The following is a 115,343-nucleotide window of genomic DNA, read 5'->3' on the forward strand; positions in this document are numbered from 1 at the left end:
TTTATACGAAGCTCTTTTCTCTTTAATCGCACCTTCGCGCAACGCATAAGAAATATCTAAGCCGCTGTCACGCATATTTAACCCTTGGTTTAACCCTTGCGCACCACAACCTACGATGACTACTTTTTTTCCGCGTAAAGCTTCTACCCCATTTGAAAATTCTTCAGATTCCATAAAGCGGCATTTGGCAAGTTGTGCCAACTGTTCTCTTAGGGATAGTGTATTAAAGTAATTTGACATTTTGATTTATTTTTAATGATATTGATTAGTTAATTTTATTAGCGCCGCTAAAAGGCTTTTACCTTTTGGGCTGTTTACTCGGCAAATTCTGCCAGCATTTTAGAGATTTTCATTTCGTCTTTAGTTACCGAAATTCTTCCGGAACGTACAAATTGCATAATTCCAAAAGCACTTAATTCGCGGTATAAAAGTTCGATCTCACTACGACGACCGGCTTTCTCCAGAACAAAAAACTCTTTGTTCACCGTCACAATACGCGCGCTACTTTCTTTTATGATATTTTGAATTTGGCGCTCTTCAAATAACAAGTCAGATTTGATTTTAAACAGACAAGTCTCTAAAAAAATCGTCTCTTCATCGGTATGATAGAAGGCTTTGATCACCTCTACCTGCTTTTCAAGCTGACCGATGATCTTTTTCATACGTTCTTCGGTAAGGTTGATCACGATGGTAAATCGCGACACGCCTTCGATCTCTGAAATCGAAGTGTTTAAACTCTCGATATTTATTTTTCTACGCTGAAATATCGCCGAAATACGGTTAAGCAAACCGATGTTATTTTCGGTATATATAGAAACGGTATATGTTTTTATCTCGCTCATAACTACTCAAGTCTAATATCTGAAACTGATGCTCCTGTTGGGATCATCGGGAATACGTTATCTTCTTTTTCTACAGTAACTTCAAGGAAATATGGTCCATCTGAAGCTAGCATCTCTTCGATAGCTCCTGCAAGATCTTCACGTTTTGAAACGCGTTTTGCATCTATATAATAGCCTTTGGCAATTGCTACAAAATCAGGGTTGATCAATTCGGTTGAAGCATAACGACGGTCAAAGAACAACTGCTGCCACTGGCGCACCATTCCGAGGAAATCATTATTCAACACCACGATCTTTACAGGAACTTTAGTTTGAAAAATGGTTCCTAGTTCTTGAATAGTCATCTGATAACCACCATCACCAATGATTGCAACTACAGGACGCTCTGGCGCTCCCATTTTTGCTCCAATTGCTGCCGGAAGTGCAAATCCCATCGTTCCTAAACCACCGGAAGTTACATTGCTTTTTGACTGGTTGAATTTGGCGTAACGACAAGCGATCATTTGATGTTGCCCCACATCTGAAACGATCACCGCATCTCCTTTTGAAACTTTATTGATTCCTTCAAGGACTTCACCCATCGTCAAACCTTCTTTCTCAGGAGTGATATCGTCTTTAATGATTTTATCAAATTCTACTTGATACAGCTCTTTAAAACGGTTGAGCCATTCGGTATGTTTTTTCTCTTCTAGAAGAGGAAGTAAAGCCGCCAGCGTTTCTTTACTGTTTCCAAGAACAGCAATATCAGCAGTAACGTTTTTATTCACCTCAGCAGGATCAATTTCAAAATGAATCACTTTTGCCTGCTTTGCATACGTATTTAAATCACCGGTAACACGATCATCAAAACGCATCCCGATAGCGATTAACACATCACACTCATTAGTCAATAAGTTAGGTGCATAATTTCCGTGCATCCCTACCATACCCACATTTAAAGGGTGATCTGTAGGAATCGCCGAAACTCCAAGTATCGTCCAGGCTGCAGGAACTCCAGATTTTTCAACTACTGCCTTAAACTCTTCTTCTGCTTTACCTAAAATAACACCTTGCCCCCAAACGATCATTGGCTTTTTAGCATTATTGATCGCTTCAGCTGCAGCTTGTAAAGCTTCAGGGTTTAGTTTTGGCACCGGTTTGTAACTACGAACCGCAGTACATTTTTTATACGCAAAATCAAACTCTTCAAACTGTGCATCTTTTGTAATATCGATAAGCACAGGTCCCGGACGGCCACTTTTTGCGATGTAAAACGCTTTAGCCATCACCTCCGGAATTTCAGAAGCTTTTGTGATCTGATAATTCCATTTTGTAACGGGTGTAGAAATACCAATAATATCAGTCTCTTGAAACGCATCACTACCTAATAAATGCGAAGCCACCTGCCCGGTAATACAAACCATCGGCGTAGAGTCTATTTGTGCATCAGCGATCCCGGTAATAAGGTTAGTTGCACCAGGTCCCGATGTTGCAATTGCGACGCCTACTCTTCCGCTTACACGTGCGTACCCTTGAGCGGCGTGCGTAGCACCTTGCTCGTGACGGGTCAAGACGTGATGAAGCTTGTCTTGATATTTGTACAACTCGTCATAAACGGGCATAATCGCCCCTCCGGGATAGCCATAAAGTGTATCTACACCTTCGGCAAGCAAGCATTTTATGATAGCTTCTTTTCCGGTTAAACGCTGCGTAGCTTCTACTGCAGTGTCTTGCAATTTGATTGTTTGTGTATTATCCATACCCTTCTACATTTCGTCTGTCACGCAACCTTTAGAAGCTGACGAGACTGTTTTCGCATATTTATATAACGCTCCGCGTTGGAATCTAAGTTCCGGAGCCGTCCATTTTTCTCTTCGTTTTGCCAATTCTTCATCGGTAATATCGATGTTGATAGTATTCTTTACAGCATCGATGGAAATGATATCTCCATTTTCAACAAGTGCGATATTTCCGCCCACTTGTGCTTCAGGAGAAACGTGCCCTACCACAAAACCGTGCGATCCCCCAGAGAATCTTCCGTCAGTAATCAGAGCCACGTCTTTACCTAAACCGGCACCCATAATTGAGGATGTAGGCTTAAGCATTTCCGGCATTCCGGGACCACCTTTAGGTCCTTCATAACGAATGATCACCACGTCTCCCTTTTTGACTTTACCAGATTTAATTCCGTCGTTAACTTCAAGTTCGCTATTGAATACGTTTGCAGTTCCCGTAAACGAAAGTCCTTCTTTACCGGTGATCTTTGCAACAGCACCTTCAGTAGCCAAGTTCCCGAATAAAATACGGATGTGACCACTGTCTTTAATCGGCTTGTCTAATGGTCTAATGATATCTTGACCATCAATAAGATTAGGAACATCTTTTAGGTTTTCAGCTAAAGACTTTCCGGTAACGGTTAAGCAATCCCCGTGAAGCATATCATTATCCAGCATATATTTTAATACACCCGGAATACCACCAACACCGTGTAAATCTTCCATAGAATATTTACCTGAAGGCTTAAGGTCTGCTAACAATGGTGTGTTATCACTGATTCGCTGAAAATCTTCAAGTGTAAAATCTACCTGCGCTGCTTTAGCGATAGCTAAGAAGTGTAACACCGCATTGGTAGAACCTCCTAAAACAGTTACTAAACGAATCGCATTCTCAAGCGATTGCTTCGTTACAATATCTGAAGGTTTAATGTCGTGTTCTAATAAGTACTTTAAGGCCTCACCTGCTTTTACACATTCCTGCTCTTTGATATTTGCATCTGTAACTGCTGGATTTGACGAGTTAAAAGGTAACGACATTCCTAACGCCTCAATAGCAGAAGCCATGGTATTTGCGGTGTACATTCCACCACAAGCCCCGGCACCCGGACACGCTTTATGCACCACTTCTTTAAACTCATTATCATCAATAGTTCCTGCTACTTTTTGACCATAAGCCTCAAATGCAGAGATGATATCTAGTTTTTTTCCGTTATGGCATCCGGAAGCGATGGTTCCTCCATAAACTAAGATTGAAGGGCGATTTAATCGCAATTGCGCAATTAAAGCTCCAGGCATATTTTTATCACAACCTACAACCGTCACAAGACCGTCATAGCTCATTGCCTGCACAACAGTTTCCATTGAATCAGCAATAATATCACGTGAGGGTAGCGAGAAGCGCATTCCCGGAGTTCCGTTAGAAATACCATCACTTACCCCGATCGTATTGAATACAAGCCCTACCAAGTCTGCATTAGCAGCTCCTTGTTTCACGTGCGTTGCCAAAGCATTCAAATGCATATTACACGGATTCCCCTCATAACCGGTACTTGCGATACCAATTAAAGGCTTTTTTAAATCGTCATCGGTCAAACCAATTGCGTGCAGCATCGCCTGAGCAGCAGGCAACGTAGGGTCTTGAGTTACAGTCTTACTGTATTTATTTAATTCCATTGTTATAATTCTAATTCGAAATTAGTTATTCCTGTTTTTTATCAGTTCTTTTCTTAAAAACCTTCGGATATACCAAAAAATCTTAAATAGTTTTCAATTATTTGATTAACAGCTATTTAAACTTAAAATACTACTATGTTCAAGTTTTAAAATTCAATTAGATTCCAAAAAAAAACCTTCCAGATTAACGGAAGGTCTCTATTTAGAATAGCACGTTCCGCATCAACTACAGTTAATGACACTAATAGAACGTACGAGAATTGTTGCTGTTTTCATATGGTAAAGCTATTTATTCTAATTGGGGCAGCCCTAGAAAGCGTCCTAAAATATCGGGTTTGAGGGCATTTTTAAAAATACCATATTTTGGCAAGGGTTTAAGATGTTTCCATTATCGAAACTTTATTGCTTTTGTATTTTTAGTGAAAATTTTAAAAGCACTTTTTAATGAAGTTTCGCAAATTAGGCAAAACCAACCTTAAAATTTCTGAAATCTCGCTAGGCACTTGGCAAGTGGGCGGTAAATGGGGCTCTGGTTTTGACGATAACAAAGCTGAGCATATAATTAATACGGCAATAGATCAAGGCATCAATTTTATTGACACTGCTGATGTTTATGAAAACGGAATGAGCGAAGCCGCAGTGGGCCGCGTGGTACGTAGCAGGTTTGAAGAGGTTTATGTCGCCACCAAATGCGGTAGACAAATCACACCTCACGTTGATGCAGGATATACCGTAAAAGTTTTACGCAAGTACGTTGAAGATAGTCTGAAAAACACCGGTTTAGAATGTCTAGATTTGATTCAGTTGCATTGTCCACCGACAGATACATTTTACCGTCCGGAAATTTTCAGACTTTTTGAAGACCTTAAGCAAGAAGGAAAAATCGCTAATCTTGGTGTAAGCGTAGAAAAAGTAGAAGAAGGTTTGAAAGCGATGCAATATGATAATGTCACTACCGTACAGATCATCTTTAATGTATTTAGACAGCGCCCTGCGGGATTATTCTTTCGCGAAGCGGAAAAAAATGATATTGGTATTATCGTAAGGGTTCCTTTAGCCAGCGGACTACTCACAGGTAAGTTTGATCAAAACTCCTCATTTGACAAAGAAGATCACCGAAACTTTAACCGAAACGGAGAAGCCTTTGATAAAGGAGAAACTTTCAGCGGAATTGATTTTGAAACCGGGCTGCAAGCCGTGGATGAATTGAAAAGCATTTTCCCTAAGGTTGAAAATCTTGCTCCTGTAGCGCTTCAATGGATTTTACAGCATCCACAAGTAAGCACTATTATTCCCGGAGCTTCTAAGGTTGAGCATTTGATGTCAAATCTTTCGCTTTATGAGCGACCTGATCTAACTTCAGAAGAAATTGAAAAAATGAATGCGGTTTATACTGAAAAGATAAAGCCGCTTGTTCATCAAAAATGGTAAAACCAAAAACTAATGACAACCCCAACTAAAAAAGGAAATCTTTACAAACTAAGTTTAGAACAACTTAGTGTATTAAAAGAAGAAAAGCGCGTTGATACCGCTCTTGAATTGGAATTCTCAAACCACGACGAACTCTTTGAAATTATTGAGCGTGTAAAAACAAAGCAGCTTTTTGCTACCGCTGAAGAATCAACAGAATTTGCACTTGGTCTTAAATTATTCACTGAAGTTATGCTGCGCAACAAGAAGCACCCTTTGTTTGAAGATTTGAGACCGCACATCGTAGATTTTATGAAAAAACTGAAGAGCTCTTAGTAAAGAGCTAAATTTAAAAAAAGCATCATAGCTTGAAATACAACAATAAAAAAGCGACCTGATTGGGTCGCTTTTTTAGTTACAATATTTTGCCGTATTTGGTTAGATCCGGAGTAAAACCTAAAGATTGATAAAGCTTTCTGGCCTTTTTATTATCGTCAAAGACATTCAACGTTAATAGACTGTAGCCACAATCTTTAGTCCATTCTTCTGCTTTTTGCATCAGCATTTTACCAATGCCTCTGCCGCGAGCTTCAGGTGCTACAATAATATCAGCAATATGGCCGTGAGGTTCTCTGTGATAATAGTCGGTGCCTATTTCCAAAAAAATAAAACCCAACCTCTGATGATCCTGAGCATCTTCAGCAATAAAAATAGCATTATCCTTGTTGCCCTCTTCTATTTCAGCTTTTAAGATACGTTGATCAATATCAAGCATTACTTCTGGATCGCGCCAATGTGGCAATTCTGGATCCATTAGACTTGGTAGAAGGTTTAATATGAAATCTGTATCACTTTTGGTGACGCGTCTAATCGTTACTTTAGGCATTATAAGGTTGGTTTAAAAGTTGGATTTTTTAGAAAATTAGTCAATTAAGCAGAAAGTTTGCTCGTAGCTTATGAATAGCTATTAAAATACACCGTCTTTTTATTTACAAACTCCTTGATACCATCTTCAGAGAGTTCGCGACCGTAACCCGAGATTTTGGTTCCGCCAAAAGGTAATCTGGGATCACTTTTAACTAATTCGTTTACAAAAACAGCTCCGTCATCAAAAAGTGGAATCAGTTTTTTAGCTTTTTCAAAGTCTTCAGTAAAAATAGAAACCCCTAATCCAAAATTTGAAGAATTTACCAAATAAACCGCTTCGTCTTCATTTTTAAATGTGGTAATCCCGATGACAGGACCAAAAGTTTCCTCCTTAAAAATAGGCATTGAAGGAGTAACATCAGTGACTACTGTAGGCTCAAAATACGCACCATCACGCTTTCCTCCTACTAATATAACCGCGCCTTGTTTTACACTTTTAGTTAACTGCTCGTGCAATTCTTCGGCAAGATCTTCCCGCGCCATTACTCCTATAAAAGTTTCTTCATCTGCAGGATCACCGCTTTTAAGCTTTCGCACTTCTTCTACAAATTTTTGGGTGAATTCTTCGGCGATGTTTTTATGTAAAAGCAAACGCTTCCCTGCAATACAGCTTTGCCCCGTATTTTGAAAACGCGCCTGAACTGCAATTTTTACCGCTTCTTCCATATTACAATCTTCAAAAACCACCAGAGCGTTACTTCCTCCCAATTCTAAAACCGATTTTTTAATTTCGCTTCCTGCAACTGATGCCACAGCGCTTCCTGCAGGTTTACTTCCAGTTAAAGTCACTGCTTTGACCTTTGGGTTCTTTATGATGCTTTCTACTTTAGCGCTAGCAATAGGAAGATTAGTAAAGCACCCTTTAGGAAAACCGGCACGCTCAAAAACCTTCTGAATGTTCTGAGCGCTCCCCATCACGTTACTCGCGTGCTTTAAAATACCTATATTTCCTGCCATTAAAGCCGGAGCGGCAAACCTAAAGACTTGCCAAAAGGGGTAATTCCAAGGCATTACCGCAAGCACCACGCCTAAGGGCTCATAGCTTACATAGCTCTCCACCGCATCGGTCTCAATGCTTTTAGGCGCGAGATGCTTAGGTGCATTTTCTGCATAATACTCACAAACCCACGCGCATTTTTCAACCTCAGCAATGGCTTGTTTAATAGGTTTTCCCATTTCTAAAGAAATGGTTTTAGCGTAAGCTTCTTTGTGTTCTTTTAGATCAGCAGCAGCCGCCTGCATTAAAGTAGCGCGCTCTTCAAAGGTTGTTTTTCGCCAGGAAAGAAAACGCTCGTGTGCGATTTCTATATGTTCAACAAGTTCGGCTTTAGTTAATTCTTTTACTTCAGATATAACCTCTTGGTTATAAGGATTTATGGACGTTATCATGATTTTTTGTCAGTATTTTCCTAAAATTAAAGAATGCTGAACAAATAATATGGCCGATTAAGAGCACTTTAACCCTAATTGTTTATAAGTCGTTTACAACTCTTTAAAGCGCATTACACAAGCTTCTTTAATATGTGTAATTTTAGAAAACTTCACGCTATGAATTCTAGAGATTCCCAATTACTAGCACTTAGACCAGAAATTTTATCCGCCCGAGTTGATGACACGATGAGTGCAGATGAGCAATTTCAAAACGGAACTTTGCGCCCTGTGGTCAAACTTCAAAATGAGCTTCTGCTTGAAGCTTTTCGCAACTATATTAAAAAGCACAAAAATGTTTTTTACACGCTGAATATAGACCGTAGAATGCAATACATAGAGAATGCCATTCAAAAGGATATCAAGTTCAGAAACAGCCTAAAAGGTATGGTTATCGGTCAATTTACTGTAGAAGAATATCAGAAGTATATTCAGAATTCTTCGGCGTTAAATAAACGAATGATGAATTTGGTAAAAGAGCGTATTCAAAGTAATATTCAGTTGTTAGAAAGAGAGTTGGTTTAATAATAGCGAATAGATCAAGATACCGCCAGCAAGGACGAAAATAAATATCTAATAAAAAATCCCTTTGATATTGTTACCAAAGGGATTTTTTAATTTATAGGTTTTGTAGCCTGCTTATTCCAACTGCAGTCTGCAAACTGAATTATACATTAAATAGGAAGTGCATAATGTCCCCATCTTTAACAATGTAGTTTTTACCTTCTACACCCATTTTACCGGCTTCTTTCACTTTAGTTTCACTTCCGTAGGAAACATAGTCTTCATAAGCGATTACTTCAGCTCTAATAAAGCCTTTTTCGAAATCGGTATGAATTACACCGGCTGCTTGAGGTGCTGTTGAACCAATTTTAGTAGTCCACGCACGCACTTCTTTTTTCCCGGCGGTAAAATAGGTTTGCTGATTAAGCAGTTTATAGGCAGTACGAATTAGTTTTGAAGAACCCGGCTCCTCAAGACCGATATCTTGTAAAAACATCTGACGCTCTTCATAGTCGTCTAGTTCGTTGATATCTGCTTCGGTACCTACGGCAAGCACAAGCACTTCTGCATTTTCCTCTTTAACAGCTTCACGAACCTGATCTACATATTTATTACCGCTTACTGCTGAATTTTCATCTACATTACACACATACATCACAGGTTTGTCTGTAATAAACTGAAGTGGTTTTACAAACTCTGCGTAATCTTCTTCAGAAAAATCTACTGCTCGCACTGACTTTCCTTGCTCTAGCGCTTCTTTAATCTGTGCAAGCACTGACTCTTCTTTTTGAGCTTCTTTATTTCCGGTACGCGCTGCTTTTTTAACTTTCTCAAGTTTCTTTTCAACGGTTTCCAGATCTTTAAGCTGAAGCTCTATATCTATAGTTTCTTTATCGCGAATTGGGTTTACACTCCCGTCAACGTGTACGATGTTATCATTATCAAAACAACGCAAAACGTGTAGAATTGCATCGGTTTCTCTAATATTTCCTAAAAACTGATTTCCTAAACCTTCACCCTTGCTTGCTCCTTTTACAAGACCTGCAATATCTACGATATCAACAGTCGCAGGCACCACGCGCTCGGGTTTTACCAATTCCTCTAACTTAGATAAACGCGGGTCTGGCACATTCACCACCCCAACGTTAGGCTCAATGGTACAAAACGGAAAGTTTGCACTTTGCGCTTTAGCATTAGATAAACAATTAAAAAGAGTTGATTTACCTACGTTAGGCAATCCTACAATACCTGCTTTCATGGTTCAGAATTTTGAGGCGCAAATATAGGAAGCTTATCTAAAACTTTACACCTTTAGTTTATAATCAAATTTGATTGTTTTGCAAGAGATCAGCGCTTTGAATTATCATGAATACATATACCAGTAAAAAACTATACCTCAGCGACATAGCACACCAATAAGTTTTATTTAAGCGCAAAAAAAAGTCTGGTAGTGACACCAGACTCTTTTAATGCTATAAAAAGTTTGTGCTAATTGTGATGCATAAAGGCTTGCTTACCTAAAAGTTCTTCTTCGGTTTCTACGTGATCTTCATCAGGCACACAGCAATCTACCGGGCAAACCGCAGCACATTGAGGCTCTTCGTGAAAGCCCATACATTCTGTACACTTATCAGGCGCGATGTAATATACCTCATCACTTATAGGCTCTTGAGTCTCATCTGCATCAACCTCTCTTCCGTTAGGCAATACAATTTTACCTTCAAGATCAGTTCCGTCAGAATAGCGCCAGTCATCTGCTCCTTCATAAATCGCTGTGTTTGGGCATTCCGGTTCACAAGCCCCACAGTTAATGCATTCATCAGTTATTATAATTGCCATAGTATAATCGTTTTCTAATCCTTAATTTTGCCAAAGGTAGGCTCTATTTTTTAAACCCTACTAAATTAGTAGAAATTAATGAGAAACCTTACAATCAACTTAAGGTTTTCGTTACAAATTTAAGTTGCAAAATTAAGGCGTGGTCCTTACTTCACCAAACCATTTATGGATTTAAACCAAAGAATTACCGCATTCTCAAACCTCAGTCTATTTTTAAAGAATTTTTTGTTAGATGCTACTAAATGCGAGGCTACGTTAAATGATTTTGAACACTTAAAAGAAGAATTACAGCGGGTAATACAAACCGCAAACAGACATAACGCTTGGTTTACTCCAGAGCATATAACCCAAGCGTTATCAAGCTGGTCTGCAGCGCTACAGAAAGATAATTTGACAACATGGCTCGATGCCTATGCTATTAATTCTTCTTCAGAAAAAAGGGTTGCGGTGATTATGGCAGGTAACTTACCGCTGGTTGGATTTCACGATTTTTTGAGCGTGCTGATCACCGGGCACCATCTAGTCGCAAAACTATCTAGCGACGATCAACTTCTGATGCCATTTCTGGCGAAAGTACTTATCAGTATCGAGCCTGATTTTGATTCAAAAATTACATTTACCAAAGAGAAACTCCCACAATTTGACGCGGTGATCGCTACCGGAAGCAACAATACCGCGCGATATTTTGAATACTATTTTAAAAACAAACCCAGCATTATACGCAAAAATCGAAATGCTGTCGCTGTATTAGCCGGTAATGAAACTAAGCAACAACTAGAAGCTTTAGGGGACGACATCTTTGGCTATTTTGGAATGGGATGTCGTAGTGTGGCTAAGCTCTACGTACCTCAAAACTATGATTTTGACACGTTTTTTAATGCGATGTTTAAACAGCAAGATGTGATCAATCATCATAAATATGCCAACAACTACGACTATAACAAAGCGGTGTATTTAATGAGCTTATTTCCTGTTTTAGACAATGGCTTTCTGGTATTAAAAGAAGACACAAATTTCTCATCCCCGATCTCTGTGGTATTTTACGAGCGCTATACTAACGTTGAAACTTTAAAGGCCGAGTTGCAATCCAAAGCTGATCAAATTCAGTGTATTGTTGCTGATGATTTTATTGATGAGAAGGTCGCTTTTGGACAGGCACAAAATCCAAAACTTTATGATTATGCAGACGGTGTTGATACCGTTGCATTTTTATTAAAATTATAAGAGAAATTCATCGATTATTTATTGATTTATCAAACCGCTTTGCAAGTGTTTTAAGCATCTTTGCATGTCTTTTTAAGCACGCAAAGACTTGCACATATAAAAGGTGGAATCTTATGCATTCTGTTTGAAAAGCCGTAATTTTCCAACTGAATAAAATTCAAAAAAGAGACCAAATATTCAATCTAATGAAAAAACATAATTTCAGTGCCGGGCCTTGTATTCTTCCACAGGAAGTTTTTAAACAAGCCTCTGAAGCCGTTTTAAATTTTAATAACCTCGATCTTTCTATTTTAGAAATCTCCCATAGAAGTAAGGATTTTGTTGATGTGATGGAAGAAGCACGTGAGCTTGCTCTTGAACTTTTGGGACTTGAAGGAAAAGGATATAAAGCTCTTTTTCTACAAGGTGGTGCAAGTATGCAGTTTGTAATGACCGCATACAACTTACTCGAGAACAAAGCAGGTTACATCAATACAGGAACGTGGAGTGATAAAGCGATCAAAGAAGCTAAGATCTTTGGCGAAGTCGTTGAGGTTGCAAGTTCAAAAGACAAGAATTACAATTACATCCCTAAAGGTTTTGATGTTCCTAAAGATCTAGATTATCTACATCTTACAACCAACAATACCATATTCGGAACCCAGATCAAAGATATTCCTACTACAGATGTACCGCTAGTGGCTGATATGAGTAGTGATATTTTCTCTCGTGAGATCGATTTTTCAAAGTTTGATCTTATATATGCTGGAGCTCAGAAAAATATGGGTCCTGCAGGTACTACACTCGTTGTCGTGAAGGAAGATATTTTAGGTAAAGTAACACGCCAGATTCCTAGTATGCTTAGCTATGCTACGCATGTATCTAAAGGAAGTATGTTTAACACGCCTCCGGTTTTTGCGGTTTATGTTTCGATGCTTACACTTCGTGCTATGAAGGCTAAAGGCGGTATCAGTGCTGCAGCTGAAGAAAACGAGAAAAAGGCTACGCTTTTATATTCTGAAATAGACCTTAACCCATTATTTAAAGGGTATGCAGCAAAAGAAGACCGCTCTCTGATGAACGCTACGTTTAATCTAACAGAAGACAATCTTAAAGAAACCTTTGATACGATGCTTAAAGAAGCAGGTATTAATGGTCTTAACGGTCACCGAAGCGTAGGTGGTTATCGTGCTTCTATGTACAATGCGTTACCGCTAAACAGCGTTGGTGTTCTGGTTGATGTAATGAGCGAATTAGAGCGCAAAGCTTAACCAAACCAATCCAAATAATATAAATTTTTAAAACATGAAAGTTTTAGCAAATGATGGTATTTCTCAAAGCGGAGTAGATGCTCTTAAAGCCGCCGGTTTTGAAGTAATTACCACAAAAGTTGCGCAAGAGCAACTTATCAATTACATAAATGAAAATAAAGTTGATGCGCTACTTGTACGCAGCGCAACTAAAGTTCGTCAAGATTTAATCGATGCGTGCCCAGACCTTAAATTAATTGGTCGTGGCGGTGTAGGTATGGATAATATTGATGTTCAATACGCAAAAGACAAAGGTCTTAGCGTGATCAACACACCGGCTGCTTCTTCTGCTTCGGTTGCAGAATTGGTTTTTGCGCATTTATATGGTGGTGTGCGTTTCCTTTTTGATGCTAACCGCAATATGCCGTTAGAGGGCGAGGAAAAATTTGGTGCACTTAAAAAAGCATATGCAAAAGGTGTTGAGCTGCGCGGAAAAACCTTAGGTGTTATCGGTTTTGGCCGAATCGGGCAAGCTACTGCTAAAGTTGCGCTTGGTGCCGGAATGAAAGTGATCTATTCTGACCCATATATGGAAAAAGCCGAAGTGAAATTAGACTTTTTCGATGGTCAGGAGGTTGCTTTTAAATTTGAAAGCGAAGCCAAAGAAGATGTTCTTGCAGAAGCTGACTTTATCACCCTACACGTTCCTGCTCAAAAGGAATATGTAATTGGCAAAGCCGAAATTGAAAAAATGAAAGACGGTGCTGCATTGGTTAATGCTGCGCGTGGCGGAGTAATTGATGAATTGGCCCTTATTGAAGCGCTAGATTCTGGTAAACTTGCATTTGCTGCTCTTGACGTTTTTGAGAGCGAGCCAAAGCCGGAAATCAAAATTTTGATGCATCCTAAAATTTCTTTGTCTCCGCACATTGGGGCAGCGACTAATGAAGCTCAGGATCGTATAGGTGTTGAACTTGCTGAACAGATTTCTTCGATCTTAAAAGCATAGTCGTTCAGACACATAGCCTATCAAAGCCGAATAGTTATTCGGCTTTTTTTATGGAAAAAAGTTAAAGAATTCAAAACATGTAACTAAATTTAAAGTATTAACAAAAACTCATTTACAATGTCAGGCTTACTAGATTTATTAAATAGCGACTTAGGAAAACAATTGATAAGCGGTGCCAGTGCTCAGACCGGAGCATCAGAAAGCAAAACCGCAGATGTGCTGAGTATGGCGATGCCCTTACTTTTAGGCGCGATGAAAAAGAATGCTTCTTCGCAAGAAGGCGCATCTGGACTTATGGGTGCTTTAAGCGGAAAACACGACGGGAGTATCCTTGATAATTTAGGAAGTATTCTTGGCGGCGGAAGCGTAGATCAGAATGTAATTCAGGATGGTGCAGGTATTTTGGGCCACGTTTTGGGCGGAAAACAACCCATGATCGAAAATGCTTTGAGTACAAAAACAGGTCTTGATGCCGGCACGGTAGCACAGATTCTGAAGATCGCTGCTCCTATCCTACTCGGCATTATTGGGAAACAAACTAAAGAAAACAATATTCAAGATCAGGATGGTCTTACAGGTATTTTAGGCAGTATGTTAGGCGGACAACCTAAAGAAAACCAAAGCCTGATTGAATCTCTTATAGACTCAGATGGTGACGGCAGCGTTCTAGACGATGTTGCAGATATGGTTTTAGGTTCAAATAAGAAAAAAGGCGGCCTTGGCGGAATGCTCGGCGGACTTTTCGGTAAATAGTTTCAGCTTAAGTCAATTAAGGAGCCGCTTTGAATAAGCGGCTTTTTTTATGCCGATAAATAGGAGTTGGATCAGATCTATAAAACACGCGTTGAGAGAAGTATCTTTCAGTTCACATTAAAATTAAACGTCAATATCTGGCAGGAGTTTTGTAGCTTTAAAAGAAAAGCTGGTATGAAAAATTTAATTTACGTTTTTATAGCCCTTCTTGTCATTTATGGCTGCGCATCTTCACAGGGAGAAAAAAAACTTGAAACAAACGATCCACTGAGCACTTCAAACGATACGGTACGCATTGCAAACGACAGCCTCGAATATGAGATCATTATTATTGAACCCGGTTACAATGCTTTTTTAAATTCTATCGCGCGACCAGAAGGCTATTATTCTCAAAATTATCTTGAAAATAAAAATCGGTTTATTGTTCCTGAGTACAACCAACGGGTATTGCAACCTTTTAGATACAATAACAATTTATACCCACAACAAATAGATTATAACAGCTCTGTAGATTACGGCTATGAGGTAAATTATAAACTATATTATTACTTCGTGTACTTCTGCCGTAAGTATAACCAGCGTTTTAGCGTACCAACACGTATTTAAGTTTTTACTATTTATCTTAGTTCTAAATAGTATATTTGACGCGTGAAAAAATTCAAGGAACACTGGGAAATCACCCAGAACTGGCAACTTATTTATCCTATTTTAGGCATTATTCTTTCATTAGCCTGCGGAATTCTGATCGCCCGAAGATTGGATTTCTTTCTTGAACCCGGAGCCTTACAGACGGTGTATTTGGTGATACTCACTTTGGTGCTTACGTATCTTATAATAAAACTAAGCTTGTATTGCTTCAAAAAACTCAAAAACCGCTGGATTTTAGACTACCGTTGGCAGTTTATTGCTGCATTCATTGTTTTTGCCATTACAGGATCTACCGCCGGCCGCATCTCTAGTCCAGTTATGCAAGCCTTAGGACTAGGAAGCGATTCGATCTCCGGATGGATTTACTGGCCGCTACGTATCATTATTATTTTTCCGCTGTATCAGGTTTTACTGCTTATCGTTGCCTGGATTTTTGGTATGTTTTCTTTTTTCTATGCGTTTGAAAAAAAGATGCTTTCCAGAATGGGATTAGGCTTTTTATTTAAAAATTAAGTCTAGAAAAGAGTCTTCCAAGAATTTCACTTTTCACTGCACAACTACTGCTTTTGCTCAGGCTGAGCAAAAAGATCAAGATACGCCTGACCTAAAAATTCTGTGATCATACTTGCGGTCAAGCCCTCATAAGCAGTATGGTTAATCGCAATATCTGCAGCCTTCCCGTGTAAATACACTCCAAAAATTGCCGCAGTTAAAGCATCATATCCCTGAGCCATCAATCCTGTAATACTCCCCGTTAAAACATCACCACTTCCACCGGTTGCGAGTCCAGGATTTCCGGTGTTATTTACGTAGTACTTTCCATCAAAAACGGTTATGGTATGCGCATCTTTAAGTACTAAAACACAATGGTATTTTATGCTGAATGCTTCGGCTTTTTTCAACTTTTCAAAATCATCTTCCCACGCACCTATTAAACGCTCTAGCTCCTTGGGATGCGGTGTAAGCACGCTATACTTCGGTAAAAACTCTAAGAATTCTTGATTTTCTGATAATATATTTAAGGCGTCAGCATCAACAACAAGTGGGGTTTTATTTGCCTTTAAAAATGTTTTTAAAGCTTGCTGAGTTATCTTTTCAGTTCCTAATCCGGGCCCGACTCCTATAACCGTAGGAGCAAGATCAAATTGAATTTCTTCTAGGTATTTCCCGTTATATCTGTCAGCTAAAACCATTGCCTCCGGCAAACTCGATTGTAAAATAGGCAAGCCCTGCTGTGTTGTGTAAGCAGTTACGAGACCTGCTCCTGCACTCAAAGCGCCTTTACAACTCAACACCGCAGCACCCGTTTTACCATAACTCCCGGCGATCAGCAATGCGTGACCGTAAGTGCCCTTATGACTAAATTTAGTACGCGGTTTATACATTTGTTGCGCTTCGGCTTTATCTATCAATTGAGCTTGTGTCTGCACCGAATTCATAAAATTTCGATCTAAACCGATATCAAGAACCGTCCAATTGTTGATGTATTTTCCGCTTTGCGGAAGAAAAAACGCAAGCTTAGGCGTCTGAAAAGACAAGACGATGGTAGGCTTGATCACCTCAGAATCCTTGATATAAACATCAACACCCATCCCCGATGGTACATCAATGGCTACCGTATAAGCTCCACTTTGGTTAATATTCACAAACAGCTGCTGTACCCATTTAGGTGCGGGCCGATTAATACCTATACCAAAAATGCAATCCACCACAAGGTCTTCTCTGTTTATCTGAGGCAGGTCGTCTTCTGATTTTAATACTTGAGGCCATTTTCGGGTTACTTTTTTAAGCTCTTCCAATGCCAATAGAAAATCTTTACTTCGGTTGTCGCTGTAATTCACCACATACACATCTACCGGATACTGATGCTCAACAAAATATCTTGCGATCACCAGACCGTCACCTCCATTATTTCCTATTCCGCAAAAGATTTTGACCGGTACCGGTTGGCCTTGCAGTCGTTGATGCATAAACTCAAATGCATAACCGCCGGCACGCTCCATCAGATTATAAGAAGGAATGTTTTCGGCATTCTCAGTTGCTTTATCTGCTTGATAAACTTGCTCTTTGCTTAATATTTTCATCGGGAATAATTTCGAGTTTAGAATATTCGTAAGGAAAAGCCTTTGATTTCTATTTAATTAGTGATTTCTTGATAAAAAAAGTTTTCCTTGAATTATCCTCAAAAATCAATAATCTGGCTTGTGATTATGAGTAAAAATAATACTTTTGAAAGCAACAGTTAAGCAGAAAATGAAAGCAATTAACACTATTACCACTTCTACCATCGCGACCACAGGTCTTGCGATTGCTTTCATTATTATTACCCCTTTGGGGTATTCTTTTAACATATAACTTCGGTACATCTCGTGTTTACACGACAAGCAACTTATTTTTATAAAAACTCATTTCAAACACTAAAGCCATGCGTGTTTTAAAATTTGGCGGTACTTCAGTAGGAAGCGTCGCAAACATAAATCAAGTCATCAACATCGTAAAAAACGGTGCTCAAGATCAACATATAGCCGTTGTAGTTTCTGCACTAGGCGGAATTACCGACTTACTTATGCAAGCCGGAACCGATGCCAGCAATAAGGACGATTACAACACTGCCTTTAAAGACATCGAAGCCAAGCATATTGAATTTACACGAACGCTTATTCCTGATAGCGATGAGGCCTTAGACGAGATCAAAAATTTACTCAAAAGCCTAGAGTCTCTTTTACAAGGCATTTACTTGATCAATGAACTTTCTCCAAAGACCGTTGATAAATTATTAGCCTACGGCGAAATTTTATCTTCTTCTATCATTGCGCGTGCGATGTATGCGCAAGGTTTAGATGCTGTGCGAAAAGACAGCCGAGACTTGATCACAACCAACGATAAACACACCAAAGCCGGAGTAAATTATAAAGTGACCAACAGTCAAATTGAATATTATTTCACCAAGGCTAAACAAAAGATCACCGTGCTACCCGGTTTTATTGCCAGTACAGCAAACGGTGATACTACAACTTTAGGTCGTGGTGGTTCTGATTTTACCGCTGCGATCGTTGCAGCAGCGCTTGATGTGGATCAAGTGGAGATCTATACCGACGTAAGCGGAATGTACACCGCTAACCCTAAAATGGTCAAGCAGGCAAAACCTATTGAAAGTATTTCGTATCACGAAGCAATGGAGCTTTCTCACTTTGGCGCCAAAGTGTTGTATCCGCCTACGATCGTACCGGTGATGAGTAAAAACATCCCCATACGCATTAAAAATACTTTGCAACCCGAAGAACCCGGAACGCTTATTCACAACCAAAACGGACAAAGCACCAATCCTATCAAGGGCTTAAGCAATATCAGTAATGTGGCTTTACTCACCCTCGAAGGTGGCGGAATGGTCGGAATTCCTGGTATCAGTAAGCGTTTGTTTGAAACCTTAAGTAACCAGGGAATCAACATCATCTTGATCACCCAAGCGTCTAGCGAACACAGCATTTGTCTAGGAGTTATGGAAGATGATGCCGGCAAAGCTAAAAATGCTATTGACGAAGAATTTGAATATGAAATCTCATTGAACAAAATCGATCCGTTAACGATCGAGATCGGTTTGAGTATTATTGCGCTTGTTGGTGATCAAATGAAAAGTCATCAAGGCATCAGCGGTAAAATGTTCAGTACGCTTGGTAAAAACAACGTAAACATTCGCGCTATTGCGCAAGGAGCGAGTGAGAAGAATATTTCTGCAGTGATCGCTCAAAAAGACGTTAAAAAGGCTTTGAACAGCCTTCACGAGCGTTTCTTTGAAGCGCAACGCAAGCAATTGAACTTATTCATTACAGGAGTTGGAAATGTTGGCGAAAAACTGCTGAACCAAATTCAGCAACAGCAAGAGTATCTTAAGAAACAGCTCAACATCAATATGCGTGTGCTGGGATTGAGTAATTCTCGCAAAATGCTTGTTGATGAAAACGGGATCGACTTGCAAAATTGGAGCACACTTTTAGATTCTGGAGAACCTGCGACTTTGGATGGTTTTCTAGATCACGTGGTAGAGCTCAATCAGCGAAACAGCATCTTTGTAGATATCACAGCTAATGCTGATGTCGCCGATATGTACGGTAAATACTTAAAACAAAGTGTTGCTGTAGTAGCCTGTAACAAGATCGCTGCTGCTTCTGATTACAAAAATTATAGCGAGTTGAAACGCTTAAGTAAAGCCTATAATGCGCCTTTATTATTTGAAACTAATGTAGGTGCAGGATTGCCTATTATCGACACCCTGAACAACCTGATTGCATCTGGAGATCGTGTAAATCGCATTCAAGCGGTATTATCTGGAAGTTTAAATTTTGTGTTTAACAATTTTAAATCCGGCGATAGTTTCCACGATGTGGTGCAAGCTGCAAAAGCTGAAGGATTTACTGAACCCGATCCGCGTATTGATTTGAGCGGTGTAGATGTTGCGCGTAAGATTTTAATTCTAGCACGTGAAAGCGGACTAAAAATCAACCTAGAAGACATCGAGAACGAACCATTTTTAACGGAAAACAACTTGAACAGTTCTGACGTTCCGCACTTCTTTGAAACTTTAAAAGAAGACGCAGCACATTTCGAAAAGCTAGTCGCTCAAGCCGAAGCTAAAAACTGCCGCTTAAAATATGTTGCACAACTTGATAACGGCAAGGCAAGCGTAGGCCTTCAAGAAATTCCTGAAGGTCACCCATTTTACAATCTTGAAGGTTCAGATAACATTGTATTGTTCTTTACAGACCGCTACCCTACCCAACCTATGCAGATCAAAGGTGCTGGCGCCGGTGGTGACGTAACCGCTTCAGGATTGTTTGCAGACATCATAAGAACAGCCACTTTTTAAGCCGAAATAATGAAAGAAATACGTGTTTTTTCGCCGGCGACTGTCGCAAACGTAAACTGCGGTTTTGATGTTTTAGGTTTTGCTCTGGATGGTCTGGGTGACGAAATGGTAATTCGTAAAGTTCCTGAAAAAGGAATCAAGATCACAGAGATCACCGGAGCCGAATTACCCTTTGAAACTAAAGAAAATGTAGTAGGCGTTGCCGGCTTAGCTATGGTTGAAGCTTTAGCGCTTGATTATGGTTTTGAGGTAGAAATTCATAAAAAAATAAGACTTGGCAGCGGTGTGGGAAGCAGCGCAGCAAGTGCTTCAGGCATTGTTTTTGGAATCAATCAGTTTCTTGATGAACCCTTATCTAATTTAGAACTTACTGAATTTGGGATGAAAGGGGAAGCGGTAGCCAGCGGCAATGAACATGCTGATAATGTTGCGCCGTGTCTTTACGGTGGTTTCACTTTAATAACCGGTTACGAACCTTTAAAAATTGTTTCTCTACCGGTTCCTGAAGAATTGTATGTGACGATTATTCATCCGCATATAACGATTAAAACTAAAGAAGCTCGGGAGATTTTACCTAAAGAAGTTTCGCTAAAAAATGCGATTAAACAAACCGGAAATCTGGCCGGATTAATCGCCGGTCTTTATACTAAAGATTACGACTTGATCGCTTCTAGCGCCACCGATGTTTTGGTAGAACCATACCGTAAAAACCTGATTCCTGATTTTGATTTTTACCGAGAGACCGCACTAAAAAATGGCGGAATTGCTTTTGGAATTAGTGGCTCCGGACCTTCAATGTTTACACTAAGTAAAGGGTTGCAAAATGCTGGTGCAGTAGAATTTGCACTAAAAAAAGCATTGAAAGAGAAAAATATGCGTAGTGATAGCTATGTGTCTCCCGCATCAAAGCACGGAAACAGAATTTTAGAAAAGAATTAAACAGTTTATTTCGTGTGATTTGGAATATTTCCTAGCTGTAGGAATTGCCTAACTAGCACGAATACACATTCAATATTTATAGAAAAATGAACTTTTATAGTTTAAATGGTAAAGCACCAGAAGTAGGTTTAGAGGAAGCTGTTGTACGTGGAATTGCACCAGACAAAGGATTGTATTTCCCCGAGTCGATCACACCGCTTCCGCAGTCTTTTTTTGATAACATAGAAAACCTATCAAATAACGAAATCGCATTTACTGCAATCCGCCAATTTGTTGATGGGGTTATTCCTGACGAAGCCTTAAAAGATATCATTGCAGATGTGCTTTCTTTCGATTTTCCCGTCGTAGAAGTTGAAGAAAATATTGGTACGCTAGAACTTTTTCACGGCCCTACAATGGCATTTAAGGATGTAGGCGCTCGATTTATGGCACGCTGTCTTGGCTATTTTTCGGCTCAAAAAGAAACCCAAGAACCGGTGACGGTTTTGGTAGCTACCAGTGGCGATACCGGCGGTGCTGTTGCTCGTGGTTTTCTAAATGTGGAAGGTGTTGATGTTGTGATTCTGTATCCAACCGGCAAAGTGAGCGATATTCAAGAAAAACAGTTAACTACATTGGGCGCAAATATTACAGCACTGGAAGTTGATGGAGTTTTTGATGATTGCCAAGCCATGGTAAAAACAGCATTTTTAGATGAAGAAATCACTTCTCAACGTAGGTTAACTTCAGCCAACTCTATAAATATTGCGCGCTGGTTGCCACAATTATTCTATTTTCTTTTCGCTTACAAACAAGCAAAATCAAAAGGTAAAGAATTGGTTTTCTCTGTACCTAGCGGAAACTTTGGGAATATTTGCGCGGGGATGGTTGCTCATAAATTAGGAATGCCCGTAAAACATTTTGTGGCTTCAGTAAACAGTAATGACATCGTTCCTGAATATTTAAAAACAGGAGAATACAAACCAAAACCTTCGGTTGCAACGATCAGTAACGCGATGGATGTAGGCGATCCTTCAAACTTTATTAGAATTCAGAAGTTATTCAACAACGATCTGGAAGCCCTTTCGCAGAAATTATCCTCTTTTTCATACTCTGACGAGGAAACTAAGGCAGCGATGCAAAAGATTTATGCAGAGACCGGTTATATAGCAGATCCTCATGGCGCAGTTGGTTATTTAGGTTTGAAACATTACCTAAATAACCACCCTGATGCTTATGGTATTTTCTTAGAAACCGCGCATCCGGTTAAGTTTTTACCTGTTGTGAATCCTGTGATTGATGCAGAAATTGAAATTCCTGAGCAGATCAAAGCGGTTATGGACAAAGAAAAACACGCGATCGCTATTAAAAATTACGACGAATTTAAGTCGTTTTTGTTAAGCTAGGTGCTGCGCTTTTCAGTGTAGTTTTGATACATTTGTGCTCTTAAAATTTACAGATGAAATCTACTGCACTTACCAAAATACATGAAAGTTTAGGAGCTAAAATGGTTCCGTTTGCGGGTTATAATATGCCGGTTTCTTACGAAGGCGTAAATGCCGAACACGAGACCGTACGCAACGGCGTAGGCGTTTTTGACGTTTCGCATATGGGTGAATTTCTTGCCATTGGCGAGCGAGCTCTTGAACTGCTTCAAAAAGTATGTAGCAACGATATTTCAAAAATTAAAGTTGGTGGTGCGCAGTACAATTGCTTACCAAATAACGAAGGCGGGATTGTAGATGATCTTATTGTTTATCGCATTCGCGAAAACGAGTATTTGCTCGTGGTAAACGCTTCAAATATTGAAAAGGATTGGGAATGGATCAGCAGTCATAACGAATTTGGCGTTGAACTGAAGAATATTTCTGATGACTATTCGCTTCTAGCAATTCAAGGGCCAAAAGCAATTGAAGCCATGCAATCGCTTACCGAGACCGATCTTTCTGCGATCAAATTCTACAATTTTGAAGTAGCTCCGTTTGCAGGTATCGATCACGTGATCATCAGCGCAACAGGATATACCGGCAGCGGTGGATTTGAGATTTATTGCCACAACGATCACGCAGAACAGCTTTGGGCTAAGGTTTTTGAAGCCGGAAAAGATTTTGGTATCAAGCCTATTGGTCTTGCGGCTCGTGATACTTTGCGTCTGGAAATGGGCTATTGCCTTTATGGAAACGACATTGACGATACCACTTCGCCAATTGAAGCAGGTTTAGGGTGGATCACAAAATTCACCAAAGATTTTGTCAATGCTGAAGCCTTAAAAGCCCAAAAAGAAAACGGTCCTGAGCGCAAGCTCGTTGGCTTTGAACTTACAACGCGCGGTATTCCTCGTAAAGATTATGAGATCGTAGATGCAGATGATAATGTTATTGGCGTAGTAACTTCAGGAACGATGTCTCCTTCCCTATCGAAAGGTATTGGTTTAGGTTACGTCAAAACTTCAAATGCTAAACCTGATACCGAAATTTTTATCAAGGTGCGCAATAAAAGCATTCCGGCAAAGGTTGTAAAACTACCTTTTTATAAAGCATAAAACACTAATTAGGTCGCTGCGATACACACAGCGACCTTAATTAAAACGTGAACGCTCATTCAAAATACACACAAAATATTGATTTTGGGAGCCAGTGGCTTCTTGGGCGGTGCCTTGTATAAAGAATTACACAGGTATTACGACACCTATGGCACCTATCACACCGGCCGAATCTACTCAGACAATCAACATTTTATTCATTTTGATGTTGCTCAAGACAGCATTTACGAAGTCTTGAATCAAGTACGGCCTACTTTTGTAATCTCGGCGTTGCGGGGTGATTTTGAAGGACAAGTAGAAGCGCACGAAGATCTTTGCGATTATGCGCAACGCACTGGTATTTATGTAATCTATCTTTCTTCGGCCAATGTTTTTGATGCTTTTGTGAACTACCCAAGTTATGAGTATGATAAAACCTTATCAGAAAGTAAATATGGAAAACTTAAAATACGCTGCGAGAATTTTTTTCTGAATTACCTGCCGGAAGAACAATACGCCATTATTAGATTACCGATGGTTTTTGGGATGAATTCGCCACGCGTGCGGGCTATTAAAAATGCTATTTTGCTTCAAGAGCAAATTGAAGTTTTTCCGCATCTAATTATGAATACGACCACAGATCGTAAGCTGGCACAACAAATTCATTTCATCATAAATAGAAGTCGGTTTGGTATTTTTCATTTAGGAAGTAATGATCTCATTCACCATCAAGAATTTATTAATGAGATCATTGCCAAACTGGACATCAAAGTAAAACCGCAGTTCAAATTGGTTTACACTTCTAACTTTGACAGGTATCTGGCGGTATTGCCTAAAGACAATAAGCTACCCAAGCATTTGAGCATTACAAATGAAGAAGTAGTGGCAGAATCTCAAGCCTATTAACCTATGAACGTTAAAAAGCTCCTTTTATATGCTGCCGTATTACTCCTTCAATTTTTTGGAATTAAATGGATTGCTGCATATCCTGAGGCTGTAGAACGCTATTACAGCACAGGTCTTTTTGAATATATTTCGGTGCTTTTTAGATATCTCTTTGGATGGATTCCGTTTTCTTTTGGCGATGTAATGTATACTGCGATCATTATTTACGCGATCATCGCTCTGGTAAAACTTATTAAAAACCGGTTTAAAACACTTGGCATATTCTGTACTAAAACATTGCTTTTTGCAAATGTAATTTACTTCGCTTTCCATTTTTTATGGGGATTTAATTATTACCGACTTCCGCTACATATAGCATTGAATATTGAAAATGAGTACACCACAGAAGAGCTCATTAGCCTTACCCAAAGACTCATAAAGGAAGCGAATGCTTTACACGAAACCCTTCAGCCTACCGACAGTCTTCCTGTGGAGTTTCAGCAAAATCTAGAAGAAATTTTTGATAAAACTCCTGACGGTTATGCTATTGTAGAAGACAATTTCCCAGAACTGGAATACCATCCCAAAAGCATTAAGAATTCGCTGTATCGATACCCCTTAAGTTATATGGGTTTTGGCGGATACCTCAATCCCATCACTTTAGAAAGTCAGGTGAATGGGCTGCTTCCCGCGCATCGCTGGCCTTTAGTAAGTTGTCACGAAGAAGCGCATCAATTGGGCTTTGCAAAGGAAAATGAAGCTAATTTCATTGCCGTTATGGCAACCACTAACAATCCTGACCCTTATTTTAAATATTCGGGATATATTTTTGCGTTACGTTATTGTCTCAACGACGTTTATGCCCGTAATCCTGCCGCAGGCGAATTGCTTACCAACAAAATCAGACCAGGTATCCTTGCGAATTACAGGCAATCTCGCGACTTTTGGAGCGCTTACCAAAATCCGTTAGAACCGCTTTTAGCGAAATTTTACGGCGGATTTCTCAAAGCTAACAATCAACCTGCAGGTATGCAGAGCTATAGCTACGTGGTCGCCCTTTTAGTGAATTATTTCAAGTCAAGGCCACAGCTGCCATAAGCGTTAAAAATTTCCTAATTACTCTTAAAAAGTCTTAAAGCCATAGAATAACTCATAATTTAGGGAAGACTCTTAAATTAAGTTAAATTATGAACAAAAAACTATTCTTCACCGGATGGTTATTATTTGTGTTCTGTATGGTTTCAGGGCAGGAATATTTTCCGGTAAACGATGGTGTAAAATCCATCAACACAAACTACACACTCTTTAAAAATGCCACTTTACATCCCTCTCCAGGTAAAACGATTTCAAGCGGAAGTCTGCTGATCAAAGATGGTAAAATTGTTTCAGCAGGAAAATCAGTAAACGCACCAAAAAATGCCGTGGTAATTGATTTAGAAGGAAAGCACATTTACCCTTCATTTGTAGAAACCTATTCAAGTTTTGGTGTAAAAATTCCAGAACGTTCCTTTGGTGGGCGCAGTCCGCAGTACGAAGCGACACGCGCCGGTTATTATTGGAATGACCACGTGAGAGCCGAAACCAATGCGCTCAACGAATTTGAGTACGACAATAAAGCTGCTAAAGCTTTGGTCGAAGCCGGTTTTGGTACGGTAAGTACGCATATGGCAGACGGCCTTGCACGCGGAAACGGTATTCTAGTAGCTTTGAATTCTGACGGTAATACTGCAGAACGTTTACTGGATACGCGCTCTGCTCAGTTCTTTTCATTTGAAAAAAGTAATCTTTCACAACAGTCTTACCCGTCTTCTATTATGGGTTCTACAGCGCTGATCCGTCAGATGTTTGAAGATGCTGACTGGTATGAGGCTGGTAATATTGAAACGCGCGACCTGTCACTTGAGGCTTTAAACGCTAATATGGATTTGCCTCAAATCTTTTATGGTGATGGCCTTTATGATGACCTGCGCATCTCTAGTTTATCTCAAGAAACCGGCGTACCATTCATCATTGTTGGTGGCGGTGACGAATACAAACGTATTGATGAGATCAAAGCTACCGGCGCACAATATATAATTCCTGTAAATTTTCAAGATGCATATGATGTTGAAGATCCTTATCAAGCCAGTTTTGTAAGCTTGAGCCAAATGCTTGAGTGGAATCAGGAACCTACAAATCCTGCAAAACTTCAGGAAGCAGGATTAACTTTTGCTATTACTACAAACGATCTAAAATCTCCAGATATGCTTTTCCCTATGTTAAGAAAAGCATTTAAATACGGTTTGGATGAAGAAACAGCACTAGCCGCACTTACTACGATTCCTGCACAACTTTTAGGAAAATCAGAAGAACTAGGAACGCTAAACCAGAATGCTTGGGCAAACTTCTTAATTACTTCAGGTCCTATCTTCGACGAAGAAACTATCTTGTATGAAAACTGGGTGCAAGGCGCTCAAAACATCGTCAAAGATGCTTCAGTGATCGATATTGACGGAAGTTACACGTTAACTACCGGCGGAAAATCTTATGATCTGACGATCTCAAAATCTACCGAAAAGCCTTCGGTTACTGTAAAAGATGGCGAGACTAAGCTGGGATCAAAAATTGCATACACTGACGGTTGGTTAAACATCACATTCACTGGTGATGCAGATAAAAAAGAATATACCCGCATAATTGCTCAGGCTAGTAACACCACTCCATGGAATGGGAAAGCGATTTTACCTGATGGATCTGAAAGCACCTTTAGCATTTCTAAAAAAGCTTCAACCGAAGAGGAAGAAGAAAAAGAAGAGGATAAAGAGGAAATAACTCCAGAAGTTATGCCGCTTACTTACCCTAATGTGGCTTACGGTTATGATAAGCAACCTCAAGCTGAAACCATCTTATTTAAAAATGCCACGGTATGGACAAATGAGGAAGACGGAATTTTAGAAGAAACTGACGTTCTTGTCAAAAACGGAAAAATCGATAAAATAGGAAAAGACTTAAGTGCCGGTGGCGCCAAAGTTATTGATGCTACAGGCAAACACCTCACCAGCGGAATTGTAGATGAACACTCGCATATCGCAGCCTTCTCAATCAATGAATCTGGTCAAAACTCTTCTGCAGAAGTGCGTATGCGAGATGCAGTTAATCCTGATGATCTGGACATCTACAGAGATCTTGCCGGTGGCGTGACCACAATTCAGTTATTACACGGTTCTGCGAACCCAATTGGAGGCCAGTCTGCCGTTATGAAACTAAAATGGGGCTCTAGTATTGATGAGATGGTTCTTGAGAATACCAAGTTCATCAAGTTTGCTTTAGGTGAAAACGTAAAACAATCTAACTGGGGCAGCTATAGCAGATTCCCACAAACGCGAATGGGAGTACAGCAAATGTTTACTGATTATTTTCAACGTGCTAAGGAATACGAAGCTAAGAAAAACAGTGGCGAACCTTACCGCACAGATTATGAAATGGAAACTTTAATGGATGTTTTAAACGAAGAGCGTCACATCACTTCGCATTCTTATGTACAAAGTGAGATCAATATGTTGATGAAAGTTGCTGACAGCTTTGATTTTAATGTAAACACGTTTACTCACATTCTTGAAGGCTACAAGGTCGCCGATAAAATGGCAGAACACGGTGTTGCCGGCTCTACCTTTAGTGATTGGTGGGCGTATAAGTATGAGGTAAATGATGCTATCCCATACAATGCTGCAATTATGTGGAGCCAAGGAGTTCTTACAGGAATCAACAGTGACGATGCCGAAATGAGCCGCAGATTAAATCAGGAAGCTGCAAAGACTATGAAGTACGGCGGTGTTCCGGAAGAAGAAGCGTGGAAATTTGTAACGCTTAATCCGGCTAAAATGCTTCATATTGACGATCGCACCGGAAGCATTAAAGTTGGTAAAGATGCTGATTTAGTACTTTGGTCTACCTACCCGATGTCTGTAAGTGCTGTAGCTGAAAAAACCTTGGTTGAAGGCGCAGTATATTTTGACATCGAAAAAGACAAAGAACTTAAAGAAAAAGTAGAAGCTAAAAAGAACAAGCTGACCACGATGATGCTTAGCGCAAAAAACAAAGGGCTCAAAACGCAACCTGCTAAGAAAGAAGAAAAACAGCGTTTAGATTGTGACACTTTAGAAACTCTTTACTAGATATGAAGACCATTAAAAAATTATATTTATTACTATTTTTTGCAGTCTTTACGCTGCAAGCACAGCAGACCCCTGCTCCCGTTCAAAAAGGTGACATCACCCTTACAGGTGGTGTAGCTCACATAGGAAACGGAGAGGTTATTGAAAACAGCTTGATTTTTATAACCGATGGAAAGATCGTAGGCGTTTACGATGCGACAACTACTAAAAGACCTTTAAAAGGTGAAATCATAAAAATTGATGGGCAGCACGTGTATCCCGGTTTTATCGCACCTGACACTACATTAGGACTTGTTGAAATATCAGCGGTACGTGCAACCGAAGATCAGGATGAGATAGGCGAATACAATCCGCATATTGAAGCTATCATCGCATATAATGCTGAATCTAAGGTTGTAGAAAGTATGCGTCCAAATGGTGTCTTAATTGCTCAAACCGTTCCGCAAGGCGGAACCATCTCCGGAGAATCTTCGGTGGTGCAATTAGACGCTTGGAATTGGGAAGATGCCGCCATTAAACGCGGTGACGGTATTCACCTTAATTGGCCTAGCAGTTTTAGACGCGGCCGCTGGTGGATGGGTGAAGATGCCGGTTACAGTCCAGATAAAAACTATGCTTCAGAAATTACACAGATCAAAGATTTTATCGGTCAGTCCAAAGCTTATGAAGCTGGAGATTCTTCGATTAAAAATCTACCTTTTGCAGCGATGCAAGGTGTTTTAGACGGAGGTCAAAATCTGTATGTACACGTAGATTCAGAAAAAGAAATTCTTGACGTGTTGAAGTTCAAAGAAGATATGGGTATTGAAAAATTGGTTCTAGTAGGTGCATATCGCGCTTATAAAATAGCCGATGCTATCGCTAAAGCCGAAGTGCCTGTAATTCTAGCTCGTGTACACAGCTTACCGGAAGCCGAAGATGATGATTATAATATCTCTTTTAAAATGGCTAAAACCCTTGTCGATGCCGGCGTTAAAGTAGCTTTAGGTAATAGTGGTGAATACTGGCAAGCCCGTAACATCCCATTTTATGCGGGACAAACCACTGCACACGGATTAAGCTTTGAAGACGCGCTTCAGTTAATCACAAAAAACAGTGCTGAGATATTAGGTCTTGGTGACCAGCTAGGAACTTTAGAAAGTGGTAAAGATGCTACCTTATTTGTAAGCACCGGAAATGCTTTAGAAATGAAAGGGAACAACCTTACACACGCCTTTATTAACGGAAGAAGCATCAGTTTAGAATCTCATCAAACAGAACTCTGGAAACGCTATATGGAAAAATACGACAGAACCGAATAGTTTGTATTTTCTTGAGTTGAGCTCTAAAGATCAATCAATTGCATAAAAAAAGTCCGATTCAAAATTGAATCGGACTTTTTAATTTATATGACCTTATTAAGGCTTATCCTTGCATTGCATCAAGTTTTGCTTTGTACTCATCTGCTTCAGCAGTGTTTCCTAACTGAACGTGAATATTATACAATGTGCGCACAGCTTCGATGTTAGGATTTTCACCTGAGGTAGCTTTCTCTAAGTAAGGAACAGCATCTCTATAAAGCTTTAAACGCTCTTCTTTAAGCACTTCATACTTATCGTTATCAGCTTTAGTGTTTCCTAAAGAATTCATTTGCTCAATGATATCTTTATCTTGGCTAAGCATCAACGCTGCGATGTTAAGGTTTGCACCAGCATAATTAGGGTCGATCTCTAGTGCCTTTTTGTAATAACCTAAAGCTTTCTCAGTATTTCCTGCATCTGCAGCGCCTACACCAAGGTTAAAGTACAATCCAGGATTGTTAGGATCTTTAGCAATTACTTTTTGTAATGCTGCCTCATACTCATCTGTCATTCCCATTTTTAAATACACATCAGCCGCAGAACGAATTAACGCATCGTCATCTGGATTTTCAGCTAAAGCATCTTTAATTGCAGAAAGAGCTTCTTCATTCTTCCCTTCTTGGATGTAAATTAAAGCGATGTTTTTTGCAATTTCACCAGAGCGAGACTCGGTTACCTCAGTCTTAGGATCTTCGTGAGAACCAGACTTCACAAAAAGGTCACGCTGTTGTTTATCAGGAAAACTTTCAACTTGACCGCTTTCTTTATTTTTAGCAGTGTACTTCGTTTCGATACCAGTGTATCCTAATTCTTTCAACTGCCCGTAATAATCCAATGCGGTATCATAATCCTGACCATTTACAGCGTTAGATGCTGCAAAATATAGGTAAGATGTATCTTTAGGAGTTAAGGTATATAATTTATAAAGCTTACTTGCAGCTGCATCATATTTCTGAGCATTCTGATCATCTACCGCTGAAGAGATAATAGCGTTCATAGCTGTTTGCTTGTACTGGGTTGCTTCATCACCGTACTTATCACCGTCGTTGAATTCTGAAACCTTAGCAAAAGCTTCCATAGCTTTTAAAAGTTCGTCTGCATTGGTATTTTTTTCACCACCTAAAAATGCACGACCTTTTACAAAATAGTAATATTCTTTTTCTTTTTCATCCATCTCCCCCATCAAACTTTCAACGGCGGCGATTTCAGTTTGCGCTTGAGCATAGTTCTCATCATCTACAGTCTTCTCTGCAGATCTGATTTCCTTTTTCTGCGCAAAGGTTACAGCAGTAAAAGATAATGCTGCTAGCAATAAAGATTTAGTTTTCATTATTTGTTCAATTTATATTCGACTTTATTTATTCTTCTTCATCAGAAGAAGGTTTATTATTTTTTGGTTCTTCGGTAGACTCAGATGCATCTGCTGCTCTTTCCACTCCATCTAACTCTTCATCTTCAATATCATCCTCATCTTTCTTTACCTTGGTCACTGCTGCAATCGTATCACCTTTTTTAAGGTTGATAAGGCGCACTCCCTGAGTTGCGCGGCCCATCACTCTTAATTCTGAAACTTCCATTCTGATGGCAATTCCAGATTTATTGATGATCATTAAATCATCTTCGTCGGTAACGTTATTGATCGCGACGAGATTTCCGGTCTTTTCTGTAATAGATATAGTCTTTACTCCCTTACCGCCACGGTTGGTGACACGGTAATCTTCTACGAGTGATCGCTTACCATAACCGTTCTCAGAAACTACGAGAACATTAGACTCAGGATCGTTTACAGCAACCATTCCTATCACTTCATCATTATCATCTGCAAGAGTTATGCCACGCACACCTGAAGCATTTCTACCCATAGGTCTGGTTTTCTCTTCTTCAAAGCGAATGGCTTTACCAGATTTAACCGCAAGCATCACCTGGCTGTCTCCTGTAGTTAATTTTGCAGCAAGCAATTCGTCTCCATCTTTAATCGTGATTGCATTAATCCCGTTAGTACGTGGTCTCGAGTATTGCTCTAATGAAGTTTTCTTAACCTGTCCTTTTTTAGTTGCCATAATGACATAATGACTGTTGATGTATTCTTCATCCTTTAAATCATTAGTACAGATAAAAGCTTTCACTTTATCGTCCGGCTCAATATTGATCAAGTTTTGAATTGCACGTCCTTTTGAGGTTTTGCTTCCTTCAGGAATTTCAAAAACGCGCACCCAGAAACATTTTCCTTTTTCAGTAAAGAAAATCAGATACTGATGATTAGTTCCTACGAACAGATGCTCTAAGAAATCCTCATTACGCGTGGTAGAACCTTTTTGACCTACTCCTCCTCTATTTTGGGTTTTATATTCCATTAGAGAAGTTCGCTTAACATAACCGGCGTGAGAAATAGTAAGTACTACTTTCTCGTCAGGAATAAGGTCTGTGATACTAACATCACCACCGGCAATATCAATATCAGTACGGCGGTCATCACCATACTTGGCTTTAATTTCCTCAAGCTCTTCCTTAATAATATCCATTCTGCGCTCTTTGCGGGCAAGAATGTCCTTTAAGTCTTCAATGGTTTTTAAGAGCTCCTCATATTCTTCACGTAGTTTATCCTGCTCCAGACCGGTAAGCTGTCTTAATCGCATTTCTACGATGGCGCGCGCCTGAATTTCAGTAAGTTCAAAACGCTCAATTAATTTTTCGCGAGCTTCTTCGGCATTACTACTAGCACGAATCAGGGCAATAACTTCATCTATATTATCTGATGCGATTATTAATCCTTCTAAAATATGCGCGCGGTCTTCAGCCTTTTTTAATTCGTACTGGGTACGGCGAACAACTACCTCGTGACGGTGCTCCACAAAATGATGAATCATATCTTTAAGATTCAGCATTTCTGGTCTTCCGTTAACCAGTGCGATATTGTTTACGCTAAACGATGATTGTAGCGCGGTATACTTATATAACGTGTTTAAAACGATGTTAGGAATTGCATCACGCTTCAAAACGTATACAATACGCATTCCCTTACGGTCCGACTCATCACGTATAGAAGCGATTCCATCAATTTTCTTCTCGTTGACAAGATCAGCGGTTTTCTTGATCATATCAGCTTTGTTCACCTGATATGGAATCTCGCTAACGATGATACACTCTCTCCCTTTAACCTCTTCGATGATTGCTTTAGCTCTTAATACCACACGACCACGGCCCGTTTTAAAAGCTTCGCGCACACCATCATAGCCATAGATCGTTCCTCCGGTAGGAAAATCTGGTGCTGTAATGTGCTGCATCAACTCGTCTATCTCGATATCGTTATTCTCGATGTATGCAACAGTGCCATTAACAACTTCGGTAAGGTTGTGCGGAGGCATATTTGTAGCCATACCTACAGCAATACCAGATGCTCCATTTACTAAAAGCCCCGGAATACGCGTAGGTAAAACAGTAGGTTCTTTTAAAGTATCGTCAAAATTTAAGGTATGATCAACCGTATCTTTATCAATATCTGCAAGCATTTCTTCAGAAATCTTGCGCATACGTGCTTCGGTATAACGCATTGCTGCAGGGCTATCACCATCTACAGACCCAAAGTTACCTTGACCATCAACCAGCATATAACGCAAGCTCCATTCCTGAGCCATACGCACCATAGTATCGTAAACCGAAGAATCCCCGTGCGGGTGGTATTTACCTAAAACTTCCCCAACGATTCTCGCTGATTTTTTATGAGAGGTATTTGAACGAACACCCAGCTCGTGCATTCCAAATAAAACACGTCTATGTACAGGTTTTAAACCGTCGCGTACATCAGGTAATGCACGTGACACGATGACCGACATTGAATAATCAATGTAGGCTGATTTCATTTCATCTTCAATGTTGATAGGAATTAACTTCTCTCCTTCAGCCATATATATTTATCTTTAATTGTGGTTTAAACAGTATGGGGCAATATACGGTTTTCTTGTCTGTTTTCGCCGTTTGGCGCCGCATCCCATCCTGCTTTTTATTAACAAAAATTAGTTTTGGTTTTTGATAAGTATGCTTAACTTCCATTGTGTCTTTGAAAGTAATTTTGTCAATTTACTTACAAAGTAATCAACGGAACGGTTTTTGACTTATTATTACCAAAAACCTAAGAAAAGATTGGAGCGTTTATGGATGATAATTTTTCCCCTCGAGTTAAAGATGTTATAGCCTATAGTAAAGAAGAAGCTTTGCGTTTAGGACACGATTTTATAGGAACCGAACATTTAATGTTAGGTTTATTGCGTGACGGAAGCGGCAAAGCCATCGAGATTTTACAGGCGTTAGATGTAGACTTAAGCCACTTAAGGCGCAAAGTTGAAATTCTTAGTCCGGCAAATCCGGGTTCTGGTTTAGCCAGCAATGAAAAGAAAAATCTACATCTTACCAGACAGGCAGAGCGTGCTTTAAAAACAACTTTTTTAGAAGCTAAACTTTTTCAGAGTTCTTCTATTAACACGGCGCATCTTTTACTTTGTGTTTTACGCAACGAGAATGATCCTACAACCAAGTTGCTTAACAAACTCAAAGTGGATTATGACAACGTAAAAGATCAATTTAAACTTATGATGACAAGCGACGACGATTATATAGAGCCAATTAAAAATGAATCTTTCAGCGAAGATGACAGCACAGCAGAATCTTCTAAAGAAAATCCATTTAATGCTCCCGGAAATAAATCAAATAAAAAATCTAAAACTCCTGTTTTGGATAACTTCGGTCGTGATCTTACCGCAATGGCTGAAGAAGATAAACTCGATCCGGTAGTGGGTCGAGAAAAAGAAATAGAACGTGTTTCTCAAATTTTGAGTAGACGTAAGAAAAACAATCCGCTGCTTATTGGTGAGCCTGGTGTGGGTAAATCAGCAATTGCTGAAGGACTTGCGCTACGTATTGTAAAACGTAAGGTTTCTCGTATACTTTTTGATAAACGCGTGGTTACATTAGATCTTGCAAGCTTAGTTGCTGGTACTAAATACCGCGGTCAGTTTGAAGAGCGTATGAAAGCCGTAATGAATGAATTAGAAAAGAATTCTGATATAATTTTATTCATCGATGAGATCCATACCATTGTAGGTGCCGGTGGCGCAACAGGATCTTTAGACGCGAGTAATATGTTTAAACCGGCTCTTGCACGTGGAGAAATTCAATGCATTGGTGCCACTACTCTTGATGAATATCGCCAGTATATCGAGAAAGATGGTGCTTTAGAGCGTCGTTTTCAGAAAGTGATCGTAGAGCCTACAAATATTGATGAGACTGTTGAAATCCTAAATAACATTAAGGATAAATACGAGGATCATCATAATGTAATTTATACACCCGAAGCGATAAAAGCTTGTGTTACGCTTACCAATAGATATATGACTGATCGTTTTCTTCCGGACAAAGCTATTGATGCTTTAGACGAAGCAGGATCTCGTGTACACATCGTAAATATTGATGTACCTAAAAAGATTCTTGATCTAGAACGTCAGTTAGAAGAAGTACGTGAGCGCAAAAATTCTGTGGTTAAAAAGCAGAAATATGAAGAAGCAGCAAAGCTGAGAGATGATGAAAAAAATCTTGAAAAAGAACTTGCCGTTGCTCAGCAAAACTGGGAAGAAGATTCTAAACAACATAGAGAAACAGTAACTGAAGATAATGTTGCTGATGTGGTTTCTATGATGTCTGGAATTCCGGTAAATCGTATCGCTAAAACCGAAAGTAACAAGTTGGCCGAGTTGCCAAAATCAATAAAATCTAAAGTTATTGGTCAAGATGATGCGGTAGCTAAAGTTGCAAAAGCAATACAGCGTAACCGCGCAGGTCTGAAAGATCCGCAGAAGCCAATTGGTTCTTTTATCTTCCTTGGTCAAACAGGTGTGGGTAAAACACAATTAGCTAAGATTCTTGCTACAGAATTATTTGATAACGAAGATTCTCTAGTACGTATCGATATGAGTGAGTATATGGAGAAGTTCGCTGTTTCTCGCTTAATTGGTGCACCTCCGGGATACGTAGGTTATGAAGAAGGTGGTCAGTTGACTGAGAAAGTGCGAAGAAAACCGTATTCAGTAATTCTTCTTGATGAGATCGAAAAAGCGCATCCTGACGTATTTAATATGTTGCTTCAAGTGCTTGATGATGGTTATATTACAGATTCTCTAGGTCGCAAGATCGATTTTAGAAACACAGTGATCATTATGACTTCAAATATTGGAGCACGTAAACTTAAAGACTTTGGACAAGGTGTAGGTTTTGGTACCGCTGCCCGCAAGGAACAAGCCGAAGAAAATGCAAAAGGCATTATTCAACAAGCATTGAAGAAGGCTTTTGCTCCAGAATTTTTAAATCGTGTGGATGACGTAATTGTGTTCAATGCTCTTGATCGCAAAGAAATTCATCAGATCATTGATATCGAATTGAAAAAACTATATGCGCGAATTGAAACGCTTGGATATCACTTAAAATTAAGTGACAAAGCTAAAGACTTCATTAGTGATAAAGGTTTTGACAAGGAGTATGGTGCCCGACCTCTAAAGCGCGCAATTCAGAAGTACATTGAGGATGCTTTAGCTGAAGAAATCATCACTTCAAATATTAATGAAGGAGATCGCATTTTTATGGATCTTGAAGATGGCAAAGAAGAACTGAGCATTTCAATAGAAAAAACTGAAAATTCTGCGCAGTCCTAAAAATTGTCGAAACATTAACTCTCAAAAGCCGCTCTTAAGCGGCTTTTTTTTATAGCTTAGTTATTGAATATTAGGAGGATATATTTTGAAAATCGAAAAACGTCTTGATTTAGGTATTGGTGTAATTGAATTCACTAAGAACATCGCTATGGGTTATGTAAACCCTAGTGTAAATTTTGATGATAAAGAGCGTAAAGCATTTCTAGAAGCTTGCTTAAAGCACTTTGACGGGAAGCCTTTTGGGTATATTTCGGTAAGAAAACATAGTTACAGCATCAATCCTTTAATATATACGCAACTAAACACCGTTGAATCTCTGAAAGCTTTTGCAATCGTACCTTTTTCAAAACTAAGTAAAGATATAGCTAAGATCGAAGGTAAATTTTATCACAATCCGTTTGGAATTTTTGACGACCTGAAGGAAGCTGTGAAATGGATGGAAGAAAAAATTGAGGAAGCATCTTAGCGCAACTCATCCGCATAAAAAAAGAGCGACGTTATTACGTCGCTCTTTTTATTTATCGATTCACTTTAATGGGAATCGTTTTTAAATTTCTTTTAGGTTCTGAACTTAAAAGATACGTGTAAATCCACATCAATGTAAATGATGGAATTATATCTGTAAAAGGTAATAGCTCCTCAATAAATACTAGAATGGATGCAAATTTCCCATTTCTACCGGGATACATTTTAGTCATTTGTTTTGCAGCAACGGGTGCCCAAGCTAAATCTAAAAAGGGCCCAACTACCGGTATTGCCATGGTAAGCATTCCTACAGCATCAAAAAACAAACCCTTGAAGAGCAAATTATAATTTAATGTTCTCATACTATCAATTTTAAATTGGGTTAAAAATTTGACCCTAAACGCAGTTGTCAAATCTCTGGTAATCAATTTTAATAGAGCAAATAACCTGCCAAACTAACTAAGATCTGAACCTATGAGTTTTAAAAACTCGTTGCGTGTTTCATTATGTTCAAATTGACCTCTAAATCCTGATGTTGTCGTGGTAGAATTTTGTTTCTGCACCCCGCGCATCATCATACACATGTGTGAAGCTTCAATAACCACGGCAACACCCTGAGGCTTCAAGGTGGTATTGATACATTCTAAAATATCGTGCGTGAGACGCTCCTGAACTTGCAATCTTCTCGAGAATACATCTACTACGCGCGGTAATTTACTCAGGCCCACGATATGACCATTAGGAATGTAAGCTATATGGGCCTTTCCAAAGAAGGGTAACAAATGGTGCTCACAAAGGGAATATAACTCAATGTTTTTTACTATAACCATTTCATTATAATCCTCCTTAAACATAGCTCCTTTTAAAATTTCACTAGCGTCCATATCATAGCCGCTAGTTAAATACATCATAGCTTTGGCCGCACGTTCAGGAGTTTTAACAATGCCCTCTCGATTTACGTCTTCTCCAAGATCTGAAATGATCGCTTTGTATCTATCTTTGACATCATCTTGCACACTGATATTATATTCTTCAAATTTTCTATAGGGAGCCATAAATGCTTGTTTTATTTAGAGATACACCTCTTGTAATTTATCTTGGTATAGCTTCTTTATTTTATTGACTTTAGGATTGATTATAAACTGACAATACCCTTGTTCTGTATGCTTATTGTAAAAGGAGTGATGCTCTTCTTCTGCGATATAAAAAGGTTTTGCCGGGGTAACTTCGGTTACGATTTTTGCATCAAAAACAGCTTGCTCATCAAGATAGGCAATATAATCCTCTGCATGTTGGCGCTGTTCTTCATTGTGGTAGAAAATCGCGCTTCGGTACTGTGTTCCTACGTCATTACCTTGTCTATTTAAAGTGGTAGGATCGTGTGTGGTAAAAAACACTTCTAGCAATTCTTGATAGCTGATGATCTCTGGATCATAATCAAACTGAATTCCTTCAGCGTGCCCGGTTCTACCTTGACATACTTCACGATACGGCGGATTTTTAATCGTCCCTCCCGTGTAACCACTTTGTACATTATAAATCCCTTTAAAGCGTTGAAAAACTGCTTCGGTACACCAAAAGCAACCGTTAGCGAAAGTAGCTTTCATCAAATTTTCTTTCATAGCATAACAAATTTATAATCTCCCTTTTAACTCTAGCCCTGTTTAACCTTTTGTTAATACATTTGCTCAAATCATTAAACAAAAACAAATCTTAAGTGCAAAGATGCAGATCTTTTATACTGTAGTATCTTTGAATCTTATTGCTTAAAGTTAAAAGCGATATATAATTTTAAGCAAGCAAGTAGTCGTAAACCTCAACACCGGCTTACGTAGCTCACAAGTTTACATATTATGATAAAAGCTGAAAATATATTCAAATCTTACGGTGATGTTCAGGTCCTAAAAGGCGTAGATCTTTTAATTGAAAATGGTGAGGTAGTCTCAGTAGTTGGTGCCAGTGGTGCCGGAAAAACCACCTTGCTTCAGATTCTAGGAACCTTAGACCGTGCAGATAAAAAGGCAAACACTTCACTCCAAATTAATGATACGCAAATTGCTGACCTCAACGAAAAAGAGCTGAGTAAATTCCGTAATCTGAATATTGGGTTTATTTTTCAGTTTCATCAATTACTACCTGAATTCACTGCTTTAGAAAACGTGTGTATTCCGGCTTTTATCGCAAAGAAAAGTAAAGAGGCAGCAGAAGCTAAAGCGAAAGAATTATTAAGTTTTCTAGGTCTCAGCCATCGCATTCATCATAAGCCCGGAGCGCTCTCCGGAGGTGAACAACAACGGGTGGCTGTTGCGCGTTCTTTAATAAACGAGCCCGCACTTATTCTAGCCGATGAACCTTCTGGTAATTTAGATAGTGAATCTGCTGAAAATTTGCACCAACTCTTTTTTAAGCTGCGCGACACTTATAATCAAACTTTTGTAATCGTAACGCATAACGAAGATCTTGCCGCAATGGCTGATCGCAAACTTACTATGGTAGATGGCAAAATCATCTCTTAGACTCAAGAAAAGCGAACTCAAAGAATTTTTAGACGAAAAAGCTGCACTCTACGAAAGTCCTAAATTTATTGGTACAGACCCAATACAGATTCCGCATCAATTCAGTAGAAAAGAAGATATAGAGATCATAGGCTTTCTTGTGGCGACAATTGCCTGGGGTAATCGTAAAAGCATAATTAAAAATGGTAATAGCCTTGTTGAATTATTAGACAACAGTCCGTTTGATTTTGTATTGAACCATACTGAGCAGGATCTTGAGCGTTTACAGCACTTTGTACACCGCACCTTTAATGGAAACGACTTGATCACTTTTATTAAAGGTCTCCGACATGTTTACACCAATCATTACGGTCTTGAAGCTATTTTTAGCAGTTATGTTATGAATAACGAACTGCAAACTGCAATCCATCATTTTAAGAAGCATTTTTTTGAAGTTGAACACGAGCCCCGTACGCTAAAGCACGTGAGCGATCCATTAAAAAAATCTGCCGCAAAACGCATCAATATGTTCCTACGCTGGATGGTAAGGCCTAACACCGCAGGAGTAGATTTTGGTATTTGGTCAAGTTTGTCTCCTGCATTTCTTTCGTGCCCCTTAGATGTGCACTCCGGGCGGGTTGCGCGCCAATTAGGATTATTAAAACGAAAGCAAAACGACGCGATCGCTTTGGCAGAACTCGACAAACAATTAAGACGCTTAGACCCTATTGATCCTGTAAAATATGATTTCGCCTTATTCGGACTTAGCGCTTTTGAAAAAGATTTATTTTAGAACACTATAATTATTTTTATAAACAATATTCCTGATTGGATTTTTTCATCAGAATAGTGTATTTTAGACCGTTGCTAAAGAGCACAATACCCACCAACTTATGCAGAAACCAGCACTACCCGCTAATGAACAAATTCGCCTTTCAGAGTTGAGGCAGTTGGCGTTGTTACATACCGAACCTGATCCTAATTACGACACGATAACGCGTTTGGCTGCTGCGATCTGTGAAGTGCCCATTGCTTTGGTTTCGTTAATTGATGCAGACAAACAATGGTTTAAAGCAAAAATAGGTTGGGATCTTTGTGACACCGCTAGAGATATTTCATTTTGTGCTCACGCAATTCTTCAGCCTCGCGAGATCACCATTATTCCTGATTCTCGCTTAGACGAGCGTTTTAAAGGAAATCCTTTATTAACCTCAGATTATCCCGTGATCTTTTATGCAGGTGTACCGCTCTTATCAAAAACAGGAAACCCTATTGGTACGTTGTGCATTATTGATCATAAGCCTAGAAATCTTTCCGAAGCACAAATAAGCGCACTTAAAGATCTCGCCTTGCAAGTTGAAAACCTTTTTGAGCTTAGACGTAGTAATTTGCAATTGCAAGAGGTTGAACAATTATTGACAAAGAAAAATGAGCAATTAAAAAAGTTTGCCGGAACGGTTTCGCACGACATGAAAATGCCTTTAGCTAATATGATTGTCACGACTGATATTCTTCGGGCTAAATACGCTCCTAAACTTGATGCGCAAGGCATAGATTACTTGTCTTATTTAAAACAATCCTCATTTTCGCTTAGTGACTATATTGACAATTTGCTATCGTATTATGAGAGTGAAGAGCTTCAGGTTAAAAACTTAGAAAAATTTGATCTGCACCATCTGCTGGAAGAGATTATTGATTTGCTTAAAATAAATGAAGACTACATTATAAATTTACCCGAATCTGGCATTGAACTGCACAGCAGTAAATCTGCAGTACAACAGATTCTTCTGAATCTTATCACAAACAGTCTAAAGTACAACGACAAAGACACCGGTATTATTACCATCAACTGTGTTGAAGATCACGCTTATTATTACATACAAATAAGCGACAACGGTAAGGGCATTGCAGCAGATAAGTTAGATTCTATTTTTGACTTATTCAGTATTGCTTCAGAAACTGATAATAAAGGAAAAAAAGGTAACGGAATTGGTCTTTCTACAGTGCGTAATCTGGTGCATTCTTTAGGTGGAATTATAAGTGTGAGCAGTACCGAAGGTGAAGGAGCTACATTTGACTTTACGATTCAAAAAGTAAGTGCCTAACACGGACTTTCAATTAAGTTAAATGCTTATATTTATAAGCAATGAGCATAGTGAAAATAGACGAAAAGAAACGACAAAAGGCGGTAGACTCTTACAAACTGGTGGGTACGCTGCCTGAGAAGAGTTACGATAATATCACACAGATCGCCTCCTATATCTGCGGCACTCCCATTGCATTGATCACTATGCTTGATTACAACCGTAATTTTTTAAAATCGCATTACGGAGTTCCGTTTAACGAATCTCCGCGTGAAATTTCATTTTGTACGCACGCAATTCAAACCCACGATCCCATTTTTATCATTCCTGACGCGCGCGAAGATGACCGATTCAAAGACAATCCGCTGGTTACCGGCCCTATGAAAGCCATTTTTTATGCGGGTGTTCCGCTGGTGGATAAAGGCGGGCACGCTTTAGGAACTCTTTGTGTATTTGATCACGAGCCCCGTACGCTCAACGAGCATCAGGTGAGTACATTGATCGCTTTGGCCAGTCAAGTCGTTAATCTTTTTGAACTCCGTCGCCAGAATATTGAGAATAAGGCACTTCAAAAAAACCTTCTCAAAAAAAATAGCCTTCTTAAAGAATTTGCCGGAGTGGTTTCTCACGATATGAAAATGCCTCTGGCGAATATTATCACCACCACAGATATTCTCAAGGCAAAATACAAAGAGCTTTTAGATGAAAAAGGGCTCGATTACCTCAACTACCTTAAAAGTTCCTCCTTTTCGCTAAGCGAGTATATAAGCGGAATTTTGCAACACTATGAGAGTGATAATTTAACTATAGATCAGCGAGACTCGTTTGACATTCACGATCTTCTTGAGGAAGTTGAAGATATGCTCAATCACGATTATAAAACCGTTATTCATCTGCCGGAAGCCAATCATATCATCTCCTGTAATCGTGCTGCTTTGCATCAGATTTTTATCAATCTTTTAGGCAACAGTATCAAATACAACGATAAAGAAGAACCTGAGATTACAGTGACCTTTACCGAAGACAATGATTTTTATCGTTTTGAAGTCATCGATAATGGAATTGGGATTCCGCAGGATAAAATCGATAAAATTTTTGAACTCTTTTCCATCGTAGCTTCTAAAGACAAAAACGGAAACCGCGGCAATGGGATTGGCTTATCTACCGTAAAAAAACTTGTCGCCAACTTAGGCGGGCGCATCAGTGTAGCTTCGGTGGAGGGAGAAGGAAGTACGTTTAGCTTTTCTGCAAGAAAACAAGATATCCCTACTCAAATCGCAGGTCCTGAGAATGACACTTCCGCAGTAAAAAATTAAGAGAATAAAACGCTTCAATAAGGTGTAATAATTTCTAAAACCAGTATTTTCGTTTACTGAGAAATGTAAACTTGTATGCAGTTTAAAAATCCTGAAATTCTTTACGCGCTTTTTCTGCTACTTATTCCTATTCTCATTCATTTATTCCAGCTTAGACGTTACAAAAAAACACCTTTTACTAACGTCGCTTTTCTTGAAACCGTAATTCAAAACACCCGTAAAAGCAGTACCTTAAAAAAATGGTTGGTGCTCTGCACGCGTTTACTTGCGCTTACTTTTTTAATCTTTGCTTTCGCCGAACCGTTTATACCAAATACTGAGCGCGCGTTACAACCTCAGGAAACGGTTATTTTTATTGATAATTCTTTCAGTATGCAAGCTACAGGTAAAAAAGGCAACTTACTTACCGAGGCTAAACAAGAACTTCTTGCTGCTCTGCATAAAGATGAGCGCTATACACTGGTCACTTGGGATGACGTGTTGCGTGATTTTAATCCTGTGACCGATCGTAACGAACTCTTAGACTTAGATTTTACTCAGAAAACCATTGATGTTCAAAGCCTTCGAATGCGTCTGAATAACGTATTTTCAACCAGAGATGAAAGCTCCAGACAACGCATTCTTATTTCTGATTTTCAAGATACAGGATGGAGTTCTCAATTAGATTCTTTGCACAAAACAGAGCATCGCATACTGTTAGAGCCTACTACTCTAGAAAATATAAGTATAGACAGTCTGCACCTCAATCGGGTTAGTGCGGCGTATTCGCTAGATGTTTTTTTAGCAAGCACCACATCGATCACCCAAGACATACCGGTTTCATTATTTAATAAAGAAAAACTGATAGCCAAGGGTTCAGCCACTTTTGAAAATTCAAAGCATTCAAAAATTCAGTTTCAATTGACTTCCGGGGCTGCTATTCAAGGAAAGCTGAGCATTACAACTCCGGATTTAAAGTTTGATAATGATTTTTATTTCAGTATAAATACGACAGAACCGCTAAAGGTGCTCGCCGTTTCAAATGCGGAAGATACTTTTCTGAGTAGGTTGTATCAAGAACCACAGTTTTCCTATACCAATGTTGCCGAAGATCAATTAGAATACAGCATACTCGACGATCAGGATTTAATTATCCTAAATGAACCGCAACGCATTTCGACAGCACTGATCAATGCTTTAAAAAAACACACCCAAAGCGGCGGCACCTTGTTGCTTATTCCTAACATGAATGCCGCTGCGACGAACTACAACAGCCTCCTAAACGCTTACGGGTTCGCTGGTTTTCAATCAAAAATTGAAGCTCCACAACGCATCACAACGATCAATTATGACCATCCTTTATACCAAAATGTTTTTACAGGAAGGTCTTCTAATTTACAAACCCATCAGGTGAAAGCCTATTTCCCAATAGCTACCACAGACGCGATTTTAAGTTTAGAAAATAATGCCCCGTTTTTGGCTGAAAATAATCGGTTATATCTATTTACAGGAAGTTTAACGAGTACCAACAGCAACTTCATCAATGGTCAACTCATCGTGCCTACATTTGATAAAATTGCTACCGAAGCTTTAAAGCTTCCTCAGATGTATTATTCCATTGGCAGTAAAAACACTTTTGACATAACCACACCCTTGCCTGACGATGCAGTGCTCACCCTAGAACAGCAAGAGCAGGCGTTTATTCCGCTTCAGCAAAGACGAGGCGACAAAGTAAGTATAGACACCCAAGAAGGAATTAAAAACGACGGACTCTACGCAGTAAAATACAAGCAAGATACGCTGGCAATGGTCGCGTACAATTTTGATAGAGCAGAAAGCAATTTAAGGCCGCTTGAAGCCATAACTGCAGAAAATATAGATTTTGAAACCAATATCCCAGACCTATTTAATAAGCTAGAACAAGACACAAATCTTAATTTACTTTACAAATGGTTTGTTATTTTTGCACTGCTCGCATTTCTAGCCGAAATGCTTCTTCTAAAAAAGTTTAAATGAACGCACGTATCACCAAGGCAACCCTCCTGGATGAGAGTAATGAACATCACGGAAAACAAGTAGATCTAAGAATTGAAAACGGGATCATCACTGAAATAGGTACCGATCTAACCCCAAAAAATAACGAAGAAGAGCTTCAGTTTGAAAATTTAAGCGTTTCTCCCGGTTGGTTTGACAGCAGCGTTAGCGTTGGTGAGCCAGGCTTTGAAGAACGAGAAACAATAAGCAATGCGTTAAAAGTTGCCGGTAAGAGTGGCTTTACTTCTATCGCTGTAAATGCTAACAGCGCACCAGTCATTGACAACAATGCTTCGGTGGCGTTCCTAAAAAATAAAGCAGCCGGTAATGCGGTTAATTTGCATCCTATTGGCGCACTCACAAAAAATGCTTCCGGGGTTGATCTCGCCGAACTGTACGACATGCAACAAGCCGGAGCCGTGGCGTTTGGTGATTACCAGCACGCGATATCCAATCCTAATCTTATCAAGATCGCGCTGCAATATGCTCAGGGATTTGATGGTTTAGTTTTGTCTTTTCCGCAAGAAGATGATTTGATTATAAAAGGTGTTGCTAATGAAGGAGAAACAGCTATTAGCCTTGGCTTAAAAGGTATTCCTTCTTTGGCCGAACACATACAGGTGGCGCGTGATTTATATATTTTAGAATACACCGGTGGTAAATTGCACATCCCAACCATTTCTACCGCTCAAAGTGTTGCTCTTATTAAAGAAGCTAAAGCAAAAGGCCTTGACGTAACCTGTAGCGTTGCTATTGTAAATTTATTTTACACTGAGGCGATGCTTAATGAATTTGACACCCGCTATAAAGTGCTTCCGCCATTACGCACAGAAACTGATCGGCAAGCACTCATTGCCGGAATCAAAGACGGTACGATTGATATGGTCACCAGTGATCATAATCCGCTTGATATTGAATTAAAAAAACTGGAGTTTGATCACGCCAAATTTGGCACTATTGCTCAAGAAGCTACTTGGGGTGCTTTACTCACATTAGTTTCTGAAAAAAGAGCGGTAAAATTACTTACCGCGGCTCAAGAACGATTTACCAAAGTAAAATCAAAAATTGAAATCGGTCAACCGGCAAATCTCAGTTTATTTACGACTAAAGGAACTACGGTGTTTGACAAAGAGCATATTCTTTCTAAGTCTAAAAACACAGCATTCTTAGGAGCTAAATTAAAAGGAAAAGTTTACGGAATTATATCAAATAACCAATTTATAGCTTCTTAAATGACAACAGAAGACATTAAAAACGGTAAAACTTCAGCGATTGTCGCATACTTAACCATGCTAGGCGCAATCATCGCTATTTTTATGAATATGGAACCTAAAAATCCGTTTGCGCGTTTTCATATACGTCAAGCATTTGGGATTTTTCTAACCTTCTTTGCTTTAGGATTTTTAGTTTCGTTCTTGAATAGCTGGCCGGCATCCTTCGGTTTTTATATTTTCATATTTATCCTCTGGGGTTATGGCTTTGTAAATGCCATTCAAGGAAACATCGTACCGGTACCACTGCTGGGCAAATACTATCAAAAGTGGTTTAGATTTATAGAATAATATGGCGCAACTTTCATTAGAACATCTTATACAAAGACCTAAAAAAACTTCGGAAAAGCCTCCGTTATTATTGCTGTTACACGGCTACGGAAGCAACGAGCAGGATTTATTTTCTTTTGCTCCAAAGCTACCCGAGGAATATTTTGTGATCTCTGCAAAAGCGCCAATGGCAATGCAACCTTATGGCAATGCGTGGTACACCATTCACTGGGATGCTACAGACGGAAAATGGTCTGACGATGAAGAGGCTATTTCTTCGCGCGAATTGATCAAAACTTTTATTGACGAAGCCATCGATGCTTATCACCTTGACGCTGAAAATGTGACCCTTTTGGGCTTCAGCCAGGGTTGTATTTTGAGTTACGCAGTAGCGCTTACTTACCCTGAAAAGATCAAAAATGTGATTGGCTTAAGCGGATATGTCAACGAAGCGATTGTAACGCCAAAATCAGATGTAAACGCCTATAAGCACCTTTCTGTATTCAGTTCACACGGCACAGTAGATCAGGTAATTCCAGTTGAAGCTGCGCGCAAGATCGCTCCATATTTAGCAACTTTAGGTATTGAATCTAACTTGAAAGAATATCCTGTAGGACACGGTGTCGCTCCACAAAACTTTTTTGACCTTAAAGATTGGTTACTGCAACACTAAGGATAAATTACGCTCTGTAATGTTTCAAAAGTTATGTTGCCTTCTTTATCAATAGAATAAAGAAGAATGAGTTCGCCCCAGCGTTTTCCATCGCTAAAGTCGGCGATCACCCATTTGTGGTTAAGGACCTCTACCCTGTTGATCTGAAAAATTCCCGTGGCATTCTCATACGGAATTAACGCGTTTCCTTCGGTGGTATTTTTGCTGATGATCGCGCTTTCGATCTTGGCTTCAAGATCATCTACAGCAACACCGAAGCGTTCAAAATAATCATAAGCTTGCTCGTTTCCTTTCAACTTAAAATAACGCTCGCCACCATTCCCACGTACCGCTTGCAAAGAATCAGCCTTAGCCAGTTGTTGTTCTAATTTGGCGATATGCTTTTCTTGAGACTCATATACCTTAGTAGAATTTACATATTGAAATACCACCCAGAGAGCAGTAAATAAAAACAAATACATAAAAATGTTTCTGCGCATAGCTTAAAGTTCTAATTGAAGTCCGTCATAAGCCAGATGTACATTGTCAGGCAGTTGTTTTTCAACCTCTGCGTGAAAGCCCAGCAAATGACTAATATGAGTAAAATAAGTTTGTTTTGGTTTGATCTCGGCTACAAAAGCAAGCGCTTCCTCTAGATTAAAATGCGAATAATGCGGTTCCTCTCGCAAAGCATTTACCACCAAAACATCAAGATCTCGTAGTTTTTGTTTTTCTTCAGCTGCAATGGTTTTGACATCAGTGAGATACGCAAAAGAGCCAAAACGATAGCCAAAAACCTGAAGTTTACCGTGCATCACATTAATAGGCTCAACCTGTAAATTATTTATGCTGAATGGCTGATTGTTGATAACCTCAAATAGTGCTACAGCAGGTGCACCGGGATATCTGTTCTCGGTCTTAAAAATATATTCAAAACGCTTTCTGAGTTCGCCAATTACCCGCTGATGCGCATAAACCGGTATATCTCCTTGTCTGAAAAAAAAGGGTCTAATATCATCAAGGCCCGCAGTGTGATCTGCGTGCTCATGAGTAAACAATAACGCTTCAAGATGATCTACATTATGGGTCAACATTTGTTGTCTAAAATCTGGACCGCAATCAATCACATAATTTGCGCCTTCAAATTCTATTAAAAGTGACACACGCAAACGTTTGTCTCGGGGGTCTTTGCTCTTGCAAACCGGGTGTGTACTCCCAATAATGGGGATTCCTTGTGATGTGCCTGTGCCTAAAAAGGTAATTCTCAAACCTGTGAAATTTAGCACAAAACTACACTTAATTTTTTGTAAGCCCTACCATTTTGTTACCTTTAACCCGCAAAGGAAACCACCAATACTCACCCTAAAAATAAGCGCTATGCCGATCACGATTCAAGGTGATAAAGAGTTTGAAAATATCCCGTCGATAACTAATAAAGCCCTGCGAATAAATCTCAACGAAAACATCTACGGTACATTTGCCGAGATTGGTGCAGGACAAGAAACCGTAAGACATTTTTTTAGAGCAGGTGGCGCGAGCGGTACCATTGCGAAGGCGATGTCTGCTTATGACAAAGATTTTAGTGATGCAGTATATGGTGTAGAGCAAGATCATCGCTATGTAACAGAAGCCCGACTAAAAAAGATGCTTGCGCACGAAACCAACCTGTTAGAAAACAGAATCTCTCGCGAGAAGCATCCTAATAAAATCTATTTTACGTACGCAAATACCGTAGCGACTATTGATTTTGCAAAAAAATATAAAGGTCACGGTTGGGTAGGTATAAAATATCAGGTAGAACCTCAGGCAGAATTTAACGAGATAATTTTACACGTACGTTTTCACGAAACTGACGCACGTTTACAGCAGCTTACCTTAGGTACGCTAGGCGTAAACCTTATTTATGGCGCTTATTACAAATACGATTCGCCTAAAAAGCTCCTGCGCTACTTATATGACCATATTGATAAAGATCAGATCGAGATTGATATGATCAACTTCTCGGGACCGGTTTTCTCTAAAGTAGATAACCGTCTTATGAGTTTGCAGTTGGTTAAAAACGGTTTTACAGATGCTGTAATGTTTGGTGCTGACGGAAACAATATCCTTGCTGCAAAAATTCTTTACAAGAAAAATATTCTTGCGCTTCGCGGAAGCTTTAGACCTGTGACCAAGGTTAATACAGACATGTATCGCAAATCGCTTGAAATCTTTTTAAGCGAAAATCGCGTAAAAGAAGACAATACTGAAGTGATTTTTGAAATCACCCTTTCTAACCTTCGGGCGGAAGGTGAGATCGATGAAGAAGATTTTATGGCAAGAGCCCGATTATTATGTAATCTGGGCCACACGGTAATGATTTCAAATTTCCAAGAATATTATCGTTTAGTGGAGTACTTCTCACGCTATACTAAAGAGCGTATGGGTCTTGCGATGGGTGTAAACAACTTGATCGATATTTTTGACGAGTCATACTACCGCCATTTGAGTGGAGGTATTCTAGAAGCCTTTGGTAAACTTTTCTTTAAAGATTTACGTGTTTATCTGTATCCAATGCGCGATCCGGAAACAGGTGAATTCTTTACAAGCGAAAATCTAAAAGTACATCCGCGAATGAAAGAGTTGTACAAATTCTTTAAGTACAATGGTCGTGTTGTAGATATCGAAGATTATAATCCTGATATTCTGAATGTATTTTCGCGACAGGTTCTTAAAATGATCGCAAACAATGAAGAAGGATGGGAAGCCATGCTTCCAAAAGGTATTGCGCAACAGATTAAAGAGCAAGGCTTGTTTGATTACAAATCAAAAACCATCGAGCAGTCTTAACAAACAAACTGATTAAACATAAACTGCCTCGGGGTATTGTTTCCTGTGGTGAGTTCATAAAAAAATCCCGAAGACATTCGGGATTTTTTTATTGTTAGCATTTATATCTAAGCAAGTGCTTTGATCAATCCGTTGAGATCTACTCGGGTCTGATCACCTGTTTTCATATTCTTAAGAGTATAAACGCCTTCTTCCATTTCTTGTGTCCCTGCTAAAACCACAAATTGAATATTGCGTTTGTCTGCGTGCGACATTTGCTTTTTCATCTTAGCAGCATCAGGATATAATTCTGAAGTAATTCCCGCTTCGCGCAAGGATTTAACAGCTTTTAGACAATACAACGATTCTGCTTCTCCAAAGTTGATGAACAATAATTTGGTCCCTTTAATCGCTTGCTCCGGAAAAAGACCGAGTTCTTCAAGCACCAAATAAATACGATCCAAACCAAAAGAGATCCCAACTCCGCTCATATTCTTCAGTCCAAAAATTCCGGTAAGATCGTCATAACGGCCTCCACCTCCAATGCTTCCCATTTTTACACCTTCGGGTGCAGCAACTTCAAAAATCGCTCCTGTATAATAATTGAGTCCACGTGCTAAAGTCACATCGAGATCAAGAGTTACTGTTGCAAGTCCGAGCGCTTCGATCTTCTCATTAATGTATGCCAATTCTTCGATGCCTTCTTTACCAACCTGAGAATCTGCCAGCAAATCTTTTAGCAGATTCAGCTTTTCAGCAAAATTTCCGCCTACGTTAAAAATGGGTTTAACCCGGGTAATGGCTTCTTCAGAAATTCCTTTAGCCAACATCTCTTTGACAACGCCCTCCTCACCTATTTTGTCGAGTTTATCTAGCGCCACCGTAAAATCGATCAGCTTATCAGCCGCACCTATCGCTTCCGCAAGACCAGAAAGTATTTTGCGGTTATTCATTTTAACCGTAGTTCCTTTCAGTCCTAAATCGGTGAAAACCGCATCATACAACTGTACAAAAGCCACTTCCTGCAATAGCGAATCAGATCCCACAGCATCAGCATCACACTGAAAAAACTCTCTAAACCTTCCCTTTTGAGGACGATCTGCACGCCAAACCGGCTGAATCTGATAACGCTTAAAAGGAAATTCGATCTCGTTTTGATGCTGCACCACATAACGCGCAAAAGGCACGGTAAGATCGTAACGTAAGGCTTTTTCTGAAATTTCAGCCGTTAATTTTGTACTGTCCTTTGCTGTATACACGGCATCATCAATCTTGTTCAAATAATCCCCACTATTCAAAATCTTAAAAATAAGACGATCTCCTTCATCGCCATACTTTCCCATCAGCGTACTGCTATTTTCAAAGGATGGCGTTTCAATAGGTTGAAAACCAAAAAGCTCAAAATTGGTACGCAACGTATTGATGATATAATTGCGTCTTAAAACTTCTTCAGGTGAAAAATCGCGGGTTCCTTTAGGGATACTAGGTTTTTGAGCCATTGTGTGTATTATTGTATACGCTTGTAAAATTAATTTGCTAAACGCGTTTTAGCGCCTGCAAATATCTTAAAAATTGAGGGTTTGTAAGGCTTAATTTTATAAAACAGTAACAATTTTAAACAATAGTAGACCTATTGGTTCAAACCGGTAAATCTATGTTCTCACTCTTTAGAGAAAATATTCGTATCGCATACGATTCTATTCGCAGCCAATTACTAAGAACGATTCTTACAGTAGTAATTATAGCAATTGGTATCACAGCACTAGTAGCCATTTTAAGTCTCGTAAAAGCTCTTGAAAACACAATTAGTAGTGATTTTTCTTCAATGGGAGCCAATACTTTTAATATTCAGCGCTACGACCGTACCACGCGTAGTCAAGGTAGTGGTGAAAAACAGAAAGTAAATCCGGTGATACGCTATACGGAAGTGCGTGATTTTGAAGACCGCTACACCTATCCGTTCACGCAAGTTTCGGTTTCTTTTACCGGAACTTCTTCTGCGGAAGTTAAATATGAAAATCTGGATACAGATCCTGAAGTTACCGTTTTAGGTGCTAATGAAAACTTTTTGGACAATGCCGGACTCGAACTGGATCTAGGCCGAAACTTTACACTTTTTGACATTAAGAATAACAATAATGTATGTGTTCTGGGAAGTGATTTTAAAAACGGTCTGCTTAAAAATGTAAATCCTATAGGTCAAACGATAAGTATTCGTGGCGCTAAATTTAAGGTGATTGGTGTTCTGGAAGAAAAGGGTTCGACCTTTGGTAACAATCAGGATTTACGCGTGATCATTCCAATTCAGGTAGCGCGATCGCTATTTACACAAGCTAATATTAACTACGCTTTAAGTGTAAAAGTAGATGATAAAGAAATGTTTGAAGGCGCTCTTGATGAAGCAATCATTACGTTTAGAAACCTGAGAAAACTTGCTCCTGTAGAAGAAAATAACTTTGGTATCAGCCGAAGCGATGATTTACTGAATCAAATCGCTGAGATCAGCGGATATCTCTCGCTCGCCGCCTGGGTCATCAGTTTGATCACGATCTTAGGTTCGTCTATTGCTCTGATGAATATTATGCTGGTTTCGGTAACTGAACGCACGCGCGAAATTGGAGTACGAAAGGCACTAGGCGCCAAAAAATCGATCATTGCCGGGCAATTTTTAATGGAAACAATTATGATTGGGCAATTTGGAGGAATTCTGGGTATAATTCTCGGTATTGGTATAGGAATCTTAATTTCAACTGTGGCTAATTTTAATTTTACCACACCGTGGATGGCGATGCTGGCAGCTACTGCAGTAACTCTGCTCGTCGCAGTTATCGCCGGACTTTTCCCTGCATTGAAAGCAGCAAAACTAGATCCGGTTGAATCCTTGAGATACGAGTAACTTTAAACCATAAAAAAACCTGAAGCTGAAACTTCAGGTTTTTTTATAAAGTGTTTTGTCAATAGGTAGCTATAAAGAAACAATTCTCCCAGCCCAATATTTACAAAATGCCTTTTATGTTCGCCGCTGAAATAACTACTCTACTTCAACGAATTTCTCAAACCAGCGGTACAAATCTCCTTTTGTGATATTTGCTCCTTGTCTAATGAGCACAAAAATATCGTTGTTTCGATCGTCTGATAAGAGTTTACTAGAGCTGTATAGATTCACTTCATCTTTCATAAAGTTATCCTGCAGCCATTTATAACCCTGAGGCGTTGTGATATCTATGCTTTTGTTTTCAACTTCGATTGAAATCATACTTATTTTAAGTTCACCTACTTTAAACAAAAACATGTGCTGCGGTGAAAAGTGCTCAAGATATTCCACCTTGCTCAAAACACCTTCCCAGATCAAATCGCTGAATACATCAAGCTCTTGCTCAGCGGTTTCCGGCTGATTTTTCTTGATACTATCCCACTCTTCAGCAGTGATCGATTGTGCTGCCAGAAAGTTTATGAATTCCTGGTGCATTTCATCTAATTGCTCTTTTGAAAGTCTTATGTACTTCATAATCTGAGTTTTTAGAAGTAAACTACCTCTGGGGCAAACCCAAAAAGGTATTGTTTAGAAACGAATTTTTCAGTTTCAAGGCAGGCCAAAAAGGATTAAACCCTTAGCGGTGCCAATAAAAAAAGCTTCCGCAAAATTACGGAAGCTTTAAATTTTATTGAGAAAGGCTTAAGCCTCTGCTACAACGTCAAAAGTGAAATTCTTCACTACATCACGGTGAAAACGAAGACTTGCCTCGTACTGACCTAAACGCTTGATGTTACCACCAGCGATAGTGATGTATTTTTTGTCGATCTCAACACCTTCTTTAGCTAAAGCTTCAGAAAGATCTGCGTCAGTGATAGAACCAAAAAGTTTATCAGCCTCACCTGCTTTTGCAGTAAGTTTAACTTCTAAACCTTCTAGTTTAGCAGCTTGTGCCTGAGCAGCATCAACAATTTTCTTCTCTTTGTATGCGCGCTGCTTTAAGTTTTCAGCTAAAACTTTTTTAGCAGAAGGAGTTGCAAGCACTGCATACCCTTGAGGAATTAAATAATTTCTTCCGTAACCATTCTTAACAGTTACTAAATCGTCAACAAATCCTAGATTATCGACGTCTTTCTTAAGTATAACTTCCATCTCTTATCTAGTTTTTATTTATATAAATCTGTTACGTATGGCATAAGTGCTAAGTGACGCGCACGTTTAACAGCCACACTTACCTTACGCTGGTATTTTAAAGAAGTACCGGTAAGACGACGTGGTAACAGTTTACCTTGCTCGTTTACAAAAGACGCTAACCAATCTGCATCTTTATAATCTACATACTTAATACCTGAACGCTTAAAACGACAGTATTTTTTTGTCTTAGAGGTCTCAATATTTAACGGAGTTAAATATCTGATTTCCCCATCTTTTTTAGCTTTTGCTTGTTGCTCTATAGATGATGCCATAATTACGCTTTTTCTTTGTTTCTTTTTCTACGTTTTTCAGCCCACTCGATCGCATATTTGTCAAGCTTTACTGTTAAGAAACGCATTACACGCTCGTCACGTCTAAACTCAAGTTCAAAGTTTGCGATAACCTCTCCTGGTACCGTAAATTCAAATAAGTGATAAAAACCACTCTTTTTGTTCTGGATCGCGTAAGCTAATTTTTTTAGCCCCCAATCTTCTTTAGAAATCATCTTGGCACCGTTTGAAACAAGAAAATCTTCAAATTTCTTTACTGTTTCCTTTACCTGGTCATCAGATAAAACGGGATTCAAGATGAAAACAGTTTCGTAATGATTCATAAAAATAGTTTATTAAAAAATGAGTGCAAAAGTAACCTTAATTTCTCACACAACAAAACAGATTTCCATTAAATCGATTATCAACTCATTATTTTTCAAATAGCTGCTCAAATATTGAAAAAAATATCGATGAACTACACAAAAAAGTTGGTTAATACATTTATTGTAAGTAGTTTTGGTAAACTAACGCTATCTCAAAACTTTACCTTTGGAAGAATTAATTTTAGACTGTGCGGTTGTTGACGATTCTAGTTTACAACGCCTAGCTATAGTAAAAATGATCAAAGATCATCCCAACTTACGATTGGCTGCACAATACAACAACGCTATCGAAACTAAGAATGGCTTATTAGAAACTAAGGTTGACCTTATTTTTCTTGATATTGAAATGCCAATTCTTACCGGTTTTGACCTTCTTGATGATTTGGTTCATAAACCACAAATCATTTTTGTTACCGGAAAAACCAAATATGCTTACAAAGCCTTTAATTACAATGCGATCGATTATCTAAGGAAACCCCTTACTAAAGATCGTTTCTTAAATGCGGTACACAAGGCCATTAATTTACATCGGCTGAAAACTGAAGGAAGTGTTGAGGATGATGATTATATTTTTGTAAAGAGTAATCTTAAGAAGAAAAAGGTATTTCTTAATGATTTAAAATTTATCGAAGCGTTAGGTGACTATGTAAAATTAGTAACTTACAATGAACCCATTATTGTTCTTTCTACAATGAAAGCTTTTGAAGCGCAGCTTCCGGCAGATCGATTTATGCGTATTCATAAATCGTATATCATCAATATGGATAAGGTAGAAAAATACAATAGCAGAAATATCGAGATCGAAGGTGATAAAATTCCGTTGAGTCGTCATAAGAAAACAAAACTTATGGAAGCTCTATCTAAATAAGAACTGCAAATCAAGTAAACTTCCATGAGGCAAGCCCAATCGGCACTCGTTGGAAACAAATTTATAATTTCGAGGCAAGCCTCAGAGTATTTAACCCTTTGGCGGTGCCAACAAAAAATCCCGCAAATTGCGGGATTTTTTGTTTTTTAGTAGTTATCTACGTTCAATATAATTTTAACGCTTCGGTACTGCGAAATGCTTAAAAACGTCGTACGTACTTTTAGTATTGCTTTTTTAGTTTTTTCTAAGCTTTGCTTCCGCGGAATTTTAATGAGTATATTGCGATAATATTCATTTCTAATTCGAGAAACCGGCGGAGGCTCAGGCCCTAAAACCTGATCTTTAAATACATTTTTCAGCGCTTGACCCATCCACATCGAAGCCTCTTCTATTTTCTGAAAATCTCTATGTTTTAACGTGATTTTTATAAGTCGGCAAAACGGCGGATATTTGTAAATATGCCGTTCTTCAAGTTGTTCTTTATACATCGCTTCATAGTCATTCATCGAGACTTGCTGCAAAATCTGATGATGCGGATTAAAGCTTTGAATCAAAACGTTTCCTCTTTTTTCGGTACGTCCTGCTCTACCCGAAACCTGTTGAATCAACTGAAAGCTACGCTCGTGTGCTCTAAAATCAGGAATGTTAAGCATACTGTCTGCATTGAGAATTCCTACAAGGGTAACATTTCTAAAATCCAAGCCTTTTGTAAGCATTTGCGTTCCTACAAGGATATCTAATTCGCCCTGTTCAAAAGCAGTAATTATCTTTTCAAAACCGTGTTTACCCCGAGTAGTATCACTATCCATCCTGCCAATATTATGATCAGGATACAGTTCTTTTAGTTCAGCTTCAACCTGTTCAGTACCAAATCCCTTAGTATCCAGTTCTTCGCTTCCACAGGCCATACATTTTTGCGGCATTGCGATATGATAGCCACAGTAATGACACCGCAGCTGCCCACGGTGCCGGTGATACGTTAAACTCACATCACAATTAGGACATTGCGGCGCGTGACCACATACATTGCATTCAACAATTGGAGAATATCCTCTTCGGTTTTGAAATAAAATGACTTGTTCTCCGAATTCAAGGGTATCTGTAATGGCGCGTAACAGATCGTCACTAAAATGTCCCGTCATCCGTTTCTTACGATGCTTTTCCTGAATGTCTATGATCGTATTTTCGGGAAGGAGAATATTACCAAAACGCTTCTTCATCGTTACGAGTGCATATTTGCCGATACTCGCATTGTAAAAGGTTTCTAAAGCCGGTGTGGCTGAACCTAATAGAACTTTTGCGCCTTGCTGATATGCTAATACAATACTCGCATCTCTTGCTTGATAACGAGGTGCAGGATCGTACTGCTTAAAACTGCTTTCATGTTCCTCATCAACAACCACGAGTCCCAAATTTTCAAAAGGCAGAAAAAGCGCACTGCGGGCTCCTAAGATCAGCTGCGCTTTAGGTGCTTTATTCAAGACGTTATTCCATACTTCGACGCGCTCGTGTATGGAATATTTACTGTGATATACCGAAAGTTGATTGCCAAAATACGCCTTGAGACGTGCTACCAGCTGAGTGGTTAATGCAATTTCCGGAAGTAAATACAATACTTGCTTTCCTTCGGCTAAATAATCTTTTATAAGATTCACATAAACCTCTGTCTTGCCCGAAGCAGTGACGCCGTGCAACAGGCAAACATCGTGATTGTTAAAGCTCGCTTTCACTTCAGTTAATGCGCGTGCCTGCTCTTCATTTAGCGCCTTAACTTGATCCTGCTCCTTTCCGGAATATGAAATTCGATCCTGCTGAATTTTATAAATTTCAAAAATTCCTTTATCTACTAGTGCTTTTAATTGCGAGCTCGTGGCATCACTTTGCTTCTGTAATTCCTTTGCTTTTATCGGCTTTTGTGACCGTGCTTTTTGCGTAAAATAATTGAGAAGTAATTCGCGCTGTTTGGGAGCCCTACCAAGATCATCTAATGCTTCGTGCATTTTTTCTTCCTGCTCATAAGTCGGGGTAAGCCGCACGTATTTTACCAGTTTTGGCTTATACGACTCGTAAATTTCCTGATCAATAGTAACTAGATCCAAATCGATCAATTTATTGATACTTGGCAGTACCTTTTTTTTATTTAAGGCATTCATCACTTCGCTGATGCGCAAAATAGAACTCCCCTCAAACGCATTAAGTATCGTCAGACCATCCTCATCAATTTCATCTAAATACGGCTCAAAATCATTCTTCAGTATACGTTTGATAATGGTTTCACTTTCTAACAAAAAAGCTCCGGGAAGTGCGGCGCGCATTACGTCACCTAAAGTGCACATATAGTAGTTAGCCATCCACTTCCAGAAATTCAATTGCGCCAGATTAACAATAGGAATCTCGTCAAGAATTTGCTCAATTTCTTTAGCCTCGTAGATGCGAGGTTCTACTTGATGCACAGCTATGGCCAGGGCAGTATAAATCTTACTTTTACCAAAAGGAACCGCGAGCCGCATCCCTGGTTTTATAAAAGCATATTCGGCCTCACTAATGCGATAGGTAAACGCATTTTCGACCGGAATGGGTAAGATTACATCAACAAAATACACGGATGTAAAGATAAAAAAAAGGCTGTCTCAGAAATTAGAAACAGCCTTAGTTTTAATAGGAAGTATTGTTATTTTACTCGGTGCCAATATTGGGTTCTTCCGATGAGTGAAAAACCAATATAACCACGAACTTTTAATTTATCTGCGTTCTCTAGCTCGATAAGGCATTTGTATAATTTTCCGCTTTGCGGATCTAGGATCTTACCATCATTATACTCGTCTCCATCTTTTTCAAGGCCTTTAATAATAACCAAACCATTAATAGGTTTACCTTTATCAGCTCCCGGACAGTCTATACATTTTGCATCCTGGCGATCTTTGTTTAAAATTTCAACAATTTTACCATAAACCTTACCATCCTGCTTGTAAATCTCAACAATAGACTTTGCGTCACCAGTCTCATCATCAATTGTCTTCCACTTTCCGGTTACATCTTGAGCAAAAACTCCTGCTGTGCATACAAGCATCATAATTAAAAAAGCGCTAATCTTTTTCATATTCATTATTTAAGGGGTTAATAAATTTTTAATTCTTAATTAAAGTATATCAATAATAAGATATTTTCAACACTATTGAAATTAATTTGAAGATAATTGCGCTTTTTTATAATCTCTTCTGCGTTTTAGCCTGTACAAACTTGCATTGAGTTCAAAACCTAGCAACAATAAGTTTGCATTCAGCCAGATGTAAACCATCATAATCAATAAGGCTCCAATAGAACCGTATAACTGGTTATAGGTTGCAAAATTATTAATGTAAATCCCAAATAAATAGGTTGTCACAATAAACAAGATCGTCGTCAAGGTCGCGCCAATTGATAAAAACCGCGTGTCTTTACCCTCTTTTGTTCCAAAATAATACAAGGTTGCCACTACAGTATAGATCAAAACGATCAAAGCGATATAACTTCCTAATTGGGAAATCCACAAATTATCTTCATTAACTATGCCGCGCCTTTTGAGTTCTGTTATACTAAACTGCAAATAAAGCACAGCTATAACTACCAATAACAACAACAATGCCAACATTATAGAAACTCCTAAGGCAACAGCATATTGCCTAAAAATACTGCGATTGGTAATGGAATGAAAACTATATTCAAACCCCGTAAAAATCGCATTGACGCCGTTTGCCATTAAAAAAATAGCAAAAATTAAAGTGAATGATAAAAGTCCGCCACGTTGGTTCGCTGCAATATCTAAAAGAATCGGATCAAAAAACTCCTGTGTTTGCGGCGGTAGTAAATTATTTATAAAAGAAAGAAAGTCGCTTTGAAACCCGTTAATAGGTACATAAGGGATAAGGTTGAGCACAAAGAGAAAAAACGGAAATAGCGCCATAAAAAAGCTGAAAGCAATGGCACTGGCTCTTGTAGCAAAAGTACCCTTAAGAATACCTATCGCATACATTTCCCAGAAATCGTACAACGACAACCCTTCAAAACCAGGAAGAATGATTCCTTTTGCCCACTTCACTACCGGGAGTAAAAATGGAATGGTTTTCAGCTTATCGTCCCACTCTTCAGCCATTAAACTGCTTTTAAGCTTAAATCCATATTATAGACCGAATGGGTTAGCGCCCCGCTTGAGATATAATCTACACCGCATTTTGCATATTCGGCAAGCGTTTCTTCGTTGATGTTACCTGAAGATTCTGTAAGACATTGTTCGCCTATGATTTTTACAGCAGTTTTAGTATCCTCATAATTAAAATTATCAAGCAATATGCGATACACTCCGCCTGCTTTTAAAATAGCGTTCACTTCGTCAAGATCACGCGCTTCAACAATAATCTTAAGATCCAGATTATTACCGGCTAGATAGTTTTTTGTTTTTTCGATCGCCTGATCAATTCCACCAGCAAAATCGATATGATTGTCTTTAAGCATCACCATATCGTAAAGCGCAAAACGATGATTTTCACCACCACCAATCTTTACCGCCATTTTTTCTAAAGCTCTAAAACCAGGTGTAGTTTTTCTGGTGTCTAAAATTTTTGCTTTAGTTCCTTCTAAGAGCTTGGTATAGGCATTAGTTTTAGTCGCAATAGCACTCATTCGCTGCATTCCGTTTAAAACTAGACGCTCAGCTTTTAAAATACTCTGAGAACTACCGGAAACGTAAAGTACAATATCTCCTACTTTAACTTCTTCCCCATCCTGAATCATCACCTCAACTTCAAGCTGATCGTCTACGTACGCAAAAACCTTCTGAGCAAAGGCAACCCCCGCGATTATGCCTTTTTCTTTAACTAAAAGTTTAGCCTTACCTGTTGCCGTTTCCGGAATACACGCAAGCGAACTGTAGTCTCCGGGACCAACATCTTCTCTAATGGCATTGGCTATTATTGCCGCTATTTCTTCATTCAGCTTTGCTTCAGAAATCATAAAGTCTAGTAATTTAAGCTTAGTTCTCGTTACAGCCGGTTAATTTACAACACCGGTGTGCAAATATCGTGAAGATATAGGCTTTTATAAAACACTCAAAATTGAAATGATGTAATTTTGAATTATGAATATAAAATTACTTTGCATAGGCAAAACCGATGATCGTAATCTTGAGTCGCTAATTTCGGTTTACACCAATCGTTTAAAACATTATGTAAATTTTGAGCTCGAAATTATTCCTGACCTCAAGAAAACTAAAAACCTTTCGGAAGAACAGCAAAAAGAAAAAGAAGGCGAACTTATATTAAACAAGATCACGCCTCAAGACCAACTGATTCTTTTAGACGAAAACGGAAAAGAGTTAAGCAGCGTAAAATTTGCCGATTATCTTCAAAAGAAAATGAACAGCGGCATCAAAACTTTAGTCTTTGTTATTGGTGGGCCATATGGTTTTTCTGAAGCGGTTTATGCCAAAGCTCAAGGCAAAGTTTCTTTATCAAAAATGACCTTTTCGCATCAGATGATTCGGCTTTTTATCACCGAACAAATCTATCGCGGTTTTACGATTTTACGCAACGAACCTTATCACCATCGTTAAGATTTGGCGCTTATAGGTACCCAAATTTCTTCTTCAGATTCTGGGTGCTCAGGCCCGTAGTATTTAGCTCCTAAACGCTCAAAATGCGCTCGATCATCAAGCTTATAATCAGATTGCGGTAACCACGTATCAAAAATATAGTTAGAAGTTTCTACAAATTTCTTTACGGGACCAACGTGGATGAATACTGCGTAAAGTCCACCGGCAATGGTTTTAGTTTGCATTCCTTCGGGAACCAAATCAAAAGAGGTCACTTCAACTGCAGCCCAACGCTCAAATTCTGTTTCCCGATCAAAACGCTCAAAATTCATCCCAAAAGGATAGACCTGCATCGAGTAAAAGCCGGAGTCTATTCTATTTTTCACTTCTTTGTGCCTACTCATAAAGGCTTTCCACAGTGCGGCAGTATCATCAAATGAAAGAGTAGTCGTCAAACATTTACCAATGATCTTTCGTGGCTCGATTTCAAGTAATTCTGGCTGCATAGAATAGAGTAGATTTTATGTATAAATTTTAAAAATAAGAATTCTTTAACCCATAGAACAAAGAACAATGGTTATCCTTGGGAAAACTAATGTTATGAAACCAAGAAAACTAATCAAGAGATTTTTCCTATTCACAAGCGCAATGCAAGTAGGTTATTATGCGGTGGTTTATGCCGATAAATATAAAGAAGATATTAAGCGTGTGATCAAGAGATCTTAGGTTTACTCGGCAACCTCAAGTTCTAGTTCACGCTGTTTTTGTTGCTGTACGCGTTCTTCTTTTAATTTTTGACGCATTTGTTTGATGGTGAGCGTGCTTCCATCGTGGCTCCATCCAGGCGGGCCAAAGGCATACATAAACTTATGTTTCAACTTGGGTGAGCGCTTCATATCCTTCCAAATATCCTTGTACTCGTGGGTTAATATGACTAAAGGATTGTAGCTGTCCGGTGATTTTGTCACGCCATATTCAATTTCTATTTCCTCATCGAGTTCTTTAAATGTGCCGAACATGCGATCGAAAATATTCAAGAATCCCCCGTGATTTTTGTCCATATATTCCAAATTTCGGGCGTGGTGCACTTGGTGCATCGTGTGCGTATTGAAGATCTTATCAATAATACCCAGCTTCGGTACATATTGTGAATGCAGCTGAAATTGCCATAATGCTTCGATACCCAGACAGACCACGAGCATTTCCGGCGGAAAGCCTATAGCGACGATCCAAACATAGAATAAGGGTTTGTAAAAAATAGTAAACCAGCCGTTTCGGACCGCGGTACCTAAATTGAAATTCTCTGAAGAATGGTGTACAATATGGGCTGCCCAAAAAAAGCGAACCATATGGTTTTGTCGATGAAACCAGTAATAAGAAAAGTCATCTGCCAACTGACAAAGAATCCATACGTACCAGGCATAGCCAAAGGATTCCCACCCAAAAATATTGGTGCGTACACCATCAACCACCGGATTAAAAATATCGTAAACCCAATTGAATAAAAGAATGACCGTAACGGTCTTGATCAACGGGGCTATTAAAGTAGAGCCAATTCCCATCGTAAGGCTTGCTCCTAAATCCTTCCAGTGATAGAGTTCATCATTATCGTGATGCTTGCTGTAAGTAAGCTCCACGAGGATCAGGCCTAGAAAACATGGTACTCCGTAAATCAACGGGTTTGTAAAATCCATAAAGTTGGTTTACTCGATAATCGAGATTTATATTTTTGAAACGATTTCCATCGGAAATTCTAGAAATACTTTAGGAATTTCTGATGGAACACCTATTAAAATCAGGCGTTTGTTCCAAAAATAACCTTTAGAAGATACAAACCAAGAGAAATAAGGTTAAACCCCGAAAAATTGCGATAAATCGCCAAATTTGATCAGAAATTCACCGAAAACGAACTATTCTGAGCAGATTTAAAGCTTTTTGGCTTCTTCCCAAAACACATCCATCTCACGTAAAGTCATATCGCGTAATGCTTTATTATTCTCTTTTGCTTTTTGTTCTAAGTATTGAAAACGCTTAATAAACTTCTTATTGGTACGCTCCAGAGCACTTTCGGCATCTACTTTTAAAAACCGCGCGTAGTTGATCATAGAAAACATCACATCACCAAATTCCGCTTCGATCTTCTCTTGATCTCTGGCTTCAACCTCTTCTTGCAGCTCAGCAAGCTCTTCCTGCAATTTCTCGAAAACCTGCTGTGGCTCTTCCCAATCAAACCCTACTCCGGCAACTTTATCTTGAATTCGGCTTGCTTTTACCAGAGCCGGCAAAGAACGCGGGACACCTTCTAAAACTGACTTTTTACCTTCCTTCAATTTTAGATTTTCCCAATTGCGCTTGACATCCTCTTCGTCTTCGACAGCAACATCACCATAAATATGAGGGTGTCGCGAAATGAGTTTTTCGCAAATTTCGTTAGCGACATCAGCAATGTCAAAATCTTCGGTCTCACTTCCTATTTTGGCGTAGAATACAATGTGCAGCAGCAAATCGCCCAGCTCTTTTTTTACTTCCTCAAGATCATTATCAAGAATCGCATCGCCCAATTCATAGGTTTCTTCGATTGTAAGGTGCCTAAGACTTTGTAAGGTTTGCTTGCGGTCCCAGGGACACTGTTCCCGAAGTTCATTCATAATAGTTAGCAATCTGTCTATGGCTTTAAGCTGGCTTGCTCTGTTGTTCATAAGGCGTTTTTTTGCGATGCAATAGGTTGAAATAAAAAATCCTTCAGTAAAAGTACCGAAGGATTTCTATATTTTAGTTGTATTTGCGACTATTCTTCTTCGTCTGCTTTTGCAGTTTCAGAAGGTGCTTCAGTAGTTTCTAGTAAATCATTTGCCTGTAACAAATTGTACCACTGAATCACTTTTTTCATATCGCTTGCATATACACGATCTTCATCAAAATTAGGAAGCACATCAAAAAAGTATGCTTCTAGCTCATCTTTAGCAACCTTGTGGCTAATCGCCTTTTCGCCGTTTTCTTTTTCAGCAATTTTTGCAAAAACATCACGTAAAGGTGCCTCGCCATCTAAAGTATAAATAGAAATTTCTGAAAGCACACTCACATTATGACGCAATCCTACCGGTATTTTTTTTCCGTCAGTTAATGATTCTGCAATAAAACCAGAACGCGTTTGCGCTCGCAAATGATATAATCCCGGTTTTCCTGAAATTGAAACTATTTTATCTAGACTCATAGTATGTATTTTATCCTTAAACGGATTTTTAAGTGGTTTATTCTAATTTTAAAGGCGGCAAATATCTAGGCTCTTTTTGAATTTTCAAAATTTAAACCGCCTGCAATATCTTTTTTAACGTCCTTTTTTTACTGCCGGAAATCGCATACGGTAATCTGCATTCACTTTTCCTTTACTAATTCCGGCGAGCTTACTTTTAATAATGCGCTTTTTAAGACTGCTCAATTTATCAGTAAACAAGATTCCTTCAATATGATCATACTCGTGCTGAATCACGCGCGCAAGTAACCCATCAAATTCTTCTACGTGCTCGTTAAAATCTTCATCCTGATATTTGATCTTGATGTTGGGACATCTAAACACATCTTCGTTAATCCCGGGAATACTGAGACAACCTTCACTAAAAGCCCATTCATCGCCGGTTTCTTCTAAAATCTGCGGATTAATAAATGCTTTTTTGAATGTTCTTAAACGCTCTTGTTCCTCATCAGAAAGATCTTCGTCGTCTGCAAAAGGTGTCGCGTCAACTACAAATAATCTAATCGCTCTGCCTATTTGCGGAGCGGCAAGCCCCACGCCACTGGCGCCATACATAGTTTCAAACATATTGGCTACAAGCTCCTTTAGCTCAGGATAATCTTGAGGAATTTCTACTGCTTTTTTGCGTAAAACCGGATCGCCGTAAGCAACTATAGGTAAAATCATGTTCTTGTGTTTAGTATAAATTCAGCCTATTGATACAAATAGGTTTGAAGTATTATTGTTGCGCTGATCTCGTCAAGAAGCGCTTTATTTTTTCGTTGTTTTTTCTTCAAGCCGCTATCAAGCATCGTTTGTGCAGCCATCTTTGAGGTAAACCGCTCATCTACTCTTTTGATTGGAATTGAAGTAATTTTTTCTAAGCTTTCGCGAAATTTTAAAATCTCGGTCTCCACGTGAGAGGCTTCGTTATTCATGCGCTTAGGCTCGCCAAGGAGAATGAGTTCGACGCTTTCTTCAGAAAAATACTTCTTAAGAAAATCAAGCAGGTCAGTCGTGTTTACTGTCGTTAAACCGGAAGCAATAAGCTGAAGCTCATCGGTCACTGCGATGCCCGTACGTTTGGTTCCAAAATCTAATGCCAGTATGCGACCCATTTTGCTCAATACTCAAGAGGTTTCTTCTATAACTTACAGAGGCTAAAATCGGTTGCCTAAAAGTTACCTGAACCTGCCTTAAAAATTTATTTTGGCAAAAATAAGATTTTAGATGCATATAGTATCAAAGGCCATAGTATTCTTTAGAACTTGAAAACCTCACCATTGGGTTTTGTGAATGCTGAATAAAGAAAACAAATGATGGTATTTTCGTTTTTTACACACGCCTAAACTATATTTGGAGCCGCAAAAATTTGGACTAATCAACAAAAACAAGTTTAGAATATGCAACAAGTTAAAAACCTTATTGAAGCAGCTTGGGAAGACAGATCGCTACTTTCAGATAAAGTAACTCATGAAGCCATACGCGAAGTCATTGAGCTTATAGACGGCGGTACGCTGCGCGTTGCAGAACCTAAAGGTGATGACTGGCAGGTGAATGAATGGGTAAAAAAAGCAGTAGTGCTGTATTTCCCAATTCAAAAAATGGAAAAATTAGAAGTTGGTATTTTTGAATATCACGATAAAATGCCCCTTAAGAAAGGCTATCAGGATAAAGGAATTCGTGTAGTTCCTAATGCTGTTGCACGTCACGGAGCTTTTATTTCTAAGGGTGTGATTATGATGCCTAGTTATGTAAACATCGGAGCTTATGTAGACGAAGGCACTATGGTTGACACTTGGGCAACCGTAGGAAGCTGTGCACAAATTGGTAAAAATGTACACCTAAGTGGTGGTGTAGGAATTGGTGGTGTGCTAGAGCCATTACAGGCAGCTCCTGTGATCATCGAAGATAACGCATTTATAGGATCGCGTTGTATCGTGGTTGAAGGTGTACGCGTGGGTAAAGAAGCGGTTCTTGGAGCCAATGTGGTACTTACTGCATCTACTAAGATTATTGATGTAACTGGTGATGAACCTAAAGAAATGAAAGGTGCTGTGCCTCCAAGATCTGTAGTGATCCCAGGTAGTTATACAAAGAAATTTGCTGCAGGAGAATACAATGTTCCTTGTGCATTGATCATAGGTACTCGTAAAGAAAGTACTAATAAAAAGACGTCGCTTAATGACGCGCTACGTGAGTATGATGTAGCTGTGTAGTTTTCTAAATGCAGAAAATGAAAATATTAGTGATTCAGCAAAAGATGATAGGTGACGTTTTAACGTCATCTATCCTTTTTAGGGCCATACGTGAACAGTTTCCTGATGCTGAATTGCACTATTTAATTCAACCGCACACATTACCCGTGGTTGAAAACAATCCGTATATCGATCATATTATTTTTGATCGTAACACTACCGATGCTACGAATGTTAGCCTTGCGGCTTTTGCAAAATATATAGCGGCGCAAAGTTTTGATTACATCATTGATGTATATTCAAAACTTGGTACTGCCTATTTATGTTTGCGAAGTAGCGCAAAAAGCATTGGTTATAAAAAGTGGTATACGCAATTTGTATACAACCAAACCATCAGCTACCTCAAAGAACCAAAAATAAATGCTGGTCTGGCAATAGAAAACCGCATGCGTTTGCTTCAAGTATTGCCGGGAAATTTTCCTGATTCGCTAAAGCCAAAAATTTACCTTTCTGCGGAAGAAAAGCAAAACGCACTTCAGTTTTTGAAAGAGGCTGATGTAAATCTTCAAGCTCCGGTTTATATGATAGGACTGTTAGGAAGCAGTGCTTCAAAAACCTATCCTCTAGATTATCTCGCTGAACTCTTGAATATTCTTATTAGCGAAGAACCCGAAGCTCAAATTCTGCTTAATTATATTCCGAATCAAAAAGAGGAAGTCAACACATTTTTAGCGCATTGCAGCACGGCATTAAAAAGCAATATTTTTGCTAATGTTTATGCGAAAAATTTACGTGATTTTATTGCAGTCTTAGCTCACTGTAAAGCTCTGATAGGTAATGAAGGTGGCGCTGTAAATATGGCTAAAGCGCTTGACGTGCCTACGTTTGCTATCTTTTCTCCTTGGATCGCTAAAGACGCTTGGGCCTTGTATGAAGATGCTAGCAATGTCGCAGTACATCTTAACGATTTTAAACCAGAATTCTTTCAGAAGAAATCAAATAAGCACCTAAATAAAGAATCTGAAATGCTGTATCAGCAGTTTTCCCCAGAGCTGATTAAACCGCAACTGGCTACGTTTCTTAGGAATCTTTCTTGATGCCAAAAGCCGTGTAGGTCTTACGCTGCAGTTTGGTTTCCTTTCTAATCGCAGCATTCTTAACAAGCATTTCTTCCTTTACATAACCTCGAGCGTGATCAAGATGCACACAAACCGCGCTATAACGTATTTGCTTAGATTTTAAACCCTTATTAAAGAGGCGTTCACCCAACTCGCGATCTTCTCCCCCATATTGCATACGCTCATCAAAACCATTAACTGCTAGTATATCTTGTTTCCAGCCGCTAGCGTTATGACCATTCCAGGTAGGTTTAGTTGGCGTGACCAGATTGAGAAATTTTGATTCAAAAGTTCCTGCAGATAGCTTTTTATTTTTAATGGAATTATTCAATCCTTGCGCTTTAAGCCATTTGAGATCAAAACACCGTTGTTTCTTTATATCCTCTTGCGTGATCGCCTGAGAAATAGACATGGGCAGTTTAAAATATCCGCCCGAAAGAAAATATCCAGGTTCTTTATGCTTTAAATGTACCTGAACAAAATTGGCCTTCGGAATACAGTCTCCGTCTGACATTAAGATATATTCTGCGCTGCATGCTTCAACCGCCTTATTTAGAATAATTGTTTTCCTGAAGCCGATATCCTCGTGCCACACGTGAATTATTGGTCGGTCAAATAATGGCGATAATTGTGCTATCGCATGTTTTGTTTCTGCACCAGAACCGTCATCTGCAATTACTATTTCAAAATCTTTAAAATCTTGATACGCGTATCCCCATAAGGTTTTCTTTAACCATTCAACGGAGTTATACGTGCTAATAATTATAGACACTTCGGGTTTTTGCTTCATAAATCAAAGAAAACAAATTTTATGTTAAAACCATATTTTAATTAGCTTTACGCAACACTTTTAGATGGAAAAACTCACAGCGATCATACCTGTTTTTAATGAGGCGCATCATATTGAAGCCGCTATTCAATCGGTTTTATTTGCTGATGAGATTTTAATCGTAGATTCATTCAGTACTGATGAAACGCTAAGCATTGCCAAAAAATTTCCTGTAAAAATTCTTCAGCGTGAATATGAGTATTCTGCATCTCAAAAAAATTGGGCGATACCGCAAGCAACCCATAACTGGATTTTTATTTTAGATGCTGACGAACGTGTCACACCACAATTGCAAGAAGAAATTCAAAAAATACTTAGCAATCCGCCTCACGATCTTGTGGGCTATTGGGTCTATCGCAACAATCACTTTATAGATAAAAAAATCAAGTACAGCGGCTGGCAAAATGATAAGGTGATTCGGCTTTTTAAAAAAAACTTTTGCCGTTATAAAGACCAACACGTTCACGCCGAGATCAGCACCAACGGGAAGCTTGATTATTTACAACATACGCTACAGCATTTTAGTTTTAGCTCTATCCAGCAGTTTACCGCAAAACTCAATAAATATGCGGTGTGGCAAGCCAAAGATTACGATGCACATACCGGAACGTTAACGCCTTATCATTTTATGGGTAAACCCGTGTGGCGCTTTATTAAACATTATGTGATCCAACAAGGGTTTAGAGATGGTGTTCCCGGTTTAACCATAAGCTATCTACAGGCGTACGCGGTTTTTATGCGTTACGTTAATCTTTGGATTCTTAGAAATTCAAAGAAAAACTGAGTTATTTCTTCCAGAATTTCACCTTCTTTTTAAAGGCTTGTTTTTTGGCAAAGTGATTTTGAAAATCCTCTGTAGCTTTCCACATAGCAGCTTTGGTTTGCTCCATATCGTAGTTTCCTACTCGGGCATATTCTTCTGCCATAATATCAACCATTTCTTTTTTCGGAGTCAATCGCGCAAAATTCTGAATACGCGTTTCAAAATCAAGCGGCTTGAATTCCATTCTATTTAGATCAACCAAATAAAACTCGTAACCATTTTCAGTAATGACGATCAATGTATTCCCGGCAGAATGATCCAGAAAATGAATCTGCTTTTCGTGCATTTCATAGGTAAACCGCGTAAATGCTTTTAGGATCTCAATACGATCAGGAAAATGCTCCTCGTTAATCAAAGTTCTAAATGTGGCATCAGCATTCACCAACTTACACGCATAAAAACTCTTTCCAAATAAAAGTCCGTTTGAAGCGATGCCATACCCTATAGGAAACGGAGTCAAAATACCCAAGTCAAGCAATTTACACGCATATTCATATGAGCGCTGGGCTTTAGATTTTCTAAAATACTGGTAGGCGATTTTATTCACAAAATTAGGAACCTTAAACGCTTTGATCGTGATCTGAGTGTCGTCTAGATCAAAAATTTTAATCTGATTACGGTTGCCGTCTGCAAGGATTTTTCCTTCCTGCTCAAAATTCAAAAAGAACTCCTTTAGTTTTAAAAGATTATTTTTGACCGATTTGTGAACTGTGACTTTCATGAAGAAATTTAGAGTGCAAAAGTAGTTTTAATAAAACAAGTTCTCAAAAGCAAGGCTAAAGAATGAAACAGATTTTTCTAGAATCTCATAATATAAAAAATCAATTTTCGGGTTTAGGGCAGTTTAACTATCACTTGATCAAGGGTTTTTATCAGAATGCACAAAGCGATTTTAAATTTACCCTTCACAGCAATATTTCGGCTAAACTAAAAAGTGAATTTGGTACTCATTTTGACTATCAGCACTATTTTTCCTTCACACGTTATAAAGCATTACGGCTTCCCTTTAAATATGATCTCTGGCATTCTTTAAATCAAAATACTAAAGTAGAGCCACGTTTTAAAATGCCGTATGTTCTTACTGTTCACGATGTGCATTTTGCTGAAGGGCCTGATAGTACAGACAAAACTGCGCGTATAAAACGTTTTGAAGCAAAGCTGAAACGCGCCGACGCCTTAGTCTATATCTCGAAGTTTGCGCGCCAAGCTACCCAGCAATGTTTTGATACTTCAGATAAGCCTGAATATGTGATTTACAATGGCAACCCGATGCTTGACACTTCGATTCCTGAAGATTTCATTCCTGAGACAGCACCAAAAAAACCTTATTTATTCACTATTGGCGAGTTTACTGCACGAAAGAATTTTCATGCCTTGATTGATATGCTTCAGCATTTACCTGATTATGAACTTATCATTGCCGGAAATTCTGACCGGCCTTATACCGAAAAAATAAAAGAGACTATCTCAAAAAACAAGTTACAGAACCGTGTTTACCTTCCCGGTAAAATTTCTGAAACGGAAAAAAAATACCATTTAAAAAATAGTGCGGCATTTGTTTTTCCGTCATTAAAAGAAGGCTTTGGTATCCCTATAATTGAAGCTTTGCGATATGGCACTCCAGTTATTACTTCAAACAACACTTCGCTTCCTGAAGTCGGTGGTGATTTTGCTACCTATTGGGAGCATTATGAGCCTGAATATATGGCTGAGAAAGTTCTTGAAGGTATTGCCAATTATCAAGATCAAAGCTTGATCAATGCCGGAATCGCGCACGCAAAATCATTTAATTGGAACGCCACTGCAAAAGAGTATCTAAATGTTTACAGATCGGTCTTAAACAAATAACTTTGCACAACTAATTTGGGACGCCATGGCTATGAAAAAATACGATCAAAATATTCTCAACGAAGTAAATGAATCTCTTGGCGTGTTAAAACGCGGCGGTTTGTTGCTATACCCAACAGATACGGTCTGGGGCATTGGTTGCGACGCCACAAACGCTAATGCTATCGATAAAATTTACGCACTTAAAAAGCGTAAGGAAAGTAAAGCCCTGATTTGCCTGGTAAGTGATATGAAAATGCTCAATCAGTTTGTTGAGGAAATTCCGGAGGTTGCTTACAACATCTTAAAATATGCATCTCAACCCACCACAATTATTTATGATAAGCCTATTAGAATAGCTGAAAATCTTGTGGGGGAAGATAACACTTTGGGAATTCGTATTGTTCAAGACGAATTTTGCCGAACACTGATTAAAAAACTAGGTAAACCTTTAGTTTCTACTTCGGCTAATATTAGTGGCGAAAAAACACCTATGCGCTACCCTGAAATAAGCCAACCAATTTTGGAAGGAGTGGACTATATCGTAAATTTGCAACGCAAACATTTGTCGACCAAATCTTCAACGATCATTAAGTTGAGTAATGACGGTCAGGTCAAGATTTTACGTAAATAATACTCCATGCCAGTTCCTAATTTTCCGGAAGCTTTAAAGCCGAAAATCTTTGAGGTGATCACTCAAGCTTCGGAAGAATTAAACCTTGAAACCTATGTGATAGGTGGTTACGTTCGCGATTTTCTTTTAAAAAGAGGTTCCGCAAAAGATATTGATATTGTTGCCGTAGGTAGCGGTATCGGACTTGCCGAAAAAGTGGCTTCCCTCCTTCCTCACAAACCTAAAGTTCAGGTTTTTAAAACCTATGGAACAGCGATGTTGCGTGACGGTGATATTGAAGTAGAGTTTGTAGGCGCACGCAAAGAGTCTTACAATGAAAACAGCCGCAATCCGGTGGTTGAAAACGGCAGTCTTGAAGACGATCAAAACCGTAGAGATTTTACTATCAATGCGCTTGCTCTAAGTCTTAATAAAAACACTTTAGGAGACCTTGTTGATCCTTTTGATGGGATTGTAGATCTTGAACGTGAGATCATAAGAACACCGCTTGATCCCGATATCACGTACAGCGACGACCCGCTGCGTATGATGCGCGCAATACGATTTGCCACTCAACTCGATTTTACGATCGAACGCAAATCACTCGAAGCGATCTCGGCCAATAAAGACCGCATAAAGATCATCACTAAAGAACGTATTGTAGACGAACTGCATAAAATTATGCTGAGTAAAACACCATCTAAAGGTTTTTTACTCCTCGAAAAAACAGAATTACTGCCTTACATTCTTCCGGAATTGACTGCACTAAAAGGCATTGAAGAAAAGGAAGGTCAAAAGCATAAAGACAATTTTTACCACACCCTAGAAGTGGTTGATAATATTTCAGAAAATACTGAAGATCTATGGTTACGCTGGGCTGCGTTGCTTCACGATATTGGTAAAGCGCCTACCAAACGTTTCCATAAAAAAATTGGTTGGACGTTTCACGGGCACGAATTTGTGGGTTCAAAAATGGTTTTTAAACTTTTTAAACGTTTAAAAATGCCATTGAATGAAAAAATGAAATTCGTTCAAAAATTAGTTTTGATGAGTTCGCGACCCATCGTTATCGCCGAAGACTTTGTCACTGATAGTGCCGTACGTCGTCTCATTTTTGATGCCGGCGATTATCTGGAATCGTTGATGACGCTTTGCGAGGCAGACATTACAACTAAAAATCCTAAGCGCTACCGAAAATATCATAACAACTTCAAGACGGTGCGACAAAAGATCGAAGAAGTTGAGGAGCGTGATCACGTGCGTAATTTTCAACCGCCGGTAAGTGGTGAAGAAATTATGAGCACATTCGACTTACAACCTTCAAAGGAAATCGGGATCATCAAAGAAGCTATTAAAGAAGCGATTCTTGAAGGGGAGATCCCTAATGAATATGAAGCCGCCCACGCCTTTATGTTGAAAAAAGGCGAAGAGTTAGGTCTGGAAGCTGTAAAAAGTTAATTATTCAATACGTTTAAAATCGTGTATAGAAAATCTATAATTGTTGCTCTGGTTCTGATTTATCTGGTAATAATTGCCGGAGCTGTAGTACGAATGACCGGCAGCGGAATGGGTTGCCCTGACTGGCCAAAATGTTTTGGGTACATCATTCCTCCTACTTCTGAAACTGAATTAGAATGGACTCCCGGAAAAACCTATGAAAAAGGTCAGGTGATCATTGTTGAAGAAACCTTACGCGTGGCAAAGTCAGATTTCACTACGACTGAAAACTTCAACCCTCAAAACTGGAACGGTTACGAAAAACACGATTATGCCATTTTTAATCCGTGGCACACGTGGATTGAGTATATCAACCGCCTATGTGGAGCGCTCGCCGGATTAGCATTTTTAGTGATGTTGGGTGCAGCAATTTTTAAAGAACGTAAGCGTAAGCGCATCCTACTCTCTATTTTTGCAGTATTCCTCATCGGTTTTCAAGGATGGGTTGGGGCAACTGTGGTCTACTCTGTTCTTTCTCCCGTGCGCATCACGATTCATATGGTGATCGCACTGCTCCTTGTGGCGCTATTGATTTATATGCTCTATGAATCGTCTAAAATCAAACACAAGTATACGTTTGACAAGGCGTTTAGAAATGGAATGAGTATCGCTATTGTACTTACAATGATCCAGATTATACTGGGTACTCAGGTACGGCAGCATATTGATGAGCAAGTAGATCTTGTAGGCTATGCTGCAAAAAGTTTGTGGCTAGATAATCCTGAAATCACTTTTTACATTCACCGCTCCTTCTCTATTATCGTATTTCTCTTGAATGCGTGGTTGTTTATACGCACTAGAAAATTGAATCTAGGACACCGCAGTTTCAATTGGGTGGTTCTTTTAATTTTAATCGAAATTGCGACCGGAGTATTGATGAATTATTTTGAATTTCCATTTTTGACGCAGCCGATACATTTGGTTGTCGCTTCGGTTTTATTCGGAATTCAATTCTATATTCTGCTTACAGCAACTCGAAAAGAAAAAAGTATAGACATTGCTTAAGCTTTCGGCTAAATTGTATATTCGCCGCCCTTTTTTTAGATAAACCATCAAGGGCAGCTTTATGAAACATTGCTTGGAAACTAGTTTTCAATTTCGAGTCGTCCCTGAGCTATAAGGAAGAAGAATTAGTAAACCCTCTGACGGTTGCAACAAAAAACCATTTGGCTGAAAATCTTGAAATTTTACTCATTTTTTTTCGGCTTGTATATTTAAAAAACACACTTAATAATTAAGAAAATAGATTTTAGTTATTTGCTGCTATTACCTAATTTGAAGTTATAAATTTGCCTAAAAATAAGCTTATGATTTATCGTTTCCGCGTCATCCTGGATACTGAAGAAGATATCTTCAGAGACATTGAAATCGAACAGCAAGCCACTTGCGAAGATTTTCATAATACCATCACGCAAAGTTTTGGATTTGATGGCACCGAGATGGCTTCTTTTTACATCAGTGATGATGAGTGGCGTCAGGGCGAAGAAATTCCGCTATTTGATATGAGTGAGTCAGATTTGCCCTTGCGTATGATGAATGAGACCTTGCTCGAAGATGTACTTTCTGAAGATCAAACACGTCTAATCTACGTGTATGACTTTTTAAATCTGTGGACGTTTTTTGTTGAATTAGCTGAAATTGCAGAACCTCAGGACGGAGTTTCTTATCCTAATTTGATGTATGTACACGGTCAGATTCCTGCAGAAGCACCACCGGCAGATTTTTCTGGAGACGAAGATGATTTTGATGAGGACGATCCTTTTGCTGATGATGACGATGATTACGATATTGAAGATTATGAAGGTCTCGACTTTGATGAAAACTGGAATTAAGCGCAATTTCTATTAGATTTTACACCCAGACATCTCCTTTTTTAGCTTCTAAAATCTAAACAAACACCACAATGATCAACTTATATTCGGCTCAGATCGAGTCGCTTTCCATACATAGAATAGGCAACAAAAGCCGCAATGAAGGTGCTTTTTTATCTAAAGAACGGTATCACCTCAATGATGAGATCACCCCATTGATCAAGGAGTTTTTCTTTAAACCTTTTCGGGATAAAGAAGAAAATTATTACCAGTTTGTACACGAAGCTGACTTAGAATTTCACTCGTTATCTAACCTTGCTGCTTCGCTTTTTAACGATCCCAGACAATCTCACGAGATTTCTATTGAGATCGCTAAATTATTGTACGAGCAATCCAGTCACCCGCATATTAAACCCGGTGAAGTTTATGTTGCGCATATTGAAAATGCGATGATGGATAATGAAAAGGTTGATGCTATTGGTATTTTTAAATCTGAGCTTAAACAAGATTTTCTGCAGTTTCAAGAAGGAGAAACCAACCTGCAAATGCATCTGGAACAAGGTGTGAACCTGAGCAAACTAGACAAAGGTTGCCTCATTTTTAATAAGAATGCTGAAAACGGTTACAAGATTCTTTCCATCGATTCTAACCGCTACGACACTAAGTATTGGCTCGAGAATTTCTTAGGCGTTGACATTCTCGCTGACGAAAACTTCTACACCAAAAAGTATTTAAAGTTCTGTCAGGATTTTGCTAAAGACGTCGTGCTTCCTGCTGAAGATAAAAAAGAAGAAGTGATGTTCATGAATCGCGCGGTGAATCATTTTGCCAAAAATGACGAATTTGTAGAGCAAAACTTTATGAGCGAAGTAATGGAAAATCCGGCGCTGATTCCTGAGTTCAATAATTATAAAATGGAGAAAGCTCCTAAATATAAAATTGAAGATCTAACTACATTTCCTATTTCAAACACTGCCGTTAGTGGCGCCCGCAAACGCATTAAAAGTGTGATCGAGCTGGACACTAACGTTCAGATCAAGCTAGACTTTGTAAATCCTGAAAGTGCTGAGAAGTTCGTAGAAAAAGGTTGGGATGAAGAACGCCAGATGTACTATTATCTGGTTTATTTCAATAAAGAACAAAAGAGTTAGACAACAGTTTACTGTAAAACACAAAAGCCGAATCGTTATAGATTCGGCTTTTGTGTTTTATGATTATCCCAGTTCCTTTACTTGCTCTTGATAACTTTTAATACGGTCGCGTAGTTTCGCAGCTTCCATAAAGTCGAGTTCTTTTGCTGCTGCTTCCATTTGCTTGCGTGTATCTCGTATGAGCTGCTCTAATTTAGGTTTACTCATATACGCAGTATCGGGCTCGGCGGCCATATTCATCAGCTCTTCAGCCTCAAACTTGAACTTCTCTTTTTTGGCAAGAGCATTATCCAAGGACTTTTTAATCGCCATTGGTTTAAGTCCGTGCTCCTCATTGTAAGCTATCTGTTTCTGACGACGATACTCTGAAGCATCTATGGTTTCTTGCATACTCTGCGTAATCTTATCTGCATACATTATCGCCAGACCATTGATATTTCGAGCTGCACGACCAATGGTTTGCGTTAAGGATCTATTGCTACGCAGAAAGCCTTCTTTATCAGCATCTAGAATGGCTACGAGAGAAACTTCCGGAAGGTCCAAGCCTTCTCTTAAAAGGTTCACACCTACCAAAACATCAAAGATTCCTTTACGCAGGTCAGACATAATTTCTACACGTTCCAGCGTATCTACATCAGAGTGAATGTAGCGTGTCCTAATGTCAACTCGTGTCAGATATTTGGTCAATTCTTCAGCCATACGCTTGGTGAGCGTGGTGACTAGAGTACGCTCATCTTTTTCTACACGCTTTTGAATTTCTTCGATCAAATCATCGATCTGATTCAAACTCGGGCGTACTTCAACCACCGGATCCAGCAGGCCTGTTGGTCTAATAATTTGTTCTACGTATGTTCCTTCAGACTTTTGTAATTCGTAATCAGCGGGAGTCGCACTCACATAAATCACCTGATTCTGTAATGCCTCAAACTCTTCAAATTTCAACGGACGGTTGTCCATCGCAGCCGGAAGTCTGAATCCGTATTCTACCAGATTTTCCTTACGGCTTCGGTCGCCACCGTACATTGCGCTAACTTGAGAAACCGTTACGTGACTTTCGTCAACGACCATCAGATAATCATCAGGAAAATAATCCAGTAGGCAGAAGGGTCGCGTACCCGGTTCTCTTCCATCTAAATAGCGCGAATAGTTCTCGATACCGCTACAATACCCCAATTCTCTAATCATTTCGAGATCAAAATTGGTTCGTTCTTCCAAACGTTTGGCCTCAAGATGCTTTCCTATTTCTTTAAAATAATCCACTTGTTTGACCATATCAAAACCGATCTGATCTATGGCATTCTGTAACACATCCGGACTCGTAACAAACATATTTGCCGGATAAATATTCAGACGATCGTACTTCTCTAAAACCTCGTTGGTCGTCACATCAAAAGCTTCGATCTCCTCGATCTCATCACCAAAAAAATGCACTCTAAATGCGTGATCATCATATCCCGGGAAAATATCAACCGTATCTCCTTTTATGCGGAAATTTCCCCGGTTAAATTCTGCTGTGGTTCTACTGTAGAGACTTTGAACCAATCGTTTTAAAAGCTGCGTTCGTGAGATCACCATGTCGCGTTCCAAAGCGATCACATTTTTTTGAAATTCCACAGGATTCCCGATACCGTACAAACAAGAAACCGAAGCCACTACGATAATGTCCCGACGTCCCGAAAGTAAAGACGAAGTGGTGCTCAAACGCAGTTTTTCGATCTCTTCATTGATGGATAGATCTTTCTCAATATATGTTCCTGAAGTTGGGATATACGCTTCCGGTTGGTAATAATCGTAATAGGAAACAAAATATTCAACCGCATTATTTGGAAAAAACGCTTTAAACTCACTATACAACTGCGCTGCTAAGGTTTTATTATGAGCCAAAACCAAGGTTGGTTTCTGTACTTCTTGCAACACATTAGCCACCGTAAAGGTTTTACCACTACCCGTTACTCCTAACAAAGTCTGATAGCGTTCGCCGGCATCAATGCCTTCCACCAATTGCTCGATCGCACTGGGTTGATCTCCCGTTGGTTTAAATTCTGATTGTATATTGAATTTCAAAATATATCTGATTTGCGTGCTTGAATGCACGATTTTAGGAAAAAGTAATTCTGTAAAATTAAACTATTTGAAAGTCAGAGTAAAGCTTGTAATTCTTAGGATTCCCTTAAAATTAGCTTTAGCGTTTAAGCGTAAAATGTGATTTGAACAGGCGCCCGTCTTCGAGTAGTACACTGAACCAGTAATCATCTGCAGGTAAGTTGCTACCGCTGAAAGTACCGTCCCAACCTTGCCCTAACGGATTCAATTCTTTAAGCAATTTTCCGTATCTGTTAAAAATACGAATTACGGTACCGGGCTGAACCATTGCGCTAATTCCCTGCACTTGCCAAAAGTCATGGTAACCATCACCGTTGGGCGTAAAATATTTTGAAAAGCCAATGATGCTAAATTCCTGCGCTATTGCAGTACATCCATTCTTAGAGCGCACATACAGGGTATGAAATCCCGGCTTGAGACCGTCAAAATATAGATCGTCTTGATACGGGCCTATTTCGTCATCTAAAGCGACTTCATATGCGCCATTCCCCGAAAGGGTGATCGTAGCCGTGTTGTTTTCGGTTGCATCAGTCACCTCGATATTTTCAATGATCGGTATTTCTTCTTCTATAATGGTTATGGTTGCCTCTCTGTAGCAGCCGGTATTTACATCTGTCACACGTATTGTATGACTTCCCGGTAAATTAGTTTCAAGATAAGGTGTGGTTTGTCCTTCCGGGAACCACTCGTAGCTATATGTTCGAGATGCATCGAGATTAGTATAATCGGGACTATAGGTTTGAATTTCTGGAAAAGAAGCGGCACAATAGATCGCTTCAGAATCTAATGAAAAATCAGGCTGAGGTATTAGGTTCAACTCTACCGTGCTAATCGCAAAACACGCATTATTGTTCTCCACGCGAGCAAAAACAGTCTCATTATATGCTGTTTGATTGGTATACAACTGCGGAAGCTCTAAAGCTGAATCTTCAAGCAAAGCTGCTTCTTCTGTGGGATAATAATGAACATCATAGCTGCCGGTTAGTCCCCCTAAAACTTGTGCATCTGCCTGAGAAAGATCAAACTCGGCATAGCCGGTATCATTTAAATCACAACCCTCAAGAAGTGCAGTGTTTGCGGTAGTACTGCTAACTTGTAAGTCAATTGTATTGATGATTGAACAACCAGCCGGATTGGTGATCCGTGCATAAACGGTTTCAACGGGCGTGGTATTCTCATAACCTATGGGATCAATCGGATTGCTGCTAGTGTTCGCATCTGCAATCGTCTGGTAGTAAGCTACTTCAAAAGTGGTATCGCCACCGGTAAGCGTGCTTTCAACTTCGGTAAGGTTGAATATACTTAAACCATCTGCGGTAGCAGCATCTTCGCATTGTATCAATGAAACCCCAGAAACTGTTGGCGGATACGCATAGTACGTAACTTCTGCCACCCCTACTTTTTCACAACTACCGTCATTAGGGTCTAAACGAAATTCATAAGTTTCTGTATACGGTAAGCTTGCTGCGACCGGCTGTCGTATAGACAACTGATTGCTTGTGGCCCCCGGAATCAGCACGTCATCGCGATACCAAGAATACGATGCTCCTGAAACCGGATCATAACCCAAAACGTAATTATCACCATCGCAAAGTGATAATTCTGTTGAGCTTAAGTCATTTTGAATGATGTCTAATTCATTAAACAATGATTGATTAAAAGGCGGCAATCCCTGATAACTGATGCCACTACCTAAATTCACCGCTCGATCATTATAACTTGCCGCAAGCCCTGCTGCATTGGGATTTTCAATAGCTCCTAAATAGTTGAGTCCTTCGGTGTAAGATGCGCTCAGCGCTCTATAAATTTTACCATTAGGAGCGAGTTGCAAACTTCCTCTAAAATATCCGCTTTCATTTAAAGAAACTTGACTGCCACTGATGTTAGCAGCTTCTAGATCATACTGAATTAAAGAGGAAAAATGATTTCCGGCTCCTAGTTCAGTATCAGCATTGTTTGAACTTGCTGAATATAAATATTGATTATTGGGTGAAAATTCAACGCCATAGGCTGCAAAATTACTTCCGTTAATCGTTAGGCGTTGTGTATTGAATACTTGACCACTTTCTGAGTCAAATTCGGCTAAATACAAACCATCTGAAGCGTTAGCAATCGCAAGCTTGGTCCCATCTGGAGAAAACTTCAAATTTCCTCTGGGATCATTGGAGTTAAAACCGGCGTTAGAGCGCACTGCAGTTGTATTCAACCCGGCCGAACTTAGCTGGTAAGCATAAAACGTATTGACCGTGGTTTGCGTACCCGATGCCGATGATAAGGTAACTAACCACACACTATTATCATCACAGCTTTTAATTACAGCGCTTAATTTTTCAGCAGCATAATTTAGAAGTCGGGTATTTTTATCTCTAACTATTCCATCAGGATTTGCAGTAAAATCGACTATAGAATAATTAACTCCTTGATGCACCTCTCCTACGCGTGTTACGGCATCTACGGTAAAAATGTAATAGATTCCCGGCGTATCGGGTTGCGGTATTATAAGTGCTGATTGCGTGCTTGAAGAATTGCCAAAAAGACCGGTCCCATTTTGTAAAATACTGTGATCACTACCATAAACGGTTGATCCATCGGTATAAAACAATAGGTTTCCGTCATCATCAGAAATAGATGCGCAGCCTTCTAAGGTATACAGGCTACCATCAGTTAATGCTCTTGGTGTCCCGGTACTAAAATTTAAACCTGCACCGCCGCCAAAATACCAGTTATTCGCTTGTCCTTGAGATCGGGCAACACTCCCCAGTAGCAGTCCTATAAGTCCAAAAAGTATAAGTTGGCGCATTAACTAAATTCCTGATTAATTAAATAGGACTACAATTTAATGTATTAAAAATGCTTACCGAAGAACTATCGATATATCTTATATTTTTTCGGTTTAAGCTGAAAATGCTCTTGAGGAACGCTTCGATTTCTAAAGGTCTCGTTTCATCAATAATCTATTGGCGCCGTAGATAAACAAGAAAATCCATACCGAAACTATACCAACTTCATACCAATGCACCGCGTAATCTATTTGAATATCTGCCTGTAATTGATTTGCGGCAGTCTCAATAAAATTCAACCGTTGAAAAGGTAAATTGATCAGGTTTTTCATCGCTTCCAGCGGAAAGAATTGTACGATTGCATCAGCAGTTTCTGCATTTATTTGCCAACGTAGAATTCCGTAAGAGATGTTTTCAAAGATCCACCACACAAATAAAAAACCCAGCGCGAACGCTGAACGTTTCACTAAAACCCCTAAGAAAAGACAGAAAGAGAAGAACCCTACCAGCTTGAAGAAGTATGCAAGAAGAAATTCCATCTCTCGGGTAACGATGCTAAGTTCAGTATAATCAGAAAACGAGTACCCCAAGATCAATGTCATCACAAAGATGAACAGCGTAGATAAAGCAGCAAACGCGATCACCGTGTAAAACTTAGACAACATAAATTCTTTCTTGCTCAAGCCATCAATTAAATTTTGCTTGAGCGTTCTGTTGCTATATTCATTGGAAATCATCGAGACGATCACGATCGCCAGGAAAAACTTAAGTGTAGCAGCGACCCAAGTATTAAAATGCCAGATAAACGGAAAATTAAAAATTCCCTGATCTGCAATACGAATTTGAAAATCGCCCAGATTAAATTCTATCGAAGCGATAAGCGCAATAAAAGATAAGATCACAAAATAGGCGATGCTCAGTACTTTTGAAGAGCGACTGTGTTTTAATTTATAAAATTCTATAGTGAGTAATCGTAGCATGAAATCTTAGTTAAGGTTGGCAGTAAGTTGTAAAAATTGTTCTTCAAGACTTTCTTTGCGCTTCACCAAATGGGAAAGCACAATGCCTTGAGTAAAAAGAAGCGTATTGAGCTCTTCGGCTGTAAGCGGATTTTTCAAAAATGCGGTTACTAGTCCGTTTTCTTCTTTTACCGAAGCAAAATCTTGGTGACGTTCTAGAACTTCAATAAGCTCAGTTTGCTTTTCACAACGTAATTCAAAGAAGCCGTGACTTGCGTTTAACTCATCTACCGGCCCTGCATATAGTTTCACTCCCTTTCTAATGATCACGACATGCGAACAAACTTTCTCAACCTCATCCAGTAAATGTGAGGCAAGCAAAATCGTGGTACCACCACTAGCGATGTTCTTTATGATCTCTCGTATTTGGTGAATTCCCTGAGGGTCTAGACCGTTTGTTGGTTCGTCTAAAATTAAAATCTCCGGATCATTTAAAAGCGCAGAAGCAATGGCCAAACGCTGCTTCATTCCCAAAGAAAATGTACTGAATTTACTGTCCTTGCGATCCAGAAGGTGAACGATCTCTAGCTTTTCTTCAATCTTACTTGGGTCAACATCTTTAATAGTACAAACCAACTCCAAATTTTGAGCAGCGGTCATATACGGGTAAAAATTAGGACGCTCGATGATCGCTCCTACTTTTTTAAGCGCATTGTGGGTGGTGTCACTTCCGTCAAACCATTTAAAGTTTCCCGAAGTTGCATTAACCACATTGAGGACCATTCCTAAGGTTGTTGATTTCCCACTTCCGTTTGGGCCTAAAATGCCGTACACATTGCCTTTTTCAATAGTAAAACTCAGGTCGTTTACCGCTTTAACCTTTCCGTAATGTTTGGTGAGATTATTTAGTGTAAGAATTGTTTCCAAAAGCGTATTTTTAGAATTAACGTTCCCTAACAAGACGGTTTAGCTTATGTTTTGTTACATCACATTAGTACCTTTACATCAGAATCGCATTAGAAAATCAGTAGTTTTTCTTTATCAAATTCATCAAAATTACCTGCTATGGAAGATAAATTAATGTCTCGTAAAAAGCCTACGTATCCCATTGGAGAACGCTTAGAGGAGTATTTGAACAAATACAATCGTTTGACGCAAATACCTGTTTTTTATGATGACCTTTTGCGGTTTTCCGGCGGAATAAATATTTACGATAAAAATGACAAAGACACTTTATGGATCAGTGTCTACTACCCGGAACATGAGCGTAAAGAAATTGAAGAAAGCTTAAAGCGCGTGTATGCGATTTTACATTCTGACGGAAACGAGAATGTACTTCCTTTTTTAAGTGTGACTGCTATTGATTATTGTACGTTTGGAAACTCGAAGCCTTTCCGAATAAAAGTCAATAATATTTTTAATGATAACTACACCTATTTTTACGTAAAAAAAGCTGACGCCAGTCGTATTTATGGACTGGATCTCGAGCATATTTTATCGCCTAACCGTATTAACTTTTTGGTCTATAAAGACACCTTAATCGAGGAACATATCGTGGGTATTCCCGGAGATGTTTTTATTTCTGATTATCTCGAAGAATGTGATGATGTGGGTAAAGCGCAGTTGGCTAAAGAATTTGTAAAGTTTAATGAACGTTGTATGATCTTGTTATTGGGTGATATGCGCTCGTATAATTATGTCGTGATCCCAACCCACGACTTTGATCATATTAAATATAAAATACGCGCTATAGATTTTGACCAGCAAGCTTACGAAGGAAACTTTAAAGTCTACAAACCACACATTTTTAAGGAAAACTTCAGAATGGTTGAGTTGGTTTCTAACCGGCTACGCGATAAATCTATTGAACAATATCGCGAGGAAGAACGTGCGGTTCTCGCTAAGAGAATTATCACGTCAAAAAACAGACTACGCCGACTTTTAAAATGTATGACGCACGATAACATTTCTACCGAAGAAAATCTGAAAGAATTACGTAGTCAGTTGTACGACTACACAATGGATATGAAATTTAAACGGGCCAAGTCTATGGGACAAATCGTAAAAACGGCTTTAGCTTTTGTTAAACGAAACTACGAAGATGTAAGTATGAAGCGTATTATGGAGGCGAGACAGTAAATCAACGTCAGTTACAATAGTCGCTTGTTTCTACGTTGAAGTATGAAGGTACTTTTTGCCTAATTTCTTTTTTAATCTACAAAGGTTTCTCTAAGTACTTCTTTACATTTTTTGATTTCAGCTTTTGTTAGATTTTCAAAAACTCTTACAATTCTAGCTTTATCAACAGTTCGGATTTGATCAATGGCAATCATTCCTTTTTTGCCATTATGTTTTACAGCAACTCTGGTGGGATACCTTTTTAAGTTAGTGGTCATAGGTGCAAGCACGATGGTATTCAAGTATTTATTCATTTCATTTGGTGAAACGATAACACAAGGTCTTGTCTTTTTTATTTCACTCCCTATCGTTGGGTCTAGGTTTACAAGAACAATTGAGTATTGATTTAACTCCATTCCTCTAGGTTTTCGTCATCAAACACATCATTCATTAATAATTTGTCATCTCCGTTCTCACTCATTTTTTTAAATTCTTTATCCCAATCCTTTCTAGGTGTTTTGATCGGTTTAAGAATTATCTGTCCTTTTTCAAGTATAAGTTCAACCTTATCCTTAATACCATATTTTTCTAAAATGGTCTTGCTTAAACGAAGTCCCTTTGAATTTCCAATTTTGATTATTGATGTTTCCATAATTTTAAAAGTTATTACAAAGTAACTACATTTAATAAATACTTCAAAATTAATACCCTAATAGTTATTCACTTAGCATTTAAACTTTTAGCTGATCTATTGATAATAAAAGCGGCTTCAAAGCCGCTTTCATATCATATATACTTTGCATTCTTCTAATACAAAATAGGTTTAAACTGTGTTTCTTCTTCATCTTCCTGACCGTACTTGGCAAAATTGGTGGCTGTTTCTATCAAAGCCAAGTGAGAATACGCTTGAGGGAAATTCCCTAGTAAACGTTTCGTTTTAAAATCAATATCCTCACTGAACAAACCCAAATGGTTGCTATAAGATAACAATTGATCAAAGTACTTTATCGCTTTTTGCTTCTGCCCTATTTTATATAAACTGTCAATAAACCAAAAAGTACAAATGGTAAAAGACGAACTCGGTTCACCGAAGTCATCTTCATTTTTATAACGGTACATCAAACCATCTTTACAAAGTTCGCGTTCGGTGGCTTCTACGGTAGATACAAAGCGAGGATCTTTGGCATCAATAAAGCCATATTGCTCCATTAGGAGTGTCGAAGCATCCATATCTTTTGAACCGTAATACTGTGTGTAGGCCTGCATATCCTCATTCCAAGCGTTGTCGTGAATCTCATCGTGAATTTCCTTACGCAACACATCCCAATCTTCAAGATGGCGTCTTCGATTCAAGACTTCAGCAATTTTAATGGCGCGGTCTACTGCTACCCAGCAAAGTAATTTTGAGAAGGTAAAGTGACGATCTTCGGTGCGCAATTCCCAAATTCCTTTATCGGGTTCTTGCCAATGGCGCTTAACGATTTTCACAATTCCGAGAACCACCGTCCACAGCTCTTCGCTGTTCTCAAGCGTTGTTTCAAACTGAATGAATTGCTGATAGATCACTTCCATCAAAATTCCATAGATATCATTCTGCTTTTGAACGTAAGCTGCATTACCAATGCGTACCGGTGCCGAATTTTTATAGCCCGAAAGATGATCTAGCGTATGCTCTGTGAGTTCTTTTTCTCCATTAATACCATACATAATTTGCATTTTCTCATCTTTATCAGGAAGTGTATCTATGATAAACTGAAGAAAATTCTGCGCATATTTAGTATGTCCTAAATTAGAGATCACCCGAATCACCATCGAAGCATCTCGCACCCAACAAAAACGATAATCCCAGTTGCGCACTTCGCCTATAGTTTCGGGTAACGAAGTAGTCGCAGCGGCGAGGACAGCACCAGATTTCTCAAACGTAAGCGCCTTTAAGGTAAGCGCGCTTCGCATAATTTCGTTTTGATATAAAGGATATTTTGTGGTCGCTTCACTCCAGTTCATCCAGTATACTTTAGTACGCTGAAACTTCAAATATGCACGATCTAGCGTTTGCTCCATTAGTTTTTCATGATAAGACATCAAGAGAAAAGCATTGCCGTCTAGGGTAATTTCTTTCTTATTGAGGATAGCTTCCTTTTCTAGATTGGTATACAAATACAAGGAATCGTATTTCCCTTCATTAGTATAACTTTCTATGTATTCCCCTTTATTTACTGTGATAGTTTCGGTGCTGGCATATTCTAGTTTGGGATCGTAATTGCACACAAATTTAGGCGCACCCTTAACCAATCGTATAAATCGAATAATATCTGGAGGGGCGTAAAAAGAGCCGCTGCGCTTTTCATATCTAGGCATAAAATCAAACACCTCAAAAGCATCGGTACCATTATCGTACATCGTGCGTAAGATATTGGTTTGCCACATATATTGCTGGGTAATGGTATAAGCGTCACTGACCTCAAAACTCTGTGAACCTCCTTTTTCTTCATCTAAAAGTTTAGCAAAAACCGAAGGTGAATCAAAGATGGGCAGACAACACCAATCTAAAGAGCCTTTGTCTGAGATAAGGGCTGCACTCTTGCAGTTGCCTATAATTCCATAATTCAAATTGTCCATAAGGGAATAAAAATTCTAAAGTTCTATTAAACGTATAGCTTAACCGCTACGATTTTCCGAAATTTAAGCAATCACAAAAAATCTAACCCTCCGATTACCTGTTTTTATGAGTAAAACTATCATTATTTCAAATCGACTGCCTTTACAATTACAAATTGACAATAATACCATCAAAGCGACGCCAAGTGTAGGTGGATTAGCAACCGGAATGAAATCTGTACATAGAGACAGTAACGGTGTCTGGATCGGTTGGACCGGTCTGACCGAAGAAGAAACGCCAGAAGAACTGGTAGAGGAGGTTGTCGCTGCCGCAAAAAAAGAGCAATGTGTACCCGTCTCACTTACTGAAAAAGACATTGATGGTTTCTACTACGGTTTTTCTAACCGTACAATTTGGCCGTTATTCCATTACTTTATGGAGTATACCGAGTTTGAGAAGGAAAGCTATCAAACTTATGTTGAGGTTAATAAAAAATATGCTCAAGTAGTTCTGGAGAACATCGAGGAAGGCGACACCGTATGGGTGCACGATTATCAATTAATGCTCTTGCCCGAGCTGATCAAAAAAGAGCGCCCAGATGTACAGATTGGATTCTTTTTACACATTCCCTTTCCTTCTTATGAGGTTTTTAGAACGCTCCCGTGGAGAGAAGAAATATTAAAAGGGCTGCTGGGTTCAGACCTTATTGGTTTTCATACTTATGATTATCAGCGTCACTTTTTAAGTTCGGTTTCGCGTATTCTGCGACAAGAAGTAAGTTTTAATGAGATTACCTTAAAAGACCGCATCGTCACGGTGAACTCCTACCCTATGGGAATTGACTATGAAAAATTTTCTGAAGCTGCTGCCAAGCACGATGCTGCTAAAAATCAGTCAGAGCTTCAGCGTCGTTTAGATTTACATATTGATTCGACTCCCGATGCAAAAATGATCCTATCTATAGACCGTTTAGATTATAGCAAAGGGATCGCAAATCGCATTCGCGCTTATGAATACTTCTTAGAAAAGTATCCGGAGTTTAAAGAAAAGGTACGCTTGGTGATGCTGGCTGTACCCTCGCGTTCTAATGTTCCGCAGTATCAATTGTTGAAAAAAGAGGTAGACGAACTCGTAGGACGAATTAACGGAAAGTTTGCAACCGTAAGTTGGACACCCATCTGGTATTTCTACCGTTCAATGCCTTTTGAAAATTTAATCGATTTATATACTACTTGTGATGTCGCATTGCTGACACCGATTAGAGATGGAATGAATCTCGTTGCAAAGGAATATATCGCTACCAGAACAGATAGAACGGGAGTACTTATTCTTAGTGAAATGGCCGGTGCTGCGCAAGAAATGAGCGAAGCTTTGATCATTAACCCGAATAACTTTGAAGAGATCGCCGATGCATTAAAACAGGCGATGGAAATGCCCGAAGCAGAACAGATCAAGCGCAACAAATTTCTTCAAAAACGTTTAAAGCGCTATAATGTGGAGAAGTGGGCGCACGATTTTATGCATTCATTAGAAGACACCGCTCATAAATCTGATATTGTAAAAGCAATACGTATGCGTCAAGATCAAGAAGAAGAAATGTTCAACGCTTATAAAGCTTCACAAAAACGTATTTTGTTTTTAGACTATGACGGGACTTTAAGAGGTTTTGTAAACAACCCGGAAGATGCAAGCCCTGATGAAGAACTACTCGAGTTAATAAAAACAATTCACAGTCAAGAAAATACTGAGGTGGTGATCATTAGCGGTCGCGATCGCCATACACTAGGGACTTGGTGGCAAGATGTGCCTATCACGCTCATCGCAGAACACGGCGTTTGGAAACGTCCTGTGGGCGGAGAATGGGCAGTAACAGAAAATCTTAAAAATGATTGGATGGAAACGGTGCGTCCTATTCTTGAAAAATATGTTGACCGCACCGCAGGTACATTTATCGAGGAGAAAAATTATTCATTGGCTTGGCATTACCGCAATGCCGATCCCGACTTAGGCGAAAAACGCGCCAGTGAACTTTCAACCGTATTGAAAGAACTTTCGGCGAATAACGAACTTGGAGTTCTTGACGGAAATAAAGTATTGGAAATTAAAGACAGTACAATCCATAAGGGTAAAGCAGTGACCAAGCATATTTTCGGAAAAGACTACACGTTTAAATTTGCGATAGGTGATGACTGGACCGATGAATATATGTTTCACGACCTTCCTGACGATGCATTTACGATCAAAGTGGGACTTCAAAAAACAGCAGCAAAATATTATGTAGACGATACCGATCGTGTACGAGACTTGCTTAAAAAGTTTGCTGCATACTAGTAAACTAACTTAAGGCAGGCATAGGTGGTATTTCAGCCTTTGGTGATGCCAATAAATTAGCATAAATTTATCACGAGCAGTATTTTTTCTAATACTGCTCGTACTTTTTTCAACCCTAAATAACAATATGAAGTATCCTTTTACCCTCGCTTTCCTTTGCTGTTTCACAGCTTTATTTGCGCAAAACAATGTGCCTTCAGAAACAGATTTACGTATTTACAGCATCATCGATGCGGTTTCTGCAGATCGAATTGAAAACGATGTACGCACGCTCGCCGGCTTTGGAACTCGAAATACCTTTAGCGATACCCTTAGCGACACCCGCGGCATTGGCGCGGCACGCCGCTTTATAAAAGCTGATTTTGAAAAAACTTCAGAAAATTGCGGCGACTGCCTTGAAGTTTTTTATCAGAAAGATCTGGTAACTCCAAGTATGGGCAGCCGTATTCCAAAACAAACCTATGTGGTCAATGTTGTGGCAATTCAACGAGGAACAAAATATCCTAATCGGTTTATCATTATGAGTGGTGATATAGATTCTCGCGCGAGCGATGCAACCGATTTTACAACTGATGCTCCGGGTGCAAACGACAATGCAAGCGGAATGGCGGGCACTATGGAAGCTGCGCGCGTTTTGTCTAAATACAAATTTGAAAACAGCATCATTTATGTTGGTCTGTCTGGTGAAGAGCAAGGCTTATTTGGTGGTAAAGGACTTGCAGAATATGCAACGGCACAAGGCTGGGATATTATCGGGATTCTAAATAATGATATGATAGGAAATATCAAAGGGGTAGACGGTGTGATCAGCAATCGCGATTTTAGAATTTTTTCTGAACCGGTTCCTGCAAATGAAACTGAAAATCAACGCAGAGCCCGAAGATTTTATGGTGGAGAAGTTGACGGAAATTCGCGCCAACTGGCACGCTATGTACATAAAAATGTAAAAGATTATATGCCAGAAATGAACCCAATGATGATCTATCGTTTAGATCGTTTTGGTCGCGGCGGGCACCACAGACCTTTTAATGATCTGGGCTTCGCCGGAATTCGCATTATGGAAGCACATGAAAATTACACCCAGCAGCATCAAGACATTCGCACGGAAGATGGTATCGCTTACGGCGATGTCGTAGAACACGTTAATTTCCCGTACGCAGCAAAACTTACCGCAGTAAATGCGATCAACTTGGCCAGCTTAGCTTGGGCACCTCCCGCCCCAGAAACTGTTGAGATTGGTGGCATTGTAGAAGCTGATGTAAAACTCAAATGGAGCAAAGTAGACGGAGCTTTTGGTTATAAAATCTATTGGCGTGACACTACCTCTCCTACATGGGATCACAGCCGCTATGTGGGTGATGTTTCAGAAATCACTTTAGACGGAATTGTAATTGACAATTCATTTTTTGGTGTTGCTGCTGTAGGTGCTAACGGTCACGAAAGTGTCGTGGTTTTTCCTAATGCTATTATGCGCTAATTTTTCTTTTTTTGGAACAACATTTGAATTACAGTTTTTAAATACGCAAAATGCACAAACTATTTTCAATGCTTTTAGGCTTCTTTTGCCTGACTGCATTTGCTCAAGAGCACCAATTCACACATCAAGACACCTTAAAAGGAAGTATTACGCCAGAACGGGCGTGGTGGGATGTCAGCCATTACGATTTAAAAGTGACCGTTGATCCTGACAATAAGTTCATTTCTGGTTCAAATACCATCACCTATAAAGTACTAGAGCCTTATCAAACTTTGCAAATTGATTTGCAAGAACCGATGAAAATTTTGAGCGCTACTCAAAACGACAAGAAATTAGCGATCAAAAAAGACGGCGCAGCCTATTTTATTTCACTTCAGAAAAAACAGAAAAAAGAAGCTTCTAATAAAATTACCATAACTTTTGAAGGCAAACCGGTAGAAGGAGCGCGCCTTCCTTGGGACGGTGGCTGGACCTGGCAAAAAGACGCCAAGGGTAAAGCCTTTGCAGCTAATGCCAATCAGGGTATTGGCTCTTCCATCTGGTGGCCTAATAAAGATATTCCTTATGATGAGGTTGAAGGTTTAGACTTATACATTACAGTTCCTAAGGGCTTGACTGCTGTAGGAAACGGCACATTGGTTGATTCTTCTTCAACTACTGATAAGAATACGTTTCATTGGAGTGTTGAAAATCCTATCAATAGTTATGGCATCAGTGCTGACATTGCAGACTATGCGCATTTTTCAGAAACTTATAAAGGTGAAAAAGGTCCGCTTGACCTAAACTTTTATGTGCTTAAAGAAAATCTTGATAAAGCTCACGAACAGTTTAAGCAGGTACCAATGATGCTCGAAGCTTTTGAGCATTGGTTTGGACCGTATCCGTTTTATGAAGATGGGTACAAATTGGTTGAAGTGCCTTATTTAGGAATGGAACATCAAAGTAATGTGACGTACGGAAACAAGTATGAGAACGGCTATTTAGGCCGGGATCTTTCGGGTACCGGATGGGGTTTAAAATTTGATTTTATTATCATTCACGAAAGTGGGCACGAGTGGTTTGCCAACAACATCACCAATAAAGATGTTGCCGATATGTGGGTACATGAAGGTTTTACGGCATATTCTGAAAATCTATATCTGGATTATTTCTTCGGAAAAGAAGCTTCAGCAGATTACGTTATAGGAACCCGAAGTGCTATCCGTAACGATCGCCCTATTATAGGCACCTATGGGGTAGATCACGAAGGAAGCGGAGATATGTATTATAAAGGGGCTAATGTGCTGCATACCCTTAGACAACTCATAGAGGATGATGAAAAGTGGCGTGCGATTCTACGCGGATTGAATAAAGAATTTTATCACCAAACCGTTACCACCGCTCAGATTGAAAACTATATTAGCGAACAAAGCGGTATTGACCTAACCGAATTCTGGGAGCAATATTTACGTACAACGATGATTCCGGAGTTAGAATATTCTATTGACGGGAACACGTTAAAATTCCGCTATGCGGATATTGTGGAAGGTTTTGATATGCCTATTCAAATTAACGTAAATGACCAGAAAGAATGGATTTATCCTTCAGCAGCATGGAAAACCAAGTCCTTTGATGCGCCGATCACCGATTTTAATATTGATCGTAATTTCTATATCGAATTTGAAGAGATCAACTAGTAATGACCAAACCCAAGCGTCCACTACTCTATTTTAAAAATGCCGAAGAATGGCGGGCCTGGCTGCATGAAAACCACGAAAGTGATACCGGAGTCGATCTTGTTTTCTACAAGGTGACATCTGAACAACCCAGTATGCGCTGGGAAGAAGCGGTTCAAGTCGCAATCTGTTACGGCTGGATCGACAGCACCGTAAGAAAAATTGATGAAGACAGGCGTAAGCAGTACTTCTGTAAGCGAAATGCCAAAAGCGTTTGGAGCGCCGTAAACAAAGCCTATATTGAACAATTAGTTCAAGATGGTCTAATGCACAAAAGTGGTCATAAATCTATTGAAATTGCAAAAGAAAACGGTTCGTGGACGGCTTTAGACGATGTAGAAAACGGAATCATTCCTGATGATCTTCAAACGGCGTTCAACAACAATCCCAAAGCTTTTGAGAACTATGAGAATTTTGCCCGCGGCTATCGCAAAAGCTATTTGTATTGGCTCAATCAAGCTAAAAGAGAAGCAACGAGGCAGAAGCGCATTGAACAAATCGTCGCGCTCTGCGAACAAAATTTGAAGCAACGCTCGTGAACAACAAAAAGCCCAATGTAAATTACATTGGGCTTTTTCATCTAAACACAAATGCTCAACGCATTTTTATTTTACTGAAAACTTAAAGCTTGTAGTTGTGCTATACGTTTCTCCCGGTTTTAAAACAGTAGATGGAAAGTCAGATTGATTAGGTGAATCTGGGTAATGCTGTGTTTCTAAACAAAAACCACTTCTCAAAGCATACGTACCTTCGCCTCCTTTTTGCGGTAAAGTCCCGTCTAAGAAATTCCCAGTATAAAACTGAATCGCAGGCTCTGTAGTCATCACTTCTAAGAATCTTCCACTACGTGGATCGTAAGCTGTAGCGGCTAAATGCATCGCTCCGCTTTTGTCATTTAGAACCCAGCAATGATCATAACCCTGACCTTTTTTAAGTTGATCGTTTTCAGCTTCAATTTCTGCACCAATGGCTTTCGCTTCGCGGAAGTCAAAAGGTGTACCTTCTACAGCACGCAACTCCCCTGTTGGAATCAAGGTTTCATCAACCGGTAAATATTGATCTGCATTCAGCATAACTTCGGTATCTAAAATGGTATTGTCAAAATCCCCAGATAAATTGAAATACGAGTGCTGAGTAAGATTTACAACCGTTGCCTTATCTGTAGTTGCCTCATAATCTACTTTAAGCGTATTGTCTGCCTGAAGTGTATAAACCACAGTAGTTTCTAAATTCCCCGGATAGCCTTGATCACCGTCAGGACTCGTATAGGTCAACTTCAAACCTACGTTGTCGCCGTCTTCTATTTCCTCAGCTGTCCAAACTACTTTATCAAAACCTTTTCCACCGTGCAGGCTGTTTGGTCCGTCGTTAGTTGGTAATTGATATTGTTCACCGTCTATAGAAAATTTACCTTTAGCAATACGGTTTCCATAGCGCCCGATCAAAGCTCCAAAAAAGGTTGGATTTCCGGTCGTAGTATATTCCTCTAAAGTATCATATCCCAAAACTACATCTTGAAACGTGCTGTCTTGGCTAGGTGCCTTCAAGCTTGTAATTATACCACCGTACGTGATGATATCCACTTCCATCCCATTAGCGTTAATAAGGCTATATTTTTCAACAGCGATGCTATCTGGCGTCATACCAAAGTCTGACTTGGTAATGCTTGCTTCAGGCATTTCAGCCACCACGGCGGTTTCTTCTTTCTTCGGCTCATTTTTACAATTTACCATCGAAAGCGCCATTCCTAATACAACAGGAACAACTAAAAGATTTCTATTTAATTTCATAATTCGATTATTTAAAACTTACATACGATGCTGAAAGATATGATAATAAGCTTCGTTAGCGTTTATCGTATCCTTAAAATCACGCACTCGGGTTTGATCGTCGATCACAAGTAATTCGATGCCTGCGATATCGGCAAAATCTTCCATAAATTCAGTTGTTACCGCCTGGCTATACACGGTATGGTGGGCGCCTCCTGCGTGAATCCAGCTTGTTGCGGCGATGTCAAGATTTGGTTTACAATCCCAAAGTACACGCGCTACCGGTAAATGCGGAAGATCTGCTTCCGGCTTAACGGCTTCAACTTCGTTCACGATTAGACGAAAACGGTTACCCATATCAACTAATGAAGCATTGATCGCAGGTCCTGCCGGTGAATTGAACACCAAACGCGCCGGATCTTCTTTACCGCCAATTCCTAACGGATGTACTTCACATTTTGGTTTAGCATCAGCAATAGATGGACAAATCTCCAACATATGTGAACCTAGCACGTAAGAACCTTGTGGTGTGAAGTGGTAGGTGTAATCTTCCATAAACGAAGTTCCCCCTTCAAGACCAATAGCCATTACTTTCATCGCACGCGTCAAGGCTGCTGTTTTCCAGTCTCCTTCTCCACCAAAACCGTAACCATCTGCCATAAGGCGCTGCGTAGCGATTCCCGGTAATTGTTTCAATTCACCAAGATTTTCAAACGTATCTGTAAACGCTCCAAAACCACCTTCTTCTAAAAAGGCTCGTAAGCCTAATTCAATTTTTGCGGCATCAACTAAAGACTGGCGCTTCTCACCGCCTTCTTTAATAGAATCGTGCAACTCATATTCGGTTTCATAGGTTTTTAATAACGCATCAAGATCTTCTTGCTTGATCTCATTGATCTTCGCCACAATGTCTGAAGAATCAAATCCGTTTACGGTAAACCCAAAACGCATTTGTGCTTCTACCTTATCTCCTTCAGTTACTGCAACCTCTCGCATATTGTCGCCTATACGTGCTACTTTAAGATTTTGGAATTCATTCCATCCTAAAGCTACACGTGTAAATATGCCTAATTTCGTTTGTACTCTAGCATCTTGCCAGTGGCCTACAACAACCTTGCGTTTTTTACGCATACGCGACATCATAAAACCAAATTCACGATCACCGTGGGCAGATTGATTAAGATTCATAAAATCCATATCAATCTCGCCCCAAGGGATTTCTGCATTAAATTGTGTGTGTAAATGGCAGACAGGCTTTTGAAGAATATTCAATCCTTTAATCCACATTTTCGCCGGTGAAAATGTATGCATCCATAAAATTAAACCGATGCAATTTTTGTTACTATTTGCCTCAAGACATAAATCAGTGATTTCGGTTGGGGTAGTAACTAGATCTTTATAAACGATCTTAACAGGTACAGCCGCAGCGTCGTTAAGTCCTTCTGAAATTTTCTTAGAGTGATCTGCTACTTGTTTTAAAGCTTCCGCTCCATATAAATGTTGACTTCCGGTTACAAACCAAACCTCAAGATGATCAATGTTATAATTCATAATTTCTAATATAATGTGCTTTATTTAAATGTTGATTAGGAGAAATAAACGTAAATACTTACCACTGCGATGCAAATCACAACGCCTGCCGGTTTTAAGTATTTCCAAGGGGTAATATCAACCTGACGGGTGTATTCTTCAAGATAATCTGTTTGACGTGGAAAGAATTTACTCACGGTAAACAAGATGATAAGGACCAAGACAAAAATGATTCCCATAATATGTAAGAAACTAGGGAACGCGTCTTTAGCGACCATTGCAAGCTCTGAAGCATCAGTTACCCCTGCAAGTTCTGCAGCCGCTACTGCATTGCCGGCGATAATAGGTTTTACAACGTAAAGCGTGACCAGATACGTTACTACTGCAAAAACAATTGCAATATTGGCAGCTTTTCCTGAAACACGTTTAGAGAAGTATCCAACCAAAATGATCGCAAGAATAGGTACACTAAACGAACCATTTAATTCTTGAAGGTAGTTGAAAATACCACCTTCTACTCCGTAAAGTAAGGGTGCCAACGCCATAGAAAAAATGGCTAAAAAGATACCAAAGGTTTTTCCTGCGCGTACCACTTGTTTTTCTGAAGCATTATTGTTGAAATACTGTTTATACAAGTCCAGACCGAATAAGGTTACAGAACTGTTTAGGGCGGAGTTGAACGAACTCAAGATGGCACCAAACAATACGGCTGCAAAGAACCCTACAAACGCGGTTGGTAGTACTGCTTTTACAAGCATCGGGTACGCTTCGTCTGCATTGTCAAGGTTTCCGTTGAAATATTCAAAAGCAATAACTCCAGGCAGAACAACAATGATAGGACCTAATATCTTTACAATAGCTGCAAGACATAAACCTTTTTGTCCTTCTGCTAAGTTTTTTGCTCCCAGCGCACGCTGAATGATCGCTTGATTGGTTCCCCAATAGTAGAAGTTCACGATAAGCATACCTGTGAATAAAGTAGTCCACGGCACAGACGAATTAGGTCCACCTAGGATTTCAAACTTTTCAGGAAGATTAGTAGTTACTACATTCAATCCTTCAAAAACGCTTCCATTACCTACAGCCATCAGACCAAAAACAGGAATTAATAAACCTCCTACGATCAGACCAACAGCATTAATCGAGTCAGAAACCGCAACTGCTTTTAATCCACCAAAAATGGCATAAATAGATCCTATAAGTCCAATTCCCCATACGGTTACCCAAAGCGCAGCTTCGGGATCAAGTCCCATACGCTCCGGAATATCAAACATCGTGTTGATGGCCAACGCTCCCGAATACAATACCGTTGGAAGCATCGAGATCGCATAAGCCATCAAAAACAGGATGGACACAATCGTTTTCGTAAGTTTTCCGTAGCGCTTCTCTAAAAATTGAGGAATGGTAGAAATTCCGCCTTTTAAATACTTTGGGAGCAAAACAAAAGCCGTAAATACCATAGCCACAGCGGCAACGATTTCATAAGCTGCAATGAGTATTCCTTCGCTAAAACCTACCCCGTTTGTACCTATGATTTGTTCGGTAGAAAGATTGGTTAATAAAAGAGAACCTGCGATCACAGGTCCGGTAAGACTACGCCCTCCCAGAAAGTATCCGTCAGAAGTTGTTTCATCAGTCTTACGCGAAGCGAAATAAGAAATAACCGCAACCAGAAGGGTAAACGCGGCAAATGTGATTAATCCCATAATTTGAAATTGTAATTGATTAGTTTAACGATTAGCAGCCCTGCCCATAATAAGCATCTTTACCGTGCTTGCGCTCATAATGCTTTTTTATAAGCGAATCTTTAAGTCTTGGTGCATTAGGATTGATCTGAAGTGTCAATTGCGCCATACGGGCAACTTCTTCTAAAACCTTACTATTATAAACTGCTTTTGCAGCAGTTTCACCCCAAGCAAAAGGACCGTGGTTACCCAAAAGTACCATATTAACCTCTTTATAATCCAAACCTTTGTCTTTAAAACAGTCTAGAATCTGAATCCCGGTATTGTGTTCATAATTCCCGGAAATAAGGTCGTCGTGCATCGGCGGCGCACACGGAATATCTGCCGTCAGATGATCTGCGTGTGTGGTTCCAAAAATAGGAATGTCCATTTGTGCCTGAGCCCAAGCTACCGAATACGTAGCATGCGTGTGTGCAATACCGCCCACATCTTCCCAATGCTTGTATAAATAGGCGTGTGTTTTGGTATCTGAAGAAGGTCGTTTATCGCCTTCTACAATGTTGTTATCATAATCAACGATAACAATATCTTCCGGTTTTAAGGTTTCGTAGGGTACTCCACTAGGTTTAATGGCAAAGACACCATTTTTACGATCTACCGCGCTTACGTTACCAAAAGTGTAAATAACCAGACCTAAAGCGTCTAGCTCCATATTAGCTTCGTAGCATTCTTCCTTTAAAGATTTATACATGTTCTTTGATGTTCTTTTTCGGTTTGGTAATATGTTTCTCGACAAAGTCACTTAAAACTTCATAGCGTTGCATCAATGCAGCATATTCAGCTAAATGATCTTCCTGCGGAAGGTATTCTGCTTCATAATCACTTCCTAAAGTTTTACTGGCTTCAATGACATTAGGATAAATGCCTGCAGCAACAGCAGCGTAAACAGCCGCTCCTAAAGCCGGAGCTTGATCTGAAGCTGCAACCTTGATAGGTACATTGAGCGTATTGGCTAGTGACTGCATAATAAATTTAGATTTACGGGCAACACCGCCAATACCTACAACAGATTTGATCTCGATACCTTCCTCATCAAAACGATCTAGGATCTTTTTAGATCCGAAGCAAATCGCGTTGACCAAAGCTTTAAAGATATGCGGAGCTCGTGTTCCCATATTCAGGTTTGTGATCGCAGCTTCAAGCTCTTGATTTGCGTCAGGAGTTCGTCTACCGTTGATCCAATCTAAAGCAACAGGAATTGCTTCGCTATGCGGAATCGCTTCTGCAGCATCAGATAATTTTCTGATAAAATCAGCTTCAATCTCTTCTTTAAGCTGCGCTTTTTGTTCTTCGGAAAGAATAGCTGAAGTAAGCACGAGGTTGTCAATTGGCCAACTCAATACATCTTTAAACCAAGCCAATAAATCTCCAAAAGCAGATTGTCCTGCTTCTAAACCTACAGCGCCCGGTATCACCGAGCCGTCAACTTGACCACAAATACCACGAACGGTTTTATCGTGAACTACATCTGGCGATGAAATGCTTATATCACAGGTAGATGTTCCCATTACGCGCACCAGTGTATGCTCTTCTACTTTGGCTCCCACAGCTCCTGCGTGGGCATCAAAAGTTCCTACTGCGATTTTAGTTGCGGTAGAAAGGCCTAATTTCTCAGCCCAAGCGGCGCTTAAATGACCGGCAACCTCATCAGAAGTAAAAGTTTCAGTATAAAGTCTGCTTCTTAATTCTGCCAGATAAGGGTCTAGTTTTTCTAAAAACTCTTCAGGTGGTAAGCCGCCCCAGCTCTCGTGCCACATCGCTTTATGTCCGGCTGCACAGCGACTGCGTTTAAAATCTTCTAAGGCTACGTTTTCAAGCAGCGCAAAAGTGATCCAATCGCAATGCTCCATCCAGGAGTATGCCGCTTGTTTCACAGGTTCGTCTTCACGCACTACGTGTAAAATCTTAGCCCAAAACCACTCAGAAGAATAGATTCCTCCTTCATATTTTGTAAAATCTTCACCGCCCCAAGTGCGTGCGAGATGATTGATCTCGTTCGCTTCAGCGATTGCGGTATGATCTTTCCAGAGTACCATCATCGCATTCGGGTTTTCTTCAAAACCTTCGGTGAGCGATAAAGGAATTCCTTCTTTGGTAACCGGAATAGGTGATGATCCGGTCGTATCGATACAAATTCCTTTTACAGCTTCAGCCGAAACACCACTTCTTGAAACTACCGCTTTTATGGTTGCTTCTAAACCTTCTAAAAGATCTAAAGGATGCTGGCGAAAACGATTTTCTGAAGCGTCACAAAATAAACGCTGTTTCCAGCGTTTATAATAGCTTACTTCTGCTTCTATCTCTGTTCCTGTAACGGCATCAATGAGAACTGCACGTACAGAATCTGATCCATAGTCAAGACCAATAACATATTCTTTCATAAACTAAAATCTTACTGCCAAACAAATCTACTATAATCTATTTAAAAATGTATATTTAACACTTAATATTTTTAGTTTTTTTTTAAGACAATTTATTTTACAGGTATTCTAATGATATTTAATGAGTAAGCAGCTACTTCATAACTTGCTGAATCACCTTTTACTTTGATCTCTTCGGTTGACGGACTGATTGCCTCTTGCGCATCAAATGAATTTTCCTGCGTAAGGTTTTCTTCTTTTAAGACGATCACTTCACCCTTATTCTTGATTGATTTCCCTTTAAAATTCAATTGAATCTTTTGGGCACGGTTTGAAGTATTCACAACTTTTACTACAACTTCCTTAGCTTCTGAATCCAAGGTCGCTGAAGCATAGAGTTCGTCTTGCCCAACCAGAGTTTTACCATCCTGGGTTACCGAAATCAGATCGGTTCCTTTGTTGGTTGAATATAATTTTTGAACATAATAATTCGGGGTTCCATAAGATTCTAAGTTGTTAAACCAGATCATATCTGGTGTCCACTGCCAACCTTCGGCATGTGCCATCAACGGAGCGTACGAAGTAAGCTGAACCACCTCTGCATTACGCTCCAAACCGGTCATAAATGCAGCTTCAGATAATGCAGTTTCCCAGTTGTTTTTGTTATCCGGACTCGCAATAGCGACGCTTTGCGCGGCGTATTCTCCCGCGAAAATTTTTGGACCATTGCGATCATAGCTATCATAACGGGTTGAATTTTCTCTAAACCACTCCGGGCTTCTGTAATAATGCTCATCAATGATCTCTGCTCCTATTTTCTTGAGTTCTTTCATACCGTATTCAAAGTAGTCTCCATCAGGAAATGGTCCGCTTCCTGAAACTATAATGATCTCAGGATATTTTTCTGAAATAGCTTCATTAAATACTTTGTATCGCTCGATGTATTCTGGTCCCCATTGCTCGTTACCTACTCCAATATATTTCATATTGAAAGGCTCAGGATGCCCCATATCTGCACGAACTTTTCCCCAAGGAGTATCTGTTGAACCGTTAGCAAACTCAATCAAATCCAGCGCGTCTTGCACGTAAGGTCCTAGTTCGTCCATTGGCACTAATTCTCCAGTATTGAACTGACACGCGATCCCACAACTTAAGATAGGAAGCGGCTCTGCACCTAGATCTTCAGACAACTGAAAATACTCAAAGAAGCCCAACCCAAACGACTGATAATAATCTGGAGTTAAACGGTGGTCAAACTCGGTATTCCAACGGTTAACTAAACTAGGGCGTTCTTCAACAGGACCTACGGTTTTTTTCCATTGGTAACGGCGCGCCAGCGTGCGACCTTCTACAATACAACCTCCCGGGAATCTTAAAAATCCAGGATCTAGATCGTATAATAATTGAACTAAATCTTTACGTAAACCATTCTCACGACCATTCCATGTATCTGTTGGGAAAAGCGAAATCATATCAAGACCTAATTCACCCGTACCTTCAAAGGTTAACTTTAAAGAACCTTTCATCACGGTCTTACTCGGAACGATTTCAGCTTTATAATTTGTCCATTCTGAACCAGAAACCGGGATTGAAGCTTCAGCGATGGTATTTCCTTCCTCATCCAAAAGTTCTGCCTTCACTGCTGAAACTGCACCTTCCATTTGTTTGGCATCAAAAGTAAAGCGATAGGTATCTCCTTCTTTGATTCCCATCCCGCGGAAGCCTTCATTGTGCAATTCGTAACCTTCAGCATTCTTAACCTGAACGCGCAAGAAGTTCAAATTACCTTCTCCCTCAAAATATTTTACGGGCAATGCATAGCCAGATTCATTGTTATACGAATGCCTGTCACTATTAGGCTGCGACCAACCCATCATTGGGATCGTAAATTCAAACGAACGGTTTTTGATCATCTCTGCATACAAACCACCATCGGCAGCAAAGTTGATATCTTCAAAGAAAATCCCGTACATCGTAGGTTGAATGGGTGCGATGGTCTCGCTCATATCAACCGTTAATTCTTTTTGAGCAAAAAGCGCATTACCTGCCAGAAAAGTTCCGGCTATTACAGCGGCTAGTCCTGCTTTTTTAATTGTTTGTGTGATCATTATATAAGTGTGTTTATGCGTTTTTATTCTTGAGTTGCGGGTACGCTCAATAAGCGTACGCCGTAAATTCCGGCTGTGGTTGAACCTTCTTCGGCTTCAAAGCGCACCGTTAGAATTTCATTAGTTGCTGCAAGTTCCTGCGGAATCGTATAATCGACTTCAAAAAAGTCATTCCCACGAGTTCCTTTGAAATGCGGTTCGGCAATTGTTGTCCCGTTTACCATAATTTTAAACTTGCGACCAGCATCTTTACCAAAATAGGTCACGCGCAAAGTTTTAGCTTTAGCTTCTTTATTTCTAAGATCGTAGCTAAACCAACCTGTGGCGTCACGCCAGTGCTTGTTTTGATTTAAGCCACTATTTGAATTTTCTGACAAAATTCCGTGATCAGATTCTGGTTGTTGTTCTCCCGGAGCCACAAAATCTAATGTGATCTCTCGCAAATAAGCTTCGGCTTTCTGCTTTTCTTCAAGCTTGCGTTGCTCTTCAGCTAAACCTTCAGGAGTTTGTTTTTTAAAGTGAATCGAATAGCGCTTCTCGTGAATTTTATAAAACGGCTGAAGTACCAAATCTGAATACTTTTCAGGATAAAATAAACCTGGTGCTGTAAAGTGTAATGGCTCTCCTTCAACCGGCTTGATCTCATTTAAAAGATCTTCTCCGTCTTTAGTAAGAAACATCGGCGCTTCGGTTAAAGGTAAAAATGGACCGTCTGCAATATGACCTCCTCGACTATCGTCTGCAAAAAGTCCATCTTGATTTGCATCACCTGTCACTGCGGCCAAAACAATTGGACCGTATTTCACAGAAACATAGCCTGAATCATCAGGCAATTCTTCTAAACTTAAATGCATTGGCAATTCCATCTTAATGCGATCGCCATTTTTCCATTTGCGTTCTAAGGAAACATAAGAACCCGGAGTCGCATCTATTTTCTCTAGTTTATCATTCACATAAACCTTCAGTTCACCGGCATTTACCCATTGTGGATAGCGCAACATTAAAGTTGCCTTAGTTTTCTTTTTGCTATTCCAAATAAGTTCAGTTAATGCTTCTTCAGGAAAGTTTGTTTTTTGAGTAAGTGTAGCGTTTTTCTCTTCCCAGTTCACTTCCGAAGGAATAAACAAATTCACATAAAGTTTATCCTCTTTTTTGGCATAAATGAGTTCGTTATACTTGGTGTGATTTTCCATTCCCGAACCTACACAACACCAAAAACTGGTTTCCGGCTGCGAATACACGCGATAATGACCAGGTCGAATGGGCGTAAAATACACAAAACCACCATCAGGATTCTGAGAAGACAAAATGTGATTGTACAAACCGCGCTCGTAAAAATCGATGTAATGCTCCTTTGAAGTATCTTCAAACAAGAGCTTACTCAACTTGAGCATATTGTAGGTGTTACAACTTTCTGGTCCTTGTTCGCTGCTCACCACCGACGAAAAATCATCAACAGGATTAAAATGCTCGCGCACACTGTTACCGCCAATGCTTATGGAACGCTGTGTTGTGACATTATCGAAGAAATTTGATGCGGCATCGTGATAATCTTTAGCCTCTTCCAACAGACTGATGCGCTCAAAACCAATAAACTTAGGGATTTGCGTATTCGCGTGCATTCCGGTTAAGATATCTTCATTTGCAGCTAGCGGTTTTAATAAAGCGTGCTGCGAAAAATCTTCAGCGAGTTTCAGGAATTTTTTATCGCCTGTAATCGCATAAACCTCAGCAAAAACTTCGTTGAGTCCGCCATGTTCTGAACGCAGCATATCTTGAATTTGCGCCTCACTTAGATCGGCTGTAATGTCCAGAAACCAATCGGTTAGCTCAATGAGCATACGCTTTGCCTGCGGAAGTTCTGCGTGAATCCAAGCATCTTTTAAACCATTAAAGGTTTTATGGATGTTATACAGCGGCACCCACTTATCGTTTAGACTGAAACTTCCCGCATTGATCTTTCCTGCTTTGATTTCTGCCCAAAGCGCATCGCTTCCGGGTACGCCACCAATGTAACCGTTCCCATTTGCTTTTTGGACGCGATCTAATTCGGCTAAGGCATATTCAAGCATCTCCTTTGCTTTTTGATCACCGGTAGAAGCATAATACATCGACAATGCCGAAATATAATGTCCTGCGGTATGACCGTCGAGTCCGGTATTTTCCCAATTGGTGTAGGAATCCGCTTGAGGCTCAAGACCGGCTTCTCGCAAAAAAGGAGCCAGTAAGCGGTCTGCATCAAGCGCTTGTATGTATTTAAAATCGGTTAGTGCTGCCTCTTTAAAAACTCCGGATTCTACCGAAACCGCATTTAATGGAAAAAGCGAAACCTTCTCCTGCGCTTTGGCAAAAGCACTTAGTAGAAACAGACTAACAACAAAGTATTTCATTTTAATCAAGAACATTATCTTTTAAAGTTGGCCAACCTTCAGTATCCCACTGAAGTTCAGCAATTTTTAGTTTTGGTGCGCCATTGTCATTAGCATCATACGCGTGAAAAATGATGTAATCCTTTCCGTCGAACGTGTAGGTACTGTTATGACCCGCGCCATACCAATTTTCATTTCCTTCGATGATCAAGGTTCCGCCACCGTTATTTAAGGCAATACCATTTTTATCTACATAAGGACCAGTCGCGCTTTTAGATCGCCCTACCACTACTTTGTAGGTGCTGTTTTCACCGCGACAGCATAAATCCCAAGACAAAAATTCATAATACCAATCTCCTTTTTTAAAGATGAATGGCGCTTCTAGCGCTGCATCTCCGGGATTGGCATCTGCCAGATCAAAAGAACGTTCCCGGCGCGCGATCGTATGCCACTCTTGCGGCTGCGCGATAGCTTTCAAATCTTCAGAAAGCTTTACCATTTTTAATCCTTCCCAAAAGGAACCAAATGCCAGATACGGCGTATCATTCTCGTCAAAAATCAAATTAGGATCAATGGCATTCCATAAATCGCGATTAGGAACCGACTGGATCACGATCCCCTGATCTTCCCATTTGTAATTGGGATCGTCTGCATCAAGAGTTGTATTGATCGTCAAACCGATCGCTGAAGTATTTTTTGCAAAAGCAGAAACCGAATAATACAAATAGTATTTACCATTATGGAACGTGATATCCGGAGCCCAAATATGATTATTGAAATCTACCGCAACATCATCTGCCCAAACCGGTTCTTCCGTAAACACTTGAGGTTCTTTTTCCCAGTTTTTTAAATCGGGCGAACTGAATACTGAAATTCCTCTTCCAGTACAAAAGAGATAATACATATCGCCCTGCTTGATCGCAACCGGATCGTGAACGCGGATGTTTTGAGCGAAAAGGCTATGGAAAACTAAAAGACTAAAAAAGGTAAAAAGCGTTTTCATAGTTTAGTTTTCTGGTTGAATTCCTTCTGAAGTCATCACGATGCGTTTGATCGTCCCGTCTTCGTTGTAGTATAAACGATCTACACAAACCGAACGGTGAAAACTGCTCCCGTTTGTTGGAATGCTTCCGTTATGATAGACGAAATACCATTTATCCTTAAACTCAATAATCGATTGATGATTGGTATTACTGTTACCCGCAACTTCATTTAAAATCCCTTTATATTCCCACGGACCGGTAATTGATTTTGACATCGCATAAGCGGTTTTTTCCGGAAAATCATAAGCATAAGAAAGGTAATACCAGTCACCACGTTTATGAATGTATGGTGCCTCAGTAAATTTAGGAAGATCAACGGTGTGGATAGGACCGTCCATCTCGATCATATTGTCTTTCAACTTTACGTATTTACAAACCTGATTTCCCCAGTATAAATACGGCGTTCCGTCATCATCAATAAAAACCGTTGGATCAATATCATCCCAGCTAATGCCGGTTTGCGTGGTCATATCGTTAGTGATCAAAGCTTTGCCTATAGCATCTTTCCAAGGACCTTCAGGGCTGTCTGCCACGGCTACACCAATTGCTTTACCGTGCTTTGACTCGTCGTGTTGAACGGTCACAAACCAATAGAATTTCCCATCCTTCTCCACTACCTCAGCAGCCCAAGCCGAATGAATTGCCCAATCAAAATCGGTAGGTTTTAGCGGTACGGGATGTTCTTTCCAATTGACCATATCATCTGAAGAATACAGCAACCACTCATCCATAATGTAGCGCTCTTCATTGTCAGGTGCCATATCGTGACCGGCGTAAATATAAACGCGACCGTCGTGTACCAAAGCCGCAGGATCTGCAGTGTATTTGTCTTTTATAATCGGATTATTATAAGACGCTTCAAGCTCTTCAAAAAGGGCTTGACCACGTTCTACACTCACCTCTTCTGTCTGTGCTGTAGTTTTGCAGCTGACTAAAAGCGCTGTTACTGCTAATACTGTATAAATCTGCTTTTTCATTTTAATTTATTTTTTTGCCCCAAATGGCAGTTCCTTCATTATTCAACCCTGACAAAAGGATCGTTGATTCAATTTTATTCTCCCAGTCTCTACCGCGCTCTACGTAGAGTTTATCTACAAATGTTCCATCACCAAAATTCAACGTAAGCCACGGCGCGTCATAACTCCATACATCATTGGCGTTAGTGTTAATACTCCCGTCAGCATTTAAAGTCAGATCAATTGAATTTTGAAAATCAGGATAGCGTTGTTCATCGGCATATCCCGGTGTGACGGTGTATCCAAAAATGATTTGTTCGTAATTTCCAACTAAGTCTGCATTAGTGATTGTAGTCTGCGCCACATCTGCAAATCGCTCAGGAGAAACAATAGGCCAACCGTCTTCCGTCCAGTGAATTTTACGGACGTGCAATACCATAAAGAAGCTGTTTTCACCTGGTCTTCCTTGATGTGCCATATAATACTGACCGCTATCGTCTTTAAATACTCCCGGATGCGAAACTCCTTGCCAACCCGAATGCTCATCAAAACGATAAGGCGCCAGAATCATTGGCCCATTATCTTCTTCCGTATTGATATCTAAACCATTATAGTCATAAAACGGTCCATCTGGAGTATCGCTTCGGCCTACGCGCACGTTATATTTGGTTTGCAGCCAATCGTACGCGATGAACATGTAATACTTGTTTTGATCTTCATTATAGATCACTTCGGGTCCCTCAATATTTCCGTTGACGATTCCATTTGTGAAACCACGTTGTGCAACTCTACTTCCTGTATCGCCGGGGCTTGCAGCAAGACCGGTTTGTGGATTTAGTTTGAGTTTATAAATTCCGTCATACGCAGAACCATAGTAAAACCAATGTTCGCCTGCCGGAGTAACCACCACCGAGGGGTCGATCGCATTGGTTTGCACGGGACCTCCCGGTTCTGATGAAACCACCAAATCCTTTTCGACCCAAGGTCCTTCAGGACTGTCAGAAGTGGCGAGCCCCATAGTGCTTAACCTTCCGGTTGAAGAAGATAAAGAATAGTACAAGCGATACTCGTCACCAACTTTCTTTACATACGGTGCCCAAAGCGCTTGAAAAGGCGTACCGCCTTTGCTTCTGATATACGCGGCGCCTTTGGCAGGCAACCCGTTAAACGCCCAACCAATCCATTCCCAATTGATCAAATCCTCTGATTTACGAATCTGAATACCAGGTCGTACATCTGAGCCAAAAGATACATCTGTATTATAACAATAATAGGTATTACCCACTTTGATCACAGAAGGGTCGTGCACGTTATACGGTCCCCAATTGGCAACATTCTCAACACCGGCAACATCGTAATAGGTATCGGTAATGTTGTCGACCGTATATACTTTTGCTGCTACAGGTTCTTCCGGCTCTTCTTCTGGAGTTGTTGGTGTTTCAGGCTCACCACCTGTTTCTTCCACCGGTGAATCTGATGAACACGAAATTGCCAATACACACCAAAAGACTAAAAGACCTTTATGTAGCAAACTTGTATTTTCGTCATTCCTTTTCATAGCAATAGATTTATTTTCCTTCTAGAACTACTACCGAAAATGCCGGCAATGTCACTTCTAGCACCCCTTTCTTGAATTTAAAATCTTTAAATCCTTCAGGCATGATATGTTTAGGATCTTCAAAAGAATTGTGATCCTGAAGTTTTTCTGAAGCTAAAATTTCAGCAGAAAAATCTTTAATGTCTAATTCGCTTAGATCAATACTCACTGTGTTTTCTTTATGTGCATCGATATTTACTAAAGAAATATGTGTTTTGCCTTCAGCATCTTTTGAAGCCGAAGCAGAAATCGCCGGAAGTTTATCACCGTTAAGTTCGTAATCTGGCGTATCTAAATCCATAGGAATCAATTGCGCATCTTGATGCACCATATACATTTTCAAAATGTGGTAGGTAGGCGTCAAGATCATTTGCTCCCCTTTTGTAAGTGCAACAGCCTGCAGCACATTAACAGTTTGCGCCAAGTTTGCCATTTTTACCCGATCACTATGGTTGTGAAAAATATTTAAGGTAGTCCCTGCGATCATCGCATCACGCATCGTGTTTTGCTGATATAAGAAGCCCGGGTTAGTACCTTCTTGTACTTCGTACCATCCACCCCACTCGTCAACAACAAGATCAACTTCTTTATTCTTGTCATATTTATCCATAATCGCCACGTGCTTGGTGATGAGCTCATCCATAAATAAAGATGACTTCATTGTGGTAAAATATTGCTCTTCAGAAAAAGTTACATCTGGACCTTTTGCTCCCCAATCGATCACAGAATAATGGTGCAGCGCAACCCCATCGATTAGGTTTTTAGGAATGTTTTTCATCAACACTTCGGTCCAGTTATAGTCTGCACTATTAGCTCCCGAAGCAATTCGGTATAAACCGGCTTCGTTGTTCCAGCTGCCCATAAACGTTGCATACTGGCGGTACAGGTTGGCATAGAACTCCGGCTCCATGTTTCCACCGCAGCCCCACATTTCGTTTCCAACGCCCCAATAGGTAACTCCCCAAGATTTCTCGCGACCGTTTTCTTTACGCAAATCGGCCATCGGGCTCGTACCATCGTGGTTCACATATTGTACCCAATCTGCCAATTCCTTTACTGTACCGCTACCTACATTTCCGGCGAGATAAGGTTCTGTTTCTAAAGCCTCACATAAGTTTAGAAAGTTGTGTGTACCAAAGCTGTTATCTTCAGTCACCCCACCCCACCAAGTGTTTACAATAGTTGGGCGATCCTCTTGTGGACCAATACCATCTTTCCAATGATAGGTGTCTGCAAAACAACCTCCCGGCCAACGCAGGTTAGGAATCTTGATCGCTTTTAAAGCTTCAATCAAATCATTACGCACTCCATCTGTATTAGGGATGGGGCTATCTTCTCCCACATAAAAACCATCATAAATAGAACGTCCTAAGTGTTCTGCAAAATGGCCATAAATATGTTTGCTGATCGTAGGCGCATCTTCCGAAGGTTTTACGGTAATGGTTGCATCTTGAGCATTAAGCACCGTAACGCTGCAAAATGCAATTACAAATGCACCTACAAGCTGTAATTTGTTCATCATAGTGTAATTATTTGGTGTTTGAATTGTGTGTAATTTTATTTGAGTATTTAAAGGTCGCTATCGTATCACCGTTGCGACCAACTAGAATTAAATCGTCATTACTGACAGGTACTTTTACAATGCTTTTTGAATCTCCTTTTAGCGTGAAACCAGAGCGTTTACGGGGAAATTCTTTAAAGCCGCCATCTTGAGTATTCAGCAAAGTAGTACCAAAAGACGCATCGTAACGCCCGCCGTTGACTTCTGCGCTGTAATCATTACCCACAAGTAACAGATCTAGATATCCATCCTGATCAATATCTTCACAAAGCATTGCATTTACCGGCGCCAGCTGCGCTGCATTAGGTAAAGGTTTTATAATAAATCCTGTTTCTGTATTTTCAATGAGTATGCTTCTCAACTCTTCGGCTTTAAGCGTTTGATACGGAGTTTTTAAAAGCTGAAGCAACTCACTTGTGTTTGCTTTTGCAAACCTGTGATAATAGAGGAATTTCTTTTTAAGTTGTGGTAATTGCTGCGTTAACTGATCTAGTGTAGCTATCGGAAAATAAGCTCCTTCCTCATATTTTGAAAAGATAGGATCTACGTAACCGTTGTTGTCAAAATCGGCATAATCTACTTTTAGTGCTTTATTTTGTCCCGAATTTAAAACCGTATTCAAGCCTATATTTCCTGCAACAAAATCTATATCGCCATCATTATCAAAGTCAGCTGCGGCCATACTATTCCATAAACCTGTTGTGTTGCTGAGGCCGAGTGCATCGGTTTTATTTTCAAACGTACTGCCTGTATTCTCCAGTACCGTTATTGGCATAAATTCGCCTGCAAGAATGAGATCGACTTTTCCGTCGTTGTTATAATCGCTAAAAGTAGCAGCAGTTACCATTCCCGCATTTTGCAGAAACGGGCAAACCTCAGCCGTTACATCTACAAAATTTCCACCGTTACTCTTCAGAATATAACTCTGCGGCGCCATTGGAAATTTCCCCGGTACCACGCGTCCTCCCACAAATAGATCTACAAAACCATCATTATCATAATCTGCTGCCGTCACGGCTAAAGTACTCGTAAGCATTTCGGGCAATGGCTGTGCTACAAAACCTGAAGTAGTATTGAAATACAAGCGATCCTGATAGGCTTTATGACCTGCATAACGCTCCGTACCTCCGCTGGTCACATACAGGTCCAACCTACCATCGTTATTGGCATCAAAAATTACTGCCTGACCATCTTCAAAAAGTTCTGTTTCCGGGAGTTCTTGCTTTTTAAAGCTTTGATCATTTTGCTGATATAAGATGGTAGAATTTTCACCATAGCTTCCGCCGATGAATACATCTTCAAAACCATCTCCATTTAAATCTCCTACCGCGAGACTTGGCCCTTGCTCAGAGTATTTGTGCATCAGCAAAGGTTGCGTAGCATAATCATTGTTAAAACGATCAATATGCTCATAATCCATTGTTTTAACCCGTGTTAGAATACCCGGTTTTTTAACTGGTACATTCTTAAGCTCTTGTGCATCCTCATAACTCAATGTCAACTGCTGATTGGTTTGTATATTTCGTTCAATAGATTGCTTGCCATCTGGCCAGTGCACAATCAAGCTATCAATTGTTTTAGTATCCTTCAGTCCGAAGTGTAATGTGGTACTCACCGTACTTTGAAAACCACGCACCGGATTGTTAGCTCTAATTTTTTCAGTACTGTCTGAATAAACACGCACAGATGCGCCAATTCCTTTTAAATTATTTTTTGAACCTTTTAAATCTACTTTTAAATAGTTTGAATCTGGTCCTAAACTGTCATTGAGGGTATTCTTATAAACAAAAGCCGGAGCATTAATATTACTTGCGATAAGGTCAAGGTCTCCGTCTTTATCAAAATCAGCATACACCGCGCCGCTTGAAATAGACGCTTCGTCAAAACCCCAAGCTTCAGTATTTTTAGTGAAGGACTGCCCATCTACATTTTTAAAAGCATAGTTAGCGACCTTAATTGCCGGCCGCGTAGCTAAACAGTCTTTAACTGCTTTTTGCAATTGGCCGCCACTACCAAAAGACGAACTTCTACTTTCTCTAAACTTCACAAAATCCATATCGGTAATGTCTTTGCCAAAACCGTTTGTTATATACAGATCATTAAAGCCATCGTTGTCAAAATCTGCAAGAAGCGGAGCCCAACTCCAATCTGTTTTATCTATACCGGTAAACTGGCCTATTTCGCTATAGGTTCCGTCACCGTTGTTGTGCTGAAGCATATTGCGCATATACTGATGCCCATAACCATAGCGTAAGGCAATCTGAAATATGTCGTATGAATTGGCTCCAGACATTAATTTTCTTCGTTTTAAATCTTCGGGCAACATATCAACGGTAATCACATCTGTAAAACCGTCGTTATCAATATCTGCTACATCATTCCCCATTGAAAAGTGACTCATATGCCCAAAATAGTTCAAGCCCTCTTCGTTAAATCTTCCATTTTGTTGATTTACATATAGTAAATCTCTTGATAAGTAATCATTTGAAATATAAAGGTCTGGCCAGTTGTCGTTATTGGCATCTAATACCGAAACGCCTAATCCAAAACCTTCAAAAGTGATTCCGGCTTCTGCCGAAACATTAGTAAAAACCGGATGTGCCAGTTGCTCATTGTAATCGTTGCGATATAACCGATCTGTATTTCTGGCGCTTCCGTTAGTTTGCATTGGTCTAACACTGATTGCAGAATTCTCAAATCCGCCGCCGGTTAATAGATACATATCCAGATCTCCGTCTAGATCGTAATCAAAAAACACCGCTTGAATAGACTCTCCCTGATCTGCCAAACCGTATTCGATTGCAGCTTCAGTAAAGGTTAAATCGCCGTTATTGATGTAAAGCAGATTGGGGAACTCACTTTTGTTCCCCATTCCACCCACACTTAAATAAATATCATCATAACCATCTTGATTCACATCAATCACACTCACTCCGGTTGTCCACTTTCCGGAAGTATCAATACCAGAAGTTGTAGTGATATCTTCAAACTGCATAGCTCCTTTATTGAGATAGAGTTTACTAGAAGTAAGATTTCCACTGAAAAAAACATCAGGTAAGTGATCGTTGTTAAAATCCCCAACTCCTACTCCACCTCCATTATAGAGGTACTCGTAATTGAGTATGTTGATCGAATCATTTGTGGTTATTGTATTTTCAAAATCAATACCCGTATAAGAAGCACTGAGACGCTCAAAGAGCGTCTCAGACTTTTTATTATCTGCACAAGAACTTACCACAACGGCAAATACTAAAACAAATAGGTTTTTGATTTTCAAGGTTTACTCTTTAAAAATTTAAACTACTCTTAGTTAGCAGAGTTAGGAACTAAATTAGGATTACGGTCTAACTCTCCTTGAGGTAACGGCTGGTATTCTCTACCGTTGGCAAAGGTGTCAAACTCATCATCATTAGCTTGTAACTGCGATAACCTTGAAGAATCTTCTAACCATCCCCAGCGCTTAATATCGTAGTAGCGTAACCCTTCAATGGCTAATTCGGTTACACGCTCGTGCGCTAATTGGTTCATAAACTGAGTCAAGTTATACCCCGCAAATTCTGCTTCTCTATCCGGAAGATTTGCACGATCACGCACACGCTGTACTTGTGCCGCTGCCGTAGGAATATCACCGGTATTCGCAAGACATTCAGCATACATTAATAATACATCTGCAAAGCGAATCACGTGGTAATTGATACCCGCGGTAAACGGATCACCTCCAGAATTTGCCAAGGTATATTTAGCTATATAATTCAAGTTTCGGTCTAAGAAATAATCACGACCGTAAGCTTGTGTAAGACCTTCTTCTTCGTGGTAGCTTAAGATAGTTGCCGCATAGCGTGGATCTAAATTTCCGTCTACGGTTCTTTCTGATGACAATTCATCAACTAAAAACTGCGTAGGGAAAAAGTCATAGAAATCAGCTCCTGAATAGGTAGGTGCCAAAGCGATAAACTGTCTCCAATTCACACTAGGATCACCACCCCAGTTGAAAACAGAATTTAAACTCTGTGTGAATTCAGCCCAAAAGATGCGACCCGGATTTGCCGCTTCTACGCTAGGATCTTGAGAAAAAAGATCTTGGTAATTCGCAGCTAGATCATAGCGTTGTGATTCAACAACTGTTCTAAAATAAGGTAAGGCAGCATCATAATCGCCTTGATATAGCTTTAATTTACCCATTAAAGATTGTGCAGCACCTAAAGTTGCTCTACCCACGTGACCGCTATCTGCGCCACTAACCGAAGTATAATCTGCCGGTAAACTTGCGATAGCCTCAGTAAGGTCTGCCTCTACTTGCGCATAAATAGTAGCTTGAGTCACCTCTTGATTTGAAGGAAAGAAATCATCTTCACTTTTGGGAACACTCAATACTAAAGGAACATTATCATAAATGTTAGTTAGATTAAAGTATGCCAAGGCTCTTAAAAAATAAGCTTGACCTAATAATCTACCTCTCAGATCTTCATCCATCTCTTCAATCAACGGAATATTCTCTAAAGCCTGATTGGCACGGTTTACCGTGATATAATACCCCTCATAACACCAGCCTACAGCATCGTCTGTACCGGGAACTGTGAAATTACTGGTCTGTTGTAAGAAAGCCCAAGGACTTCTAGATTTAGTTTCATCGCTTCGACCGTCTCCAATAACCGGTGTCATACGCTGGTACAAACCGTCTATGATCAACGTATTGTAAATCGCATCAACCGCAGCTATTGCCTGATCTTCATTGGTATAGTACGCATCAGCCGCCAAGCGGTTTGGGTTTATGATTTCTAATTCATCACCACAGCTGTAGAACAAGCTTGTGGTAAGCGCAATTAGAAAAACTTTTATCGTGTGTTTTTTCATTTTCTTAAAATTTTAATTGAGCACCAAGCATTGTTGTTAATGGTCTAGGATAGGTTCCATAGTCAAAACCAGGGCTTAATACACCTGCTTGAAAATCTGGGTTATATCCTTTATAGCTTGAAAGAACAGCTACATTTTGAAGCGTCACGTAAAAACGTGCACTTGACATATGAATGTTTTCAACAAATGTATCTGGCAGTGTATATCCTAAAGAAATCGTATTAATTCTAAAGTAATCTCCTTTTTGCAACCATCCCGGTCTGTTAGAATCTCTACCGTTGTTGTTAGGATCTAAGAATACTACTCTAGGAACTGTAGTATTTGTATTCTCTGGAGTCCAACGATTTAAGATATCCTCGTGCCAGTTTGTATATCCCGTTGTTGGCATTAAGCCTTTGTACAGGTTACTGTTGATGTAATTTCCGCCAGCTCCCTGACCAAAGATCGTAAAATCAAAATCTTTGTAACGTGCTGAGATGTTGATACCGTAATTAAACGTTGGAAGTGCGCTACCTAAGAAAGTTCTATCTTCGTCTGTAATGCTTCCGTCGCCGTCAAGATCTCTAAATCGAATATCTCCAGCAGCTGTTCCGGGAGTTTGAAATGGCGCATTGTCAACCTCTTCCTGAGACTGAAAAATTCCATCATAAACCCATCCGTAATGCTCTCCTAACGATCTTCCTACCACAGTACGAGCTCCGGTAGATGAGATCAAATCAAGACCGCCAATATCCAGAACTTCGTTGTTTACGGTATAAAAGTTTGGCGCAACTTCAAGATAGAAATCTCCAAACTGCTTTCTGATCACTGCAGAAAGTTCAATTCCACTGTTTTTGATCGAACCTGCATTAGTAAGCAATTGTGAACCAATAGAACCATTAGAGATCGGGATTGGCACATAAGTAAGTACGTCGTTTGAAGTGTTTGAATAATATTCTGCCGTAAAATCAACACCGCCATTAAATAATGTAGCATCAATACCAACACTACGCGTCACACGAGTTTCCCACTTGATGTC

General features: G+C 39.6%; 100 protein-coding genes (2 of these 100 only partly in view). 46 read left to right on the plus strand and 54 right to left on the minus strand.

Annotated features, from left to right (window positions below):
• The 4 genes from ilvC to ilvD form a co-directional block, all read right to left on the minus strand.
• Window positions 1-240, minus strand: partial view of a ketol-acid reductoisomerase gene (gene ilvC, locus HCN54_RS08245; RefSeq protein WP_167597325.1) — the beginning only. The gene continues 1,260 nt to the left of window position 1, outside the view; 240 of the gene's 1,500 nt are visible here — the first part of the coding sequence; the start codon lies at window positions 238-240; its stop codon lies off the left edge, out of view.
• Between the two features lie 74 nt (window positions 241-314).
• Window positions 315-842 carry an acetolactate synthase small subunit gene (gene ilvN / locus HCN54_RS08250; RefSeq protein WP_072979426.1) on the minus strand — a complete coding sequence of 176 codons (528 nt, stop codon included), beginning with the start codon at window positions 840-842 and terminating at the stop codon, window positions 315-317.
• 2 nt (window positions 843-844) lie between these two features.
• Entirely contained in the window at window positions 845-2,581 is a 1,737-nt protein-coding gene (ilvB, locus tag HCN54_RS08255; protein ID WP_167597326.1) for a biosynthetic-type acetolactate synthase large subunit, read from the minus strand.
• 6 nt (window positions 2,582-2,587) lie between these two features.
• Window positions 2,588-4,270, minus strand: coding sequence for a dihydroxy-acid dehydratase (gene ilvD, locus HCN54_RS08260; protein ID WP_167597327.1), 1,683 nt, complete (start codon window positions 4,268-4,270; stop codon window positions 2,588-2,590).
• Between the two features lie 444 nt (window positions 4,271-4,714).
• Between ilvD and HCN54_RS08265 the strand changes: the two genes are divergently transcribed.
• Both HCN54_RS08265 and HCN54_RS08270 read left to right on the plus strand, forming a co-directional pair.
• Window positions 4,715-5,701 (plus strand): aldo/keto reductase, encoded by a 987-nt coding sequence (locus HCN54_RS08265; RefSeq protein ID WP_167597328.1) that lies wholly within the window; start codon window positions 4,715-4,717, stop codon window positions 5,699-5,701.
• 12 nt (window positions 5,702-5,713) lie between these two features.
• Entirely contained in the window at window positions 5,714-6,016 is a 303-nt protein-coding gene (locus HCN54_RS08270; RefSeq protein WP_167597329.1) for a DUF3861 domain-containing protein, read from the plus strand.
• A gap of 79 nt (window positions 6,017-6,095) precedes the next feature.
• Here HCN54_RS08270 and HCN54_RS08275 read toward each other — a convergent pair whose 3' ends face one another.
• The gene (locus tag HCN54_RS08275) at window positions 6,096-6,566 is read right to left on the minus strand and encodes a GNAT family N-acetyltransferase (RefSeq protein WP_072979436.1); all 471 of its coding nucleotides are present in this window, start codon (window positions 6,564-6,566) and stop codon (window positions 6,096-6,098) included.
• Between the two features lie 68 nt (window positions 6,567-6,634).
• On the minus strand, window positions 6,635-7,996 hold the full coding sequence (locus HCN54_RS08280; RefSeq protein WP_167597330.1) for an NAD-dependent succinate-semialdehyde dehydrogenase: 1,362 nt from the start codon (window positions 7,994-7,996) through the stop codon (window positions 6,635-6,637).
• A gap of 159 nt (window positions 7,997-8,155) precedes the next feature.
• On the opposite strand from HCN54_RS08280, the gene HCN54_RS08285 reads away from it, so the two are divergent.
• Window positions 8,156-8,560: a glyoxalase gene (locus tag HCN54_RS08285; protein ID WP_072980427.1), complete on the plus strand. Its 405-nt coding sequence runs from the start codon at window positions 8,156-8,158 to the stop codon at window positions 8,558-8,560.
• 142 nt (window positions 8,561-8,702) lie between these two features.
• Here the strand turns inward: HCN54_RS08285 and ychF are convergent, their stop codons facing one another.
• Both ychF and HCN54_RS08295 read right to left on the minus strand, forming a co-directional pair.
• Window positions 8,703-9,797, minus strand: coding sequence for a redox-regulated ATPase YchF (gene ychF, locus HCN54_RS08290; protein ID WP_167597331.1), 1,095 nt, complete (start codon window positions 9,795-9,797; stop codon window positions 8,703-8,705).
• Between the two features lie 230 nt (window positions 9,798-10,027).
• The gene (locus HCN54_RS08295) at window positions 10,028-10,378 is read right to left on the minus strand and encodes a 4Fe-4S dicluster domain-containing protein (protein WP_072979442.1); all 351 of its coding nucleotides are present in this window, start codon (window positions 10,376-10,378) and stop codon (window positions 10,028-10,030) included.
• A 165-nt stretch (window positions 10,379-10,543) separates the two neighbouring features.
• Between HCN54_RS08295 and HCN54_RS08300 the strand changes: the two genes are divergently transcribed.
• The 6 genes from HCN54_RS08300 (at window position 10,544) to HCN54_RS08325 (ending at window position 15,754) form a co-directional block, all read left to right on the plus strand.
• Complete coding sequence (locus HCN54_RS08300; protein ID WP_167597332.1) at window positions 10,544-11,602, plus strand: acyl-CoA reductase; 1,059 nt, start codon at window positions 10,544-10,546, stop codon at window positions 11,600-11,602.
• A gap of 185 nt (window positions 11,603-11,787) precedes the next feature.
• Window positions 11,788-12,852, plus strand: a complete 1,065-nt coding sequence (gene serC, locus HCN54_RS08305) for a 3-phosphoserine/phosphohydroxythreonine transaminase (protein ID WP_167597333.1) — start codon at window positions 11,788-11,790, stop codon at window positions 12,850-12,852.
• A gap of 34 nt (window positions 12,853-12,886) precedes the next feature.
• Window positions 12,887-13,840: a D-2-hydroxyacid dehydrogenase gene (locus HCN54_RS08310; RefSeq protein ID WP_167597334.1), complete on the plus strand. Its 954-nt coding sequence runs from the start codon at window positions 12,887-12,889 to the stop codon at window positions 13,838-13,840.
• Window positions 13,841-13,957: 117 nt separating this feature from the next.
• Window positions 13,958-14,593 (plus strand): DUF937 domain-containing protein, encoded by a 636-nt coding sequence (locus tag HCN54_RS08315; protein ID WP_167597335.1) that lies wholly within the window; start codon window positions 13,958-13,960, stop codon window positions 14,591-14,593.
• A 174-nt stretch (window positions 14,594-14,767) separates the two neighbouring features.
• The gene (locus HCN54_RS08320; protein ID WP_167597336.1) at window positions 14,768-15,199 is read left to right on the plus strand and encodes a DUF6146 family protein; all 432 of its coding nucleotides are present in this window, start codon (window positions 14,768-14,770) and stop codon (window positions 15,197-15,199) included.
• 42 nt (window positions 15,200-15,241) lie between these two features.
• A complete protein-coding gene (locus HCN54_RS08325) occupies window positions 15,242-15,754 on the plus strand; it encodes a DUF6787 family protein (protein ID WP_167597337.1) in 513 nt (170 codons plus the stop codon).
• 44 nt (window positions 15,755-15,798) lie between these two features.
• On the opposite strand, the gene HCN54_RS08330 is transcribed toward HCN54_RS08325, so the two are convergent.
• Window positions 15,799-17,325: an NAD(P)H-hydrate dehydratase gene (locus tag HCN54_RS08330; protein ID WP_167597338.1), complete on the minus strand. Its 1,527-nt coding sequence runs from the start codon at window positions 17,323-17,325 to the stop codon at window positions 15,799-15,801.
• A 341-nt stretch (window positions 17,326-17,666) separates the two neighbouring features.
• Here HCN54_RS08330 and thrA point away from each other — a divergent pair, with 341 nt between their 5' ends.
• The 8 genes from thrA (at window position 17,667) to HCN54_RS08370 (ending at window position 29,884) form a co-directional block, all read left to right on the plus strand.
• Window positions 17,667-20,105 (plus strand): bifunctional aspartate kinase/homoserine dehydrogenase I, encoded by a 2,439-nt coding sequence (thrA, locus tag HCN54_RS08335; RefSeq protein WP_167597339.1) that lies wholly within the window; start codon window positions 17,667-17,669, stop codon window positions 20,103-20,105.
• A gap of 9 nt (window positions 20,106-20,114) precedes the next feature.
• The gene (locus HCN54_RS08340; protein WP_167597340.1) at window positions 20,115-21,044 is read left to right on the plus strand and encodes a homoserine kinase; all 930 of its coding nucleotides are present in this window, start codon (window positions 20,115-20,117) and stop codon (window positions 21,042-21,044) included.
• Between the two features lie 86 nt (window positions 21,045-21,130).
• Entirely contained in the window at window positions 21,131-22,429 is a 1,299-nt protein-coding gene (thrC, locus tag HCN54_RS08345) for a threonine synthase (RefSeq protein WP_167597341.1), read from the plus strand.
• 53 nt (window positions 22,430-22,482) lie between these two features.
• On the plus strand, window positions 22,483-23,565 hold the full coding sequence (gene gcvT / locus HCN54_RS08350; protein WP_072979464.1) for a glycine cleavage system aminomethyltransferase GcvT: 1,083 nt from the start codon (window positions 22,483-22,485) through the stop codon (window positions 23,563-23,565).
• A 78-nt stretch (window positions 23,566-23,643) separates the two neighbouring features.
• Complete coding sequence (locus tag HCN54_RS08355; RefSeq protein ID WP_167597342.1) at window positions 23,644-24,450, plus strand: sugar nucleotide-binding protein; 807 nt, start codon at window positions 23,644-23,646, stop codon at window positions 24,448-24,450.
• 3 nt (window positions 24,451-24,453) lie between these two features.
• Window positions 24,454-25,527, plus strand: coding sequence for a DUF3810 domain-containing protein (locus HCN54_RS08360; protein ID WP_167597343.1), 1,074 nt, complete (start codon window positions 24,454-24,456; stop codon window positions 25,525-25,527).
• 89 nt (window positions 25,528-25,616) lie between these two features.
• Complete coding sequence (locus HCN54_RS08365) at window positions 25,617-28,583, plus strand: amidohydrolase family protein (RefSeq protein ID WP_240924965.1); 2,967 nt, start codon at window positions 25,617-25,619, stop codon at window positions 28,581-28,583.
• Window positions 28,584-28,585: 2 nt separating this feature from the next.
• Window positions 28,586-29,884 carry an amidohydrolase family protein gene (locus HCN54_RS08370; RefSeq protein ID WP_167597344.1) on the plus strand — a complete coding sequence of 433 codons (1,299 nt, stop codon included), beginning with the start codon at window positions 28,586-28,588 and terminating at the stop codon, window positions 29,882-29,884.
• 103 nt (window positions 29,885-29,987) lie between these two features.
• Here the strand turns inward: HCN54_RS08370 and HCN54_RS08375 are convergent, their stop codons facing one another.
• Together HCN54_RS08375 and gyrA are read right to left on the minus strand one after the other, a co-directional pair.
• A complete protein-coding gene (locus HCN54_RS08375; RefSeq protein WP_167597345.1) occupies window positions 29,988-31,253 on the minus strand; it encodes a tetratricopeptide repeat protein in 1,266 nt (421 codons plus the stop codon).
• Between the two features lie 28 nt (window positions 31,254-31,281).
• Window positions 31,282-33,828 (minus strand): DNA gyrase subunit A, encoded by a 2,547-nt coding sequence (gene gyrA, locus HCN54_RS08380; RefSeq protein WP_167597346.1) that lies wholly within the window; start codon window positions 33,826-33,828, stop codon window positions 31,282-31,284.
• 246 nt (window positions 33,829-34,074) lie between these two features.
• Between gyrA and HCN54_RS08385 the strand changes: the two genes are divergently transcribed.
• Both HCN54_RS08385 and HCN54_RS08390 read left to right on the plus strand, forming a co-directional pair.
• Window positions 34,075-36,621, plus strand: coding sequence for an ATP-dependent Clp protease ATP-binding subunit (locus HCN54_RS08385; protein WP_167597347.1), 2,547 nt, complete (start codon window positions 34,075-34,077; stop codon window positions 36,619-36,621).
• 85 nt (window positions 36,622-36,706) lie between these two features.
• Window positions 36,707-37,087: a hypothetical protein gene (locus HCN54_RS08390; RefSeq protein WP_167597348.1), complete on the plus strand. Its 381-nt coding sequence runs from the start codon at window positions 36,707-36,709 to the stop codon at window positions 37,085-37,087.
• A 52-nt stretch (window positions 37,088-37,139) separates the two neighbouring features.
• On the opposite strand, the gene HCN54_RS08395 is transcribed toward HCN54_RS08390, so the two are convergent.
• The 3 genes from HCN54_RS08395 to msrA form a co-directional block, all read right to left on the minus strand.
• Window positions 37,140-37,448 (minus strand): hypothetical protein, encoded by a 309-nt coding sequence (locus tag HCN54_RS08395; protein WP_167597349.1) that lies wholly within the window; start codon window positions 37,446-37,448, stop codon window positions 37,140-37,142.
• A gap of 93 nt (window positions 37,449-37,541) precedes the next feature.
• The gene (gene folE / locus HCN54_RS08400; protein WP_072979482.1) at window positions 37,542-38,141 is read right to left on the minus strand and encodes a GTP cyclohydrolase I FolE; all 600 of its coding nucleotides are present in this window, start codon (window positions 38,139-38,141) and stop codon (window positions 37,542-37,544) included.
• A 15-nt stretch (window positions 38,142-38,156) separates the two neighbouring features.
• Window positions 38,157-38,708 carry a peptide-methionine (S)-S-oxide reductase MsrA gene (msrA, locus tag HCN54_RS08405; protein WP_167597350.1) on the minus strand — a complete coding sequence of 184 codons (552 nt, stop codon included), beginning with the start codon at window positions 38,706-38,708 and terminating at the stop codon, window positions 38,157-38,159.
• 231 nt (window positions 38,709-38,939) lie between these two features.
• Between msrA and HCN54_RS08410 the strand changes: the two genes are divergently transcribed.
• The 8 genes from HCN54_RS08410 (at window position 38,940) to HCN54_RS08445 (ending at window position 47,208) form a co-directional block, all read left to right on the plus strand.
• On the plus strand, window positions 38,940-39,602 hold the full coding sequence (locus tag HCN54_RS08410; RefSeq protein WP_167597351.1) for an ABC transporter ATP-binding protein: 663 nt from the start codon (window positions 38,940-38,942) through the stop codon (window positions 39,600-39,602).
• Complete coding sequence (locus HCN54_RS08415; protein ID WP_167597352.1) at window positions 39,583-40,374, plus strand: TIGR02757 family protein; 792 nt, start codon at window positions 39,583-39,585, stop codon at window positions 40,372-40,374. Before HCN54_RS08410 ends, HCN54_RS08415 begins: the two co-directional genes overlap by 20 nt.
• Window positions 40,375-40,474: 100 nt before the next feature.
• On the plus strand, window positions 40,475-41,686 hold the full coding sequence (locus HCN54_RS08420; RefSeq protein WP_167597353.1) for a sensor histidine kinase: 1,212 nt from the start codon (window positions 40,475-40,477) through the stop codon (window positions 41,684-41,686).
• Between the two features lie 41 nt (window positions 41,687-41,727).
• Window positions 41,728-42,981 (plus strand): sensor histidine kinase, encoded by a 1,254-nt coding sequence (locus HCN54_RS08425; protein WP_167597354.1) that lies wholly within the window; start codon window positions 41,728-41,730, stop codon window positions 42,979-42,981.
• A 75-nt stretch (window positions 42,982-43,056) separates the two neighbouring features.
• Complete coding sequence (locus HCN54_RS08430) at window positions 43,057-44,976, plus strand: vWA domain-containing protein (RefSeq protein ID WP_167597355.1); 1,920 nt, start codon at window positions 43,057-43,059, stop codon at window positions 44,974-44,976.
• Window positions 44,973-46,226, plus strand: a complete 1,254-nt coding sequence (locus tag HCN54_RS08435) for a dihydroorotase (RefSeq protein ID WP_167597356.1) — start codon at window positions 44,973-44,975, stop codon at window positions 46,224-46,226. The genes HCN54_RS08430 and HCN54_RS08435 overlap by 4 nt, the downstream gene beginning before the upstream one ends.
• Window positions 46,227-46,556, plus strand: coding sequence for a DUF4870 domain-containing protein (locus tag HCN54_RS08440; protein ID WP_072979500.1), 330 nt, complete (start codon window positions 46,227-46,229; stop codon window positions 46,554-46,556).
• Window position 46,557: 1 nt separating this feature from the next.
• Window positions 46,558-47,208, plus strand: a complete 651-nt coding sequence (locus tag HCN54_RS08445; RefSeq protein WP_167597357.1) for an alpha/beta hydrolase — start codon at window positions 46,558-46,560, stop codon at window positions 47,206-47,208.
• Here HCN54_RS08445 and HCN54_RS08450 read toward each other — a convergent pair.
• Both HCN54_RS08450 and HCN54_RS08455 read right to left on the minus strand, forming a co-directional pair.
• Window positions 47,205-47,687, minus strand: coding sequence for a hypothetical protein (locus HCN54_RS08450; protein WP_167597358.1), 483 nt, complete (start codon window positions 47,685-47,687; stop codon window positions 47,205-47,207). The two genes, HCN54_RS08445 and HCN54_RS08450, sit on opposite strands and share 4 nt — an antisense overlap.
• A 3-nt stretch (window positions 47,688-47,690) precedes the next feature.
• The gene (locus HCN54_RS08455) at window positions 47,691-48,455 is read right to left on the minus strand and encodes an MBL fold metallo-hydrolase (RefSeq protein ID WP_167597359.1); all 765 of its coding nucleotides are present in this window, start codon (window positions 48,453-48,455) and stop codon (window positions 47,691-47,693) included.
• 109 nt (window positions 48,456-48,564) lie between these two features.
• Between HCN54_RS08455 and HCN54_RS08460 the strand changes: the two genes are divergently transcribed.
• Complete coding sequence (locus tag HCN54_RS08460; protein ID WP_167597360.1) at window positions 48,565-50,016, plus strand: TonB-dependent receptor; 1,452 nt, start codon at window positions 48,565-48,567, stop codon at window positions 50,014-50,016.
• 107 nt (window positions 50,017-50,123) lie between these two features.
• Here HCN54_RS08460 and hisS read toward each other — a convergent pair whose 3' ends face one another.
• On the minus strand, window positions 50,124-51,494 hold the full coding sequence (gene hisS, locus HCN54_RS08465; protein WP_167597361.1) for a histidine--tRNA ligase: 1,371 nt from the start codon (window positions 51,492-51,494) through the stop codon (window positions 50,124-50,126).
• 155 nt (window positions 51,495-51,649) lie between these two features.
• Between hisS and HCN54_RS08470 the strand changes: the two genes are divergently transcribed.
• Window positions 51,650-52,891 carry an ABC transporter permease gene (locus tag HCN54_RS08470; protein ID WP_072980429.1) on the plus strand — a complete coding sequence of 414 codons (1,242 nt, stop codon included), beginning with the start codon at window positions 51,650-51,652 and terminating at the stop codon, window positions 52,889-52,891.
• Between the two features lie 135 nt (window positions 52,892-53,026).
• Here the strand turns inward: HCN54_RS08470 and HCN54_RS08475 are convergent, their stop codons facing one another.
• The 4 genes from HCN54_RS08475 to rpsF form a co-directional block, all read right to left on the minus strand.
• The gene (locus HCN54_RS08475; protein WP_167597362.1) at window positions 53,027-53,503 is read right to left on the minus strand and encodes a DUF6495 family protein; all 477 of its coding nucleotides are present in this window, start codon (window positions 53,501-53,503) and stop codon (window positions 53,027-53,029) included.
• Window positions 53,504-53,671: 168 nt separating this feature from the next.
• Window positions 53,672-54,121 carry a 50S ribosomal protein L9 gene (rplI, locus tag HCN54_RS08480; RefSeq protein WP_072979514.1) on the minus strand — a complete coding sequence of 150 codons (450 nt, stop codon included), beginning with the start codon at window positions 54,119-54,121 and terminating at the stop codon, window positions 53,672-53,674.
• 14 nt (window positions 54,122-54,135) lie between these two features.
• Window positions 54,136-54,435, minus strand: coding sequence for a 30S ribosomal protein S18 (gene rpsR, locus HCN54_RS08485; protein ID WP_009780627.1), 300 nt, complete (start codon window positions 54,433-54,435; stop codon window positions 54,136-54,138).
• Window positions 54,436-54,437: 2 nt separating this feature from the next.
• A complete protein-coding gene (gene rpsF, locus HCN54_RS08490) occupies window positions 54,438-54,776 on the minus strand; it encodes a 30S ribosomal protein S6 (protein WP_009780628.1) in 339 nt (112 codons plus the stop codon).
• A 208-nt stretch (window positions 54,777-54,984) separates the two neighbouring features.
• Here rpsF and HCN54_RS08495 point away from each other — a divergent pair, with 208 nt between their 5' ends.
• On the plus strand, window positions 54,985-55,686 hold the full coding sequence (locus HCN54_RS08495) for a LytR/AlgR family response regulator transcription factor (RefSeq protein ID WP_072979516.1): 702 nt from the start codon (window positions 54,985-54,987) through the stop codon (window positions 55,684-55,686).
• 146 nt (window positions 55,687-55,832) lie between these two features.
• On the opposite strand, the gene priA is transcribed toward HCN54_RS08495, so the two are convergent.
• From priA to nadC, 4 genes are all read right to left on the minus strand, one after another.
• Complete coding sequence (gene priA, locus HCN54_RS08500; protein ID WP_167597363.1) at window positions 55,833-58,289, minus strand: primosomal protein N'; 2,457 nt, start codon at window positions 58,287-58,289, stop codon at window positions 55,833-55,835.
• 68 nt (window positions 58,290-58,357) lie between these two features.
• Window positions 58,358-58,786 (minus strand): DUF2147 domain-containing protein, encoded by a 429-nt coding sequence (locus HCN54_RS08505; RefSeq protein ID WP_205881707.1) that lies wholly within the window; start codon window positions 58,784-58,786, stop codon window positions 58,358-58,360.
• Window positions 58,787-58,867: 81 nt separating this feature from the next.
• On the minus strand, window positions 58,868-59,818 hold the full coding sequence (locus tag HCN54_RS08510) for a YihY/virulence factor BrkB family protein (RefSeq protein ID WP_072979522.1): 951 nt from the start codon (window positions 59,816-59,818) through the stop codon (window positions 58,868-58,870).
• The gene (gene nadC / locus HCN54_RS08515; RefSeq protein ID WP_167597365.1) at window positions 59,818-60,675 is read right to left on the minus strand and encodes a carboxylating nicotinate-nucleotide diphosphorylase; all 858 of its coding nucleotides are present in this window, start codon (window positions 60,673-60,675) and stop codon (window positions 59,818-59,820) included. Before nadC ends, HCN54_RS08510 begins: the two co-directional genes overlap by 1 nt.
• Window positions 60,676-60,799: 124 nt before the next feature.
• Between nadC and rlmH the strand changes: the two genes are divergently transcribed.
• Window positions 60,800-61,273 (plus strand): 23S rRNA (pseudouridine(1915)-N(3))-methyltransferase RlmH, encoded by a 474-nt coding sequence (gene rlmH / locus HCN54_RS08520; RefSeq protein ID WP_167597366.1) that lies wholly within the window; start codon window positions 60,800-60,802, stop codon window positions 61,271-61,273.
• On the opposite strand, the gene HCN54_RS08525 is transcribed toward rlmH, so the two are convergent.
• Window positions 61,270-61,758: a GyrI-like domain-containing protein gene (locus tag HCN54_RS08525; protein WP_167597367.1), complete on the minus strand. Its 489-nt coding sequence runs from the start codon at window positions 61,756-61,758 to the stop codon at window positions 61,270-61,272. The two genes, rlmH and HCN54_RS08525, sit on opposite strands and share 4 nt — an antisense overlap.
• Before the next feature lie 94 nt (window positions 61,759-61,852).
• Between HCN54_RS08525 and HCN54_RS17530 the strand changes: the two genes are divergently transcribed.
• Entirely contained in the window at window positions 61,853-61,978 is a 126-nt protein-coding gene (locus HCN54_RS17530; RefSeq protein ID WP_262887887.1) for a hypothetical protein, read from the plus strand.
• A 2-nt stretch (window positions 61,979-61,980) separates the two neighbouring features.
• Here HCN54_RS17530 and HCN54_RS08530 read toward each other — a convergent pair whose 3' ends face one another.
• The 5 genes from HCN54_RS08530 to ruvX all read right to left on the minus strand — a co-directional run bounded on the left by HCN54_RS08530 (window position 61,981) and on the right by ruvX (window position 65,602).
• Window positions 61,981-62,946 (minus strand): sterol desaturase family protein, encoded by a 966-nt coding sequence (locus tag HCN54_RS08530; RefSeq protein WP_167597368.1) that lies wholly within the window; start codon window positions 62,944-62,946, stop codon window positions 61,981-61,983.
• A 231-nt stretch (window positions 62,947-63,177) separates the two neighbouring features.
• Window positions 63,178-63,951 (minus strand): nucleoside triphosphate pyrophosphohydrolase, encoded by a 774-nt coding sequence (gene mazG, locus HCN54_RS08535; RefSeq protein WP_167597369.1) that lies wholly within the window; start codon window positions 63,949-63,951, stop codon window positions 63,178-63,180.
• Between the two features lie 89 nt (window positions 63,952-64,040).
• Complete coding sequence (locus tag HCN54_RS08540; RefSeq protein WP_167597370.1) at window positions 64,041-64,466, minus strand: DUF5606 domain-containing protein; 426 nt, start codon at window positions 64,464-64,466, stop codon at window positions 64,041-64,043.
• 114 nt (window positions 64,467-64,580) lie between these two features.
• Window positions 64,581-65,171 (minus strand): peptide deformylase, encoded by a 591-nt coding sequence (gene def / locus HCN54_RS08545; protein ID WP_167597371.1) that lies wholly within the window; start codon window positions 65,169-65,171, stop codon window positions 64,581-64,583.
• 26 nt (window positions 65,172-65,197) lie between these two features.
• Window positions 65,198-65,602 (minus strand): Holliday junction resolvase RuvX, encoded by a 405-nt coding sequence (gene ruvX, locus HCN54_RS08550; RefSeq protein ID WP_167598865.1) that lies wholly within the window; start codon window positions 65,600-65,602, stop codon window positions 65,198-65,200.
• A 285-nt stretch (window positions 65,603-65,887) separates the two neighbouring features.
• Between ruvX and HCN54_RS08555 the strand changes: the two genes are divergently transcribed.
• Together HCN54_RS08555 and HCN54_RS08560 are read left to right on the plus strand one after the other, a co-directional pair.
• A complete protein-coding gene (locus tag HCN54_RS08555; protein WP_167597372.1) occupies window positions 65,888-66,703 on the plus strand; it encodes a 2,3,4,5-tetrahydropyridine-2,6-dicarboxylate N-succinyltransferase in 816 nt (271 codons plus the stop codon).
• Window positions 66,704-66,720: 17 nt separating this feature from the next.
• Entirely contained in the window at window positions 66,721-67,779 is a 1,059-nt protein-coding gene (locus tag HCN54_RS08560) for a glycosyltransferase family 9 protein (protein WP_167597373.1), read from the plus strand.
• On the opposite strand, the gene HCN54_RS08565 is transcribed toward HCN54_RS08560, so the two are convergent.
• Entirely contained in the window at window positions 67,763-68,590 is an 828-nt protein-coding gene (locus HCN54_RS08565; RefSeq protein ID WP_167597374.1) for a glycosyltransferase family 2 protein, read from the minus strand. The genes HCN54_RS08560 and HCN54_RS08565 overlap by 17 nt on opposite strands.
• 64 nt (window positions 68,591-68,654) lie before the next feature.
• On the opposite strand from HCN54_RS08565, the gene HCN54_RS08570 reads away from it, so the two are divergent.
• On the plus strand, window positions 68,655-69,413 hold the full coding sequence (locus HCN54_RS08570) for a glycosyltransferase family 2 protein (protein WP_167597375.1): 759 nt from the start codon (window positions 68,655-68,657) through the stop codon (window positions 69,411-69,413).
• A 1-nt stretch (window position 69,414) separates the two neighbouring features.
• Here the strand turns inward: HCN54_RS08570 and HCN54_RS08575 are convergent, their stop codons facing one another.
• Window positions 69,415-70,173 (minus strand): Kdo domain containing protein, encoded by a 759-nt coding sequence (locus HCN54_RS08575; protein WP_167597376.1) that lies wholly within the window; start codon window positions 70,171-70,173, stop codon window positions 69,415-69,417.
• A 62-nt stretch (window positions 70,174-70,235) separates the two neighbouring features.
• Between HCN54_RS08575 and HCN54_RS08580 the strand changes: the two genes are divergently transcribed.
• The 6 genes from HCN54_RS08580 (at window position 70,236) to HCN54_RS08605 (ending at window position 76,351) form a co-directional block, all read left to right on the plus strand.
• A complete protein-coding gene (locus HCN54_RS08580; protein WP_167597377.1) occupies window positions 70,236-71,300 on the plus strand; it encodes a glycosyltransferase family 4 protein in 1,065 nt (354 codons plus the stop codon).
• 25 nt (window positions 71,301-71,325) lie between these two features.
• Complete coding sequence (locus HCN54_RS08585; RefSeq protein WP_167597378.1) at window positions 71,326-71,913, plus strand: L-threonylcarbamoyladenylate synthase; 588 nt, start codon at window positions 71,326-71,328, stop codon at window positions 71,911-71,913.
• A 6-nt stretch (window positions 71,914-71,919) separates the two neighbouring features.
• Window positions 71,920-73,350: a CCA tRNA nucleotidyltransferase gene (locus HCN54_RS08590; protein WP_167597379.1), complete on the plus strand. Its 1,431-nt coding sequence runs from the start codon at window positions 71,920-71,922 to the stop codon at window positions 73,348-73,350.
• Between the two features lie 21 nt (window positions 73,351-73,371).
• Window positions 73,372-74,394 (plus strand): COX15/CtaA family protein, encoded by a 1,023-nt coding sequence (locus tag HCN54_RS08595; RefSeq protein WP_167597380.1) that lies wholly within the window; start codon window positions 73,372-73,374, stop codon window positions 74,392-74,394.
• A gap of 302 nt (window positions 74,395-74,696) precedes the next feature.
• Window positions 74,697-75,221, plus strand: a complete 525-nt coding sequence (locus HCN54_RS08600; protein ID WP_072979558.1) for an IS1096 element passenger TnpR family protein — start codon at window positions 74,697-74,699, stop codon at window positions 75,219-75,221.
• Window positions 75,222-75,292: 71 nt separating this feature from the next.
• The gene (locus HCN54_RS08605; RefSeq protein ID WP_167597381.1) at window positions 75,293-76,351 is read left to right on the plus strand and encodes a nucleoid-associated protein; all 1,059 of its coding nucleotides are present in this window, start codon (window positions 75,293-75,295) and stop codon (window positions 76,349-76,351) included.
• A 63-nt stretch (window positions 76,352-76,414) separates the two neighbouring features.
• Here HCN54_RS08605 and uvrB read toward each other — a convergent pair whose 3' ends face one another.
• The 4 genes from uvrB to HCN54_RS08625 all read right to left on the minus strand — a co-directional run bounded on the left by uvrB (window position 76,415) and on the right by HCN54_RS08625 (window position 83,120).
• The gene (gene uvrB / locus HCN54_RS08610; RefSeq protein ID WP_167597382.1) at window positions 76,415-78,415 is read right to left on the minus strand and encodes an excinuclease ABC subunit UvrB; all 2,001 of its coding nucleotides are present in this window, start codon (window positions 78,413-78,415) and stop codon (window positions 76,415-76,417) included.
• A 118-nt stretch (window positions 78,416-78,533) separates the two neighbouring features.
• Complete coding sequence (locus HCN54_RS08615) at window positions 78,534-81,254, minus strand: T9SS type B sorting domain-containing protein (protein WP_167597383.1); 2,721 nt, start codon at window positions 81,252-81,254, stop codon at window positions 78,534-78,536.
• Window positions 81,255-81,383: 129 nt separating this feature from the next.
• The gene (locus tag HCN54_RS08620; protein ID WP_167597384.1) at window positions 81,384-82,214 is read right to left on the minus strand and encodes an ABC transporter permease; all 831 of its coding nucleotides are present in this window, start codon (window positions 82,212-82,214) and stop codon (window positions 81,384-81,386) included.
• A gap of 6 nt (window positions 82,215-82,220) precedes the next feature.
• Window positions 82,221-83,120, minus strand: coding sequence for an ABC transporter ATP-binding protein (locus tag HCN54_RS08625; RefSeq protein ID WP_167597385.1), 900 nt, complete (start codon window positions 83,118-83,120; stop codon window positions 82,221-82,223).
• 138 nt (window positions 83,121-83,258) lie between these two features.
• On the opposite strand from HCN54_RS08625, the gene HCN54_RS08630 reads away from it, so the two are divergent.
• On the plus strand, window positions 83,259-84,332 hold the full coding sequence (locus HCN54_RS08630) for a hypothetical protein (RefSeq protein WP_072979570.1): 1,074 nt from the start codon (window positions 83,259-83,261) through the stop codon (window positions 84,330-84,332).
• Between the two features lie 71 nt (window positions 84,333-84,403).
• Here HCN54_RS08630 and HCN54_RS08635 read toward each other — a convergent pair whose 3' ends face one another.
• The 3 genes from HCN54_RS08635 to HCN54_RS08645 form a co-directional block, all read right to left on the minus strand.
• Window positions 84,404-84,727: a type II toxin-antitoxin system PemK/MazF family toxin gene (locus tag HCN54_RS08635; RefSeq protein WP_167597386.1), complete on the minus strand. Its 324-nt coding sequence runs from the start codon at window positions 84,725-84,727 to the stop codon at window positions 84,404-84,406.
• Entirely contained in the window at window positions 84,718-84,963 is a 246-nt protein-coding gene (locus HCN54_RS08640) for an AbrB/MazE/SpoVT family DNA-binding domain-containing protein (protein WP_167597387.1), read from the minus strand. The genes HCN54_RS08635 and HCN54_RS08640 overlap by 10 nt, the downstream gene beginning before the upstream one ends.
• 155 nt (window positions 84,964-85,118) lie before the next feature.
• Window positions 85,119-86,930 carry a glycoside hydrolase family 15 protein gene (locus HCN54_RS08645; protein WP_167597388.1) on the minus strand — a complete coding sequence of 604 codons (1,812 nt, stop codon included), beginning with the start codon at window positions 86,928-86,930 and terminating at the stop codon, window positions 85,119-85,121.
• A gap of 106 nt (window positions 86,931-87,036) precedes the next feature.
• On the opposite strand from HCN54_RS08645, the gene HCN54_RS08650 reads away from it, so the two are divergent.
• The 4 genes from HCN54_RS08650 (at window position 87,037) to HCN54_RS08665 (ending at window position 92,972) form a co-directional block, all read left to right on the plus strand.
• Window positions 87,037-89,241 carry a bifunctional alpha,alpha-trehalose-phosphate synthase (UDP-forming)/trehalose-phosphatase gene (locus HCN54_RS08650; RefSeq protein ID WP_167597389.1) on the plus strand — a complete coding sequence of 735 codons (2,205 nt, stop codon included), beginning with the start codon at window positions 87,037-87,039 and terminating at the stop codon, window positions 89,239-89,241.
• A gap of 127 nt (window positions 89,242-89,368) precedes the next feature.
• Entirely contained in the window at window positions 89,369-90,718 is a 1,350-nt protein-coding gene (locus HCN54_RS08655; RefSeq protein ID WP_167597390.1) for a M28 family peptidase, read from the plus strand.
• Window positions 90,719-90,768: 50 nt separating this feature from the next.
• Complete coding sequence (locus HCN54_RS08660; protein ID WP_167597391.1) at window positions 90,769-92,394, plus strand: M1 family metallopeptidase; 1,626 nt, start codon at window positions 90,769-90,771, stop codon at window positions 92,392-92,394.
• Window positions 92,395-92,396: 2 nt separating this feature from the next.
• Window positions 92,397-92,972, plus strand: a complete 576-nt coding sequence (locus HCN54_RS08665) for a YdeI/OmpD-associated family protein (RefSeq protein WP_167597392.1) — start codon at window positions 92,397-92,399, stop codon at window positions 92,970-92,972.
• 66 nt (window positions 92,973-93,038) lie between these two features.
• Here HCN54_RS08665 and HCN54_RS08670 read toward each other — a convergent pair whose 3' ends face one another.
• The 14 genes from HCN54_RS08670 to HCN54_RS08735 form a co-directional block, all read right to left on the minus strand.
• A complete protein-coding gene (locus HCN54_RS08670) occupies window positions 93,039-94,223 on the minus strand; it encodes an aldose epimerase family protein (protein ID WP_167597393.1) in 1,185 nt (394 codons plus the stop codon).
• An 18-nt stretch (window positions 94,224-94,241) separates the two neighbouring features.
• Entirely contained in the window at window positions 94,242-95,753 is a 1,512-nt protein-coding gene (gene araA / locus HCN54_RS08675; RefSeq protein ID WP_167597394.1) for an L-arabinose isomerase, read from the minus strand.
• A 35-nt stretch (window positions 95,754-95,788) separates the two neighbouring features.
• Window positions 95,789-97,438, minus strand: coding sequence for a solute:sodium symporter family transporter (locus HCN54_RS08680; protein WP_167597395.1), 1,650 nt, complete (start codon window positions 97,436-97,438; stop codon window positions 95,789-95,791).
• Window positions 97,439-97,469: 31 nt separating this feature from the next.
• Window positions 97,470-98,168 carry an L-ribulose-5-phosphate 4-epimerase gene (locus HCN54_RS08685; RefSeq protein WP_167597396.1) on the minus strand — a complete coding sequence of 233 codons (699 nt, stop codon included), beginning with the start codon at window positions 98,166-98,168 and terminating at the stop codon, window positions 97,470-97,472.
• On the minus strand, window positions 98,161-99,858 hold the full coding sequence (locus HCN54_RS08690; protein ID WP_167597398.1) for a ribulokinase: 1,698 nt from the start codon (window positions 99,856-99,858) through the stop codon (window positions 98,161-98,163). The genes HCN54_RS08685 and HCN54_RS08690 overlap by 8 nt, the downstream gene beginning before the upstream one ends.
• Before the next feature lie 92 nt (window positions 99,859-99,950).
• On the minus strand, window positions 99,951-101,945 hold the full coding sequence (locus tag HCN54_RS08695; RefSeq protein WP_167597400.1) for an alpha-L-arabinofuranosidase C-terminal domain-containing protein: 1,995 nt from the start codon (window positions 101,943-101,945) through the stop codon (window positions 99,951-99,953).
• A gap of 23 nt (window positions 101,946-101,968) precedes the next feature.
• Window positions 101,969-104,350: a glycoside hydrolase family 127 protein gene (locus tag HCN54_RS08700; protein ID WP_167597402.1), complete on the minus strand. Its 2,382-nt coding sequence runs from the start codon at window positions 104,348-104,350 to the stop codon at window positions 101,969-101,971.
• Window positions 104,337-105,317, minus strand: coding sequence for an arabinan endo-1,5-alpha-L-arabinosidase (locus tag HCN54_RS08705; protein ID WP_167597404.1), 981 nt, complete (start codon window positions 105,315-105,317; stop codon window positions 104,337-104,339). The genes HCN54_RS08700 and HCN54_RS08705 overlap by 14 nt, the downstream gene beginning before the upstream one ends.
• A 3-nt stretch (window positions 105,318-105,320) precedes the next feature.
• A complete protein-coding gene (locus tag HCN54_RS08710; RefSeq protein WP_167597405.1) occupies window positions 105,321-106,334 on the minus strand; it encodes a glycoside hydrolase family 43 protein in 1,014 nt (337 codons plus the stop codon).
• A gap of 1 nt (window position 106,335) precedes the next feature.
• Window positions 106,336-107,871, minus strand: coding sequence for an arabinan endo-1,5-alpha-L-arabinosidase (locus tag HCN54_RS08715; RefSeq protein ID WP_167597407.1), 1,536 nt, complete (start codon window positions 107,869-107,871; stop codon window positions 106,336-106,338).
• A 10-nt stretch (window positions 107,872-107,881) separates the two neighbouring features.
• A complete protein-coding gene (locus HCN54_RS08720) occupies window positions 107,882-109,432 on the minus strand; it encodes an alpha-N-arabinofuranosidase (RefSeq protein WP_167597409.1) in 1,551 nt (516 codons plus the stop codon).
• A 7-nt stretch (window positions 109,433-109,439) separates the two neighbouring features.
• Entirely contained in the window at window positions 109,440-112,748 is a 3,309-nt protein-coding gene (locus HCN54_RS08725; RefSeq protein WP_167597411.1) for a VCBS repeat-containing protein, read from the minus strand.
• 29 nt (window positions 112,749-112,777) lie between these two features.
• Entirely contained in the window at window positions 112,778-114,325 is a 1,548-nt protein-coding gene (locus HCN54_RS08730) for a RagB/SusD family nutrient uptake outer membrane protein (RefSeq protein WP_167597413.1), read from the minus strand.
• A gap of 4 nt (window positions 114,326-114,329) precedes the next feature.
• Window positions 114,330-115,343: the 3' end of a SusC/RagA family TonB-linked outer membrane protein gene (locus HCN54_RS08735; protein WP_167597414.1), read on the minus strand. It continues 2,067 nt past the right edge of the window; only the last 1,014 of its 3,081 coding nucleotides appear in the window; its start codon lies off the right edge, out of view; it ends in the stop codon at window positions 114,330-114,332.

This window comes from Leeuwenhoekiella sp. ZYFB001 (assembly GCF_011784865.1).
Lineage (GTDB): Bacteria > Bacteroidota > Bacteroidia > Flavobacteriales > Flavobacteriaceae > Leeuwenhoekiella > Leeuwenhoekiella palythoae.

What these genes read in the sequence shown, in the direction of transcription:
- ilvN (WP_072979426.1), bottom strand. Translation starts at nt 842, where the DNA reads ATGAGCGAGATAAAAACATATACCGTTTCTATATATACCGAAAATAAC.
- ilvB (WP_167597326.1), bottom strand. Translation starts at nt 2,581, where the DNA reads ATGGATAATACACAAACAATCAAATTGCAAGACACTGCAGTAGAAGCT.
- ilvD (WP_167597327.1), bottom strand. Translation starts at nt 4,270, where the DNA reads ATGGAATTAAATAAATACAGTAAGACTGTAACTCAAGACCCTACGTTG.
- HCN54_RS08265 (WP_167597328.1), top strand. Translation starts at nt 4,715, where the DNA reads ATGAAGTTTCGCAAATTAGGCAAAACCAACCTTAAAATTTCTGAAATC.
- HCN54_RS08270 (WP_167597329.1), top strand. Translation starts at nt 5,714, where the DNA reads ATGACAACCCCAACTAAAAAAGGAAATCTTTACAAACTAAGTTTAGAA.
- HCN54_RS08275 (WP_072979436.1), bottom strand. Translation starts at nt 6,566, where the DNA reads ATGCCTAAAGTAACGATTAGACGCGTCACCAAAAGTGATACAGATTTC.
- HCN54_RS08280 (WP_167597330.1), bottom strand. Translation starts at nt 7,996, where the DNA reads ATGATAACGTCCATAAATCCTTATAACCAAGAGGTTATATCTGAAGTA.
- HCN54_RS08285 (WP_072980427.1), top strand. Translation starts at nt 8,156, where the DNA reads ATGAATTCTAGAGATTCCCAATTACTAGCACTTAGACCAGAAATTTTA.
- ychF (WP_167597331.1), bottom strand. Translation starts at nt 9,797, where the DNA reads ATGAAAGCAGGTATTGTAGGATTGCCTAACGTAGGTAAATCAACTCTT.
- HCN54_RS08295 (WP_072979442.1), bottom strand. Translation starts at nt 10,378, where the DNA reads ATGGCAATTATAATAACTGATGAATGCATTAACTGTGGGGCTTGTGAA.
- HCN54_RS08300 (WP_167597332.1), top strand. Translation starts at nt 10,544, where the DNA reads ATGGATTTAAACCAAAGAATTACCGCATTCTCAAACCTCAGTCTATTT.
- serC (WP_167597333.1), top strand. Translation starts at nt 11,788, where the DNA reads ATGAAAAAACATAATTTCAGTGCCGGGCCTTGTATTCTTCCACAGGAA.
- HCN54_RS08310 (WP_167597334.1), top strand. Translation starts at nt 12,887, where the DNA reads ATGAAAGTTTTAGCAAATGATGGTATTTCTCAAAGCGGAGTAGATGCT.
- HCN54_RS08315 (WP_167597335.1), top strand. Translation starts at nt 13,958, where the DNA reads ATGTCAGGCTTACTAGATTTATTAAATAGCGACTTAGGAAAACAATTG.
- HCN54_RS08320 (WP_167597336.1), top strand. Translation starts at nt 14,768, where the DNA reads ATGAAAAATTTAATTTACGTTTTTATAGCCCTTCTTGTCATTTATGGC.
- HCN54_RS08330 (WP_167597338.1), bottom strand. Translation starts at nt 17,325, where the DNA reads ATGAAAATATTAAGCAAAGAGCAAGTTTATCAAGCAGATAAAGCAACT.
- thrA (WP_167597339.1), top strand. Translation starts at nt 17,667, where the DNA reads ATGCGTGTTTTAAAATTTGGCGGTACTTCAGTAGGAAGCGTCGCAAAC.
- HCN54_RS08340 (WP_167597340.1), top strand. Translation starts at nt 20,115, where the DNA reads ATGAAAGAAATACGTGTTTTTTCGCCGGCGACTGTCGCAAACGTAAAC.
- thrC (WP_167597341.1), top strand. Translation starts at nt 21,131, where the DNA reads ATGAACTTTTATAGTTTAAATGGTAAAGCACCAGAAGTAGGTTTAGAG.
- gcvT (WP_072979464.1), top strand. Translation starts at nt 22,483, where the DNA reads ATGAAATCTACTGCACTTACCAAAATACATGAAAGTTTAGGAGCTAAA.
- HCN54_RS08360 (WP_167597343.1), top strand. Translation starts at nt 24,454, where the DNA reads ATGAACGTTAAAAAGCTCCTTTTATATGCTGCCGTATTACTCCTTCAA.
- HCN54_RS08365 (WP_240924965.1), top strand. Translation starts at nt 25,617, where the DNA reads ATGAACAAAAAACTATTCTTCACCGGATGGTTATTATTTGTGTTCTGT.
- HCN54_RS08370 (WP_167597344.1), top strand. Translation starts at nt 28,586, where the DNA reads ATGAAGACCATTAAAAAATTATATTTATTACTATTTTTTGCAGTCTTT.
- HCN54_RS08375 (WP_167597345.1), bottom strand. Translation starts at nt 31,253, where the DNA reads ATGAAAACTAAATCTTTATTGCTAGCAGCATTATCTTTTACTGCTGTA.
- gyrA (WP_167597346.1), bottom strand. Translation starts at nt 33,828, where the DNA reads ATGGCTGAAGGAGAGAAGTTAATTCCTATCAACATTGAAGATGAAATG.
- HCN54_RS08385 (WP_167597347.1), top strand. Translation starts at nt 34,075, where the DNA reads ATGGATGATAATTTTTCCCCTCGAGTTAAAGATGTTATAGCCTATAGT.
- HCN54_RS08395 (WP_167597349.1), bottom strand. Translation starts at nt 37,448, where the DNA reads ATGAGAACATTAAATTATAATTTGCTCTTCAAGGGTTTGTTTTTTGAT.
- folE (WP_072979482.1), bottom strand. Translation starts at nt 38,141, where the DNA reads ATGGCTCCCTATAGAAAATTTGAAGAATATAATATCAGTGTGCAAGAT.
- msrA (WP_167597350.1), bottom strand. Translation starts at nt 38,708, where the DNA reads ATGAAAGAAAATTTGATGAAAGCTACTTTCGCTAACGGTTGCTTTTGG.
- HCN54_RS08410 (WP_167597351.1), top strand. Translation starts at nt 38,940, where the DNA reads ATGATAAAAGCTGAAAATATATTCAAATCTTACGGTGATGTTCAGGTC.
- HCN54_RS08415 (WP_167597352.1), top strand. Translation starts at nt 39,583, where the DNA reads ATGGCAAAATCATCTCTTAGACTCAAGAAAAGCGAACTCAAAGAATTT.
- HCN54_RS08420 (WP_167597353.1), top strand. Translation starts at nt 40,475, where the DNA reads ATGCAGAAACCAGCACTACCCGCTAATGAACAAATTCGCCTTTCAGAG.
- HCN54_RS08425 (WP_167597354.1), top strand. Translation starts at nt 41,728, where the DNA reads ATGAGCATAGTGAAAATAGACGAAAAGAAACGACAAAAGGCGGTAGAC.
- HCN54_RS08430 (WP_167597355.1), top strand. Translation starts at nt 43,057, where the DNA reads ATGCAGTTTAAAAATCCTGAAATTCTTTACGCGCTTTTTCTGCTACTT.
- HCN54_RS08435 (WP_167597356.1), top strand. Translation starts at nt 44,973, where the DNA reads ATGAACGCACGTATCACCAAGGCAACCCTCCTGGATGAGAGTAATGAA.
- HCN54_RS08440 (WP_072979500.1), top strand. Translation starts at nt 46,227, where the DNA reads ATGACAACAGAAGACATTAAAAACGGTAAAACTTCAGCGATTGTCGCA.
- HCN54_RS08445 (WP_167597357.1), top strand. Translation starts at nt 46,558, where the DNA reads ATGGCGCAACTTTCATTAGAACATCTTATACAAAGACCTAAAAAAACT.
- HCN54_RS08450 (WP_167597358.1), bottom strand. Translation starts at nt 47,687, where the DNA reads ATGCGCAGAAACATTTTTATGTATTTGTTTTTATTTACTGCTCTCTGG.
- HCN54_RS08460 (WP_167597360.1), top strand. Translation starts at nt 48,565, where the DNA reads ATGCCGATCACGATTCAAGGTGATAAAGAGTTTGAAAATATCCCGTCG.
- hisS (WP_167597361.1), bottom strand. Translation starts at nt 51,494, where the DNA reads ATGGCTCAAAAACCTAGTATCCCTAAAGGAACCCGCGATTTTTCACCT.
- HCN54_RS08470 (WP_072980429.1), top strand. Translation starts at nt 51,650, where the DNA reads ATGTTCTCACTCTTTAGAGAAAATATTCGTATCGCATACGATTCTATT.
- HCN54_RS08475 (WP_167597362.1), bottom strand. Translation starts at nt 53,503, where the DNA reads ATGAAGTACATAAGACTTTCAAAAGAGCAATTAGATGAAATGCACCAG.
- rplI (WP_072979514.1), bottom strand. Translation starts at nt 54,121, where the DNA reads ATGGAAGTTATACTTAAGAAAGACGTCGATAATCTAGGATTTGTTGAC.
- rpsR (WP_009780627.1), bottom strand. Translation starts at nt 54,435, where the DNA reads ATGGCATCATCTATAGAGCAACAAGCAAAAGCTAAAAAAGATGGGGAA.
- rpsF (WP_009780628.1), bottom strand. Translation starts at nt 54,776, where the DNA reads ATGAATCATTACGAAACTGTTTTCATCTTGAATCCCGTTTTATCTGAT.
- HCN54_RS08505 (WP_205881707.1), bottom strand. Translation starts at nt 58,786, where the DNA reads ATGAAAAAGATTAGCGCTTTTTTAATTATGATGCTTGTATGCACAGCA.
- HCN54_RS08510 (WP_072979522.1), bottom strand. Translation starts at nt 59,818, where the DNA reads ATGGCTGAAGAGTGGGACGATAAGCTGAAAACCATTCCATTTTTACTC.
- nadC (WP_167597365.1), bottom strand. Translation starts at nt 60,675, where the DNA reads ATGATTTCTGAAGCAAAGCTGAATGAAGAAATAGCGGCAATAATAGCC.
- rlmH (WP_167597366.1), top strand. Translation starts at nt 60,800, where the DNA reads ATGAATATAAAATTACTTTGCATAGGCAAAACCGATGATCGTAATCTT.
- HCN54_RS08525 (WP_167597367.1), bottom strand. Translation starts at nt 61,758, where the DNA reads ATGCAGCCAGAATTACTTGAAATCGAGCCACGAAAGATCATTGGTAAA.
- HCN54_RS17530 (WP_262887887.1), top strand. Translation starts at nt 61,853, where the DNA reads ATGAAACCAAGAAAACTAATCAAGAGATTTTTCCTATTCACAAGCGCA.
- HCN54_RS08530 (WP_167597368.1), bottom strand. Translation starts at nt 62,946, where the DNA reads ATGGATTTTACAAACCCGTTGATTTACGGAGTACCATGTTTTCTAGGC.
- mazG (WP_167597369.1), bottom strand. Translation starts at nt 63,951, where the DNA reads ATGAACAACAGAGCAAGCCAGCTTAAAGCCATAGACAGATTGCTAACT.
- HCN54_RS08540 (WP_167597370.1), bottom strand. Translation starts at nt 64,466, where the DNA reads ATGAGTCTAGATAAAATAGTTTCAATTTCAGGAAAACCGGGATTATAT.
- def (WP_167597371.1), bottom strand. Translation starts at nt 65,171, where the DNA reads ATGATTTTACCTATAGTTGCTTACGGCGATCCGGTTTTACGCAAAAAA.
- ruvX (WP_167598865.1), bottom strand. Translation starts at nt 65,602, where the DNA reads ATGGGTCGCATACTGGCATTAGATTTTGGAACCAAACGTACGGGCATC.
- HCN54_RS08555 (WP_167597372.1), top strand. Translation starts at nt 65,888, where the DNA reads ATGCAACAAGTTAAAAACCTTATTGAAGCAGCTTGGGAAGACAGATCG.
- HCN54_RS08560 (WP_167597373.1), top strand. Translation starts at nt 66,721, where the DNA reads ATGAAAATATTAGTGATTCAGCAAAAGATGATAGGTGACGTTTTAACG.
- HCN54_RS08565 (WP_167597374.1), bottom strand. Translation starts at nt 68,590, where the DNA reads ATGAAGCAAAAACCCGAAGTGTCTATAATTATTAGCACGTATAACTCC.
- HCN54_RS08570 (WP_167597375.1), top strand. Translation starts at nt 68,655, where the DNA reads ATGGAAAAACTCACAGCGATCATACCTGTTTTTAATGAGGCGCATCAT.
- HCN54_RS08575 (WP_167597376.1), bottom strand. Translation starts at nt 70,173, where the DNA reads ATGAAAGTCACAGTTCACAAATCGGTCAAAAATAATCTTTTAAAACTA.
- HCN54_RS08580 (WP_167597377.1), top strand. Translation starts at nt 70,236, where the DNA reads ATGAAACAGATTTTTCTAGAATCTCATAATATAAAAAATCAATTTTCG.
- HCN54_RS08585 (WP_167597378.1), top strand. Translation starts at nt 71,326, where the DNA reads ATGGCTATGAAAAAATACGATCAAAATATTCTCAACGAAGTAAATGAA.
- HCN54_RS08590 (WP_167597379.1), top strand. Translation starts at nt 71,920, where the DNA reads ATGCCAGTTCCTAATTTTCCGGAAGCTTTAAAGCCGAAAATCTTTGAG.
- HCN54_RS08600 (WP_072979558.1), top strand. Translation starts at nt 74,697, where the DNA reads ATGATTTATCGTTTCCGCGTCATCCTGGATACTGAAGAAGATATCTTC.
- HCN54_RS08605 (WP_167597381.1), top strand. Translation starts at nt 75,293, where the DNA reads ATGATCAACTTATATTCGGCTCAGATCGAGTCGCTTTCCATACATAGA.
- HCN54_RS08615 (WP_167597383.1), bottom strand. Translation starts at nt 81,254, where the DNA reads ATGCGCCAACTTATACTTTTTGGACTTATAGGACTGCTACTGGGGAGT.
- HCN54_RS08620 (WP_167597384.1), bottom strand. Translation starts at nt 82,214, where the DNA reads ATGCTACGATTACTCACTATAGAATTTTATAAATTAAAACACAGTCGC.
- HCN54_RS08630 (WP_072979570.1), top strand. Translation starts at nt 83,259, where the DNA reads ATGGAAGATAAATTAATGTCTCGTAAAAAGCCTACGTATCCCATTGGA.
- HCN54_RS08635 (WP_167597386.1), bottom strand. Translation starts at nt 84,727, where the DNA reads ATGGAGTTAAATCAATACTCAATTGTTCTTGTAAACCTAGACCCAACG.
- HCN54_RS08640 (WP_167597387.1), bottom strand. Translation starts at nt 84,963, where the DNA reads ATGGAAACATCAATAATCAAAATTGGAAATTCAAAGGGACTTCGTTTA.
- HCN54_RS08645 (WP_167597388.1), bottom strand. Translation starts at nt 86,930, where the DNA reads ATGGACAATTTGAATTATGGAATTATAGGCAACTGCAAGAGTGCAGCC.
- HCN54_RS08650 (WP_167597389.1), top strand. Translation starts at nt 87,037, where the DNA reads ATGAGTAAAACTATCATTATTTCAAATCGACTGCCTTTACAATTACAA.
- HCN54_RS08655 (WP_167597390.1), top strand. Translation starts at nt 89,369, where the DNA reads ATGAAGTATCCTTTTACCCTCGCTTTCCTTTGCTGTTTCACAGCTTTA.
- HCN54_RS08660 (WP_167597391.1), top strand. Translation starts at nt 90,769, where the DNA reads ATGCACAAACTATTTTCAATGCTTTTAGGCTTCTTTTGCCTGACTGCA.
- HCN54_RS08665 (WP_167597392.1), top strand. Translation starts at nt 92,397, where the DNA reads ATGACCAAACCCAAGCGTCCACTACTCTATTTTAAAAATGCCGAAGAA.
- HCN54_RS08670 (WP_167597393.1), bottom strand. Translation starts at nt 94,223, where the DNA reads ATGAAATTAAATAGAAATCTTTTAGTTGTTCCTGTTGTATTAGGAATG.
- araA (WP_167597394.1), bottom strand. Translation starts at nt 95,753, where the DNA reads ATGAATTATAACATTGATCATCTTGAGGTTTGGTTTGTAACCGGAAGT.
- HCN54_RS08680 (WP_167597395.1), bottom strand. Translation starts at nt 97,438, where the DNA reads ATGGGATTAATCACATTTGCCGCGTTTACCCTTCTGGTTGCGGTTATT.
- HCN54_RS08685 (WP_167597396.1), bottom strand. Translation starts at nt 98,168, where the DNA reads ATGTATAAATCTTTAAAGGAAGAATGCTACGAAGCTAATATGGAGCTA.
- HCN54_RS08690 (WP_167597398.1), bottom strand. Translation starts at nt 99,858, where the DNA reads ATGAAAGAATATGTTATTGGTCTTGACTATGGATCAGATTCTGTACGT.
- HCN54_RS08695 (WP_167597400.1), bottom strand. Translation starts at nt 101,945, where the DNA reads ATGATCACACAAACAATTAAAAAAGCAGGACTAGCCGCTGTAATAGCC.
- HCN54_RS08700 (WP_167597402.1), bottom strand. Translation starts at nt 104,350, where the DNA reads ATGTTCTTGATTAAAATGAAATACTTTGTTGTTAGTCTGTTTCTACTA.
- HCN54_RS08705 (WP_167597404.1), bottom strand. Translation starts at nt 105,317, where the DNA reads ATGAAAACGCTTTTTACCTTTTTTAGTCTTTTAGTTTTCCATAGCCTT.
- HCN54_RS08710 (WP_167597405.1), bottom strand. Translation starts at nt 106,334, where the DNA reads ATGAAAAAGCAGATTTATACAGTATTAGCAGTAACAGCGCTTTTAGTC.
- HCN54_RS08715 (WP_167597407.1), bottom strand. Translation starts at nt 107,871, where the DNA reads ATGAAAAGGAATGACGAAAATACAAGTTTGCTACATAAAGGTCTTTTA.
- HCN54_RS08720 (WP_167597409.1), bottom strand. Translation starts at nt 109,432, where the DNA reads ATGATGAACAAATTACAGCTTGTAGGTGCATTTGTAATTGCATTTTGC.
- HCN54_RS08730 (WP_167597413.1), bottom strand. Translation starts at nt 114,325, where the DNA reads ATGAAAAAACACACGATAAAAGTTTTTCTAATTGCGCTTACCACAAGC.